The organism is Caulobacter sp. Root343 (assembly GCF_001425745.1).
Lineage (GTDB): Bacteria > Pseudomonadota > Alphaproteobacteria > Caulobacterales > Caulobacteraceae > Caulobacter.
The window spans coordinates 53920-166469 of record NZ_LMDF01000012.1; the positions used below are offsets into that span (position 1 = coordinate 53920).

108 protein-coding genes, 1 tRNA gene, 4 pseudogenes and 1 riboswitch (2 of these 114 only partly in view) are annotated in these 112550 nt (G+C 67.7%); of the genes and pseudogenes, 80 read left to right on the top strand and 33 right to left on the bottom strand.

Annotation, left to right across the window (positions count from 1 at the left end; genetic code table 11):
• A protein-coding gene (ubiB, locus tag ASC70_RS23620; protein ID WP_056055468.1) for a 2-polyprenylphenol 6-hydroxylase crosses the window boundary here: on the bottom strand, window positions 1-1263 show its 5' portion. 246 nt of this gene lie to the left of the window's left edge; 1263 of the gene's 1509 nt are visible here — the first part of the coding sequence; its start codon is at window positions 1261-1263; the stop codon falls past the left edge of the window.
• Window positions 1264-1267: 4 nt separating this feature from the next.
• Window positions 1268-2026, bottom strand: coding sequence for a class I SAM-dependent methyltransferase (locus ASC70_RS23625; protein WP_047413804.1), 759 nt, complete (start codon window positions 2024-2026; stop codon window positions 1268-1270).
• A gap of 70 nt (window positions 2027-2096) precedes the next feature.
• Between ASC70_RS23625 and mutM the strand changes: the two genes are divergently transcribed.
• The 6 genes from mutM (at window position 2097) to dnaA (ending at window position 6514) form a co-directional block, all read left to right on the top strand.
• Window positions 2097-2960, top strand: coding sequence for a bifunctional DNA-formamidopyrimidine glycosylase/DNA-(apurinic or apyrimidinic site) lyase (gene mutM, locus ASC70_RS23630; RefSeq protein WP_056055470.1), 864 nt, complete (start codon window positions 2097-2099; stop codon window positions 2958-2960).
• 14 nt (window positions 2961-2974) lie between these two features.
• The gene (locus ASC70_RS23635) at window positions 2975-3166 is read left to right on the top strand and encodes a hypothetical protein (protein WP_056055473.1); all 192 of its coding nucleotides are present in this window, start codon (window positions 2975-2977) and stop codon (window positions 3164-3166) included.
• Entirely contained in the window at window positions 3166-3348 is a 183-nt protein-coding gene (locus ASC70_RS23640) for a DUF3606 domain-containing protein (RefSeq protein WP_047413801.1), read from the top strand. Before ASC70_RS23635 ends, ASC70_RS23640 begins: the two co-directional genes overlap by 1 nt.
• Before the next feature lie 81 nt (window positions 3349-3429).
• Complete coding sequence (locus ASC70_RS23645) at window positions 3430-4218, top strand: enoyl-CoA hydratase (RefSeq protein ID WP_056055476.1); 789 nt, start codon at window positions 3430-3432, stop codon at window positions 4216-4218.
• Window positions 4219-4365: 147 nt separating this feature from the next.
• On the top strand, window positions 4366-4641 hold the full coding sequence (gene rpsT / locus ASC70_RS23650; RefSeq protein ID WP_004617408.1) for a 30S ribosomal protein S20: 276 nt from the start codon (window positions 4366-4368) through the stop codon (window positions 4639-4641).
• Between the two features lie 400 nt (window positions 4642-5041).
• Window positions 5042-6514, top strand: coding sequence for a chromosomal replication initiator protein DnaA (gene dnaA, locus ASC70_RS23655; protein ID WP_056055479.1), 1473 nt, complete (start codon window positions 5042-5044; stop codon window positions 6512-6514).
• 211 nt (window positions 6515-6725) lie between these two features.
• Here dnaA and ASC70_RS23660 read toward each other — a convergent pair whose 3' ends face one another.
• Entirely contained in the window at window positions 6726-7343 is a 618-nt protein-coding gene (locus tag ASC70_RS23660) for an alpha-ketoglutarate-dependent dioxygenase AlkB (protein WP_056055484.1), read from the bottom strand.
• 93 nt (window positions 7344-7436) lie between these two features.
• On the opposite strand from ASC70_RS23660, the gene ASC70_RS23665 reads away from it, so the two are divergent.
• The 9 genes from ASC70_RS23665 to ASC70_RS23700 all read left to right on the top strand — a co-directional run bounded on the left by ASC70_RS23665 (window position 7437) and on the right by ASC70_RS23700 (window position 25899).
• Complete coding sequence (locus ASC70_RS23665) at window positions 7437-10112, top strand: M1 family metallopeptidase (RefSeq protein ID WP_056055487.1); 2676 nt, start codon at window positions 7437-7439, stop codon at window positions 10110-10112.
• Window positions 10113-10438: 326 nt separating this feature from the next.
• Window positions 10439-12340 carry a molecular chaperone DnaK gene (gene dnaK / locus ASC70_RS23670; RefSeq protein WP_056055490.1) on the top strand — a complete coding sequence of 634 codons (1902 nt, stop codon included), beginning with the start codon at window positions 10439-10441 and terminating at the stop codon, window positions 12338-12340.
• A gap of 162 nt (window positions 12341-12502) precedes the next feature.
• Complete coding sequence (gene dnaJ / locus ASC70_RS23675) at window positions 12503-13657, top strand: molecular chaperone DnaJ (protein WP_047413795.1); 1155 nt, start codon at window positions 12503-12505, stop codon at window positions 13655-13657.
• 99 nt (window positions 13658-13756) lie between these two features.
• Window positions 13757-16468 carry a DNA mismatch repair protein MutS gene (gene mutS / locus ASC70_RS23680; RefSeq protein WP_056055493.1) on the top strand — a complete coding sequence of 904 codons (2712 nt, stop codon included), beginning with the start codon at window positions 13757-13759 and terminating at the stop codon, window positions 16466-16468.
• 79 nt (window positions 16469-16547) lie between these two features.
• The gene (locus ASC70_RS23685; protein WP_047413793.1) at window positions 16548-19370 is read left to right on the top strand and encodes a [protein-PII] uridylyltransferase; all 2823 of its coding nucleotides are present in this window, start codon (window positions 16548-16550) and stop codon (window positions 19368-19370) included.
• Between the two features lie 31 nt (window positions 19371-19401).
• Window positions 19402-19572: a hypothetical protein gene (locus tag ASC70_RS25345; protein ID WP_164468814.1), complete on the top strand. Its 171-nt coding sequence runs from the start codon at window positions 19402-19404 to the stop codon at window positions 19570-19572.
• A gap of 208 nt (window positions 19573-19780) precedes the next feature.
• Window positions 19781-23059 carry a TonB-dependent receptor gene (locus tag ASC70_RS23690; protein WP_156396301.1) on the top strand — a complete coding sequence of 1093 codons (3279 nt, stop codon included), beginning with the start codon at window positions 19781-19783 and terminating at the stop codon, window positions 23057-23059.
• 91 nt (window positions 23060-23150) lie between these two features.
• Window positions 23151-24707 carry a tryptophan halogenase family protein gene (locus ASC70_RS23695; RefSeq protein WP_056055499.1) on the top strand — a complete coding sequence of 519 codons (1557 nt, stop codon included), beginning with the start codon at window positions 23151-23153 and terminating at the stop codon, window positions 24705-24707.
• Complete coding sequence (locus tag ASC70_RS23700) at window positions 24691-25899, top strand: glycoside hydrolase family 27 protein (RefSeq protein ID WP_056055502.1); 1209 nt, start codon at window positions 24691-24693, stop codon at window positions 25897-25899. Before ASC70_RS23695 ends, ASC70_RS23700 begins: the two co-directional genes overlap by 17 nt.
• 10 nt (window positions 25900-25909) lie before the next feature.
• On the opposite strand, the gene ASC70_RS23705 is transcribed toward ASC70_RS23700, so the two are convergent.
• Window positions 25910-27118, bottom strand: a complete 1209-nt coding sequence (locus ASC70_RS23705) for an ROK family transcriptional regulator (RefSeq protein WP_056055505.1) — start codon at window positions 27116-27118, stop codon at window positions 25910-25912.
• A gap of 191 nt (window positions 27119-27309) precedes the next feature.
• On the opposite strand from ASC70_RS23705, the gene murJ reads away from it, so the two are divergent.
• The 3 genes from murJ to ASC70_RS23720 are packed head-to-tail and all read left to right on the top strand — an operon-like array spanning window position 27310 to window position 30575.
• Window positions 27310-28947 (top strand): murein biosynthesis integral membrane protein MurJ, encoded by a 1638-nt coding sequence (gene murJ / locus ASC70_RS23710; protein WP_056055508.1) that lies wholly within the window; start codon window positions 27310-27312, stop codon window positions 28945-28947.
• Between the two features lie 43 nt (window positions 28948-28990).
• Entirely contained in the window at window positions 28991-30052 is a 1062-nt protein-coding gene (gene trpS / locus ASC70_RS23715) for a tryptophan--tRNA ligase (RefSeq protein WP_056055511.1), read from the top strand.
• A gap of 31 nt (window positions 30053-30083) precedes the next feature.
• Window positions 30084-30575: a universal stress protein gene (locus ASC70_RS23720; RefSeq protein WP_056055514.1), complete on the top strand. Its 492-nt coding sequence runs from the start codon at window positions 30084-30086 to the stop codon at window positions 30573-30575.
• A 107-nt stretch (window positions 30576-30682) separates the two neighbouring features.
• Here ASC70_RS23720 and ASC70_RS23725 read toward each other — a convergent pair whose 3' ends face one another.
• Window positions 30683-31951, bottom strand: a complete 1269-nt coding sequence (locus tag ASC70_RS23725; protein WP_056055517.1) for a cytochrome P450 — start codon at window positions 31949-31951, stop codon at window positions 30683-30685.
• Window positions 31952-32073: 122 nt separating this feature from the next.
• Between ASC70_RS23725 and ASC70_RS23730 the strand changes: the two genes are divergently transcribed.
• The 15 genes and pseudogenes from ASC70_RS23730 (at window position 32074) to trmB (ending at window position 43665) form a co-directional block, all read left to right on the top strand.
• Window positions 32074-32649, top strand: coding sequence for a NifU family protein (locus ASC70_RS23730; RefSeq protein ID WP_047413785.1), 576 nt, complete (start codon window positions 32074-32076; stop codon window positions 32647-32649).
• 95 nt (window positions 32650-32744) lie between these two features.
• Window positions 32745-33332, top strand: coding sequence for a malonic semialdehyde reductase (locus ASC70_RS23735; protein ID WP_056055519.1), 588 nt, complete (start codon window positions 32745-32747; stop codon window positions 33330-33332).
• A 97-nt stretch (window positions 33333-33429) separates the two neighbouring features.
• Entirely contained in the window at window positions 33430-34071 is a 642-nt protein-coding gene (locus ASC70_RS23740) for a DUF1131 family protein (protein WP_056055522.1), read from the top strand.
• Window positions 34072-34074: 3 nt separating this feature from the next.
• The gene (tsaB, locus tag ASC70_RS23745) at window positions 34075-34710 is read left to right on the top strand and encodes a tRNA (adenosine(37)-N6)-threonylcarbamoyltransferase complex dimerization subunit type 1 TsaB (RefSeq protein WP_056055524.1); all 636 of its coding nucleotides are present in this window, start codon (window positions 34075-34077) and stop codon (window positions 34708-34710) included.
• Window positions 34707-35159 carry a ribosomal protein S18-alanine N-acetyltransferase gene (gene rimI / locus ASC70_RS23750; protein ID WP_056055527.1) on the top strand — a complete coding sequence of 151 codons (453 nt, stop codon included), beginning with the start codon at window positions 34707-34709 and terminating at the stop codon, window positions 35157-35159. Before tsaB ends, rimI begins: the two co-directional genes overlap by 4 nt.
• Window positions 35160-35204: 45 nt before the next feature.
• Window positions 35205-35612, top strand: coding sequence for a Fur family transcriptional regulator (locus tag ASC70_RS23755; RefSeq protein WP_047413780.1), 408 nt, complete (start codon window positions 35205-35207; stop codon window positions 35610-35612).
• A gap of 24 nt (window positions 35613-35636) precedes the next feature.
• Window positions 35637-35727 (top strand): annotated as a pseudogene (locus tag ASC70_RS26070) (hypothetical protein); the annotation flags it as partial.
• A 48-nt stretch (window positions 35728-35775) separates the two neighbouring features.
• On the top strand, window positions 35776-37128 hold the full coding sequence (miaB, locus tag ASC70_RS23760; protein WP_056055530.1) for a tRNA (N6-isopentenyl adenosine(37)-C2)-methylthiotransferase MiaB: 1353 nt from the start codon (window positions 35776-35778) through the stop codon (window positions 37126-37128).
• Window positions 37125-38069: a PhoH family protein gene (locus ASC70_RS23765; RefSeq protein WP_047413778.1), complete on the top strand. Its 945-nt coding sequence runs from the start codon at window positions 37125-37127 to the stop codon at window positions 38067-38069. The genes miaB and ASC70_RS23765 overlap by 4 nt, the downstream gene beginning before the upstream one ends.
• Before the next feature lie 22 nt (window positions 38070-38091).
• Window positions 38092-38562 (top strand): rRNA maturation RNase YbeY, encoded by a 471-nt coding sequence (gene ybeY, locus ASC70_RS23770; protein WP_162247267.1) that lies wholly within the window; start codon window positions 38092-38094, stop codon window positions 38560-38562.
• An 8-nt stretch (window positions 38563-38570) separates the two neighbouring features.
• Complete coding sequence (locus ASC70_RS23775; protein WP_056055538.1) at window positions 38571-39500, top strand: hemolysin family protein; 930 nt, start codon at window positions 38571-38573, stop codon at window positions 39498-39500.
• Complete coding sequence (gene lnt, locus ASC70_RS23780) at window positions 39497-41056, top strand: apolipoprotein N-acyltransferase (protein WP_056055541.1); 1560 nt, start codon at window positions 39497-39499, stop codon at window positions 41054-41056. Before ASC70_RS23775 ends, lnt begins: the two co-directional genes overlap by 4 nt.
• Window positions 41057-41117: 61 nt before the next feature.
• Window positions 41118-41552, top strand: a complete 435-nt coding sequence (locus ASC70_RS23785; RefSeq protein WP_162247264.1) for a helix-turn-helix domain-containing protein — start codon at window positions 41118-41120, stop codon at window positions 41550-41552.
• Between the two features lie 119 nt (window positions 41553-41671).
• The gene (gene metK / locus ASC70_RS23790) at window positions 41672-42895 is read left to right on the top strand and encodes a methionine adenosyltransferase (RefSeq protein WP_047413773.1); all 1224 of its coding nucleotides are present in this window, start codon (window positions 41672-41674) and stop codon (window positions 42893-42895) included.
• A gap of 89 nt (window positions 42896-42984) precedes the next feature.
• Window positions 42985-43665, top strand: coding sequence for a tRNA (guanosine(46)-N7)-methyltransferase TrmB (gene trmB / locus ASC70_RS23795; RefSeq protein WP_056055547.1), 681 nt, complete (start codon window positions 42985-42987; stop codon window positions 43663-43665).
• 17 nt (window positions 43666-43682) lie between these two features.
• On the opposite strand, the gene ASC70_RS23800 is transcribed toward trmB, so the two are convergent.
• Window positions 43683-44093, bottom strand: coding sequence for a DUF5990 family protein (locus tag ASC70_RS23800; RefSeq protein WP_056055550.1), 411 nt, complete (start codon window positions 44091-44093; stop codon window positions 43683-43685).
• Between the two features lie 9 nt (window positions 44094-44102).
• Window positions 44103-44636 carry an inorganic diphosphatase gene (gene ppa / locus ASC70_RS23805; protein ID WP_047413770.1) on the bottom strand — a complete coding sequence of 178 codons (534 nt, stop codon included), beginning with the start codon at window positions 44634-44636 and terminating at the stop codon, window positions 44103-44105.
• Between the two features lie 249 nt (window positions 44637-44885).
• On the opposite strand from ppa, the gene rimP reads away from it, so the two are divergent.
• The 8 genes from rimP to ASC70_RS23845 all read left to right on the top strand — a co-directional run bounded on the left by rimP (window position 44886) and on the right by ASC70_RS23845 (window position 53563).
• Window positions 44886-45461, top strand: coding sequence for a ribosome maturation factor RimP (gene rimP / locus ASC70_RS23810; protein WP_047413769.1), 576 nt, complete (start codon window positions 44886-44888; stop codon window positions 45459-45461).
• A 2-nt stretch (window positions 45462-45463) separates the two neighbouring features.
• Window positions 45464-47176, top strand: a complete 1713-nt coding sequence (nusA, locus tag ASC70_RS23815) for a transcription termination factor NusA (RefSeq protein WP_056055553.1) — start codon at window positions 45464-45466, stop codon at window positions 47174-47176.
• A gap of 81 nt (window positions 47177-47257) precedes the next feature.
• Entirely contained in the window at window positions 47258-47935 is a 678-nt protein-coding gene (locus ASC70_RS23820) for an RNA-binding protein (RefSeq protein ID WP_056055555.1), read from the top strand.
• A gap of 253 nt (window positions 47936-48188) precedes the next feature.
• On the top strand, window positions 48189-51314 hold the full coding sequence (gene infB, locus ASC70_RS23825) for a translation initiation factor IF-2 (protein WP_056055558.1): 3126 nt from the start codon (window positions 48189-48191) through the stop codon (window positions 51312-51314).
• A gap of 73 nt (window positions 51315-51387) precedes the next feature.
• On the top strand, window positions 51388-51927 hold the full coding sequence (locus ASC70_RS23830) for a YcxB family protein (protein WP_056055561.1): 540 nt from the start codon (window positions 51388-51390) through the stop codon (window positions 51925-51927).
• 46 nt (window positions 51928-51973) lie between these two features.
• A complete protein-coding gene (locus ASC70_RS23835) occupies window positions 51974-52489 on the top strand; it encodes a DUF2939 domain-containing protein (protein WP_047413765.1) in 516 nt (171 codons plus the stop codon).
• An 89-nt stretch (window positions 52490-52578) separates the two neighbouring features.
• Window positions 52579-53085 (top strand): hypothetical protein, encoded by a 507-nt coding sequence (locus tag ASC70_RS23840; protein WP_369815065.1) that lies wholly within the window; start codon window positions 52579-52581, stop codon window positions 53083-53085.
• A 121-nt stretch (window positions 53086-53206) separates the two neighbouring features.
• Complete coding sequence (locus tag ASC70_RS23845; RefSeq protein ID WP_056055567.1) at window positions 53207-53563, top strand: YciI family protein; 357 nt, start codon at window positions 53207-53209, stop codon at window positions 53561-53563.
• Between the two features lie 7 nt (window positions 53564-53570).
• Here the strand turns inward: ASC70_RS23845 and ASC70_RS23850 are convergent, their stop codons facing one another.
• The gene (locus tag ASC70_RS23850; protein WP_056055570.1) at window positions 53571-53906 is read right to left on the bottom strand and encodes a hypothetical protein; all 336 of its coding nucleotides are present in this window, start codon (window positions 53904-53906) and stop codon (window positions 53571-53573) included.
• Window positions 53907-53991: 85 nt separating this feature from the next.
• Between ASC70_RS23850 and ASC70_RS23855 the strand changes: the two genes are divergently transcribed.
• From ASC70_RS23855 to ASC70_RS23880, 6 genes are all read left to right on the top strand, one after another.
• Complete coding sequence (locus ASC70_RS23855) at window positions 53992-54777, top strand: dienelactone hydrolase family protein (protein ID WP_056055575.1); 786 nt, start codon at window positions 53992-53994, stop codon at window positions 54775-54777.
• 269 nt (window positions 54778-55046) lie between these two features.
• A complete protein-coding gene (gene rbfA, locus ASC70_RS23860; RefSeq protein ID WP_056055578.1) occupies window positions 55047-55526 on the top strand; it encodes a 30S ribosome-binding factor RbfA in 480 nt (159 codons plus the stop codon).
• 3 nt (window positions 55527-55529) lie between these two features.
• Entirely contained in the window at window positions 55530-56462 is a 933-nt protein-coding gene (truB, locus tag ASC70_RS23865; RefSeq protein ID WP_056055580.1) for a tRNA pseudouridine(55) synthase TruB, read from the top strand.
• A 14-nt stretch (window positions 56463-56476) separates the two neighbouring features.
• A complete protein-coding gene (rpsO, locus tag ASC70_RS23870) occupies window positions 56477-56746 on the top strand; it encodes a 30S ribosomal protein S15 (protein ID WP_047413759.1) in 270 nt (89 codons plus the stop codon).
• Window positions 56747-57020: 274 nt separating this feature from the next.
• Complete coding sequence (gene pnp / locus ASC70_RS23875) at window positions 57021-59171, top strand: polyribonucleotide nucleotidyltransferase (protein WP_056055582.1); 2151 nt, start codon at window positions 57021-57023, stop codon at window positions 59169-59171.
• Window positions 59172-59299: 128 nt separating this feature from the next.
• Complete coding sequence (locus tag ASC70_RS23880; protein WP_056055585.1) at window positions 59300-59551, top strand: hypothetical protein; 252 nt, start codon at window positions 59300-59302, stop codon at window positions 59549-59551.
• Window positions 59552-59561: 10 nt separating this feature from the next.
• Here ASC70_RS23880 and ASC70_RS23885 read toward each other — a convergent pair whose 3' ends face one another.
• The 4 genes and pseudogenes from ASC70_RS23885 to ASC70_RS26075 form a co-directional block, all read right to left on the bottom strand.
• The gene (locus ASC70_RS23885; RefSeq protein WP_082539533.1) at window positions 59562-60260 is read right to left on the bottom strand and encodes a ribonuclease T2; all 699 of its coding nucleotides are present in this window, start codon (window positions 60258-60260) and stop codon (window positions 59562-59564) included.
• A gap of 60 nt (window positions 60261-60320) precedes the next feature.
• Window positions 60321-60953, bottom strand: a complete 633-nt coding sequence (locus ASC70_RS23890) for a LysE family translocator (RefSeq protein WP_047413755.1) — start codon at window positions 60951-60953, stop codon at window positions 60321-60323.
• A gap of 21 nt (window positions 60954-60974) precedes the next feature.
• Window positions 60975-61069, bottom strand: a riboswitch (ZMP/ZTP riboswitch).
• A 319-nt stretch (window positions 61070-61388) separates the two neighbouring features.
• Window positions 61389-61607, bottom strand: a pseudogene (locus ASC70_RS25755) (hypothetical protein); the annotation flags it as partial.
• 1 nt (window position 61608) lies between these two features.
• A pseudogene (locus tag ASC70_RS26075) lies at window positions 61609-61918 on the bottom strand (hypothetical protein); the annotation flags it as partial.
• Between the two features lie 372 nt (window positions 61919-62290).
• On the opposite strand from ASC70_RS26075, the gene ASC70_RS23895 reads away from it, so the two are divergent.
• The 4 genes from ASC70_RS23895 to ASC70_RS23910 all read left to right on the top strand — a co-directional run bounded on the left by ASC70_RS23895 (window position 62291) and on the right by ASC70_RS23910 (window position 69953).
• Entirely contained in the window at window positions 62291-64615 is a 2325-nt protein-coding gene (locus ASC70_RS23895) for a TonB-dependent siderophore receptor (RefSeq protein WP_056055588.1), read from the top strand.
• A gap of 134 nt (window positions 64616-64749) precedes the next feature.
• Window positions 64750-65433 (top strand): Fe2+-dependent dioxygenase, encoded by a 684-nt coding sequence (locus tag ASC70_RS23900; protein ID WP_056055592.1) that lies wholly within the window; start codon window positions 64750-64752, stop codon window positions 65431-65433.
• Window positions 65434-65519: 86 nt separating this feature from the next.
• Window positions 65520-68225 (top strand): PAS domain S-box protein, encoded by a 2706-nt coding sequence (locus ASC70_RS23905; protein WP_056055595.1) that lies wholly within the window; start codon window positions 65520-65522, stop codon window positions 68223-68225.
• Between the two features lie 75 nt (window positions 68226-68300).
• Window positions 68301-69953, top strand: a complete 1653-nt coding sequence (locus ASC70_RS23910) for an MFS transporter (protein WP_056055597.1) — start codon at window positions 68301-68303, stop codon at window positions 69951-69953.
• On the opposite strand, the gene ASC70_RS23915 is transcribed toward ASC70_RS23910, so the two are convergent.
• Both ASC70_RS23915 and ASC70_RS23920 read right to left on the bottom strand, forming a co-directional pair.
• Window positions 69950-70843, bottom strand: coding sequence for an NAD(P)-dependent oxidoreductase (locus tag ASC70_RS23915; RefSeq protein WP_056055600.1), 894 nt, complete (start codon window positions 70841-70843; stop codon window positions 69950-69952). The two genes, ASC70_RS23910 and ASC70_RS23915, sit on opposite strands and share 4 nt — an antisense overlap.
• A 41-nt stretch (window positions 70844-70884) precedes the next feature.
• Window positions 70885-71199, bottom strand: a complete 315-nt coding sequence (locus ASC70_RS23920; RefSeq protein WP_369815046.1) for an MliC family protein — start codon at window positions 71197-71199, stop codon at window positions 70885-70887.
• Window positions 71200-71417: 218 nt separating this feature from the next.
• Between ASC70_RS23920 and ASC70_RS23925 the strand changes: the two genes are divergently transcribed.
• The 9 genes from ASC70_RS23925 to ASC70_RS23965 all read left to right on the top strand — a co-directional run bounded on the left by ASC70_RS23925 (window position 71418) and on the right by ASC70_RS23965 (window position 77788).
• A complete protein-coding gene (locus ASC70_RS23925; RefSeq protein WP_056055604.1) occupies window positions 71418-71948 on the top strand; it encodes a (2Fe-2S)-binding protein in 531 nt (176 codons plus the stop codon).
• Window positions 71945-74131, top strand: coding sequence for a xanthine dehydrogenase family protein molybdopterin-binding subunit (locus ASC70_RS23930; RefSeq protein ID WP_056055607.1), 2187 nt, complete (start codon window positions 71945-71947; stop codon window positions 74129-74131). Before ASC70_RS23925 ends, ASC70_RS23930 begins: the two co-directional genes overlap by 4 nt.
• 62 nt (window positions 74132-74193) lie before the next feature.
• Complete coding sequence (locus ASC70_RS23935) at window positions 74194-74880, top strand: helix-turn-helix transcriptional regulator (RefSeq protein ID WP_056055610.1); 687 nt, start codon at window positions 74194-74196, stop codon at window positions 74878-74880.
• Window positions 74881-75052: 172 nt separating this feature from the next.
• The gene (locus ASC70_RS23940; protein WP_156396302.1) at window positions 75053-75484 is read left to right on the top strand and encodes a hypothetical protein; all 432 of its coding nucleotides are present in this window, start codon (window positions 75053-75055) and stop codon (window positions 75482-75484) included.
• Between the two features lie 164 nt (window positions 75485-75648).
• Complete coding sequence (locus ASC70_RS23945; protein ID WP_056055614.1) at window positions 75649-76101, top strand: hypothetical protein; 453 nt, start codon at window positions 75649-75651, stop codon at window positions 76099-76101.
• Window positions 76102-76148: 47 nt separating this feature from the next.
• Window positions 76149-76601, top strand: a complete 453-nt coding sequence (locus ASC70_RS23950) for a hypothetical protein (protein ID WP_056055617.1) — start codon at window positions 76149-76151, stop codon at window positions 76599-76601.
• A 47-nt stretch (window positions 76602-76648) separates the two neighbouring features.
• Window positions 76649-77101, top strand: a complete 453-nt coding sequence (locus ASC70_RS23955; RefSeq protein WP_056055620.1) for a hypothetical protein — start codon at window positions 76649-76651, stop codon at window positions 77099-77101.
• 59 nt (window positions 77102-77160) lie between these two features.
• Complete coding sequence (locus ASC70_RS23960; RefSeq protein ID WP_056055624.1) at window positions 77161-77586, top strand: hypothetical protein; 426 nt, start codon at window positions 77161-77163, stop codon at window positions 77584-77586.
• Complete coding sequence (locus ASC70_RS23965) at window positions 77564-77788, top strand: hypothetical protein (protein WP_047413742.1); 225 nt, start codon at window positions 77564-77566, stop codon at window positions 77786-77788. The genes ASC70_RS23960 and ASC70_RS23965 overlap by 23 nt, the downstream gene beginning before the upstream one ends.
• A 48-nt stretch (window positions 77789-77836) precedes the next feature.
• On the opposite strand, the gene ASC70_RS23970 is transcribed toward ASC70_RS23965, so the two are convergent.
• The gene (locus ASC70_RS23970; protein WP_056055627.1) at window positions 77837-78460 is read right to left on the bottom strand and encodes an NTP transferase domain-containing protein; all 624 of its coding nucleotides are present in this window, start codon (window positions 78458-78460) and stop codon (window positions 77837-77839) included.
• Window positions 78461-78490: 30 nt separating this feature from the next.
• Between ASC70_RS23970 and moaA the strand changes: the two genes are divergently transcribed.
• The 5 genes from moaA to moaC are packed head-to-tail and all read left to right on the top strand — an operon-like array spanning window position 78491 to window position 81260.
• Window positions 78491-79540 (top strand): GTP 3',8-cyclase MoaA, encoded by a 1050-nt coding sequence (gene moaA, locus ASC70_RS23975; RefSeq protein ID WP_056055630.1) that lies wholly within the window; start codon window positions 78491-78493, stop codon window positions 79538-79540.
• 1 nt (window position 79541) lies between these two features.
• Window positions 79542-79781, top strand: coding sequence for a MoaD/ThiS family protein (locus tag ASC70_RS23980; protein ID WP_056055633.1), 240 nt, complete (start codon window positions 79542-79544; stop codon window positions 79779-79781).
• Window positions 79778-80221 (top strand): molybdenum cofactor biosynthesis protein MoaE, encoded by a 444-nt coding sequence (locus ASC70_RS23985; protein WP_056055636.1) that lies wholly within the window; start codon window positions 79778-79780, stop codon window positions 80219-80221. Before ASC70_RS23980 ends, ASC70_RS23985 begins: the two co-directional genes overlap by 4 nt.
• Before the next feature lie 14 nt (window positions 80222-80235).
• Window positions 80236-80790 (top strand): molybdenum cofactor biosynthesis protein B, encoded by a 555-nt coding sequence (moaB, locus tag ASC70_RS23990; RefSeq protein ID WP_056055639.1) that lies wholly within the window; start codon window positions 80236-80238, stop codon window positions 80788-80790.
• On the top strand, window positions 80787-81260 hold the full coding sequence (gene moaC, locus ASC70_RS23995) for a cyclic pyranopterin monophosphate synthase MoaC (protein WP_056055642.1): 474 nt from the start codon (window positions 80787-80789) through the stop codon (window positions 81258-81260). The genes moaB and moaC overlap by 4 nt, the downstream gene beginning before the upstream one ends.
• On the opposite strand, the pseudogene ASC70_RS24000 reads toward moaC, so the two are convergent.
• The 6 genes and pseudogenes from ASC70_RS24000 to tsaD form a co-directional block, all read right to left on the bottom strand.
• Window positions 81257-83019: pseudogene (locus tag ASC70_RS24000) on the bottom strand (methyl-accepting chemotaxis protein). The gene moaC and the pseudogene ASC70_RS24000 overlap by 4 nt on opposite strands.
• Window positions 83020-83145: 126 nt before the next feature.
• A complete protein-coding gene (locus ASC70_RS24005) occupies window positions 83146-83925 on the bottom strand; it encodes a class I SAM-dependent methyltransferase (protein ID WP_047413734.1) in 780 nt (259 codons plus the stop codon).
• Between the two features lie 64 nt (window positions 83926-83989).
• The gene (locus ASC70_RS24010; RefSeq protein WP_056055645.1) at window positions 83990-84355 is read right to left on the bottom strand and encodes a Rieske (2Fe-2S) protein; all 366 of its coding nucleotides are present in this window, start codon (window positions 84353-84355) and stop codon (window positions 83990-83992) included.
• Window positions 84356-84359: 4 nt separating this feature from the next.
• Window positions 84360-84641 carry a YciI family protein gene (locus ASC70_RS24015; RefSeq protein WP_056055649.1) on the bottom strand — a complete coding sequence of 94 codons (282 nt, stop codon included), beginning with the start codon at window positions 84639-84641 and terminating at the stop codon, window positions 84360-84362.
• Between the two features lie 14 nt (window positions 84642-84655).
• Window positions 84656-85651 (bottom strand): NAD(P)H-dependent glycerol-3-phosphate dehydrogenase, encoded by a 996-nt coding sequence (locus tag ASC70_RS24020; RefSeq protein ID WP_056055652.1) that lies wholly within the window; start codon window positions 85649-85651, stop codon window positions 84656-84658.
• A complete protein-coding gene (gene tsaD, locus ASC70_RS24025; RefSeq protein ID WP_056055656.1) occupies window positions 85648-86766 on the bottom strand; it encodes a tRNA (adenosine(37)-N6)-threonylcarbamoyltransferase complex transferase subunit TsaD in 1119 nt (372 codons plus the stop codon). The genes ASC70_RS24020 and tsaD overlap by 4 nt, the downstream gene beginning before the upstream one ends.
• A 72-nt stretch (window positions 86767-86838) precedes the next feature.
• Here tsaD and hemC point away from each other — a divergent pair, with 72 nt between their 5' ends.
• The 7 genes from hemC (at window position 86839) to ASC70_RS24060 (ending at window position 93012) form a co-directional block, all read left to right on the top strand.
• Complete coding sequence (hemC, locus tag ASC70_RS24030) at window positions 86839-87807, top strand: hydroxymethylbilane synthase (RefSeq protein ID WP_056055660.1); 969 nt, start codon at window positions 86839-86841, stop codon at window positions 87805-87807.
• 3 nt (window positions 87808-87810) lie between these two features.
• The gene (locus tag ASC70_RS24035) at window positions 87811-88497 is read left to right on the top strand and encodes a uroporphyrinogen-III synthase (protein ID WP_056055663.1); all 687 of its coding nucleotides are present in this window, start codon (window positions 87811-87813) and stop codon (window positions 88495-88497) included.
• Between the two features lie 43 nt (window positions 88498-88540).
• The gene (locus ASC70_RS24040) at window positions 88541-89446 is read left to right on the top strand and encodes a COG4223 family protein (protein WP_082539534.1); all 906 of its coding nucleotides are present in this window, start codon (window positions 88541-88543) and stop codon (window positions 89444-89446) included.
• On the top strand, window positions 89443-90978 hold the full coding sequence (locus ASC70_RS24045) for a heme biosynthesis protein HemY (protein ID WP_056055670.1): 1536 nt from the start codon (window positions 89443-89445) through the stop codon (window positions 90976-90978). The genes ASC70_RS24040 and ASC70_RS24045 overlap by 4 nt, the downstream gene beginning before the upstream one ends.
• A 41-nt stretch (window positions 90979-91019) precedes the next feature.
• Window positions 91020-91095: transfer RNA gene (locus tag ASC70_RS24050), tRNA-Thr, on the top strand.
• Window positions 91096-91323: 228 nt separating this feature from the next.
• On the top strand, window positions 91324-92631 hold the full coding sequence (locus ASC70_RS24055; RefSeq protein WP_056055673.1) for a hypothetical protein: 1308 nt from the start codon (window positions 91324-91326) through the stop codon (window positions 92629-92631).
• A 90-nt stretch (window positions 92632-92721) separates the two neighbouring features.
• Complete coding sequence (locus ASC70_RS24060; RefSeq protein WP_056055676.1) at window positions 92722-93012, top strand: hypothetical protein; 291 nt, start codon at window positions 92722-92724, stop codon at window positions 93010-93012.
• Between the two features lie 7 nt (window positions 93013-93019).
• Here the strand turns inward: ASC70_RS24060 and ASC70_RS24065 are convergent, their stop codons facing one another.
• The 7 genes from ASC70_RS24065 to ASC70_RS24095 all read right to left on the bottom strand — a co-directional run bounded on the left by ASC70_RS24065 (window position 93020) and on the right by ASC70_RS24095 (window position 101195).
• Complete coding sequence (locus ASC70_RS24065; RefSeq protein ID WP_056055679.1) at window positions 93020-93661, bottom strand: hypothetical protein; 642 nt, start codon at window positions 93659-93661, stop codon at window positions 93020-93022.
• A 132-nt stretch (window positions 93662-93793) separates the two neighbouring features.
• Complete coding sequence (locus tag ASC70_RS24070; RefSeq protein ID WP_056055682.1) at window positions 93794-95992, bottom strand: 3-hydroxyacyl-CoA dehydrogenase NAD-binding domain-containing protein; 2199 nt, start codon at window positions 95990-95992, stop codon at window positions 93794-93796.
• Window positions 95993-96012: 20 nt separating this feature from the next.
• Window positions 96013-97218: an acetyl-CoA C-acetyltransferase gene (locus tag ASC70_RS24075; RefSeq protein WP_056055685.1), complete on the bottom strand. Its 1206-nt coding sequence runs from the start codon at window positions 97216-97218 to the stop codon at window positions 96013-96015.
• A 67-nt stretch (window positions 97219-97285) separates the two neighbouring features.
• Window positions 97286-97669 carry a hypothetical protein gene (locus ASC70_RS24080; protein WP_056055687.1) on the bottom strand — a complete coding sequence of 128 codons (384 nt, stop codon included), beginning with the start codon at window positions 97667-97669 and terminating at the stop codon, window positions 97286-97288.
• Complete coding sequence (locus ASC70_RS24085) at window positions 97666-98829, bottom strand: acyl-CoA dehydrogenase family protein (protein WP_056055690.1); 1164 nt, start codon at window positions 98827-98829, stop codon at window positions 97666-97668. Before ASC70_RS24085 ends, ASC70_RS24080 begins: the two co-directional genes overlap by 4 nt.
• Before the next feature lie 2 nt (window positions 98830-98831).
• A complete protein-coding gene (locus ASC70_RS24090; RefSeq protein WP_056055691.1) occupies window positions 98832-100625 on the bottom strand; it encodes an acyl-CoA dehydrogenase C-terminal domain-containing protein in 1794 nt (597 codons plus the stop codon).
• A gap of 90 nt (window positions 100626-100715) precedes the next feature.
• Window positions 100716-101195, bottom strand: coding sequence for a MerR family DNA-binding transcriptional regulator (locus tag ASC70_RS24095; protein WP_047413719.1), 480 nt, complete (start codon window positions 101193-101195; stop codon window positions 100716-100718).
• Between the two features lie 197 nt (window positions 101196-101392).
• Here ASC70_RS24095 and ASC70_RS24100 point away from each other — a divergent pair, with 197 nt between their 5' ends.
• Window positions 101393-102037, top strand: coding sequence for a helix-turn-helix transcriptional regulator (locus ASC70_RS24100; protein ID WP_056055694.1), 645 nt, complete (start codon window positions 101393-101395; stop codon window positions 102035-102037).
• Window positions 102038-102054: 17 nt separating this feature from the next.
• Here the strand turns inward: ASC70_RS24100 and ASC70_RS24105 are convergent, their stop codons facing one another.
• Together ASC70_RS24105 and ASC70_RS24110 are read right to left on the bottom strand one after the other, a co-directional pair.
• The gene (locus tag ASC70_RS24105) at window positions 102055-102264 is read right to left on the bottom strand and encodes a hypothetical protein (protein WP_047413717.1); all 210 of its coding nucleotides are present in this window, start codon (window positions 102262-102264) and stop codon (window positions 102055-102057) included.
• A gap of 225 nt (window positions 102265-102489) precedes the next feature.
• Entirely contained in the window at window positions 102490-104148 is a 1659-nt protein-coding gene (locus ASC70_RS24110) for a lysine--tRNA ligase (protein WP_056055697.1), read from the bottom strand.
• A 199-nt stretch (window positions 104149-104347) separates the two neighbouring features.
• Here ASC70_RS24110 and ASC70_RS24115 point away from each other — a divergent pair, with 199 nt between their 5' ends.
• Window positions 104348-104770 carry a helix-turn-helix domain-containing protein gene (locus ASC70_RS24115; RefSeq protein WP_047413715.1) on the top strand — a complete coding sequence of 141 codons (423 nt, stop codon included), beginning with the start codon at window positions 104348-104350 and terminating at the stop codon, window positions 104768-104770.
• 7 nt (window positions 104771-104777) lie between these two features.
• Here ASC70_RS24115 and ASC70_RS24120 read toward each other — a convergent pair whose 3' ends face one another.
• Window positions 104778-105656 (bottom strand): isoaspartyl peptidase/L-asparaginase family protein, encoded by an 879-nt coding sequence (locus tag ASC70_RS24120; RefSeq protein WP_056055699.1) that lies wholly within the window; start codon window positions 105654-105656, stop codon window positions 104778-104780.
• A gap of 71 nt (window positions 105657-105727) precedes the next feature.
• Here ASC70_RS24120 and ASC70_RS24125 point away from each other — a divergent pair, with 71 nt between their 5' ends.
• The 5 genes from ASC70_RS24125 (at window position 105728) to ASC70_RS24145 (ending at window position 109896) form a co-directional block, all read left to right on the top strand.
• Window positions 105728-106726 carry an NADPH:quinone oxidoreductase family protein gene (locus ASC70_RS24125; RefSeq protein WP_056055702.1) on the top strand — a complete coding sequence of 333 codons (999 nt, stop codon included), beginning with the start codon at window positions 105728-105730 and terminating at the stop codon, window positions 106724-106726.
• Window positions 106727-106828: 102 nt separating this feature from the next.
• Window positions 106829-107743 carry a WecB/TagA/CpsF family glycosyltransferase gene (locus tag ASC70_RS24130; RefSeq protein ID WP_056055704.1) on the top strand — a complete coding sequence of 305 codons (915 nt, stop codon included), beginning with the start codon at window positions 106829-106831 and terminating at the stop codon, window positions 107741-107743.
• A gap of 77 nt (window positions 107744-107820) precedes the next feature.
• Complete coding sequence (locus ASC70_RS24135) at window positions 107821-108012, top strand: hypothetical protein (RefSeq protein WP_047413711.1); 192 nt, start codon at window positions 107821-107823, stop codon at window positions 108010-108012.
• A 106-nt stretch (window positions 108013-108118) separates the two neighbouring features.
• On the top strand, window positions 108119-109009 hold the full coding sequence (locus ASC70_RS24140; RefSeq protein ID WP_056055707.1) for an SDR family NAD(P)-dependent oxidoreductase: 891 nt from the start codon (window positions 108119-108121) through the stop codon (window positions 109007-109009).
• Window positions 109006-109896, top strand: coding sequence for a DMT family transporter (locus ASC70_RS24145; RefSeq protein WP_056055711.1), 891 nt, complete (start codon window positions 109006-109008; stop codon window positions 109894-109896). Before ASC70_RS24140 ends, ASC70_RS24145 begins: the two co-directional genes overlap by 4 nt.
• Here the strand turns inward: ASC70_RS24145 and ASC70_RS24150 are convergent.
• Window positions 109884-110870, bottom strand: coding sequence for an NAD-dependent epimerase/dehydratase family protein (locus ASC70_RS24150; protein ID WP_056055713.1), 987 nt, complete (start codon window positions 110868-110870; stop codon window positions 109884-109886). The two genes, ASC70_RS24145 and ASC70_RS24150, sit on opposite strands and share 13 nt — an antisense overlap.
• Before the next feature lie 3 nt (window positions 110871-110873).
• Complete coding sequence (locus ASC70_RS24155; RefSeq protein WP_056055715.1) at window positions 110874-112181, bottom strand: UDP-glucose/GDP-mannose dehydrogenase family protein; 1308 nt, start codon at window positions 112179-112181, stop codon at window positions 110874-110876.
• Between the two features lie 202 nt (window positions 112182-112383).
• Here ASC70_RS24155 and galE point away from each other — a divergent pair, with 202 nt between their 5' ends.
• Window positions 112384-112550 carry the 5' portion of a UDP-glucose 4-epimerase GalE gene (gene galE, locus ASC70_RS24160; RefSeq protein WP_056055718.1) on the top strand. The gene runs 817 nt beyond the window's last position, so 167 of the gene's 984 nt are visible here — the first part of the coding sequence; the start codon lies at window positions 112384-112386; the stop codon falls past the right edge of the window.

Consider the following 112550-nt stretch of genomic DNA (forward strand, 5'->3'; position numbering starts at 1 on the left):
CAGGTCGTGGGTGGGGTCGATGCGGCGGGCTACGCCCTCGACCGTGACCATGGTCTTCTGCAGCAGGACCAGTTCCGGCCGCAGGGCCATGTCGAACAGGGCGGTGATCTCGAACAGCTGGGCCAGCAGGCGACCCATCGAGACGTCGCGGGCGTTGCGGCCGAACACCGGCTCGCCGACAGCGCGCAGGGCCTGGGCGAAGGCGTCGACATCCTGGTGGGCGGGGACATAGCCGGCGTCAAAATGGACCTTGGCGACCCGCGCGTAGTCGCGGTTCAGGAAGCCGTACAGGATCTCGGCCAGGTAGCGTCGCTCGCCGGGGCCGAGGCGGCCGACGATGCCGTAGTCGACGGCCACGACCGCCGACGGCGCGGCGACGAACAGGTTGCCCTCGTGCAGATCGGCGTGAAACAGGCCGTGGTCCAGGGCCTGGGCCAGGAAACCGCGCGTGACGTTCTCGGCCAGGGCCTTGCGGTCCAGGCCCGGCAGCGTCAGCGCGGCCGGGTCCGACAGCGGCACGCCCTCCGCCCAGGTCAGGGTCAAGACCCGCTTGCCGACGCCCTCCCAGCAGACCAGCGGGGCGCGCATATAGGAATCAGTCGCCATGGCCTCGCCCAACTCGGCGCAGCCGGCGGCCTCGAAGCGCAGGTCCATCTCGAGATCCAGCGACCGGATCACCACCTCGACGAACTCGGTCGGCCGCAGCCGGCGGGCGGCGGGGGCGAGCTTCTCGGCCAGGCGCGCGGCCAGGCGCAGCACGGCGCTGTCCTGGGCCACCTGGCGCTCGATGCCGGGGCGCAGCACCTTCACCGCCGCCTTGCGGCCGTCCAGCAGCACCGCCGGATGGGCCTGGGCCAGGGAGGCGGCGGCGATCGACTCGTCGATCCGCGCATAGATCGCGTCCAGCGGCTTGCCGAGGTTACGGACGATCTCGGCCTTGGCCTCGGCCAGCGGGAACGGCGCCAGTCGGTCCTTCAGATGCGAGAGATCCTCGGCGAAGGCGGTCCCGAAGATGTCGGCTCGCGTCGACAAGAACTGGCCCATCTTGATGGCGGCCGGCCCCTGCTTCTCCAGCACGCGAGCCAGGCGCTCGCCCGGCCGTCCCCGCCTCGCCGCCGAGCCGGCGAACAGGCGCAGCAGCCGCCCGGCCAGCTTGGCCGTCGGCGGCAACTGCGGCTCGACCTCGCGCGGGACCAGGGCGTCGGCCCGGACCAGGGCCCAGCCCGCGCCGGTCAGGCGCCAGAAGGCGGACAGGCTGGTCACCGGTTTAGAGCGCCCAGCCCTGGTGCAGGGCCGCCACGCCGCCCGTGAAATTGGTGAAGCTGACCCGCTTGAAGCCGGCCGTCTCCATCATGCCGGCGAAGGTCCGCTGGTCGGGGAACCGGCGGATGCTCTCGACCAGGTACTGATAGGCCTCGCGGTCTTTGGCGACCCATTCGCCGACCTGCGGAATGACCTTGAAGCTGTAGGCGTCGTAGGCCTTGGCCAGGGCTTCGGTCACCGGCCGTGAGAACTCCAGGCACAGGAAGCGGCCGCCGGGCTTCAAGACGCGACGCGCCTCGCGCAGGGCCGCGTCGATGTCGGTGACGTTGCGGATGCCGAACGAGATCACATAGGCGTTGGCGTAGTTGTCCGGCAGGGGCAGGCGTTGGGCGTCGCCGACCGTCCAGGTGATCTCGGGCTCGCCGCCGCGCTCGATGCCGGCGGCGATCATCTCGGCGTTGTAGTCGATGATGTTGATGGTCGCGTCCGGACCGCCGCGACGTTGCTGGGCGCCGCGCGCCATCTTGGCGAAGCGCCGGGCCATGTCGCCGGTGCCGCCGGCGCAGTCGATGATCACCTCGCCCGGCTGCGGGTTCAGGCGCGCGGCGACGGCGTCCTTCCACAGGCGGTGCACGCCACCGCTCATCAGGTCGTTCATGATGTCGTAGTTCTTGGCGACGCGGTCGAACACGCCGCGCACCAGGCCGGCCTTCTGAGAGGCGTCGACATCCTTGAAACCGAAGCTGGCGGAGGTGTTGCTCATGACGTCTTTCGGCCGCGCTCTCTATATGAACGTTCGCTATTAGCCCGCGTCCCCCGCCGAAGGAACACCCTTGCCCGAATTGCCCGAAGTCGAGACGGTCCGCCGGGGCCTGGAGCCGGTGCTGGCCGGCGCCCGCCTGTCGCGCGTCCGCGCCAATCGCCCCGACCTGCGCTTCCCGTTGCCCGAGGGGTTCGTCCAGCGGCTGGCGGGCGCGAAGATCCTGCGCCTGGACCGCCGAGCCAAATATATCCTGGCCCCGCTGGACCGGGGCGACACCCTGGTCATGCACCTGGGGATGACCGGTCGCTTCGAGATCGCCGCGCCCGAGGGAACGGTCCGTCCGGGGGAGTTCGCGCGCGAGGTCAAGCCCGACGACAAGCACGCCCACGTGGTCTTCGAGACCGAAGCGGGCGCGACCATCACCTATTACGACCCCCGCCGGTTCGGATTCATGGACCTGATCGCCACCGACCGGGTCGACCGCCATCCCTGGTTCGCGGCCATGGGCCCCGAGCCGCTGGGCGACGGCTTCGACGTCAAGACCTTGGAAAAGGCCTTCGCGAACCGCAAGCAAGGACCCAAGACCCTGCTGCTGGACCAGCGCACCGTGGCGGGGCTCGGCAATATATATGTGTGCGAAGCCCTGCACCGGGCCCACATCTCGCCGTTCAAGCCCTCGGGCGAGATCGCCAAGAAGCGCTTGAGTCCGCTGACCACGGCGATCAAGGAGGTCCTGGCCGAGGCCGTCGAGGTGGGCGGCTCGACCCTGAAGGACTTCGCCGCCGCCGACGGGGCCCTGGGCTATTTCCAGCACCGCTTCCGTGTCTATGACCGGGAAGGCGAGCCCTGCCCGACGCCGGGCTGCAAGGGCGTGATCGCCCGCGAGGTCCAGGCCGGACGCTCGACCTTCTTCTGTCCCGTTTGCCAGGTCTGAGTTAGGCTCTCCGTATGAGCGACCCGAACGACATCGCACCTGGTCCCGCCCAGGATCACGACGACGAAACCCCGATGCAGCGAGCCCTGCGCCTGAAGCAGGCGGCGCTCGACGCTCGGCCGAAGGCGCCGCGAGGCGGCCGCTTCCAGCGCCAGCAGGCCAGCCGCGTCGCCACCGGCAATTCCAGACCTTGGGGGCAACGCTGATGGCTGGCCTCAAGGACAAGCGCGGCTTCATCGACAAGGACCGGCTGGACCTCTCCGAGCGCCAGGCCGTCGAATACTGGATGAAGCGCTGGGGCGTGACCCGCGACCAGATCACCGCCGCCCACCGGAAGGTCGGCCGGATGACCAAGGACATCGCCGCCGAACTCGGCAAGAAGCGCTGAGGCCGGATCGCCGATAGCCCGAGGGCTCCCCAACGGCGCGCGCCTCTCTATAAAGGCGACGCTGAAGCAGGAGACCCGCCGATGGCCGACTACCAGACCCTGATCGTCGAGGCGCCCGAGGCCGCGCCCGGCGTGACCCTGATCCGCCTGAACCGGCCTGAGGCGCTGAACGCCCTCAATACCCAATTGCTCGGCGAGCTGGCCCAGGTCCTGGCGGCGGCGGAAGCCGACGATGGCGTCGGGTGCATCGTGCTGACGGGCTCGGCCAAGGCCTTCGCCGCCGGCGCCGACATCAAGGAGATGTCGGACAAGACCTACGCCCAGATGTTCAAGGCCGACTTCTTCACCGCCGGCGCGCGGGCGATCGAGCAATGCCGCAAGCCGATCATCGCCGCCGTCTCCGGCTACGCCTTGGGCGGCGGCTGCGAGCTGGCCATGATGTGCGACTTCATCCTGGCCGCCGACACGGCCAAGTTCGGCCAGCCGGAGATCAATCTGGGCGTCGCCCCCGGCATCGGCGGCACTCAGCGCCTGACCCGCTTCGTCGGCAAGTCCAAGGCCATGGACATGATCCTGACGGGCCGGATGATGGACGCCGCCGAGGCCGAGCGTTCAGGCCTGGTGTCGCGGATCTTCCCGGCCGACGCCCTGATCGACGAGGCCTTGGCTGTCGCCGCCAAGATCGCCGGCCAGTCGCCGCTGGCGGTGGCGATGAACAAGGAGCTGGTCGAGGCCGCCTACGAGACGACCCTGACGACCGGGATCGCCCTGGAGCGCCGGCTGTTCCATTCGCTGTTCGCGTTCGACGACCAGAAGGAAGGCATGTCGGCCTTCGTCGAGAAGCGGAAGCCGGCGTTCAAGGGGACGTGATCCGCCGCTAATCGATTGCGTCACGATGGTCCGCGGGATTTCGCCTGTGGACCGTTGACCACGGCCAGCGCTTCCCGTATATCCGCGCGCTCGATTTCCTCTGCTTCGCGGCTGCCCGCGCGGCTGTCCGCATTGAAGGTCCGACCTATGGCCAATAATCCCGGCGCCAAGAAAGCGATCCGCAAGATCGCTCGCCGCACCGAAGTGAACACCGCTCGTCGCTCGCGCGTGCGCACCTTCCTGCGCAAGTTCGAAGACGCGATCGCCAAGGGTGACGTCGCCGTCGCCAAGGCCGCTTTCGTCGAGGCTCAATCGGAGCTGATGCGCGCGGTTTCCAAGGGCGTCGTTCACCCGAACACGGGCTCGCGCAAGGTCTCGCGCCTGGCCGCTCGCCTGAAGAAGCTGGATAAGGCCGCGGCCTAGTCCAGAATTCGGACGAACGGCGTTCGTCTAGGGAATTCAAGTATTTACAGAAGCCGGTCAGGTTCGCCTGGCCGGCTTTTGCTTTGAATCCAACGTTCTGTTCCTCACGTTGCAATCTGTGATCTGAGGGGTTGGCTTCACTATTCCCTTGCCAGGCGAGGGGGTCTCGCGAGTCAACAGAAATATCCGCGATCGGACGCAAGTTTTCCGTTTGACCGGCGGGGTCCGCTGGCTAGTTTAAGCGTCTCAGCGCTTCTCCAGTCTTGAACGAAACAAGGCGGCGGCGGACCCATTGCGGTCGCCGGGTAAGAACCTGTGTGTGCTGAGAAGACGGCCGTACGCCATGGGGGGTGGGCGGCTGATTGGTTGCGGCGGTTGTTTTGTACGAGGCGGTGGACGAATGACGATGAAGGGCGGGGTGGCCAGCCAGGACTTCTCGGCGGCGATTTCGACGGCGGCTTGCGAGCCGGCCGCGATCGTGTGGTCGAAGGTGTGCGTGGCGTTGAAACGCGAGTTGGGCGACGCGGCCTTTGGGTCGTGGATCGCACCGGCGATGCTGCGTGAGGCCGCGACCGGCGACGTCGTGCTGGTGACGCCGACGGGCATCGCCCGTGACTGGGTCCGCCGCAGCGCCTGGCGCCGTATCGGCGAGCTGTGGTCGGCCAACGATCCGACCGGCCGTCGCATCGACCTGAAGTCGCGCCTGGAGTTCGAGGCCGCGCAGGTCGGTTCCGGCGTCGCCTATGTCGACGCCCCCAAGGCCGCCGCCGAGCCGATCGAGATCGTCCTGCCCGTATCCAGCGACGCGCCGGCGCCGAGCGCCAAGTCGCCGCGCACCCAGGGCCTGCAGGAACGCTTCACCTTCGAGACCTTCGTCCCGGGTCCCGCCAACGAATTCGCCCATGCCGTGGCGCGCCGGATCGCCAACTGGGCCGACGGCCACTTCAATCCCGTGCTGTTCCACGGCCCCTACGGCTTCGGCAAAACCCACCTGCTGAACGCCCTGGCGTGGGAAGCCATGCGCAACGCGCCGGAAAAGCGCGTGGTCTATCTGACCGCCGAGCGCTTCCTGTCGACCTTCGTGCGCGCCCTGATGGATCGCCAGACGGCGGCCTTCAAGGAAGAGCTGCGCGCCGCCGATCTGCTGATCATCGACGACGTCCACTTCATCGCCGGCAAGCAGTCGACCCAGGAAGAGCTGTTCCACACGCTCACCGCTCTGGTCGAGGAAGGCCGCCGGGTCGTGTTCTCGTCGGACCGTCCGCCGTCGGCCATGACCGAGATGGACGCCCACCTGCGCTCGCACCTGTCGGCGGGCCTGGTCTGCGGCCTGGAACCGGCCGACCGCTCGCTGCGCCTGGGCATCCTGGAGCGCAAAATCCAGACCCTGTCGGCCGCCCACGGCTTCGAGCCGACCATGCGTCCGGACGTGCTGCAGTTCCTGGCCGACCGCTTCACCGACAGCGTCCGCGAGCTGGAAGGCGCGCTGAACACCCTGTCGGCCCGCGCCGGCGAAGGCCTGTCGCGCATGACCCTCGATGAGGTCCAGGCGATCCTGCGGCCGCACCTGCGGTCGGGCGAGAAGCGCATCACCATCGACGACATCCAGAAGGCCACGTCCGAGCACTACGGCATGAAGCAGGCCGACCTACTCAGCGAGCGCCGCAACCGCGCCGTGGCTCGTCCGCGCCAGGCCGCCATGTGGCTGGCCAAGCAATTGACCACCCGATCGCTGCCGGACATCGGCCGCCGCTTCGGGGGCCGCGACCACACCACCGTCCTGCACGCCGTGCGCCGGATCGAGGCCCTGCGCGCCGAGGACAGCGCCCTGAACCACGACCTGGAAGTCATCACGCGCAAGCTGCGCGGCTAGCTTGGGCGAGGCCGGGACACCGGTTTCCTAGGTTGAATTGGAAGGGGGCTGCTCGAAAGGGCGGCCCTTTTTCATATGTCTCAAATCCATGTCATCCCGGCCGTAGCGCGTTAGCGCGGAGAGCCGGGACCCAGGGCAACCGCACGGGGCTTGGCCCTTGGGTTCCCGGGTCGGCTACGCCGCCCTGATGACAAGTGTAGGGCGCCGAAATTCAAGCCGGCCGCGCTCGCCGCAGCGTCAGATTGATCCGCCCTCCGCCTGGAACCAGCCCCGACGACCCGGCCAGGATCCGGTCCACGCCATGGAAAGCCAGCCGCGCGGGTCCCGAGAGCCGGCACACGTCCCCCGAGCTCAGTTTCAAGCTCCGCGTCGGGTCCTTGCGGCCAGTCCCGCCGATCCGGAACATCGCCGTGTCGCCCAGCGAGATCGACAGCACCGGAAAGGCCGGGTCGGCCTCGTCGCGGTCCTGGTGCAGGCCCATGCGCGCGTCGCCGCGATAGAGGTTGATCAGGCACGAGTCCGGCGGTGTCTCCGGATCGCCGAGCTTGGCCCACAGGTCCAGCAGCGCGGGCGGCATCGCCGGCCAGGCCGCGCCCGTGCCCGGATGGCGATCGGCGTAGCGGTAGCCGGTTGGATCGCTGGTCCAGCCCAAAGGGCCGAAAGCGGTCATGGCCACGCTCATCGCCTTGCCATAGGCCGTGCCGTAGTGGGCGAAGGGCGCGGCGTCGGCGGCGGCCATGACGGCGTCGACCAAAGCCGTCTGGGCTGCGGGGTCCAGAAACCCAGGCCAGAGGTCGAAACCGGGAACAACGGTCAGTGATTGAAACATTGCTGAAATTTAACGCGCGGCATAGGGACGAAAGGTGTTGGTTTGCGCCGCCGGCTGAGGGGGCCGGACAATTTTTCCATATTAGGACCGAACATGCGTCGTCTTATGTCCTCCGCGGCCATGGCCGTGATTTTGTTGGCCGCCGGGAGCGTTTCCGCCGCCCCGGCCGCCAAGGCCAAGTCGAAGCCGGCGACCACCGCTTCGATGGGCTCCAAGGGCGCGACCTTCGCGACCGTGACGAGCCAGCTGCCGCGCAATGTCCGGCCTTCGCACTATGATCTGGCGTTCACGCCCGACGCCGACAAGCTGACCTTCACCGCCAAGGTCAAGATCGCCATCGAGGTGATCGAGCCGACCGCCACCGTGACCTTGCAGGCCGCGGACCTGACCTTCGCCAAGGCGGAGATCGCGGGTGTCGGTGCGGCGAAGATCAAGGTGGACGAAGACGCCCAGACCGCCGCCTTCACGTTCGCCAAGCCGCTGGCCAAGGGCAAGTACGTCCTGTCGATCGATTATGCGGGCAAGATCTACAAGCAGGCGGCCGGCCTGTTCGCCCTCGACTACGAGACCGAGGCCGGCAAGAAGCGGGCGATCTACACCCAGTTCGAGAACTCCGACGCCCGCCGCTTCATCCCCTCGTGGGACGAGCCGTTCTACAAGGCCACCTACAGCGTCGAGGCGACGATCCCGACCGGCCAGATGGCGCTGGGCAACATGCCGATCGCCTCGTCCAAGGATCTCGGCGGCGGCAAGACCGTGGTCAGGTTCGCGACCTCGCCGAAGATGTCGACCTATCTGCTGTTCTTCGGCCTGGGCGAGTTCGATCGCGCCTCGGTCAAGGCGGCGGGCGCCGACGTCGGCGTGGTGACCAAGAAGGGCGACATCCCCAAGGCGCAGTTCGCCCTGAAGGCGGCCGCCGACATCCTGCCCTGGTACAACGACTATTTCGGCACGCCCTATCCGCTGCCGGTGCTGGACAACATCGCCGCCCCGGGCCGCAGCCAGTTTTTCAGCGCCATGGAGAACTGGGGCGCGATCTTCTACTTCGAATACGCCCTGCTGCTGGACCCGAAGATCTCGACCGAGACCGACAAGCAGAACGTCTTCACCACTGTGGCTCACGAGATGGCCCACCAGTGGTTCGGCGACCTGGTCACCATGGCCTGGTGGGACGACCTGTGGCTGAACGAGGGCTTCGCCTCGTGGATGGAAGGCCGGGCGACCGAGCATTTCCACCCCGAGTGGAACGCGGCCCTGACCGCCGTCGGCGGGCGTGAATACGCCATGGGCCTGGACGCGCTGGCGACCACCCACCCGGTGGTCCAGCACGTCGAGACCGTCGAGCAGGCCAGTCAGGCCTTCGACGGCATCACCTACCAGAAGGGCGAGGCCGTGATCCGCATGCTGGAAAGCTATGTGGGCCACGACGCCTGGCGCGACGGCGTGCGCGCCTACATGAAGGCGCACAACCACGGCAACACGGTCAGCGACGACCTGTGGAAAGCGGTCGAGGCGGCCGCCAAGAAGCCGATCACCGCCATCGCCCACGACTTCACCCTGCAGCCGGGCGTGCCGCTGATCACCGTCGACAGCGCGACCTGCGCGGCCGGCAAGACCACCCTGGCCCTGACCCAGGGCGAGTTCAGCAAGGACCTGCCCGACAAGAAGCCGCTGACCTGGCGCGTTCCCGTCACGGTCAAGGCCCTGGGCGGCGGCGAGGCCAAGACCCTGGTCACGGGCGGCAAGGGCTCGGTCACGGTCGCGGGCTGCGGCCCGATCGTCGTCAACGCCGGCCAGAGCGGCTACTACCGCGTCCTGTACGGTCCCGAGCGTTTCACCGGCATCGTCCAGAACTTCGCCAAGCTGCCGTCGATCGATCAGTTGGGCGTGATGTCCGACGTCTGGTCGATGGGCCTGGCCGGTTACCAGCCGGCCACCGACTTCCTGGAGCTGGCCAAGGCCACGCCGGCCGACACCGACCCGCAGGTGCTGTCCAAGGTCGCCGCCACGTTCTCGGCCATCGACGGCTACTACGAAGGCCAGGCCGCCGAGCGCGCCGCGTTCCGCAAGCTGGCCATCGCCCAGCTGAAGCCGCTGCTGGCCAAGGTGGGCTGGACCGCCAAGGCCGGCGAGCCCGATAATGTCGCCATCCTGCGCGCCGACCTGATCGGAACGCTGGGCGGCCTGGGCGACGCCGAGGTGGTGGCCGAGGCCACGCGTCGCTTCGCCGCCGACAAGACCGATCCCAGCGCCATTCCGGGCCCGTTGCGCAAGACCATCCTGGGCGTCGTGGCCAAGCACGCCGACGCCGCGACCTGGGATACGATCCACGCCCAAGCCCAGGCCGAGAAGACGCCGCTGATCCGCAACCAGCTGTACACGCTGCTGGCGTCGGCCGAGGACGAGGGCCTGGCCAAGAAGGCCTTGGCGCTGGCCCTGACGACCGAGCCGGGCGAGACCCTGTCCAGCACCATGATCTCGAAGGTCGCCCAGAACCATCCGGACATGACCTTCGACTGGGCCGTGGCCAACAAGGACGCGGTCAACAACAAGGTCGACTCCAGCTCGCGCACCAAGTTCATCCCCGGCCTGGGGGCCGCCTCGTCGGACCCGGCCACGGCCGACAAGATCATGGCCTATGCCGCGGCCAACCTGGCCGAGGGTTCGCGCAAGGAAGCCGACAAGGCCGCCGCGGCGGTGGTGAACCGCGCCAAGATCCGCCAGCTGCGCCTGCCGGCGATCACCGCCTGGGTCGCCAAAGCCGGCTAAATCTCGGATAACACGATATCTTTTTAGGCCGCGCTCGAAAGGGTGCGGCCTTTTTTCTGGGTCGGGCTATGAGATTCCCCCTTGTCGCATGGGGTTATGGGCTTGCGCGCTGACCACCATCCCCCATATCCGCTGCGAAGCGGGGTTGACGGGTTCGTCAACTTCGAACAACGCATTTCGCCCGCTCGACTTTTGTCGGCGAGCAGAGTGTGGAAACCAACAGTAGAGCGTGCGAACCCACCGGGGACGGAACGAGAAAAACCGGGGCGCTTCCGAGAAGGCCCTCGTCACCGCCGTCCGCCTAAAAGGAGCGAACAGGTACTAGAATGAGCAAGATTATCGGCATCGACCTTGGCACCACGAACTCGTGCGTCGCCATCATGGACGGCAAGAACCCGAAGGTGATCGAGAACGCCGAGGGCGCTCGCACCACCCCGTCGGTCGTCGCCTTCCAAGAAGACGGCGAGCGCCTGATCGGTCAGCCGGCGAAGCGCCAGGCCGTGACCAACCCGACCAACACGCTGTTCGCGATCAAGCGCCTGATTGGCCGCACCGCCAGCGATCCCGTGGTCGAGAAGGACAAGGGCATGGTGCCCTACGAGATCGTCAAGGGCCCGACCGGCGACGCCTGGGTCCGGGCGCACGGCAAGGACTACAGCCCGCAGGAAGTCTCGGCCTTCATCCTGCAGAAGATGAAGGAAGCCGCGGAGGCTCACCTGGGCGAACCGGTGACCAAGGCGGTCATCACGGTTCCGGCCTATTTCAACGACGCCCAGCGTCAGGCCACCAAGGACGCCGGCAAGATCGCCGGCCTGGAAGTCCTGCGCATCATCAACGAGCCGACCGCCGCGGCCCTGGCCTACGGCCTGGACAAGGACAACAACAAGAAGATCGCCGTCTACGACCTGGGCGGCGGCACCTTCGACGTGTCGATCCTGGAAATCGGCGACGGCGTCTTCGAGGTTAAGTCGACGAACGGCGACACCTTCCTGGGCGGCGAGGACTTCGACCTTCGGATCGTCGACTACCTGGCCGACGAGTTCAAGAAGGAGCAGGGCGTCGACCTGCGCAAGGACAAGCTGGCCCTGCAGCGCCTTCGTGAAGAGGCCGAAAAGGCCAAGAAGGAACTGTCCAGCACCGCTCAATACGAAGTGAACCTGCCGTTCATCAGCATGAACGCCTCGGGTCCGCTGCACCTGAACATCAAGCTGTCGCGCGCCAAGCTGGAAGCCCTGGTCGATGACCTGATCTCCCGCACCATCGGTCCGTGCGAACAGGCCCTCAAGGACGCCGGCCTGAAGAAGAGCGACATCGACGAAGTGATCCTGGTCGGCGGCATGAGCCGCATGCCCAAGGTCCAGCAGGCGGTGCAGGACTTCTTCGGTCGCGAACCGCACAAGGGTGTGAACCCCGACGAAGTCGTGGCGCTGGGCGCGGCCGTCCAGGCCGGCGTGCTGCAAGGCGACGTCAAGGACGTGCTGCTGCTGGACGTGACCCCGCTGACCCTGGGCATCGAGACCCTGGGCGGTGTGTTCACCCCGCTGATCGAACGCAACACCACGATCCCGACCAAGCGCTCGCAGACCTTCTCGACCGCCGACGACAACCAGTCGGCCGTGACGATCCGCGTGTTCCAGGGCGAACGCCCGATGGCGCAGGACAACAAGATGCTGGGCCAGTTCGACCTGGTCGGCATCCCGCCGGCGCCGCGCGGCGTGCCGCAGGTCGAGGTCACCTTCGACATCGACGCCAACGGCATCGTCCAGGTCCACGCCAAGGACAAGGCGACCAACAAGGAGCACTCGATCCGCATCCAGGCCAACGGCGGCCTCTCGGACAGCGATATCGAGCGGATGGTCAAGGAAGCCGAAGCCAACAAGGCGTCGGACGAGAAGAAGAAACAGCTGGTCGAGGCCAAGAATCAGGGCGAGGCGATCCTGCACTCGACCGAGAAGGCTTTGGCCGAGCACGGCGACAAGGTCGGCGCGCCTGAAAAAACCGCGATCGAGACCGGGATCACCGAGCTGAAGGCCGCTCTGGAAGGCGAGGACGTCGAGGCCATCCAGGCCAAGACCCAGGCGCTGATCCAGGCCTCGATGAAGCTGGGCGAGGCTATGTACGCCGCCCAGCAAGGTTCGGCCGATGGCGCTGACGACGCCGAAGCCGCGGACGACGGCGTCGTGGACGCCGAGTTCGAGGAAGTCGACGACAACAAGCCGGCGGCCTAAGACCGCCATGCGCGCGCCGGGGAACATTCTCCAGAAGTCTGTTCCCCGGCCGCGACGTCTTGTCTCGCCGCCCGAGGACGCCTTGCGCCGGGCCGCGTGCTATCCCACCTCTTCCCGTATCAACGCCACTTTCGTGGGCCTTTTGGGCGCCAGACGCTGACAATGCGCGACTATTACGAAATTCTCGGCGTGACCCGGACCATCGACGATGCTGGTCTGAAGTCCGCGTTCCGCAAACTGGCGATGGAACACCACCCCGACCGCAACGGCGGCTGCGAGAACGCGACCGGTCGGTTCAAGGAAATCAACGAGGCCTATTCGGTCCTCTCCGATCCGCAGAAGCGCGCGGCCTATGACCGCTTCGGCCATGCCGGCGTCAACGGCCAGCAAGGCGGACCGGGCGGCTTCGGCGGCCAGGGCTTCGACGCCAGCGACATCTTCAACGACGTCTTCGGGGACGTGTTCGGCGAAATGTTCGGCGGCCGTCGCCAGTCGAACGGTCCCCAGCGCGGTCAGGACCTGCGCTACGACCTGGAGATCAGCCTCGAGCAGGCCTATGCGGGCGCCGAGGTCGAGATCAAGGTGCCGGCCGCCATGACTTGCGAGGTCTGCGAGGGCTCTGGCGCCAAGCCCGGCACCAATCCCACCGTCTGCGGCACCTGCGGCGGCGCCGGCCGGGTCCGCGCCACCCAAGGCTTCTTCGCGGTCGAGCGCGGCTGCCCGCGCTGTGGCGGTTCGGGCCGCCTGGTGCTGGATCCCTGCCAGAACTGCAACGGCCATGGCCAGGTGCGCCGCGAGCGCATCCTGTCGGTCCGCATCCCGGCCGGCGTCGACGACGGCGCCCGGATCCGCCTGGCGGGCGAGGGCGACGCGGGCGCGCGCGGTGGTCCGCGCGGCGACCTCTACATCTTCCTGTCGGTGACCCCGCACGAGCTGTTCGAGCGCGACGGCCTTGATCTGCTCTGCACCGTGCCGGTGCCGATGACCACGGCGGCCCTGGGCGGCGAGATCGAGGCCCCCTGCCTGCTGGGCGGCGAGAACTGCGACGGCAATTGCAAGATCAGCGTCGCGGTGCCGGAAGGCGCCCAGACCGGCAAGACCGTCCGCCTCAAGGGCAAGGGCATGCCGTCCCTGCGCAGCCGCCAGCGCGGCGACCTGGTGGTCGAGCTGTTCGTCGAAACCCCGACCCACCTGTCCGTGCGCCAGAAGGAACTGATGCGCGAACTGGCCGGCCTGTGCGGCGAAAAGCAGAACCCCAAGTCGGCCAACTTCGTCGGCAAGGCCAAGCGCTTCTGGGAAGAGGTCACGGGGAATTAACCTTTCCCGTCGACGCCCCCATATTCGGGGCTTTCATCCCCCGATTTCCTTAACGCCGCCCCTTAACGGGAGTCGCGACGCTCTGTAGTTTCGGGCGTCATGAACGCCCACGCCACGCCTACGCCCGCCCACCTGCTCGACCCCACTGGCGCGACGCCGGTGATGCAGCAGTTCTTCGAGATGAAGGCGCGGCAGCCCGATGCGTTGATCTTCTTCCGCATGGGCGACTTCTACGAGCTGTTCTTCGACGACGCCTACCGGGCCGCCGCGGCGCTGGGTATCAGCCAGACGTTTCGGGGCACGCACAACGGCCAGCCGATCCCGATGGCGGGCGTGCCGCAGCACGCGGCCGAGGCCTATCTGTCCAAGCTGATCCGCCTGGGCTTTAAGGTCGCCGTCTGCGAGCAGATGGAAGATCCGGCCGAGGCCAAGAAGCGCGGCTCCAAGTCGGTGGTCCGTCGCGACATCGTCCGCGTGGTGACGCCCGGCACCCTGACCGAGGACGGCCTGCTGGACGCCCGCGGCGCCAACCGCCTGGCGGCCGTGGCCATGCGCGCGGGCCAGGCGGCGGTGGCCTCGGTCGAACTGTCGACCGGCGAGGTCGAGGTCTTCGCCGTGGCCAAGGAAGCCGTGGCCCCTATCCTGGCGGCCCTGGCCCCATCCGAGACCCTGGTCTCGGATCGCCTGCTGTCGGATGACGCCCTGTCCCAGACCCTGAAGATCTGCGGCGGCCTGGTGCAGCCGATGCCCTCGGCCCTGTCGGAGCCGCAGGCCTCGGAGGCGCGGGTCAAGCGCCTGTACGGCGTCGACACCCTGGACGGCTTTGGCGGCTTGTCGCCGGCCGAGATCGGGGCCCTGGGCCTGATCGCCGCCCACCTGGAAATGACCCAGGCCGGCAGGCTGCCCGCCCTGCGCGCGCCGCGCCGCGCCGCTGATGCGGATGTGATGGCCATCGACCCGGCCACGCGCGGCAGCCTGGAGATCGACCGCACCCAGACCGGCGACCGCAACGGCTCGCTGCTGGCCTGCATCGACCGAACGGTGACGGCGGGCGGGGCTCGGATGCTGGCCTCACGCCTGGCCCGGCCGCTGCTGGACGTCGCCGCCATCGACCAGCGCCTGGACGCGGTCGAGTGGTTCGTCGAGCACCGCCCGCTGCGCCAGCGCCTGCGCGAGGTGCTGAAAGGCTCCGGCGACATGGCCCGCGCCCTGTCGCGCCTGGCCCTGGGCCGGGGCGGCCCGCGCGATCTCGGCTGCCTGCGCGACACCCTGAAGTGTGGCGAGCGTCTGGCCGGCATGGCAGGTGGTTCGCCCGACCCGCTGTCGCCGCCGCCGTACGAGTTGGAACACGCCTTCAAGGCCCTGACCCCGTCGCTGCACGAGGGGCTCTCCCAGTTCCTCAACACGCTGGAGCACGGTCTGGGCCCCGACCTGCCGGCCCTGGCCCGCGACGGCGGCTTCGTCGCTCCGGGCGTTCGGCCAGAGCTGGACCAGGCCCGCGGCCTGCGCGACGACAGCCGCAAGGTCATCGCCGCCCTGGAATCCCAGCTGGCCCTGGAAAGCGGCGTGCCGCTGAAGATCCGCCACAACGGCGTGCTCGGCTATTTCGTCGAGGCCACGGCCGGCAAGGCCGACCCGCTGTTTCAGCCGCCGCTGAACGCCACCTTCATCCACCGCCAGACCCTGGCCAACCAGGTGCGCTTCACCACGGTGGAGCTGGCCGACCTGGACGCCCGCATCGCCCAGGCCGCCGAACGGGCCCTGGCCATGGAGGTCGCCGCGTTCGAGGACTGGCGCGAGCAGGCAAGGGGCCTGGCCGACGCCATCCAGATCGCCGCCGAGGCCCTGGCCCGCCTGGACGTCGCCTCCGCCCTGGCCGAATGGGCCGAGGACGCCGACGCGGTGCGGCCGATCGTCGACAAGTCCTACGCCTTCGACGCCAAGGGCGCCCGCCACCCCGTGGTCGAGGCCGCCGTCAAGCGGGCCGGCGACCCCTACACCCCCAACGACTGCTGCCTGGACGCCTCGGGCGAGGGCGGGCCGCGCCTGTCGATCGTCACCGGCCCGAACATGGCCGGTAAGTCGACCTTCCTGCGCCAGAACGCCCTGCTGGCGATCCTGGCCCAGTCGGGCTGCTACGTGCCGGCCGCCCATTTCCGCCTGGGCGTGGTCGATCGCCTGTTCAGCCGCGTCGGGGCTGGCGACGACCTGGCCCGTGGCCGCTCGACCTTCATGATGGAAATGGTCGAGACCGCCGCCATCCTCACCCAGGCCGGCCCGCGCAGCCTGGTGATCCTGGACGAGATCGGCCGGGGCACGGCCACCTATGACGGCCTGGCCATCGCCTGGGCCTGCGCCGAGGCCTTGCACGACACCAACCGCTGCCGCGCCCTGTTCGCCACCCACTATCACGAGCTGGCGACCCTGGAGGAGCGGATGAGCTTCGTCTCCAACCTCAGCCTGCGGGCCAAGGAGTGGAACGGCGATCTGGTCTTCCTGCACGAGGCCGCGCCGGGTCCGGCCGACCGCTCGTACGGCGTCCAGGTGGCCAAGCTGGCCGGGGTGCCCGGTCCGGTGGTCGCCCGCGCCCGCGAGGTGCTGGACCGCCTGGAGAGCAAGGATCAGTCGCCGGCCAAGCTGGACGACCTGCCGCTGTTCGCCGTCAGCCAGGCTCAGGCGGCCGTCGCGGCGCCCGCCAAAGCGACGCCGAGCGTCGTCGAGGACTCGCTGGCCGACCTCGATGTTGACGGCATGAGCCCCCGCGAGGCCTTGGAGGCCCTCTATCGTCTTAAGGGTCTGCTCAAGACCTAGGGCCTTTAGTGGGAGCGCGACGGTCGGCCGAACCGATTCCCCGTTTGGACGCCACGCTCAGGTACGCCATATCTCCATCATGCCCCGTCGCCTTCGCCCCACCCGCCTGGAACACGTCGTCGACGGTCACGTCCTGCGGGCCCGCCTGTCCGCCGCCGCACTCGATTCGATCGGCAACGAGGCCGAGCAGCGCTCGCGCGCCATCGAGATCCTCAAGCAGGCGCTGTTTCGCGGCCGGATGATCGCCAAGGAACGGCTGGAGAACGGGGCCAGCGGCGTCGAGACGGCGCGGCTGCTGTCGGGCGTCACCGACGAGGTGATCACCGCCCTCTACGACTTCACCACGGTCCACGTGTTCCGGGCCCGCAATCCGACCGAGGGCGAGCGCCTGTGCCTGCTGGCCGTCGGCGGCTATGGCCGGGCGACCCTGGCCCCGTTCAGCGACATCGATCTGCTGTTCCTGCGGCCCTACAAGCAGACGCCGCACGCCGAGAGCGTGATCGAGTTCATGCTCTATGCGCTGTGGGACCTGGGCTTCAAGGTCGGCCACGCCTCGCGGACGATCGAGGAGTGCGTGCGGCTGTCGAAGGAAGACTTCACGATCCGCACCTCGATCCTGGAGGGCCGCCGCCTGACCGGCGACGAGCGCCTGGCCGCCGACCTGAAGAAGCGCTTCCGCGACGACGTGATGAAGGGCACCGGCGCCCAGTTCGTCGCCGCCAAGCTGAAGGAGCGCGACGACCGCCAGGCCCGGGCTGGCGCCAGCCGCTACATGGTCGAGCCCAACGTCAAGGAAGGGAAGGGCGGCCTGCGCGACCTCCACACCCTGATGTGGATCGCCGAATATCTGCACCCGGTCGACCGGCCGGAGGACGTCTTCAAGATGGAGGTGTTCTCGAGCCGCGAGACCAAGGCCTTCATCCGCGCCTTCGACTTCCTGCACGCCGTGCGGGCCCACCTGCATTTCACGACCGGCCGGCCCGAAGAGCGCCTGACCTTCGACCTGCAACCCGAAATCGCCCGACGCATGGGCTATGGCGACCGCGGCGACGCGCCGGCGGTCGAGCGGTTCATGCGCCGGTACTTCCTGATCGCCAAGGAGGTCGGGGCCCTGACCCGCGCCTTCTCGGCCAAGCTGGAAGCCGAGCACTTCAAGAACGAGCCCAAGGGCATTTCGCGCTTCCTGCCGGGCGGGCGACCCAAGCGCAAGGCGCTGGACGTCGAGGGCTTCTACGAGGACGGCGGCCGCCTGAACATCGAAGGCCAGGAGATCTTCGAGGCCGATCCGGTCAATCTGATCCGCCTGTTCAAGATCGCCGACGAGCGCGACCTCGACCTGCATCCGGACGCCTTCACGGAGGTGACTCGCAGCCTGCAGCTGATCACCTCGCGCGTGCGCCGCGATCCCGACGCCTGCCGGGCCTTCTTGGACCTACTAGCGCGGGGCAAGCGCAGCTATCGCACCCTGACCCTGATGAACGACGCCGGGGTGCTGGGCCGCTTCGTGCCGGAGTTCGGCCGGATCGTCGCCCAGATGCAGTTCAACATGTACCACTCGTACACGGTGGACGAGCACACGCTGCGCGCGGTGGGCGTGATCGGCGACATCGCCGCCGGCCGCATGGTCGACGACCATCCGCTGGCCGTGTCGATCATGCCGCTGATCGAGGACCGCGAGGCCCTGTTCCTGGCCATGCTGCTGCACGACACCGGCAAGGGCGGAGTCGGCGGCCAGGAGAAGGCCGGGGCCCGCTCGGCCCGCAGCGCCTGCGAGCGGCTGGGCGTCGACCGCACCAAGGTCGAGCTGGTCGCTTGGCTGGTCGAGAACCACCTGGTCATGAGCGATTTCGCCCAGAAGCGCGACGTCTCCGACCCGGGGACGGTGGCCGCCTTCGCGCGCATCGTCGAGAACCCCGAGCGCCTGCGCCTGCTGCTGGTCATCACCGTCGCCGACATCCGCGCTGTGGGTCCGGGCGTCTGGAACGGCTGGAAGGGTCAGCTGCTGCGCGAGCTCTACAACGCGACCGAGGCGGTATTCCGGGGCGGGCGCGGCAGCGACGCCGCCGCCAATGTCCTGCGCCACCAGGAGAACGTCGCCGAGAACGCTCGCGCCGTCCTGCTGGAGACCGATCCGGCCGCCATGGGCTGGGTCGCGGCGATGGAGAACGCCTATTTCAGCGCCTTCCCGCAGGAGGACCTGCTCGAGCACGCCGTCCTGGCGCGCCGGGCGGCGATCCAGGGCGGGGCCGCGGCCGAGGGGCGGGTGCGTCCCGGCCAGAACGCCGCCGAGATCGTCGTGGCGGCCAAGGACCGGCGCGGCCTGTTCGCCGATCTGGCCCTGACCATCTCGTCGCTAGGCGGCAATGTCGTCGGCGCGCGGGTCTTCACGTCGCGCCAAGGCCAGGCCCTGGACGTCTTCTATGTGCAGGACGTGACCGGCGCGCCGCTGGGCTGCGAGAACCCCCGGGCTCTGCGCCGCCTGGCCGACGCTCTCGAGGCCGCCGGCAAGGGCGACGCCCTGACGATGGAGCCGCGCCGAGGCGCCGAGCAGTCGCGCGCCGCCGCCTTCGCCATCGCGCCGTCCGTCACCGTCGACAACGAGGCCTCCAATGACGCCACCGTGGTCGAGGCCTCGGGCCGCGACCGGCCGGGCCTGCTGCACGCCTTGGCCAAGACCCTGGCCGAGAGCGGCCTGTCGATCCAGTCAGCGCATATCGACGGCTACGGCGAGCGGGCGGTCGACGCCTTCTATGTCCAGACGGCCGAAGGCGGGAAGATCACCGACACGCGCAAGGTCAACGCCTTGAAGGCCGACCTGCTGGCGGCCCTGGAGCAGAACGAGGCCACGGCTCCGGCCGCGCGAGCGGGTCTGCGTCGGGCTCGAGCCAGCGTGGCGCGTTAGAAGCCGTTTCACGGTCCTTGGGGGAAAAGACATGCGGCCGCCGATCAAACGTCTGGGCGATCTCAAGCCGGCGTCCGCCGCCGCCGACACCTATGCGCGCCCCACGCCGAAGATGGCCCGGCGCAAGACGGCCAAGGTGCTGACGGATGAAGAGCGCGCGGCCTTTCTCGCGTCTCGACCGGATCTGACTCCGAAGCGATAGCGTTCCGGACGCCTCAGCGCCGCAGGGCCCCACTCGTCTTCGAGCTGTGGGATTGAAAATGCGGCTTGTACGATAAATGCGCCCCGGTTAAATAAAGCATATTAAATAAAACAGGCCGGTGAGCCCGCCTACCGACGCAAAGTCGGAGACGGCTCGCACGGCGAGACCGTCGGCCGACTTGGCCCCGGTCAAAAACGGGGATGGAAACGTGAAGGCTCTCAACAGGAAAAGTGTGTGGCTGGCGTCGGCGGCCATGGTGGCGGCGTCCAGCGCCTGGGCCGCGACGGCGCAGGCGCAATCAACTTCTGGCGACAAAGACAGCGCTGTCGATTCGGTGACCGAAGTCGTCGTGGTCGGGCAGCGCCGCGCGATCCAGTCGGCGCAGGAGCTGAAGAAGAACTCCGAGGAGATCGTCGACTCGATCACCGCCGTCGACATCGGCGGCCTGCCGGACCGGTCGGTGACCGAGGCGCTGCAGCGCGTGCCGGGCGTCACGATCGGCCGCACGACCCAGCCCCGCGACGTCGATCGCCTGAACGCCGAAGGCTCGGGCGTCCAGATCCGCGGCCTGACCTGGGTGCGGTCCGAGCTGAACGGCCGCGACATCTTCTCCGCGCGCGGCGGCCGGGCCATCTCGTGGGAAGACGTCACGCCCGAGCTGTTCGCCGGCGTCGACGTCTACAAGAATCCCTCGGCCGACATCGTCGAAGGCGGCCTGGGCGGCACGGTGAACCTGCGCACGCGCATGCCGTTCGACCAGAAAGGCCACCAGATGGCCTTCTCCGCCGACTATACGCGCGGGGATTTGCGCAAGGCCGGCTCGCCGTCGGGCAGCGTCCTGCTCAGCGACCGCTTCGACACCAATCTCGGCGAGTTCGGCATGCTGGTCAGCCTGTCGAACTCGAAGCTGAAGACCGCCGTCAACACCATCGCCGTCGACCCCTACAACGCCCACGGCCTGGGCGTTCAGTCGTCCTACGACGGCGGCGCGACCTTCAACTTCAACGGCGACAACGCCATCGCCGGCCAGCCGAAGAGCCGCGTGTTCGTGCCGGTCGGCGTCCAGTATCGCAACAATCATCAGGACCGGAACCGCACGGGCTTCTATGGCGCGTTCCAATGGCGGCCGAGCGACAATCTGGAGCTCTACACCACCCTGTTCCGCACCGAAGCCAAGCAGACCTTTCAGGACCGCTTCGCCCAGACCTCGGCCTGCTGCTCGGCGACCAACAACCAGTCGTTCGTGGTGGGGCCGGCGACCGGTACGTCGTTCACGTACGACGCGGACGGAAACTTCCTCAAGGGCCAGCTGGTGGACGGCGGCGGCGGCGGCAACGGCGTGGCCAACTCGTTCCTGCTGAACCTCGGCACCCGCTATGGCGTGGTCAAGGACAACACCAACGACGTCTCGGCCGGCTTCCGGTGGTCGAACGACCGCTGGCTGGTGACCGGCGACCTGCAGTACGTCTATTCGCACCGCGAAGGCACGGACCTGACGGTCTACAACACCGTCACCCTGGCGGGCGGCTTTGGCCTGGATCTAACCGGCGAACTGCCCAAGATCACCATGGCCAACACGACCAGCACGCCGTCGGCCTTCAATCTCTACGCGGCGATGGACCACCTCGACGACAACGACGCCCGGGAATATTCGGGCAAGTTCGACGCGACCTATGCGTTCGATGACGACAGCTGGCTGAAGGACATCAAGCTCGGGGTGCGCGCCACCTCGCGCGACGCCACCTCGCGCGACGCGGGCTACAACTGGAACCTGATCTCCGCGCCCTGGGCCACGCGGGTGACCGCCACGGCGGACAAATACACCCAGCACCAGGACAAGGTGTCGTTCGACAACTTCTTCAAGGGCGACCTGTCGGTTCCCGGCCTGATCCTGCCGTCGTTCGACCTGGCGAAGAACCCGCAGGCGCTCTACTCGTATCTGAAGCAGACAGTGTGGAACGGTCCGATCCCGGGCGGTGGTCCGGCCTACAACGACGGTGAGTACGGCTATTATCCGCCGGGCGGCGCCAACGGCACGATCCCGTCCTGGTCGCCGGCCGGGGGAACCTACAGCCCGTTCACCCAGGGCACCATGATGAGCTACATGCCCATCTGGGCCGCTCCGACCGGCAGCATCAGCTACTGGCAGCCCCTCGGCGACGTGAACACCAGCTTCGCCAGCTCCGGCGGCCGAGGCGTCAACCGCCAGTGGGAAAAGACCGCCGCGGTCTACGCCAAGGTCCGCTTCGGCGACGACCTGCCGTTCCACTGGGGCGACCAGACGATGAGCTGGGACGGCAATATCGGCCTGCGCGTCGTCAAGTCGTCGACCGATGGCCAGGGCTTCGGGACCGTCGGCTTCATCGACCCGAGCCAGGCGCGTTTCGCCTCACCGACCGCCGCCGCCAAGATCACCTTCGCCGACGGCAAGCCCTTCGCCTCGGTCGGCGGGACCAACTACACTGACATTCTGCCCAGCCTGAACCTGCGCCTGAAGGCCAAGGAGAATCTGTTCCTGCGCTTCGCGGCGTCCAAGAACATCGTCCGGCCGGACTTCTACCAGCTGGACCCGTCGGTCAACATGTCGGCCACGCTGCAGTCGCGCAACGCCGCGGTCGCCGACGGCGTCATCAATCCCGTGACGGGCGCGCCTTACACCCAAGCCCAGCTCGACACCGCCGCGGCCGGCGGCTCGGCGGTCAAGTACCACACGGACGTCGCCTTCGGCTTCTACTCGGGCAATCCGAACCTGAAGCCGATGCGCTCCAATTCGTTCGACCTGTCGGGCGAGTGGTACTTCAAGGGCGGCATGCTGGCGGTCGGCGCGTTCCACAAGGACGTCTACGACTACATCCAGTCGGTGCAGACCCTGGCGACGATCACCAAGGCCGACGGCAAGTCGGTCCAGGCGGTCGGCACCATCCCGCAGAACATGGGCCACGGTAAGATCTACGGCCTGGAGTTCCAATATCAGCAATATTACGACTTCCTGCCCGGCGCCCTTGGCGGCCTGGGCACGGAACTCAACGCGACGGTGCTGGAAAGCAAGGGCACGGCGAACGTGTCCAGCAGCACCACCGACGCCTCGCAGATCAACGCCTCGAAGCTGGACCTGCCGCTGGAGCAGCTGTCGCGCTACACCTACAATGCGACGCTTCTCTACAGCAAATACGGCATCGACGCCCGCCTGGCCTATAACTGGCGCTCGCGTTACCTGATGAGCGCCTCGGCCTCGAACCTGATGGTGCCGGTATATTCCAAGTCGTACGGCCAGCTGGACGGGTCGGTGCTGTACGCGCTGTCGCAGCAGGTGAAGATCGGGGTGCAGGCGGTGAACCTGCTGAACACCCGCAACGAGCTGGAGATGGATCAGCGGGACTCCTGGTACCTGGGCACGCAAGGAAACTTCTCGAAGTCTCTGGTCCGCACCCACAGCTGGAGCGTCAGCGACCGCCGCGTCTCGTTCATCATCCGCGGGTCGTTCTAACGGCGCTTAGCGCTGCTAGAGTTCAAGACCAAGGGCCTCGCCGGCTTCTGTCGGCGGGGCTTGCGCGCGGCGATTCCCGAAAGAGGGCGGCATGGACAATACGGGAAAGATCTCCCACCTCGTGATCGTCGGCGGTGGCACGGCCGGATGGATGTCGGCCGCCTTCTTCTCCAAGGTCTTCACGCCCCAGCAGATGCGGATCACCCTGGTGGAGTCGGCCGAGATCGGCACCGTCGGGGTCGGCGAGGCGACCATTCCGCCGATCACCTTCTTCAACAAGGTAGTGGGGGTCGACGAAGGCCGGATGCTGGCGGCCACCCAAGGCTCGTTCAAGCTTGGGATCGAGTTCGTCGGCTGGGGCGATCCGGCGGGACGCTACCTACACCCGTTCGGCTATTACGGCGCGCCGATGGAGGGGGTGTCCTTCCATGCCTATTGGCTGCGCGCGCGACGGCTGGGTTACAAGGCCGATCTCGCCGAGTTCTCGCTCAGTTGCCTGGCGGCCAAGGCCGGCCGGTTCGACTGGCGCGTCGACGATCCCCACGATCCGCGCGCGGCCATGGCCCACGCCTATCACTTCGACGCCTCGCTCTACGCCAAGCTCCTGCGCGAGGTCGCCGAGGCGCGGGGGGTTCGGCGGGTCGAACGCACCATTCGCGGCGTCGACCTGGACCCGCTGGATGGCACGATCGCCTCGCTGGCCCTCGACGATGGCGAGGCGCTGGCCGGCGACTTCTTCATCGACTGTTCGGGCTTCCGGGGGCTGCTGATCGGCGATGCGCTGAAGGTCGGCTACGATGACTGGTCCCGGTTCCTGCCGGCAGACCGCGCGGTGGCGGTCCCCTCGGCGCGGTTCGAGGATCCGATCCCCTATACGCGCGCCATCGCCGATACGGCCGGCTGGCGCTGGCGCATCCCGCTGCAGCACCGCACCGGCAACGGCTATGTCTATGTCAGCGACCATATCGGCGACGACGCGGCGGCCGACGTCCTGCTGGCCAGCCTGGCGCGCGAGCATCCAGACAACAAGGCCCTGGCCGACCCACGCTTCCTGCGGTTCACCACCGGCCGGCGCAAGCAGTCGCGGGTCAAGAACTGCGCGGCCATCGGCCTGTCGAGCGGGTTTCTGGAGCCCCTGGAATCGACCTCGATCCACCTGATCCAGCACGGCCTGATCAAGCTGGCCGGCAGCTTCCCGCTGGCCAAGAACGATCCGGCCGCGGCGGGGATCTACAATCGGATCATGGGCGAGGAGATGGAGCAGATCCGAGACTTCCTGATCTATCACTACCACGCCAACCGCCGGGTCGGCGAACCGCTGTGGGACCGCCTGCGCCACATGACCGTGCCCGACTCCCTGCGTGAGAAGATGGAGCTGTTCCGCACGCGCGGCGCCACGATCTTCCCCAACCAGACCATCTTCCAGGAGCCGAACTGGCTGGCGATCATGATGGGCCAGCAGGGCGAGCCCGAGGGCTACGACCCGCTGGCCAACCTGATGGACGAGCGATTGATGGCCGAGCGCCTGCAGCAGGTGCGCATCGCCTGCCTGAAGGCCGTCGAGCGCATGCCCACCCATGCCCAAGTGCTCGGGCGCTTCACCGCCGCCGATGGCGCGAAAGGAAAATCCGATGTCGAAATCGCCTGAGCGCCTCGTCGCCCTGCTGGCCGCGCTCGCCTTGGCCCTCGGGGTCCCGGCCGGGGCCTTGGCCGCCGACAAGGATCCGCCGCCGCGCGTGCCCAACGGCTTGGCCCAGACGCCGCCGATGGGCTGGAACAGCTGGAACAAGTTCGCCTGCAACATCGACGAGGCCACCGTCCGCCGCGTCGCCGACGCCATGGCCTCGAACGGCATGAAGGAGGCCGGCTACCAGTATGTGGTGATCGACGACTGCTGGCACGGCCCGCGCGACGCCGGCGGCTTCATCACCTATGACGCCAAGCGGTTCCCGAGCGGCATCAAGGCGCTGTCCGACTACGTGCACGCCAAGGGGCTGAAGTTCGGCATCTATTCGGACGCCGGCCGGCAGACCTGCGGCGGCCGCCCCGGCAGCCAGGGCCACGAGTTCCAGGACGCCAAGACCTATGCCGATTGGGGCGTCGACTATCTGAAATACGACTGGTGCGCGACGGGCACGCGCAACGCCGAGGAAGCCTACACCCTGATGGCCGACGCGCTGCGCGAGACCGGCCGCGACATCGTCTTTTCCATGTGCGAGTGGGGTACGGCCAAGCCGTGGCTGTGGGCCAGCAAGGTCGGCAACGTGTGGCGCACGACTGGCGACATCACCGACAAATGGGACGGCAAGCACGACTACGCGCTGGGCATCCTGCCGATCCTGGACGCCAACGAGCCGCTGCATCCGTTCGCCGGCCCCGGCCACTGGAACGATCCGGACATGCTGGAGGTCGGCAATGGCGGGCTGACGACCACCGAGTACCGCGCCCACTTCAGCCTCTGGTCGCTGATGGCCGCGCCGCTGATCGCCGGCAACGACGTCGCCAACATGGACCAGGCCACGCGCGACATCCTGCTCAACAAGGAGGTCATCGCCATCAATCAGGACAAGCTCGGCGTCCAGGGCCGGCGCGTCCGCGACGACGGTGATCTGGAGGTGTGGTCCAAGCCGCTGGCCGACGGCGGCCGGGCGGTGATCCTGTTCAATCGCGGCGCCGAGGCCAAGTCGATCGCCGTCGACTGGACCGAGCTAGGCTATCCGGCCGGCCTGAGGGCCAGGGTTCGCGACCTGTGGGCTGGCAAGGACCTGGGGCCGATGAAGGAACGCTTCGCCGCCACCGCGCCGTCGCACGGGGTGGTGATGGTCACGGTCAGGCCTTAGCCGCGTCGTCCTAGACCTGATCGGTCTTCCACAGGGCCGAGCGCGAGGGCAGATGGCGGGCGATGATCGGCAGGATCGCCGCGCCCATGGCCGGCGCGTCGGCGGATAAAGCCGCGCGGCGGGCGCGCGCCATGGTCAGTGCCAGGCGACGGTCGGCGAGCTTGGCGTTCACCGCCTCGGCCAGTCGGTCGATCAAGGCCTCGGGCAGGCGGCCGCCGATGAACACCGCCTGCGGGTCGATCAGGCAGCTGATCGACACCAGCGGGTCGCAAAGACGCTCGGCGGCCACGTCCAGCCAGGCGTCGATCCGGGCGCGGCCTTGGGGCGGCAGGCCGGCAAGGTCGGCGGGATCAGCCGGCGCCAAGGCGCCTAGATGCTCGTTCAAGGCCGAGAGCGAGACGAAGTCTTCCAAGGTCGTCGCGCCGTCGGGGGAGACCGGCAGGAAGCCCAGCTCGCCGCTGCGACCGTGGGCCCCGCGGAAGTATTCGCCGTCGATCACCAGGCCGCCGCCCAGGCCCGAGCTGATCAGCATGTAGAAGAAGCTGCTGGCGCGCATGCCATGGCCGAAATGCAGCTCGCCCAGGGCCGCCGCCGCCGCATCGTTCTCCAGCATCACCGGCCAGTCGTGCGACCGCGAGAGCAGGGCGCGGACGTCGACGGCGTTCCAGGCGTCGTAGGCGGCCGGGCGGTGGGGCAGGTCGGCCTTGGCCAAGTCGTCGGGCAGGGCCACGCCGACCCCGACGATGCGATCGGCCGCGACGCCCCTGAGCTTGTGGAAGGTCTTGCAGTGCTGGTCGAAGAACGCCGCCACGTCCGCGGGACCGAGGAACGCGACGTCCCGTGTCGCCCGCGCCCGCACCCGGCCGGCCAGGTCGAGCAGGACGATCGTGACATGGTCGCGATCGATGTTCAGCCCGATCGAGTAGCAGCCGTCGGGATTGACGGCGAAGGTCATGGCGGGCTGGCCACGGTTTCCGTGCAGCTTGCCCGCCTGGACGATCAGCCCATCCTCGAGCAGGCGGTTGGTGATGTTGGTGACGGCGGGGACGGTGAGGCCGGTATAGGCGGCGACCTCCAGCTTGGTCTTGGCCAAACCCACGCGGATCGACTGCAACGCCACCCGCTGATTGTAGTCGCCCGCACGCTCGATATTGGTGCCCGACAGGCTGGCGCGATCATTCTGCGTATCGCGTGAATGGCGGCCTGTCGCATGGGGCATGGTCGCTTCTCCCTATACTGGAGGCGTTACCATCTGGGCGGCTGAGAAGAAAACTGGATTTGCTTTCTTTCGGCTCGATCGGGTCGTTCATTCGCCAAGCGCTAGAGAGGAGCCTCCATGGCTGACGGCGAAAGCGCAACGGGGCGTGCGCCGCCCTTGACGCTCCCGCGCGGAACCCCCAGAAGCCCAGCGTGACCGACACCGTCCCCCCCGCTCCCGTCGAAGAGATCCAGCCCGCGCCGAAGAAGGCCGGAGGGCTGCTCAAGTCGTCGATGATCTATTCCGGCCTGACCTTGATCAGCCGGTTCATGGGCTTCGCGCGGGACCTGGCGGTGTCGTACCGGATGGGGGCCAGCGCCACCCCGGCCGCCGACGCCTACAACGCGGCCCTGGCCTTCCCGAACCTGTTCCGCCGGTTCTTCGCCGAGGGCGCCTTCGCGGCCGCCTTCGTGCCGGCCTACGCCAAGTCGCTGCAGCGCGACGGCGAAGAGACGGCCGACATCCTGGCGGCCGACGCCATGGCGACCCTGGCGGCCTCGACCATCGTCATCACCGTGATCTGCCAGCTGGCCATGCCCTGGCTGATGATGCTGATCAGCCCCGGCTTCGGCTGGGGCACCGAGAAGTACAAACTGGCGGTGCTGCTGACCCAGATCACCATGCCCTACCTGCCGTGCATGGCCATCGTCGCGCACCTGTCGGGCGTGCTGAACGCCCGCGACCGCTTCATCCTGTCGGCCGGCGCGCCGATCCTGCTGAACATCTTCACCCTGGCGTTCATCCTGCCGCAGACCAGCGCCATCGGCGCCGCCCAGTGGGGCTCGGCCGGCGTGGTCGTGGCCGGGGTGGCCCAGGCGGCCCTGCTGACCTGGGGCGTCAACAAGTCGGGGGCCAAGGTCCACTGGCGTATGCCCCGCCTGACGCCGGAAGTGCGCGAGCTGATCGGCAAGGCCATTCCCGGCGCCCTGGCGGCCAGCGCCACCCAGGTCAACATCTTCATCTCCGGCAACCTGGCCAGCCATGTGCCGGGCGGCCGCTCGTGGCTGGCCACCGCCGACCGGCTCTACCAGCTGCCGCTGGGCCTGGTGGGCGTGGCGATCGGTGTCGCGCTGCTGCCGCGCTTGTCGCGCGCGGTGCATTCGGGCGACCGCGACGACGCTCAGAGCGCCATGGACCAGGCCATAACCCTGGCCATGGCCTTCACCCTGCCGGCCGCCGCGGCCCTGATCGCCATGCCGGGCTTCCTGTCGGACGGTCTCTACACCCGCGGCCAGTTCACCGCTTTCGACGCCAGCCAGACGGCGTCGGCCTTGTTCTTCTACGGCCTCGGCACCCCCGCCTTCGTGCTGCAGCAGCTCTATTCGCGGGCCTTCTTCGCGCGGGGCGACACCAAGAGCCCGATGCGCTTCGCCATCGTCTCGGTGGTGGTGAACATCGTCCTGGGCGTGCTGCTGTTCAACCTGGTGGGCGTGAAGGGCATCGCCGCCGCCACCGCCGTGGCGTCCTGGGCCAATGTCGGCCAGATGGCCTGGGCCTTGTCGCGCCAAGGTCACTACGGCCCATCGGGCCAGACCTGGTCGCGCCTGATCCGCATCAGCCTGGCCAGCCTGGGCATGGGCCTGCTGCTGGTCGCCGCCTCGCACTGGCGCGATCTGATCGAGGCGCCGCTGCGCGGGCTGGGCCTGACCGGCCACACGATCGGCGCCAAGGAGTTCGCCCTGGCTCTGACCTGCCTGGCCGGCGCGGCGCTGTATCCCCCGCTGCTGTTCCTGTTCGGCGGGGTCAAGCCGGCCGAGCTGAAGGCGGCCCTGCGGCGCGGCAAGGCTTGATGTAGCCTTGCTCTCGCCGGGTGGCGGCGCTAACCAGCGGGCCATGACCGACCAAGCTCCCGCCGCCCCAGGTCCCGTAGCCTATACGGGCCCCGCCCGCGTGCTCTCGGGCGTCCAGCCCTCCGGCGCCCTGCACCTGGGCAACTATCTCGGCGCGCTGGTGAAGTTCACCCGCCTGCAGCACGAGATCGACACCTTCATCTTCGTGGCCGACCTGCACGCCATCACCGTGTGGCAGGAGCCGGCGGCCCTGGCCCAGCAGACCCGCGAGATCGCGGCGGCCTACATCGCTTCGGGCCTCGACCCGGACAAGGCGACGATCTTTCCGCAGTCGGCGGTGCGCGAGCACGCCGAGCTGACCTGGATCTTCCAATGCGTCGCCCGCCTCGGCTGGCTGGACCGCATGACCCAGTTCAAGGAGAAGAGCGGCAAGCACAAGGAGCGCAGCTCGGTGGGCCTCTACACCTATCCGGTGCTGCAGGCGGCCGACATCCTGGTCTACAAGGCCACCCACGTGCCGGTCGGCGAGGACCAGAAACAGCATCTGGAACTGACCCGCGACATCGCCGGCAAGTTCAACCACGACTTCGGGGCGCCCGGCGGCGTTCCAGCCTTCTTCCCGCAGCCGGAGCCGCTGATCCAGGGGCCGGGCGCGCGGGTCATGTCCTTGCGCGACGGCTCGGCCAAGATGAGCAAGTCCGACCCGTCGGATTATTCGCGCATCAACCTGACCGACGACGCCGACACCATCGCCACCAAGGTCAAGAAGGCCCGCACCGATCCGGAGCCGCTGCCCGAGACCCTGGACGAGCTGAGCGCCCGCGCCGAGGCCGACAACCTGGTCGGCATCTTCGCGGCCCTGGCCGGCCGGACCAAGGCCGAGGTGCTGGCCGAATACGCTGGCAAGGGCTTCGGGACCTTCAAGCCGGCCCTGGCCGAGCTGGCGGTCGAGAAGCTGGCCCCGGTCGGGGACCGGATGCGCGCCTTGCTGGCCGATCCGGCCGAGCTGGACCGGATCCTGGCCAAGGGCGCGGCCAAGGCCTCCGAGGCCGCCGCCCCGACCCTGGCCGAGGTCAAGAAGCTGGTCGGTTTCTGGGGGGCTTGAGCTTCGGCTTGAAGCGGCGTCATCTCGCGCGATGACTGACGCCGCTTCCGAAAGTCGCCGCAAGTTTCTGGTCGTCGCCGACGACAGTCCGGAGTTCGCGGCGGCGCTGAAATACGCCTGCCGCCGAGCGGCTTCGACCGGCGGCTGCGTGGCGATGCTGAAGGTGATCGTCCCCGCCGAGTTCGAGCACTGGAGCGGGGTGCGCGAGGAGATCGAGCGGCAGGAACGCGAAGAGGCCGAGGCCCTGCTGCAGAGCCTGGCCGATCGCGTCGTCGCCGAGACCGGCCTGCCGCCCGAGTTCATCATCAAGCACGCCGACGGCGTCCGCACGGCTCTAAAACAGGTGGTCGCGGCCGACCCGACCATCAAGATCCTGATCCTGGCGACCTCTACGGCCGGGCGGGGCCCGGGCCCGTTGATCTCGGCCATCGCCAAGGAAGGCGTCGGGTTCTCGGGTCGCAAGCTGCCGGTGACGGTGGTGCCGGGCGACCTAACCGATGCGGAGATCGAGGAGCTGGCTTAAACCCTGTCATCCCGGCCGTAGCGAAGCGAAGAGCCGGGACCGCCATAGGCTCGGCGCTTCCGGCGGTCCCGGATCTGCGCGCTACGCGCTTGTCCGGGATGACAGTTTCAATTGCGCTCCGGGATCCGCACCATCATCCGCTCGTAGCCCTTCACGAAGGTCGAGAAGACCCGCTTGGGCTCTTCCAGCACCTCGATGCGGGGGAAGCGCTTCAGCACCTCTTCCCAGACGATCTTCAGCTGCATCTCGGCCAGGCGGTTGCCGACGCAGCGGTGGATGCCGAAGCCGAACGACAGGTGGCGGCGGGCTTGCGGGCGGTCGATGATGAAGGCGTCGGCGTCCTCGATCACCGTGTCGTCGCGGTTGCCCGAGACGTACCACATGACCACCTTGTCGCCCTTCTTGATGGTCTTGCCGGCCAGCTCGTAGTCCTCCAGCGCCGTGCGGCGCATGTGGGCCAGCGGGGTCTGCCAGCGGATGATCTCCGAGACCATGTTCGGGATCAGGCTGTGGTCGGCGCGCAGCTTGGCCTCTTCGGCCGGGTTCTTCGACAGGGCGTAGAGGCCGCCGGTGATCGAGTTGCGGGTGGTGTCGTTGCCGCCGACGATCAGCAGGATGACATTGCCCAGATATTCCATCGGCGGCATGTCGCGGGTGGCCTCGCCGTGGGCCAGCATCGAGATCAGGTCGCTGCCCGGCTCGGTCTGGTTGACCCGCTCGTTCCACAGGTTGGTGAAGTAGCCCAGGCACTCCAGCAGCTCGGCCCGGCGGGCGTCCTCGCTCTCGACGATGCCGCTCTCGGGCGAGGCGGTGGCGACGTCCGACCAGCGGGTCAGCTTGCGGCGCTCCTCCCAGGGGAAGTCGAACAAGGTGGCCAGCATCTGGGTGGTCAGCTCGATCGAGACCCGGTCGACCCAGTCGAACGGCTCGTCGATCGGCAGGGCGTCCAGGATCTGGCCGGCCCGCTCGCGGATGATCCCTTCGAGGCGGGCCAGGTTCTGCGGCGAGACGATCGGGCTGACCGTCTTGCGCTGGATGTCGTGCTTGGGCGGGTCCATGGCGATGAACATCGGCAGGACGAAGTCCTCGTCGAAGTTGCGGATCGTGATGCCGCCCAGGTGCGCGTCCGACGAGAAGACCTGGTGGGTCGTGTCGACGGTCATGATGTCGTTGTAGCGGGTGATCGACCAATAGGGCCCGGTGTCCTCGTCGCCCTTCGAGTAGTGGACGGGGTCCTCTTTCCGCAGCCGCTCGAAATAGGGCCACATGGCGTCGGCCTGGAACAGGGCCGGGTTGGCGACGTGGTAGTCCTCGAGGGGGATGGAATAGGCCGTGGCGCGCGCGGCCTCTTTCAGGTCAACACTACCATCGCTCATGGGATCCTCCCGCGGATCGTTGTTCTGTGGCCATCACGCCAGAAAATGACGCCTGTGTCACTTTCTTTGTGCGGCATTCGGCCGGTCTTGCGTCGCGGCCTCGCGAGGTCCATTTCAAGCCCATGTTCATTCAGACCGAAACCACCCCGAACCCCGAGGTTCTGAAGTTCCTGCCCGGCCGCGAAGTGCTGGTGGAGGGCGCCCGCGAGTTTCGCACGGCCGAGGAGGGCGAGGTCTCGCCCCTGGCCAAGGCGCTGTTCGACCTGGGCGACGTGACGCGGGTGTTCTTCGGCCCCGACTTCCTGACGGTGACCAAGGGCGAGGACGCCCAGTGGCCGCACCTGAAGGCGCCGATCCTGGCGGCGATCATGGATCACTTCACCAGCGGCCGTCCGCTGCTGCTGGACGCCGAACCGGGCGCAGGGGGTCATGACGACGACGGCGTCTACGACGAAGAGGCCAGCCAGATCGTCGCCGAGATCAAGGAACTGCTCGACACCCGCATCCGCCCGGCCGTGGCCCAGGACGGCGGCGACATCGTCTTCTCGAAGTTCGAGCCGCAGACCGGCGTGGTCTGGCTGCACATGCGCGGCGCCTGTTCGGGCTGCCCGTCCTCGTCGGCGACCCTGAAGGCCGGCGTCGAGAACATGCTCAAGCATTATGTGCCGGAAGTGACGCGGGTCGAGCAGACGCTCTGATCATCGGCTTTTGTGTGAGCGGGGTGTTGCCCGCCGCGCTCCTGAGGCTATACTGTAACTACAAGAGTTGCGAATAGCCCTTATAAGGATCGCCCATGGCCAAGCTCGAAGCGTCGACGCTCGCTCAACTGTTCACCGAGGCTCGGACCCGCAACGGCTGGAATCCGGAGCCGCTGCCGGAGAGCGTGCTGCACGAGCTGTACGAGCTGGTGAAGTTCGGCCCGACCGCAGCCAATTCGACTCCGGCCCGCTTCTATTTCCTGACCTCGGCCGAGGCCAAGGACCGCCTGGCCAAGCATTCGTCGGGATCGAACGCACCCAAGATCCGGCAGTCGCCTTGCACCGTGATCGTCGGCTACGACCTCGACTTCCCGCAGACCCTGCCGAGACTGTTCCCGCACGCGCCGGGCGCCAAGGACTGGTTCCCCGACCCCGTGGCCAAGGAGTGGGGCGCGCTGCGCAACAGCTCGCTGCAGGGCGGCTATCTGATCATGGCCGCGCGGGCGCTGGGCCTGGACGTCGGGCCGATGTCGGGCTTCGACAACGCCGCCGTCGACGCGGAGTTCTTCGCGGGCACGAACATCAAGAGCAACTTCATCGTCTCGATTGGCCACGGGACGGACGAAAACCTGTTCCCGCGCAACCCGCGCCTGGCGTTCGACGAGGCGGCGAAGATTCTGTAGCCAACTTCAATCTTGTCATCCCGGCTCGGCGCGCTTCGCGCTTGGCCGGGATGACAAGGCTTTGTGCATAGGATGCACATTGGGCTAAAACGCGCCCATGACGCTCCGCCACACCTTCCTCGCCCTGCCGCTCGTGCTGTTGGCCGCCTGCGGGCCGGCCAAGAAGGACGAGGCTTCCGCGCCGCCGAGCGCCGAGGCCGCAGCCAAGCCTCCCGTCACCGTCGCCATCGCGCCCTATGCCGGCGGTCCGCTGAAGATCGGCAAGGACGGCGTCGGTCCGATCAACGGCTCGACCGCCTTCGACCTCGCCACCCTGAAGGCGCTGTTCCCCAAGGCCAAGGTCGAGGGCGCCTTCCTGCATGCCGGCCAGGGCCCGGCCCTGCCGATCATCAATGTCGAGCAGGACAACGTCCCGCTGCTGGAGATCGGCAAGGGCGACGAGGGCCAGATCGCCTATGTCCGCGCCGCCGCCGGCGACGTGCGCGGTCCCAAGGACGAGCAGTTGCTGGCCAAGTGGGCCGACCTCGGCTTCACGCTCGCCCAGTGCCGGGCCGGCGAGGGGCGCGAGATCAACCAGACGATCTGCGTCCGTCCCGAGGCCCCGACCGTCTCCTACGTGTTCGGGGTTCCCGGCTGGGCGGGCAAGGGCCTTCCGCCCGAGGCGAGCCTGAAGGCCAAGGGCCAGCTGAACGAGCTAGTCTGGCGTCCCGCCGAGGGCGCGGTCGTCGGCGCCGCCTGATCCATGATCCTGTCCATCGACACCTGCCTCGGGGCCAGCTCGGTCGCCGTGCTGGACGGCGAGCGCGTTCTGGCCGCGCGGAGCGAGCCGATGACGCGCGGCCACCAGGAGCGCATCGGCGTTCTGGCCCGTGAAACCGCCGCCGAGGCGGGTATCGCCTTCGCCGACCTGTCGAGGATCGGCGTCACGGTCGGCCCGGGCTCGTTCACCGGCCTGCGCGTCGGCCTGGCCTTCGCCAAGGGGCTGGCCACGGCGCTGTCGATCCCCTGCGTCGGCGTCAACACGCTGGAGAGCCTGGCGTTCGGAACCAAGGGCTTCGCCGCCGCCATCATCGACGCCCGGATGAGCCAGGTCTATCTCCAGGTGTTCGCCGACGGCGTTTCGCTTATGGCTCCGGACGCTTTAGGCCTGGGCGAGGCCGCCGCGCGGCTGGCCGAGCTCTATTCCGGCGGCCCCGCGACCCTGATCGGCTCGGGCGCGCCCTTGTTGGCCGACGCCTTGCCGAGCGCGAGCGTGCTGACCTCGGTCTCGGCTGATCCGGTCGCGGTCGCCCGCCTCGCCGCGGCCAAACCGACCCCGAGCCATTCGCCCCGGCCGCTCTATCTGCGCGCGCCCTACGCGACCCTGCCCGCGGCATGAACCTGCGTCCCGTTGGGCCCGAGGCCGCGTTCGATCTCGCCGATATCCACGACAAGGCCTTCGACCGGCCCTGGACGGCGCTGGAGTTCGACGAACTGCTGAAATCGCCCGGCGCCTTCGCGATCCTGGGCGAAGCGGGCGAGCCCGCCGAGGCCAAGGGTTTCATTCTGTGCCGCTCGATCGCCGGCGAGGCTGAGATCCTGACCATCGCCGTCGACCCCGCCGCCCGTCGGCGCGGCTGGGGCGCCGCCCTGGTCGAGATCGCCGCCGGGATCGCCGCCGAGACCGAGTCCGAGGCGATGTTCCTGGAGGTCGCCGCCGACAACCAGGCGGCGATCGCCCTCTATCAATCGACCGGTTTCGCCAAGGTCGGGCTGCGCAAGGGCTATTATCCCCACCCAGATGGCGCCAAGGACGCGCTTGTCATGCGGCGGGCGCTTAACACCTAGGGGCCGACCGCCTATCTTGCCCGCGACTCAGACGGAGGGTCCGCCGTGGATCGACTCGAAAAGGCCTGTATCGAAAAGGGCATGCGCATGACGGACCAGCGCCGCGTGATCGCGCGCGTGCTGTCGTCGGCCGAAGATCATCCGGACGTGGAAGAGCTGCACCGTCGCGCCCACGCCATCGACCCGCACATCTCGATCGCCACGGTCTACCGCACCGTCCGCCTGTTCGAGGAAAGCGGCATCATCGAGCGCCACGACTTCCGCGACGGCCGCTCGCGCTACGAAGAGACTCCGACCCACCATCACGATCACCTGATCGACATGAAGTCGGGCAAGGTCGTCGAGTTCGTGGACGAAGAGATCGAAGCCCTGCAGAACGCCATCGCCCGCAAGCTGGGCTACAAGCTGGTGGATCACCGGCTCGAGCTCTACGGCGTGCCGCTGGAGGATTAGGGCGACTTGCCCCCACCTGACCACTCCGCGGTCGTCCGCCCCCGGAGGGGGCGGAAGGGGGGCCTTCTTCCCCCCTCCGGGGGAGGAGCGCGAAGCGCGGAGGGGGCAAGTGTGATCTTGTCACCCTTGCACAGCGGGGGCGGCGACCCCATAACCTCGCCGGATGAGCGAGACCCCGCAAAAGCGCCTCTTTATCAAGACCTACGGCTGTCAGATGAACGTCTATGACAGCGAGCGCATGGCCGATGTCCTGCGCCCGCTGGGCTATGGCGTGGTCGACGACCCGGAGGGCGCGGACCTGGTGGTGCTGAACACCTGCCACATCCGCGAGAAGGCGACCGAGAAGGTCTATTCCGAGCTCGGCTACATCAAGCAGATGAAGGATCGGAAGGCCGAGGCGGGCGGTCGCATGACCATCGCCGTGGCCGGCTGCGTCGCCCAGGCCGAGGGCAAGGAAATCATGCATCGCCAGAAGGCGGTCGATCTGGTGGTCGGACCGCAGGCCTATCACCAGCTGCCCGAACTTATCGCCCGCGCCCACCGGGCGACCGGCGAGCGTCTGGCCGCCGACTTCGCACCGGAAGAGAAGTTCGACGCCCTGCCGGCTGAGCGCCACGTGACCGGGGTCACCGCGTTCCTGACCGTGCAGGAGGGCTGTGACAAGTTCTGCACCTTCTGCGTCGTGCCCTATACGCGCGGCGGCGAGTGGTCGCGGCCGGTCAACGACATCGTCGACGAGGCCAAGCGCCTGGCCGACCAGGGCGTGCGAGAGGTCACCCTGCTGGGCCAGAACGTCAACGCCTACGACGGCGACGGCTCGACCTTGGCGAAGCTGGTTCGTCGGCTGGCGGCCATCGATGGCCTGGACCGCATCCGCTACACGACCAGCCACCCGCGTGACATGGGCGACGATTTGATCGAGGCCCACGGCGAGCTGCCCGAGCTGATGCCCTACCTACACCTGCCGGTGCAGGCGGGATCGGACAAGATCCTCAAGGCCATGAACCGCGACCACACGGCCGAGAGCTATGTGAAGCTGATCGAGAAGATCCGCGCAGCGCGCCCGGACATCGCCATGAGCGGCGACTTCATCGTTGGTTTTCCCGGCGAGCGCGACGGCGATTTCGAGAAGACGCTGGAACTGGTCCGCGAGGTCGGCTTCGCCAGCGCCTTCTCGTTCAAATATTCTCGCCGCCCAGGCACCCCGGCCTCGGCCATGCCCGGCCAGGTCGACGAAGCGGTCAAGGCCGAGCGTCTCGAGCGCCTGAACCAGCTGCTGGACGAGCAGCAGCGCGCCTTCAACGCCAGCCAGGTCGGCAAGGTGCTGCCGGTGCTGTTCGAGAAGGCCGGCCGCCACCCTGGCCAGATCGTGGGTCGCAGCCCATATCTGCAAGCCGTCCACTGTGAAGGCGGCGAACATTTGATCGGGACGATCGTTCCGGTCCGTATCGAGAGCGCGGCCAAGATGAGCCTGGCCGGCAAGCTCGAAACCACGGCTGTTCTGGAGACCGCTTGAGCCGCACCCCTGAGTTCCTGCCGCTGTCGGATGACGCGGTCCACGCCGTTTCCGGTCCCAGCGGCCGTCACGCCGCCCTGATCGAGGACGCCTTCAAGGTGCTGATCGAGACGCCGGGCGGCGGCGTCACCATCACCGGCGACGCCCGTGGGCGCACCGGCGCCAAGCGCGTCATTCAGTCCCTGGCCGACCGCGCCGACGCCGGCGAGGAAGTCGTCGAGGCCGACGCCCGCATCGCCATCGGCTCGGCCCACGAGACCGGCGGCCAGGCCTCGCCCCGCGCCGTCCGCAAGGGCAATGTCTCGCCCAAGACCAAGGGCCAGGCCCGCTACATGGAGGCCATGGCCAGCCACCCGCTGAGCTTCGGCCTGGGCCCCGCCGGCACCGGCAAGACCTTCCTGGCCGTGGCCCACGGGGCCGGCATGCTGCTGCGCGGCGAGGTCGATCGTCTGATCGTCACCCGCCCAGCGGTCGAGGCGGGCGAAAAGCTGGGCTTCCTGCCAGGCGACCTGAACGAGAAGGTCGACCCCTACATGGCCCCGGTCTGGGAAGCCCTGACCGACATCATGGGCGCCGACCAGCTGCGTCGTCGCCGCGAGAAGCTGGAGATCGAGGTCGCCCCGATCGCCTTCATGCGCGGTCGCACGCTCAGCCACGCCTTCGTCATCGTCGACGAGGCGCAGAACTGCTCGCGCCTGCAGATGAAGATGGTCCTGACCCGCCTCGGCGAGGGCGCGCGGATGGTGGTGACCGGAGACCCGACCCAGGTCGATTTGCTCAATCCGCGCGACTCGGGCCTGGCCCACGCCGTCTCGATCCTGGAAGGGGTCGAGGGGGTCGCGGTCTCGCGCTTCACCTCGGCCGACGTCGTGCGTCACCCGCTGGTCGAGCGCATCGTCAAGGCCTACGACGCCGACGCGGCGCAAAGCACCCCGCGATAGGCCGATGAGCATCACCGTCGACATCGAGATCGAGGACGACGCCTGGACGGCGGCCGCGCCGGACGCCGAGGCCCTGGTGTGGCGCGCGGCCCAGGCCGTGCTGGACGCCCATGAGGACATCGAAGGCCACGGGATCGTGATCCTGCTGGCCGACGACGACAGCGTCCAGGCGCTGAACCGCGACTTCCGCCAGAAGGACTATGCGACCAACGTCCTGTCCTTTCCTTCGCCCCCAAACCCCGAGGGCCAGATCGGCGACATCGCTCTGGCCTACGGTGTCTGCGCCCGCGAGGCGGCCGAGCAGGGCAAGTCGCTGGATCACCACCTGCAACATCTGGTGGCGCATGGCGTGCTTCATCTCCTAGGATACGACCACGAGGGCGACGACGAGGCGGAAGCCATGGAGGCGCTCGAACGCGAGATCCTGGCGGGACTGGATATTCCAGACCCATATGGGCCAGATCCCCATGCCGGCGATGAAGAGGGACGCTGAACAGGGCCATGCCCAGCGACGAGCCTAGTCAACAGCCCGCCGTTCCAGCTCGTCGGAGCCGGGGCGTGCGGGCGTTCCTTCGCCATATGCGCAAGCGGCTGACGGCCGGCGGCGGCCAGCCCGCGCGTCCGCCCGAACCGCCAGCCCCCGGCGGCGCCGTCGACATCGTCGACCAGGCCGAGGCCTTCCAGACCCTGCGGGTCGCCGACGTGATGACCCCGCGCGCCGACATCGTGGCCGTCGAGCTCTCCACGCCGTTCGAGGCGGTGGTCGCCCAGTTCGCCGAGGCCGAGCACTCGCGGATGCCGATCTATCGCGAGACGCTCGACGATCCCGTCGGGGTCATCCACATCAAGGACGTCTTCCGCCTGCTGTCGGACGAGGCCAAGCGCCCCGCCGCCGACGACCTTGTTCTGCACAAGCTGCGCCGCGACGCGCTTTACGTCCCCGCTTCGATGAAGGCCGCCGACCTGCTGCTGCGCATGCGCACCAGCCGGATCCACATGGCGCTGGTCATCGACGAGTTCGGCGGCACCGACGGCCTGGTGTCGATGGAGGACCTGATCGAGGCGGTGGTCGGCGAGATCGACGACGAGCACGACGACGCGGCCTCGGCCTCGATCGTGGCGCGTCCGGGCGGCATGTTCGACGCCGACGCCCGCGCGCCGCTGGAAGAGCTGGAGGCCGTCCTGGGCCGTGAGCTGGCGCCCTCGGACATGGAAGAGGACATCGACACCGTCGCCGGCCTGGTCGTGGCCTTGGCCGGCCGCGTGCCGCAGCGGGGCGAGCTGATCGCCCATCCTGACGGCTACGAGTTCGAGGTGGTCGAGGCCGATCCGCGCCGGGTCCGCCGGGTGCGGGTGCGCGGCGGTCCCTCGCGGCCGCTGACGCACCAGGCCACTCCAGAGAGCGCACTCGGGGACATCGACGCCTCGTGAACGCCTGGATCCGTTTCCGCGAGCGCGCCTGGAGCGGTCCGGTCCTGGCGCTGGTCGCCGGCCTCGCCGCCGCCTTGGCCCATCCGCCGTTCGGCCTGCTGCCGGGCCTGCTGGGCTACGCCCTGCTGCTGCATCTGCTGGACGACGCGAACGAGGCCAAGCCGCTACGCTCGGCCTTCTGGCGCGGCTGGCTGGCGGGTCTCGCCTATTTCGGGCTCGGCACTTGGTGGATCGGTGAGGCCTTCCTGGTCGACGCCGCCAACCAGGGCTGGATGGCCCCGTTCGCCGTCGCGGCCATGGCGGCGGGCCTGGCGCTGTTCTGGGGGCTCGCGGGCCTGCTCTATCGCCTGGTTCGCCCCGCGAGCGCCTGGCGCGTCCTGGCCTTCGCCGGAACCTTCGCGGCGCTGGAGTGGACACGCGGCCATGTCCTGACCGGCTTTCCCTGGAACCTGCCGGGTGAGACCTGGCGGGCGGGGTCCTTCCCATCGCAAACCGCCGCCCTGGTCGGCGCCTATGGCCTGACCTGGATCACCCTGGCGATCGCCGCCGCGCCCGCCGTGTGGCGTGAGGGCAAGGGCGGACAGATCGCGATCGGCGCGGCCGTCGCCGGCCTCGTCGCCCTCTACGCCTATGGCGCGGTGGTCCAGTCGCGGCCGCTGGCCAAGGGGCCGCCGACCTCGGTGCGCATCGTCCAAGCCGACATCCAGCAGGACGCCAAGTGGGACGCCACGCGCTTCGCCCAGATCGTCCAGGCCTATGTCTCACTGACCGCCAAGCCTTATGCCGGCAAACCGGCCGACTTGGTGATCTGGCCCGAAGGCGCCCTGCCGGCGGCGATCGACGACTATCTCGCGCAGGGAACCTGGGTCCGGCACGCGATCCTCGACAGCCTTAAGCCCGGCCAGACCCTGCTGATCGGCGGCTATCGCTATGAAGGCCCGATCGACAAGCCGACCTACTACAACAGCCTGATCGCCCTGCGCCGCACGGCCAGCGATCTCCAGGTCGTCGGGGTTTATGACAAGCACCGGCTGGTGCCGTTCGGCGAATACCTGCCGGCCGAGGCGCTCCTGACCCGGATCGGGTTCAAGAGCCTGGCCCATCTCGGTGACGGTTTCGCCACCGGTCCGCGGCCCGCGCCGCTGCGGATTTCGCCCGACCTGCTGGTCCAGCCGCTGATCTGCTACGAGAGCCTGTTCCCGGGCCTGGCCCGGCGGAACAAGGACGTCCGCGTCCTGATCAATGTCTCGAACGACGCCTGGTTCGGCGTCACCTCGGGACCGCTGCAGCATCTGAACCTGGCCAGCTATCGCGCCATCGAAAGCGCCAAACCGATCCTGCGCGCCACGCCCACCGGTGTCAGCGCTGTCATTGATGCGCGTGGTCGAATCGTCCCCGGAGCCCGGCTGGATCTAGGACAAGCTGGAGTCATCGACGCGGTTATACCGGGGAAGGGTGAGGTTACACCTTTCGACAACTTCGGTGACTTCGCGTTTCTCGGGCTTCTACTGATATCTGCGGTTGCGTCAGCTCGCCCGCGGGCAGGTAAAACCTAATCCTCTATTGCGCGCTTGAAAGACTTAGGCTGAATTAAAACCGCAATTTCAGCTATCAAGCGTGGGTATGAGCGAGCCGTCGGACACCGAACGCCACCCCAATCCCGTCGACCTGCACGTTGGCGCCCGCATCCGTATGCGCCGCAAGATCCTGGGCGTCAGTCAGGAGCGGCTCGCCGAGGACCTGGGCCTGACCTTCCAGCAGATCCAGAAGTACGAGCGGGGGGCCAATCGGGTCAGCGCCAGCAAGCTCTATGAGATCGCCAAGAGTCTGCAGTCGTCGGTCGGCTATTTCTTCGAGGGCCTGGCGGACACCACCCGTGAGGGCATGGCCGAGGGCGGCGAACCGTTCGTGCACGACTTCCTGATGACGTCGGAAGGCCTGGAGCTGGCGGGATTGTTTCCGAGGATCACCCGTCCCAAGGTCCGCCGGCGGATCCTGGAGCTGGTCCGCTCAATGGCCGAGGAAGAAATCGCGACCGCCGAGACCGACTGAAACGGCTGATAGCTAACCTCGCCTTGCTCGCATAAACATATCTTTATATGGTTCCGGTCTAACTGGACGCCGAAGCGGGCGCATGCCCGCGCGCGTATTTCCAAGGCCGGAGCTGTCTCTTGAACCGTTCGTCCTACATCTTCACCAGCGAGAGCGTCTCCGAGGGCCATCCCGACAAGGTCGCCGACCGCATCAGCGACACCGTCGTCGACGCCTTCCTGGCGGTTGATCCCGAAGCCCGCGTAGCTTGCGAAACCCTGGTGACGACCAACCGCGTCGTGCTGGCCGGTGAAGTTCGCGCCGGCAAGCCGGATGGCGACAAGAAAGCCAACAAGCAGCTCACCAAGGACATCCTCGCCTCGCTCGAGCCCAAGGTTCGCGCGGCGATCAAGGACATCGGCTACGAGCAGAAGGGCTTCCACTGGCAGAAGGCGAAGTTCGCCAACTATCTGCACGGCCAGTCGGCGCACATCGCCCAGGGCGTGGACGCCACCGAGAAGAAGGACGAGGGGGCCGGCGACCAGGGCATCATGTTCGGCTACGCCAGCACCGAGACCCCGGAGCTGATGCCGGCCACCCTGCAGTACAGCCACAACGTCCTGAAGCGCCTGGCCGAGCTGCGTCATAGCGGCGAGCTCTCCGAGCTGGAGCCCGACGCCAAGAGCCAGGTGACTCTGGAATACGACGGCAATGGCCGCCCGGTCCGCGTCGTCTCGATCGTCGTGTCGCACCAGCACAAGAAGAAGATCGACGGCAAGGCCGCGACCTCCAAGCGCGTGCTGGACCTGATCAAGCCGCACATCCTGCCGGTGTTCCCGGACGGCCTGATCACCAAGAAGACCCAGTGGCTGGTCAACCCGACCGGCCGCTTCGAGATCGGCGGCCCCGACGGCGACGCCGGCGTCACCGGCCGCAAGATCATCGTCGACACCTACGGCGGCGCCGCGCCGCACGGCGGCGGCGCGTTCTCGGGTAAGGATCCGACCAAGGTCGACCGCTCGGCCGCCTATGCGTGCCGCTACCTGGCCAAGAACGTCGTGGCCGCGGGCCTGGCCGACCGCTGCACCATCCAGATCGCCTACGCCATCGGCGTGGCCCAGCCGGTCTCGTTCCACGTCGATTTGCACGGTACGGGCAAGGTCGATCCGGCCGTGTTGGAAAAGCTGCTGCCGCAGCTGATCGGCGGGGCCACGCCGCGCTCGATCCGCGAACACCTGCAGCTGAACCGTCCGGTCTACGCCCGCACGGCCGCCTACGGCCACTTCGGCCGCACGCCGGACAACGAGGGCGGCTTCTCGTGGGAGAAGACCGACCTGGTCAGCGAACTGAAGGGCCTGGCGTAAGCCTCACCCTCCGAACTACGAAGCGGGCTCCGATCCAACCGGATCGGAGCCCGTTTTCATTTCACGCTCAACGCACTAAGACGCCGCCCATGACCTCCGCTCCCATTCCCCACGGACCGCTGCGCTCGTTCGGCCGGATCAAGTCGCGCCCGGTGAAGCCGCGCCAGCAGGCCCTGCTCGACACCCTGCTGCCCGAGATCAGCGTCCCGAACGGCCCGTTCCAGCCGCTGGAGCTGATGCCGGACGCGAAGGCCGTGTGGCTGGAGATCGGCTTCGGCGGCGGCGAGCACATGGCCACCCAGGCCGGACGTCATCCCGAGGCCCTGGTCATCGGCGCCGAGCCGTTCGTGAATGGCGTGGCCAGCGCCGTGCGGCACGTCGAAGAGCAGGCGCTGAAGAACGTCCGTGTGCACGAGGGCGACGCCCGCGACGTCGTCGACTGGCTGCCCGACGCCTGCCTGGACCGGGTCTTCATCATGTTCCCCGATCCTTGGCACAAGGCGCGTCACAACAAGCGCCGCCTGATCCAGCCAGAATTCGTCGCCAAGCTGGCGCGGGTGATGAAACCGGGCGCGGCCCTGCGCTTCGCGACCGACTGGGCCGACTACGGCGAGTGGACCACCGAGCGGGTGCTGGCCGATCCGAACTTCCGCTTCGCCGAAGAGACGGCCGACCGTAACGCGATCCCGGCCGACCACGTCACCACCCGCTACGAGGAAAAGAAGCTGGGCGACTGCGCCCCGGTGTTCCTGGACTTCGTCCGGATCTGAGCTTCAGGGTTTGAGCTCTAGGGCTTGATTGGCCGCCAGCCGGACAGCAGCGGCACGGTGGCGCAGGCGGGGCCGCCGTCAGCCGCGCGCCCGGCGATCGTCGCTTCCAGGACGGCGCCCGTTTCGGCGGCCGGCAGATCGTGCAGATAGACCTTGATCCGCCGCGACCATTCCGTCCGGCAGTCGCCGGCCTGCCGGCCCGAGGCGATGTAGACGAACCGCCCGCGATCGTCGTTGCGCACGAAGCCGCCGCCGGGGCGAAGACCGTCCGGCGTAGGCGTCAGGGTGATCGGGATGTCGAAGGACAGGTCGCCGGTCTCGGCGCGGACCGGATCGACCGGCCGGCTCTTGGCGTCCTGCTTGGAAAACACCACGCCAGGCGGCGGGTCGGCCAGGATGATCCGCAAGGTGAGATCGATCCTGGCCATTTCCCAGCCTTAGTAGGTCTCGTTGTAGCGCTTGATCGCCGTGCGGATGATGTCGGCGGTCTCGTCCGGATCGGCCCAGCCGCTGATCTTGGTCGACTTGCCCTTTTCCAGGTCCTTGTAGTGCTGGAAGAAGTGGGCGATCTGCTCGGTCAGGATGGTCGGCAGGTCACGCCAGCTGGTCACGCCGGTGTAGAACGGGTGCAGCTTGTCGACCGGCACGGCCAGGATCTTCTCGTCCGAACCGGCCTCGTCGACCATCATCAGGGTGCCGATCGGGCGGCAGCGGATGATCGCGCCCGGCACCACCGGGGTCGGGCCCACGACCATGATGTCGGCGGGATCGCCGTCGTCGGCCAGGGTGTGCGGGATGAAGCCGTAATTGGCCGGATAGAACATCGCCGTGTGCAGGAAGCGATCGACCATCAGGGCGCCGCTTTCCTTGTCGATCTCGTACTTCACCGGCTCGCCGCCCTGCGGGATCTCGATGATGGCGTTCAGATCGTAAGGCGGGTTCACCCCGGTCGGAATCTTGGAGAGGTCCATTGTGACTCTTCGTCTTATGAGGTCCGCGGGGAGGCGGCCTGCGCGGACGGGCTTATAGGCCAAAAATGCTGCGGCGCGGAAGGGGCGAGCGTCGACGGAGTCGACAAGGTTTTCCAATTCGCCTATAAAGCGCTCCACATCGTCCGTTAGCGCTAGATGGCGCTTTCGAGCGGCGGCCCGAAAGGCTGCCGCTTTTTCTTTGGTCGCTCGGCGGGTTCGCCGGCGGCCTTGACCGAGTTGAGAAACACGTTGCGCGGCAAGACGCAGGAAGACCGTGATCTGATCGAGATGCTCGATCCCGTGGCCGAGACCGTCGGCTACGAAATCGTCCGCTTGCGCCTGATGGGCGGGGCCGAGCAGCGTCGCCTGCAGATCATGGCCGAACGCCCGCTGCAGGAAGACGGCAGCGGCGGCGACATGAACGTCGAGGACTGCGCCCGCCTGTCGCGCGCCGTCTCCGAGATCCTGGACGCCGCCGATCCGATCACCGGCGAGTATACGCTTGAGGTCTCCAGCCCCGGCATCGACCGGCCGCTGACCCGCCTGAAGGACTTCGACGACTATGCCGGCCTGGAGGCCCGTATCGAACTCGACCGCGTGGCCGAGGGCCGCAAGCGCTTCAAAGGCGAGCTGGCCGGGATCGAGGACGACCAGGTGGGCCTGAACATCGAGGGCGAGGACGACGTCACCGTCTACTTCCCCTTCGCCTGGATCATCGACGCCAAGCTCGTCATGACCGACACCCTGATGAAGCGGGGCGCCGAACAGCGCGCCGCTCGCATCCAATCCGACAACGACGACCTGTCCGAAAGTGAAGAGGACTGACCATGGCCATCGGCATCTCCGCCAACCGGCTCGAACTCCTGCAGATCGCCGACGCGGTCGCGCGCGAAAAGAGTATCGAGAAGGAAGTCGTCATCGAGGCCATCGAGGACGCCCTCCAGAAAGCCGCCCGCGCTCGCTACGGCGCCGAGCACGACATCCGCGTCAAGATCGACCCGCGTACGGGCGAAATGACGCAGAAGCGCGTGATCGAGGTCGTGGCCGACGATACCGAGCTGGAAGGCGAGATCGGCAAGATGCAGCTGTCGATCGCCAAGCGCACCTGGCGCGACGCCGAGATCGGCAAGGTCTACGAAGAAGTTCTGCCGCCGTTCGAGATCGGCCGCGTCCAGACCCAGATGGCCCGCCAGGTCGTCATGCATAAGGTCCGCGAGGCCGAGCGCGAGCGTCAGTACGACGAGTACAAGGATCGCGTCGGCGAGATCGTCAACGGCAGCGTCAAGCGCGTCGAATACGGCAACGTCATCGTCGACCTGGGCCGCGGCGAAGGCATCATGCGCCGCGACCAGTCGATCCCGCGCGAGAACTTCAACGTTGGCGACCGCATCCGCGCCTACATCTACGACGTCCGTCGCGAGACCAAGGGCCCGCAGATCATGCTGAGCCGCGCGCACGGCGGCTTCATGGCCAAGCTGTTCGCCCAGGAAGTGCCGGAAGTCTACGACGGCGTCATCGAGATCCGCGCCGTGGCCCGCGACCCGGGTTCGCGCGCCAAGATGGCCGTCATCTCGAACGACAGCTCGATCGACCCGGTCGGCGCCTGCGTCGGCATGCGCGGCTCGCGCGTGCAGGCGGTCGTGGCCGAGCTGCAGGGCGAGAAGATCGACATCATCCAGTGGTCGGAAGACGAAGCCACCTTCATCGTCAACGCCCTGGCCCCGGCCGAAGTCTCCAAGGTCGTCATGGACGAGGAAGACGAGCGCGTCGAAGTCGTGGTGCCCGATGAGCAGCTGTCGCTGGCCATCGGCCGTCGCGGCCAGAACGTCCGCCTCGCCTCGCAGCTGACCGGCTGGCAGATCGACATCATGACCGAGAGCCAGGAGAGCGAGCGCCGTCAGAAGCAGTTCACCGAGACCACGGCCCTGTTCCAGGAAGCCCTGGACGTCGACGAGGTCATCGCCCAGCTGCTGGTCACCGAAGGCTTCGCCGCGGTGGAGGACGTCGCCTATGTCGAGCCGCACGAGATCGCCTCGATCGAGGGCTTCGACGAGGAGACCGCCGAGGAGCTGCAGGCTCGCGCCCGCGAATTCCTCGACAAGGAAGCCGCCGCCCTGGACGCCAAGCGCGTGGAGCTGGGCGTGCAGGACGAGGTCCTGGCCGTCGAGGGCGTGACCCTGGCCATGGCCGTGGCCCTGGGCGAAGGCGATGTGAAGACCGTCGAGGATCTCGCCGGCCTGGTGCCCGACGACATGCGCGGCTGGTTCGAGACCAAGAACGGCGAGCGCGTGCGTGAACCGGGCATCCTGGAAAGCTTCAACCTGTCGCCGGAAGACGCCGAGGCGCTGATCATGCGTGCTCGCGTCGCCATGGGCTGGGTCGAGGCGCCGCCGGAGCCGGAATACGAGCCGGAAGCCGAATACGAAGGTGACGTCGAAGGCGAAGTCGAGGGCGAAGTCGTCGCCGACGAAGCCGCCGGCGAAGAGACCGCCGCCGAAGAGGCCGTCGTCGAAGACGCCGCTCCGGAAGAAGAAGCCTAAGCGCCTTCGAGCGATGCGTGACGGCCTCGCGGAGCGATCCGCGGGGCCGTTCGTTCGACAAGGCCTGACCTAGAAGGATTCATGACCGAAACCGCCGCGCCCAAGACCCACGCCGAAGCCAATCGCCTGCGCAAGGACATCGTCCTGGGCGAGGCGACGGACGAGGCGCGTCTGGTCCGGTTCGTGGCGGGCCCGGACGGGGTCGTGGTTCCCGACGTCGCGCGCAAGCTGCCGGGCCGGGGGATCTGGGTCGGCGCCGACCGGGACTCGATCGCGGCCGCCGCTAAGAAGGGCCTGTTCTCGCGGGCGGCCAAGACCAAGCTGATCGCGCCGGCCGACCTGGCCGACCAAGTCGAGGCGCTGCTGGCCCGTCGGGTTCTGGACGGCCTGGGCCTTGCGCGGAAGGCCGGGAGCATTATCTCGGGATACGAGAAGGTGGTCGCCGCCCTGGGAACGGGCAAGGTGGCCTGGCTGATCGAGGCGTCCGACAGCGCCGAAGATGGTCGCCGAAAGATTTTATCCGCCGCCCGCAAGGCCTCGACGCCGCCCCGTTTTCTGGGCGCGTTCAGTTCGGACGAATTGGGTTTGGCCTTGGGCGGGGAGAATGTGATACACACGGCGCTCCTCGCCGGGCGCGGTGTCGATCGCTGGACCTTAGACGTCGAGCGTTTGTCAGGCTTCCGCCCGCTTTTGCCGCCCGAATGGTCGGCGAACGGACGCGAGGACCACCAGAAGCCCATCGGGTTTCCGGAGGAATAGGGGGCGAGCCTGTTCGCCCCCGGTCGGTTCGCCGGCCAAGGACAGGCTCTAGAGTTTTTCGATCGCACCGAGCGGTCGATGCGATCGAAAAGCTCTAGAATCTTTGAGGGAGTACGGCCGTCCGGGTCGTGCTCGTGAGTGAAGGGTCGGGAAACGCGCCTCCATCTTGTGGGGGTACGTCCAGGCCCCTTTCTCACATGGAACGAGCGGTTTTTTTAGCCGGGTACCGCCTGGCGGAAGTACAAGCGAGCGCATGAGCGACGAGAACGAAAACGGCCGACCCGGCGGACGAGCCCCGATCACGCTGAAGCCCCGCCAGGGCTCGGTGAGCGCCGGGGTCGTGAAGCAGAGCTTCAGCCACGGCCGGACCAAGACGGTGGTGGTCGAAACCAAGCGCACGCGGTCGCATGCGCCGGCGAGCGGCAACCTGGCCGCGCCGTCCTCGGCCGAGCGCCGTCACGACGCCCCGCCTCAGCGCCCGCAGCAATCGCACGGCGGCGGCAACGCCTCGTCCGGCGGCGGTGGTTCGGCAGGCGGCCTGTCGCAGGAAGAGCTCCGCGCCCGTCAACGCGCCATCGAGTCCGCTCGCGAGACCCAAGCCCGTCAGGCGGCCGACCAGGCCGCCGCCGAGGCTCGCGCTCGCGCCGCTCAGGACGCCGCCCAGCGTGAAGTCGCCGCCAAGGCCTCGGCCGAACGCGCCGCCTCGGCTCCGGCTCCGGTCCAGGCCCCCGTCGCTCAAGCCCCGGTCGCCCAGGCCCCGGCGGCTTCCGCTCCGGCGCCAGCCGCACCCGTGACCCCGCCGCCGGCGGCTCCGGTCCAGCCCGCGGCGCAAGCTCCGGCCGCCCCGCGCGCCGAGGCCCCGCGTCAGGAAGCGCCGCGCCAGGAAGCTCCCCGTCATGACGCGTCGCGTCAGACCGGCGCGGCTCAGACCGGCGCCGGCCAGACCCGCACCTACGAGCCCAGCCGCGAGCGCCGCGACGATCGTCCGACCACGACGACCTATCGCCCGGCCCCGCAAAGCCCGTTCAATCAACGTTCGCCGCGTCCCGACGCCGGCGCCAATTTCGGCCAGCGCGCCCCGCGCCCCGAAGGCGACCGCCCGCGTGGTCCGCGTCCCGAGGGCGATCGTCCGCAAGGCGACCGTCCCCAGGGGGATCGCGGCGGCTATCGCGGCGATCGTCCGCAGGGTGACCGCCCGCAAGGCGATCGTCCGCAGCAGACCGTGCGCTACTCGGCCCTCGCGCCGCGTCCGGCGCCCGGCGGCCCGCGGGGCCCTGGCGGCCCCGGTGGTCCGCGCGGTCCGCGTCCTGGCGTTCCGGCCGCCGCTCCGGCGACCCCGGAAGTCCAACGCGCCATGCGCTCGGCGCCGCGTCCCGGCGGCGAAGTCAGCCGTCGTCCCGACGACGAGGACGATCGCCGTAAGGCCGCCGCCCCCGGCAAGGCCGTGTCGCGCGCCAAGGGCGCTCCGGTCCGCCGCGAAGGTCGCCTGACCATTCAGGCCGTGGCCGGTGACGGAGACTCCGCCGACCGCATGCGCTCGCTGGCCTCGGTTCGCCGGGCCCGTGAACGCGAAAAGGAAAAGCGTCGCGGCGGTCCCGCCGAGGTCGTCAAGGTCAGCCGTGAAGTCGTCATTCCCGACGTCATCACCGTGCAGGAGCTGTCCAACCGGATGGCCGTGCGCGGCGTCGACATCATCAAGTTCCTGATGCGTCAGGGCGTGATGCTGAAGATCAACGACGTCATCGACAACGACACCGCCGAGCTGGTGGCCACCGAATTCGGCCACACCGTCAAGCGCGTGTCGGAAGCCGACGTCGAAGAAGGCTTCATCGGCGCCGACGATCACGACGATCACCTGGAGCCCCGGCCCCCGGTCGTCACGATCATGGGCCACGTCGACCACGGCAAGACCAGCCTGCTCGACGCCCTGCGCGCCACCGACGTGGCCGCTGGCGAACACGGCGGCATCACCCAGCACATCGGCGCCTATCAGGTTCGCCTGAAGGACGGCCAGCGCGTGACGTTCCTCGACACGCCCGGCCACGCCGCGTTCTCGTCGATGCGCGCCCGCGGCGCCAACATCACCGACATCGTGGTGCTGGTGGTGGCTGGCGACGACGGCGTCATGCCCCAGACGATCGAGGCGATCAAACACGCCAAGGCCGCCGACGTGCCGATCATCGTCGCCGTCAACAAGATGGACAAGCCGGGCTCGGACTCGACCCGCGTGGTCAACGAGCTGCTGCAGCACGAGATCGTCGTCGAAAGCCTGGGTGGCGACACCCAGCTGATCGAGGTCTCGGCCAAGGCCCGCACCGGCCTGGACGAGCTGCTGGAAGGCATCCTGCTGCAGGCCGAAGTGCTGGACCTGAAGGCCAACCCCGACCGCACCGCCGACGGCGTGGTGATCGAGGCCAAGCTGGACAAGGGTCGCGGCGCGGTTTCGACCGTGCTGGTCAATCGCGGCACGCTGAAGCGCGGCGACATCGTCGTCGCCGGCAGCCAGTTCGGCCGGGTTCGCGCCCTGCTGAACGAGCGCAACGAGCAGCTGACCGAAGCCGGTCCGGCCACCCCGGTCGAGATCCTCGGCCTGGACGGCGTGCCCTCGCCGGGCGAAGCCTTCGCCGTGGTCGAGAACGAGGCCCGCGCTCGCGAGCTGACCGAGTACCGCATCCGCCAGAAGCGCGAGAAGTCGATGGCCCCGGTGGGCGCCGGCGCTTCGATGGCCGAGATGATGGCCAAGCTTCAGGACAAGAAGCTGAAAGAACTGCCGCTGGTCATCAAGTCCGACGTGCAGGGTTCGGCCGAAGCGATCCTGGGTTCGCTGGACAAGATGTCGACCGACGAGGTCCGCGCGCGGATCATCCTGTCGGGCGCCGGCGCGATCAGCGAAAGCGACGTCATGCTGGCCAAGGGCGCTGGCGCGCCGGTCATCGGCTTCAACGTCCGGGCTTCCGCCCAGGCGCGAGCCCTTGCCGAGCGCGAAGGGGTCGAGATCCGCTACTACGCGATCATCTACGACCTGCTGGACGACATCAAAGGCGTGCTCTCGGGCATGCTGGCCCCGATCCAGCGCGAAACCTTCCTTGGCAACGCCGAGGTCCTGCAGGCCTTCGACATCTCGAAGATCGGCCGGGTCGCCGGCTGTAAGGTCACCGAGGGCGTGGTCCGCAAGGGCGCGAAGGTCCGGATCGTCCGTCAGGACATCGTGGTCCTGGAACTGGGCACCCTGCAGACGCTCAAACGCTTCAAGGACGAGGTCAACGAAGTCCCCGTCGGTCAGGAGTGCGGCATGATGTTCGCGGGCTTCCAGGACATCAAGGTCGGCGACGTGATCGAGTGCTTCACCGTCGAGGAGATCAAGCGCCAGCTCGACTAGCTGCTTGATCGAAACTCAGCTTAAAGGGAGGCGCGGGCGTGAGCTCGCGCCTTTCTTGCGTCTTGGTGGCGGCATGGAAATCCGAGGAACGATCGAGACGTTCGAAGGCCGAAGGGCCTGCGCCCCGCTCAGCAAGCATGTGCTGGGCTGGCGACGGCATTTTCAGTGGTACGTGGTGGCGGGGATGATCGTCAGCGGCCTCATCGGCAACGCTCTGCTTGAGCTTGTCGCGCCGACCTGGGGCTTCGTGGCGAGCCTGGCCGCCGCGGCGATCGGGATCGTCATTCTGCTTCGCGTAGCGCCGAGCATGGCCCAGAGCGCCTGGCGGGCGCGGGGCGTGCCGGCTCACATGGACCTCGTCTACCGCATCGAAGACCAGGCGCTGGCCATCGTGGGACCCACGACCGAGACCCGGCTGACCTGGGGGTCGATCTCGGAAATCATCCCAGGCCGAGACTATTGGCTCTTCGTGGGCATGGGTTCGGCCTACTTCCTGCCGCGCCGGTTCTTCGCCGATCTGGCCGCCGAGGCCGCGTTCCTTCGCGCCTGCCTCGAGAAAATGTCGCCTGAGGCGCGGGCGCGGAGCCCGAAGGCGGCCGCCGCGGCGGCCTGACGTCACCAGACTGGAAATCGCCCCAATCCAGCGCTACCCATTTCCCATGCGTATCAAAGCTCTCCTCGCCCTGACCGCCGTCGCCGCCAGCTTGAGCGCCTGCGCGACGGCGACCCGTCTGGACGCCGCCGGCGACGTGCACGACCTGCTGGTCGCCATCCGCGACAACGACCGCGCCACCTTCGACGCCCATGTCGACCGCCGCGCCCTGAAGGCGCAGGTCGAGGCGCGGCTGATGGACGAGGCGCGCCAGCGCGGCGGCTCGAGCAACGGCGTGATGGCCCTGGCCGCCCTGGCGGCGGGACCGCTGGCCGACGTGGCCGGCGAGGCCCTGATCCGTCCCGAGACCTTCCACGCCGCCGCCAACTACTATGGCTACAGCCCCGATCGTCCGATCCCGGGCCGGGTGGCGATCGCCAGCACGCTGCGTCCGGTCGGCGACGGCCGGGTCTGCGCGGCCAAGCGCGACGGCCCGTGCCTGCTGACCTTCTCGCGCGAAGGCGACCGCTGGCGGCTGTCGGGCTTCGATCCTCAAGCCGCGAACCTGCACCTGAAGCGATGAAGACAGCCGTCTGGGGGGGCGCGGCCCTGTTGGCGACGAGCGTCGCCCTGTCTCCGTTGGCGGCCTCCGCCGCCCGGGCCGAGACGCGGATGTTCTCGTACGACCCGATCTCGCCGGACGCCAAGCGGCTGACCGGCGCGGGCGTGACGATCCTGTTCAGTCAGGGCCTGCTGGGCCCCGGCCAGCCGATCAAGGTGCTGGCCACCGGCGTGCCGGCCGAGGCGCGGCTGAAGGACGGCCGTCAGAAGGATCTCGGTCCCGGCGGCCTGGCGGCCATGGATGGCGTCGACACCAACGTCTCGCTGTACGAGGTCGACAACAAGCTGGCCCAGGGCAAGATCTATGTTCGCGCCTTCTGCCCGGGCTCGAGCCGGCTGTGGCTGTCGTTCAGCACCATCGCCATCCGCCGCGACCTGCGGATCCAGGCGTTCGGCGACGACCCGAAGGCGCAGGATCCCAAGGGTGGAGGGAAGGCCCGCCTCTGCGGCACGCTGGACTTCTCGTATCGCGGCGAGTGGCGACTGCCGAAAGGCCGCGCGCCCGACCCGATGTCGGACTGGACCGACAGCCCCCAGCACCCCGACACGACGAACTGAAATCCGGGATCCTGAAATTTCCCGTCATTATTTTTGAGCCGCCGTGTCGCAACGGAAGGGTCTCGCGCGTCCTAGAGATGTAGCCGCGTTCGAACCGAACGTGGCCGACGGGAGACGCGCGATGCGGTTCATGGTGCTGTTGAAGGTCGAGGCGGACGGCGGTCCGGAACCGACCGAGGCCGTGCGGGCCTATGATGTCGAACTGTCGCGCGCCGGGGTGGCCGACCGGGCCAAGCTCTCGGCGCGGGGCGCGCGGATGACGGCCGAGGCCCCGACCGACGGCCGGACCGTCGCCGGCTTCTGGGTGTTCGACGTCGATTCCCGCGAGGACGCCGCCGCCTGGGTGCGCCGCTGCCCCGCGCCGCGCGACGGCGCGGCCGAGATCGAGATCCGCCTGCTGATCGCGCCGGACGACATCGGCGAGCGCCCGACCCGAGGCAAGCCCCGCCCCGTCTGGGAGCGGGCGATGGCGTTCTAGCTCGGCCTCAGAGCAGCAGGCCTCGGACCAGCAGGAAGATCGCGAACACCATCATCGGCGCAGACCACACTTCCAGCGGCAGCGACATCAACCGATTGGGCGGGCGGTAGGTGAAGCGGAATTTCCAGAGGCGCGGTGGCGGCAGTTTGATAGGTCGGCGGTTGAGCTTGCTGCCGACGATCCAATTGACCACGGCGGCGATCGCCGCGCCAACGGCCCATAGCCAAGGCGCACGCTCGAAGAGCTGTTCTCCGAACGCCGCCGTCAGCACGGCGCCGAACACCCCGAACACCCCGATCAGGGTCAGCAGACCCATGAAGCCGCGACCGGTCCACCAAATCATCGACGACCCTTTCCCAAGGTTGAGCTTGTTGGATAGGCCATCGCTTGCCTTTCATGCAACCATGCGGCCGGATGAGGGGGCGACCATGACCGACGATCCGCTGGCGGGGTTCACGCGCTTCGAGTTCGACGACGGGCGCTGGCGCCGCGAGGTCTTCCGCATCGGTTCAGGACCGGCGGTGATCGTCATCCACGAGGTTCCCGGCCTGCATCCGGGCGTGCTGGAGTTCGCCCGCGACCTGGCGGCGGCTGGCATGACCGCTTTTTGCCCCAGCCTGTTCGGCAAGCCCGGCAAGGCGGTGACCCGCGGCTATGCGGTGGGCGAGATCCTCAAGAACATCTGCGTGCGGCGCGAGTTCAGCGTCTGGAACGGCGGCCGTTCCAGCCCGATCGTCGATTGGCTGCGCGCCCTGGCCCGCCAGGTCCACGCCGAGTGCGGCGGCAAGGGGGTCGGCGCGGTGGGCATGTGTTTCACCGGCGGCTTCGCCCTGGCGATGATGACCGAGCCGGCCGTGGTGGCCCCGGTGCTATCCCAGCCTTCGCTGCCGTTGAACAAGGGCCAGGGGCTGGACTGCTCGGCCTCGGAACTGGCCTGCGCTAAGCGGCGGTTCAAGGACGAGGACCTGTCGCTGCTAGCCCTGCGTTTCACCTCCGACAAGCTGGTGCCCCATGCCCGCATCGCGCGGCTGAGGGCCGAGTTCGGCGACAGGGTCGAGGTTGTCGAACTGGACGACGAGGACGCCGCGCCGGGCGTGCCGATGTCCCCGCACTCCGTGCTGACACTGCACCTGCATCGCTCGGTCCCGGACAGCGGCAGCATGAAGGCGCGCGACAAGGTGATCGCGTTCTTTCGGGGAAGGGTCGGAGCCTAGCGTCCCTCTCCCCTTGCGGGAGAGGGTGGCCGCCGAAGGCGGTCGGGGGAGGGGTTGAAGGCGAGGTCCGCCGCGACAGCGGATAGACAGGGCGCCCAGCCGACAGGATGATCGACCCCTCATCCGGCCCTTCGGGCCACCTTCTCCCGCAAGGGGAGAAGGATACCGGACTGGACTTCTACTGTTTGGAGGCCTAGACACCCCGCCTTCCGAATTTTCCCCGCGCACCGGCGTTCGATCCGCCGGCCGGGCCGCAAGGATACCGCGCCATGAAGCGCAATACCGAGACCAAGAAGAGCGCCCCGACAGGGCCTTCGCAACGCCAGCTTCGCGCCGGCGAACTGATCCGCCACGCCCTGGTCGATGTCTTCCGCGAGGAAGGCCTGGCCGATCCGGTGTTGGTCAACGTCTCGATCACGGTTTCCGAAGTGCGGATGAGCCCGGACCTGCGCCACGCCGTCTGCTTCGTTGAACCGCTGGGCTCCGGCCTGAGGGGCGAGGCCGGCCGCAAGGACGAGGACATCGCCGAGGTCATCAAGGCTCTGAACCGGGGGGCGAGCTTCCTGCGCGGGCGCCTGGGCAAAGTAATCGACATGAAGTTCACGCCCGACCTGAAGTTCATCCACGACGAGAGCTTCGGCGCCGCGGCCCATATGGATCGCCTGTTCGACGATCCGCGCGTCCAGCAGGACACCGGCCGCCTGTCCGACGTTCTTGGCGAAGATGACGATCTTGGGGACGAGGCCTAAGGCATGGCCCGCCGCAAGAAGGGCGACGCGGTCTCCGGCTGGCTGTGCCTGGACAAGCCCTATGACCTGACCTCGACCACGGCCGTCAGCCGCGTGCGCCGGGCGTTCAACGCCCAGAAGGGCGGCCACGCCGGCACGCTGGACCCGCTGGCCACCGGCATCCTGCCGATCGCCCTGGGCGAGGCGACCAAGACCGTCCCGTTCCTGATGGACGCCGACAAGGCCTATCGCTTCACCATCGCCTGGGGCCGCGACACCACCACCCTGGACCGCGAGGGCGAGACGACCGCGACCTCGAACGTGCGGCCGACCCGCGAGCAGGTCGAGGCTATCCTGTCGGGCTTCATCGGCGAGGTCGACCAGATCCCGCCGAACTTCTCGGCCATCAAGGTCGACGGCGAGCGCGCCTATGACCTGGCCCGCGACGGGGTCGAGTTCGAGCTGCCGACCCGCAAGGTCAATATCCATGCGCTGCGTGTGACCGAGGCCCCTGACGCCGACCACGTCACCCTGGAGATGGAATGCGGCAAGGGCACCTATGTCCGGGCCGTGGTCCGGGATCTCGCCAAGACGCTCGGAACCTGTGGCCACGTCGCCGAGCTGCGCCGGACGCGGGTGGGCGGCTTTGACGAGGCGTCGGCGATATCGCTGGAAACCCTCGAGAATTTGAGCTATGAGGCCCGGCTGTCGGAGGCGTTGCTTCCGGTCGAGACCGCGCTGGACGACATCCCGGCGTTGGCCGTGACCGACGAAGACGCCTTCCGGCTTGCACAGGGACGCGCCATCGTCCTGCTTCCAAGGCAGGTTGAAACGCTGAAAGCCGAGCTCACGCCCGGCGATCGCACCGTTTCCGCCATGTCCGGAGACAGGTTGGTGGCCCTGTGCGAGATGCGCGCCGGAAAGCTCAATCCGGTGCGGGTCTTCCAACTCACCTGAGCGGAGACAACCCGATGTCGATCACCATCGAGCGCAAATCCGCGCTCATCGCCGAACACGCCCGCACGCAAGGCGACACCGGCAGCGCTGAAGTCCAGGTCGCGATCCTCTCGGAACGCATCTCGAACCTGACCGAGCACTTCAAGACGCACAAGAAGGACAACCACAGCCGTCGTGGCCTGCTGAAGCTGGTTTCCCAGCGTCGCCGGCTCCTCGACCACCTGAAGAAGTCCGACGTCGCCCGTTACCAGTCCCTGATCGAAAAGCTGGGCCTGCGTCGCTAAGGCATAAGATCCGCCGCTCCGCGCAAGCAGGGCGGCGGATCGCATATTTGGAACCAGACGTCCCGCGACAGGCCGGGGCGTCGCGAAGGTTCAAAAGCGGCTCGCCCTGATCTTTTCAGGCGAACCGTTCGTCCGTCCGAGGGTTCACGTCCTCAAACCCGCCTGTCGAACTGGATGAGGATCATCGGGCCGGCTCCAAACAGCTCTTCAAGCTAGGCCGTCCGCCCCTGTCCGCCCCGATGGGAATCCGCCCGCGGGAACCGAAAGAAGAAAAATGTTCGATATCAAGCGCAAGACGATCGAGTGGGGCGGCAAGACGCTGGTCCTCGAAACCGGGCGCATCGCCCGTCAAGCCGACGGCGCCGTCCTGGCCACCATGGGCGAAACCGTCGTCCTGGCCACCGCCGTGTTCGCCAAGAAGGCCAAGCCCGGCCAAGACTTCTTCCCGCTGACGGTCAACTATCAAGAAAAGACCTTCGCGGCCGGCAAGATCCCCGGCGGCTTCTTCAAGCGTGAAGGCCGTCCGTCGGAAAAGGAGACCCTGGTCTCCCGCCTGATCGACCGTCCGATCCGCCCGCTGTTCGTCAAGGGCTTCAAGAACGAAGTCCAGGTCGTCGTCACCGTGCTGCAGCACGACCTCGAGAACGATCCCGACATCCTGGGCATGGTCGCCGCCTCGGCGGCCCTGGTCCTGTCGGGCGCCCCGTTCATGGGCCCGATCGGCGCCGCGCGCGTCGGCTACATCGATGGCGGCTACGTGCTGAACCCGACGCTCGACGAGCTGAAGGAAAGCAAGATGGACCTGGTCGTGGCCGGCACCGCCGACGCCGTGATGATGGTCGAGAGCGAAATCCAAGAGCTCTCGGAAGAGATCGTGCTGGGCGGCGTCAACTTCGCCCACAAGGAAATGCAGACGGTGATCGACGCGATCATCGACCTGGCCGAGCACGCCGCCAAGGAGCCGTTCGACTTCCAGCCGGAAGACACCGACGCCCTGAAGGCCGAAGTGAAGAAGGCCGTCGGCAAGGATCTGGCCAACGCCTACAAGATCCAAGGCAAGGCCGACCGCGTCGCCGCCCTCGGCGCCGCCAAGACCAAGGCCATCGAGACCTTCGCCAAGAGCGACACCAACCCGGCCGGCATCGACCCGCTGAAGCTGGTCTCGGTCTTCAAGGAACTGGAAGCGGACATCGTCCGTCGCTCGATCCTCGACACCGGCATCCGCATCGACGGCCGCACCGTCGACAAGGTCCGTCCGATCCTGGGTGAAGTCGGCATCCTGCCGCGCACCCACGGCTCGGCCCTGTTCACCCGCGGCGAGACCCAGGCGATCGTGGTCGCCACCCTGGGCACCGGCGATGACGAGCAGTTCATCGACGCCCTGGAAGGCACCTACAAGGAATCCTTCCTGCTGCACTACAACTTCCCTCCCTACAGCGTCGGTGAAACCGGCCGTATGGGCAGCCCGGGCCGCCGCGAAATCGGCCACGGCAAGCTGGCCTGGCGCGCCCTGCGCCCGATGCTGCCGGCCAAGGAAGACTTCCCCTACACGATCCGCCTGGTCTCGGAGATCACCGAGTCGAACGGTTCGTCCTCGATGGCCACGGTCTGCGGTTCGTCGCTGGCCATGATGGACGCCGGCGTGCCGCTGATCCGTCCGGTCTCGGGCATCGCCATGGGCCTGATCCTGGAAAAGGACGGCTTCGCGGTTCTGTCGGACATCCTGGGCGACGAAGATCACCTGGGCGACATGGACTTCAAGGTGGCCGGCACCAGCGAAGGCCTGACCTCGCTGCAGATGGACATCAAGATCGCCGGCATCACCCCGGAGATCATGAAGCAGGCCCTGGCCCAGGCTCACGAAGGTCGCGCCCACATCCTGGGCGAGATGAACAAGGCCATGGACGCCCCGCGTGAAGACGTCGGCGACTACGCCCCGAAGATCGAGACCATCACCATCCCGACCGACAAGATCCGTGAAGTGATCGGCTCGGGCGGCAAGGTGATCCGCGAGATCGTCGCCACCACCGGCGCCAAGGTCGACATCAACGACGAAGGCACCGTGAAGGTCTCGGCCTCGGACGGCGCCAAGATCAAGGCCGCGATCGACTGGATCAAGTCGATCACCGACGAAGCCGAAGTGGGCAAGATCTACGACGGCAAGGTCGTGAAGGTCGTCGATTTCGGCGCCTTCGTGAACTTCTTCGGCGCCAAGGACGGCCTCGTCCACGTCAGCCAGATCAGCAACGAACGCGTCGCCAAGCCGTCGGACGTGCTGAAGGAAGGCCAAGCCGTGAAGGTCAAGCTCCTGGGCTTCGACGACCGCGGCAAGACCAAGCTGTCGATGAAGGTCGTCGACCAGGAAACTGGCGAAGACCTGTCGAAGAAGGCCGAACTGGCACCGGAAGACGCCGTCAACACCTGAGGGTGAACGGCTCTCCGAAGTGAGAGGTTAGCGAGCGGGCGGTTCCGAAAGGGACCGCCCGTTTTGCGTTTGGGCTTGCCGAAGTTCCCTTTTTGTTCCATCATGGGTTGTGGAATGGAGAGCAGGCGATGGCCGACCATGTCGTGCAATGCGGCGGCTGCCGCGTCGATGTCCAGGTGGTGCGGAACGGGAATGGCGAGGTCGTACGCTGTCCCGCCTGCGCCAGGACCGCGCCCAAGGACGAGGCGATCCGCACGGCGAGGAGCGCCTTGATCGACATCGTCATGCGCGACCTCGACGAGACCCTGCGAGAGATCGTCCGCGCCAGCCCGACCCTCGGCTACCAGCCGGCCCAGCGGTACGACTGGGTGCTTGGCTAGGGTCTGGTGATCACCCCTTCGGCGTCACCCGCACCACCGCCGTGTCCGGCGCGCCGTTGCCGCCGCGGCAGGCGGTGAGCTTGAACTTCAGGTCCATGCAGACCCAGACCTCGGTCAGGCGGCCTTCCTTGACGCGGACATTGAGGCCATCGGCGGTCATGCCGCGGTTGCGCTTGAGGAAGGCGTGGCGGATTTCGCCGGCGGTCATCGTCTCGCCGGGGCCGGGCTTCAGCTCGGGGACGTTAAGACCCTTGCGGACCTGGCGGGCCTTCTTGAAATAAGCCTCGGGCGTATCCCACTGGCAAGTCCCGTGCGCCTGCCACTCGTGCTGCAGCAGCCACGGCGAGGGGGTCATGCACAGATTGGCCTTCACCGTCGCCGGGCTCATCGGCGGGCTGGGCTTGCAGTAGCGCGGATGCACCCGGTCCGGGCCGTTGGGCCACAGGCCATGGACCGTGAAGCCGAAGCGGTTGTCGCGGCACTGGATGGTCTTGTCCGACTCCGGGATGCCGGCGCGGCAGGCCTCGGGCGACCAGAACAGGGCCAGCAGATAGGCGGCGGTCGGGACGTCGGTATGGATCTCGTTGGCCGGCGGGATCTCGGCCGCGGCCGGCGTCACCGTCGGCGGAACCGCGCAGGTCTTCAGGCTTGAGGCCTGGGCGGCGCTTGCGAGCGCCAGGACGGCGGCGGCGGCGAGGGCGGTCTTCATCAACAACTCCAAACTGCGGCGCGGATAGGGACCCGCGCCGCGTCCGGCGTCAAGCAAGGCTCAGCGGCGGGCTTCGGTAGCCATCCGCACCGCCAGGCCGCCCAGCACCGTGGCCATCAGCCAGCGCTGGATCAGGGCGAAGCTGGGACGGGTGGACAGGAAGGCCGCGATCGTGCCGGCCGTGAAGCAGATCGTGCCGTTGACGACCATGCTGACGGTGATCTGCGACAGGCCCAGCACCAGCGACTGGGTGAACACCCCGCCGTGCTCGGGTTTGATGAATTGCGGCAGCAGCGACAGGTACAGCATCGCGGCCTTGGGGTTCAGGATATTGGTGACGAAGCCCATGCTGATCAGCTTGGCCGGGCTGTCCTTGGGCAGGTCGCGCACCTGGAACGGCGAGGCGCCGCCCGGCCGGATCGCCTGCCAGGCCAGCCAGCCCAGATAGAGCGCCCCGCCGAAGCGCAGGATGTCATAGGCGATCGGCGCGGCCATCAGCAGGGCGGTGATGCCCAGCGAGGCGCAGACCAGATAGACGACGAAGCCCGCCGCCGTGCCGATCAACGACACGATCCCGGCCAGGCGGCCTTGCGAGATCGAGCGGCTGACGACGTACAGCATGTTCGGCCCGGGGGTCAGGGCCATGCCCAGGCAGACGAGCGTGAAGGCGATCCAGGTCTTGGCTTCGGGCATGGGCGTGGCTCCGCGATCGAGGTTGGACGCCCAGGCGAACGGCTTTCTCGCACCAGCGGTGCGGTCCGCGCTTCCCGAGGGTCACTTCCCTCCGAACGCCAGTCGCGCGAACGGCGGAGCTGTAGCATGGGGCGGGACAGGGTGAAATCCCGTCGGAGCGCGGGCATAGAACCCCTCTCTCTTTGAGAGAGGGAGGGGCCCGCGCCGCAGGCGTGGGAGGGTGAGAGGTTAGGCGAAGCCGGTGGGCCCCTCTCTCTTTGAGAGAGGGAGGGGCCCGCGCCGCAGGCGTGGGAGGGTGAGAGGTTAGGCGAAGCCGGTGGGGGATTTCGCGCATCTCGCTGAGTTTCAGGATTTATCGGCGGACGGTGTAACCACTCACCCTCCCATGCTGCGCATGGGCCCCTCCCTCTCTCTCAGAGAGAGGGATGAAGTAACTCACGAGCGTTCAGGCCTTTTCATCCTCCCCTCCAGAACCCGCCGTATGCTCACTTCACCTCGTCGCGAGGAAAGGGCGCATGGCCAGCGACCGATTGCGGCGGCGGGGGGCGATCGAGCGGCGAAGGTCCGAGGGGGATACTCGGACGGTCCGGGGCTTCAGCGTGCTGGCTGAACCCGCCCGCCGTCGGCGTGGTTGAAGGTAAAAGGGTGTGTCTTNTCACCTCGTCGCGAGGAAAGGGCGCATGGCCAGCGACCGATTGCGGCGGCGGGGGGCGATCGAGCGGCGAAGGTCCGAGGGGGATACTCGGACGGTCCGGGGACCTGGTTTCGCTGCCAGGCCCGCCCGCCGCTGGCGTGGTTGAAGGTAAAAGGGTGTGTCTTAGCCTGTATTGGCTCGCTCTCTTCGACCTCAGGGCGTTTCCGGAAACGGAAGAGCCCGGATCCCGGTAAGGCCTGAACAGGGCCACCTGACGGGACGCTGGCGAATAACGGTCGCGCGGAGCGTCTGGCTTCGTCGAAACGGTATCAAACTACTCACACTCCGGGCGGCGCCCGGCGCTCCGCGTCCCTTTCCATCCCTTCAGNATAACGGTCGCGCGGAGCGTCTGGCTTCGTCGAAACGGTATCAAACTACTCACACTCCGGGCGGCGCCCGGCGCTCCGCGTCCCTTTCCATCCCTTCAGCGGCAAGCCGCGTGAGGCGGCGGAGCCGTGCGTCCCAAATCCTCCCCCAGCGGGGAGGATCAGAATCGGGCGCGCCTCGCTCAAGCGTCACTTTTCCGCGCCGCTTCCCGCAATTGCGAGCGATTATCATTGCGACTGCTTTGCAACATCGCTAAGAACGCTTCGCAATTTCAGGAGGAGCGCCCTCGACGGCGCGCCTTGGGGACAGAACCAATATGCGTAATCCGAACTCCGCCGGCGTCGTAAGCCGGCCCCGTCGCGCCCTGGGCGTCGCCGCCGTCGCCGGCTTGGCCGGCCTGGGCCTGGCCCAGGTCGCCGCCGCCGCTGAAATCGACGCCGCGGCGCCGGTCGCCACCGCCCCGGCCGCAGACAGCACCGAGGTCTCGACCGTCAAGATTGACGCCAAGCGCGTGGCCGACCCGTCGTCGAGCAAGTTCACCGCCCCGCTGGTCGACACGCCCAAGTCGGTGACGGTGATCCCGTCGCGGATCATCGAGCAGACCGCCGCCACCTCGCTGACCGACATCCTGCGCACCTCGCCGGGCATCACCTTCGGGGCCGGCGAAGGCGGCCAGCCGCTGGCCGACCGCCCGTTCATCCGCGGCCAGAGCTCGGCCAACAACATCTTCGTCGACGGCGTCCGCGACACCGGCGGCCAGACCCGCGAGATCTTCAACCTCGAGCAGGTCGAGGTCGTCAAAGGCCCCGACAGCGCCTATGGCGGCCGCGGCTCGGGCGGCGGCAGCGTCAACCTGTCGTCCAAGAGCCCCAAGGCTGACACCTTCGCGCGGGGTTCGGTCGGCGTCGGGACCGACGAATACGTCCGCGCCACGGCGGACCTGAACTACGCCTTCAACGACAATGTCGCCGTCCGCTTGAATATCTTGGGAACCCAAGGCGATACGCCGGGCCGCAAGAACGTCGACTTCAGCCGCTGGGGCGTGGCCCCGTCGCTGGCCGTCGGCCTCAACGGCGACACCCAGCTGACCGTCAGCTACTACCATCTCGACACCGACCAGACGCCCGACTACGGCATCCCGCTGACCACCAAGACCACCGAGCCGCGCACGGCCTCGGGCATTCTGGCGGTCGATCGCCGCAGCTTCTACGGCATCGAATCGCGCGACTACCAGAAGACCAAGTCCGACATCGCCACCTTCGCCATCGACCACAAGATCAACGACGACCTCAACGTCCGCCAGGTGGTCCGCTATTCGAAGTCGCTGAACGACTACATCGTCACCAATCCCGGCGACGGCGGCGCGGCCCAGTTCGTCCAGGGCCAATGGTGGATGAAGCGCGGCACCAAGACCCGCTGGAACCCGACCGAGACGGTGGCGGCCGTCACCGACCTGCACGGCAAGACGATGTTCGGCGGCCTGGAGCACAGCTTCGACGTCGGCGTCGAGCTGAGCCGCGAGGAAAACCTCAACGCCGCCTATTCGACCTTCACCACCTCGGGCGCGGCCTGCCCGACCGGCTTCACGATCGCGGCCGCGACCCTGACCAGCCTGGGGGCCGGCGACTGCACCCGGGTCTACGCCCCGAACGACAAGGACGCCTGGACGGGCGTGATCAACCGCGCCCCGGCCGCCCGCAACGTGGCCAAGACCGCCGCGATCTACGGCTTCGACACCATCAAGTTCGGCGACAAGTGGCTGCTGAACCTGGGCCTGCGCCACGACAGCTATGACAGCGACGGCGTCGACGTCGCCACCACCCAGGCCAACGGCGTCTTCACCTCGGTGACCTACACGCCGCGTAACGGCTCGTGGGACTTCACCAACTATCAGGCCGGCCTGGTCTACAAGCCGACGGCCAGCTCCAGCCTCTACGTCTCCTACGCCACGTCCTCGACCCCGCCGGGCATTTCGGGCGGCGACCAGAACAGCAACACCTCGACCGGGACCGGCAACCTCTCCACCGTCCAGCTGGAGCCTGAGGACAGCGAAAGCTTCGAGGCCGGCGCCAAGGCCAATGTCTTCCACGACACCCTGGCCCTGTCGGCCGCCGTCTTCCAGACCACGCGCAAGAACGCCCAGATCCAGATCGACGCCAACACCTACGCCCAGGTCGGCGAGGTCGAGGTCAAGGGTTTCGAGCTCGGCTTCTCGGGCAATGTCACCCCGAAGTGGCAGGTGTTCGGTGGCTACACCTACATGGACAGCGAACTGGTCCGCGGCGCCTATACCAACGTCAACCAGGGCGACCCGCTGGCCAACACGCCCAAGCACAGCTTTTCCAGCTTCACGACCTATCGCGTGACCCGGAAGATCTCGCTGGGCGGCGGCGCTTACTACGTGTCGAAGAGCTTCGGCGGAAATCAGGGCGGGGCTGGCGGCGGGGCCAACAAGATCTACGCGCCGTCCTATACGCGCTTCGACGCGTTCGCCTCGTGGGCCGTCAGCGACAAGGTCGATCTGCAGCTGAACGTCCAGAACCTGACCGACGAACGCTACATCGCCCGCACCAACGGCGTGCACCACGCCGACCCGGCGCCGGGTCGTCAGGCGATCCTGACCTTCAACGTGAAGTACTGATCCCAGCCCGGAGAAGAACTTCACGCCGCGCCCGCCCGACAACGCCGTCGGGCGGGCGCTCCTCTTTCGGGCCTTGAGCCTCGGGCCTGATCCGGATCAAAGGGGAGGATGGCGCTGACCAAGGAGCGGTCCCGATGATGCTGCAGATCCCGCAGGTGCTGACCAAGGCGCAGGTGGCGCAGGCCCGGACGGTCCTGGACGCCGGTCCCTGGGTCGACGGCAACCTGACCTCGGGCTTCCAGGCGGCGCGGGCCAAGACCAACGAGCAGCTGCCGCAGGACTGCGAGGCGGCCCGGGCTGTCGGCGAGACGATCCTCCAGGCCGTGGAGGCCAACCCGGTGTTCGTCTCGGCGGCCCTGCCCCAGGTCATCCTGCCGCCGATGTTCAACCGCTACGGCGAGGGCATGGGCTTCAAGGACCATGTCGACAACGCCATCCGCCGCGACCCGGTTAGCGGCCGGCGGCTGCGCACCGACCTGTCGGCGACCCTGTTCCTGAGCGAGCCCGACGACTACGACGGCGGTGAGCTGGTCGTGAACGATCTCTACGGCGACCACGTCGTCAAGCTGGAGGCGGGGGACATGATCCTCTATCCCAGCGCCAGCCTGCACCACGTCACGCCGGTCACCCGGGGCGTGCGCACGGCCAGCTTCTTCTGGATCCAGAGCCTGATCCGCGACGACGCCAAGCGCACCCTGCTGCTGGAGATGGACGTCGCCATCCAGCGTCTGACCCGCAAGGTCGAGCCGGACGACGAGGGGATCCTGTCGCTGACCGGCGTCTATCATAACCTGTTGCGCCAATGGGCCGAGGTCTGAACCTAATTTCGCAGAACGTCGCTATTCCACGCGAACCATAAGTTTACGGTTGCGCTCCAGGATCCGCCCAACTTGGCGGAGACCGGATGTCCCAGGCGTCGATCAACAAGAGCTCGCAAGCGTCCTCGCCCTTCGGCGAGGCCGAGGCCGCGCGCTGGTTCTTCGACAACGCCAACGACCTGTTCGCCGTGGTCTCGCCCGAAGGGCGCTTTGTTTCGGTCAATCCGGCCTGGACCGCCCTGACGGGCTGGTCGGCCGAGGAGCTGATCGGCCAGCCCACGATCAAGTTCGCCCATCCCGACAGCCAGGCCGACCTGGCCGACGCCGGCCGGCGGATTCGCGAGACCGGCGCGGTGGTCCACGAGATCAAGGTCCGCTGCAGGGACGGCCGTTGGGTCTGGCTGCAGGGCCGCTCGCGCCGGGGCCCCAATGGCGAAATGATCGGGCTGATGCACGACATCTCGTCCGAGGTCGAAGGCCGCGCCGAACTGGCCGCCGCCCGCCGCACCCGTGAGATTCTGGCCGAGGCCGCCGGGGTCGGCATCTGGAGCTATGAGCCCGAGGGCGAGCGGATCGACTGGTCGCCGGACGCCCTGGCCCTGCTGGGCCTGGCGCCGTCGGACGTCGCCACGGCTGAACAGTTTTTCGCCCGCCTTCCCGACGATCAGCGCGAGACGGTGCGCGAGGCCTTCCGCCACGCCACCTGCACAGGAGAGGGCGGCGCGATCGAGTTCCGCCTCCGTGGCGACGACGGCCGCTGGCAGACCTTCCGCAGCACCTATCGCGCCGAGGCGCGGCCGGGCCCGCTGTTCGCGCTCAAGGGCATTTCGCAGAACATCACCGACGTGGCCCGCAGCCGCGACAAGGCCATCTGGAGCGAGCGCCGCGCCCGCCGCCTGGTCGAGGACGCCCCGTTCGCCGTGGCGGTCTACGACCTGGACATGCGGCTGCGCCTGGTCAGCCCGCGCTTCCTGGAGATCTTCAAGTCGACCGAGGCCCAGGTCATCGGCAAGACCCTGTCCGAACTGACCCACGGCGGACGCCGCCGCTTCGTGGCCGGGGTGGCCCGGGCGCTGTCGGGCGAGATCGTCAACCGGCGCGAGGACCGCCTCTACGACGCCGAGGGCGTGGAGCGGGCGTTCCGCTGGTCGGCGCGGCCGTGGCTGGACGTGGCCGGCGAGATCGTTGGCGTCATCACCTACATGGACGACGTCACCGCCCTGACGGCGGTCCGGCGCGAGGCCCGGATCAACGCCCGCCGGCTGAAGGTGGCGCTGGGCGCGGCGCGGGCCGGCGTCTACGAGATCGACCACGAGAGCCAGAGCTTCTGGGGATCACCCGAATTCCATCGCATGATGGGCCGGCGGGTGGGCTACGAGGACGTCCGCGAGGCGGTCTGGCCAATGATCCACCCCGAGGATCGCCAGCAGCTCTACGCCGCCGCGGCCGAGTGGCGGCGGACCGGCGCTTGGGGCGCGCACGAATACGACCTGCGCCTGGTCTCGCCCGGCGGCGCGCCGCGCTGGGTGCGGGTGTTCCACGACATCCGCCGCGACGCCCATGGCAAGACCCGCAAGGCGTTCGGCCTGATCCTGGACATCGACGAGAAGAAGAAGGCCGAGCTGGCCCTGGTCGCCGCCGAGCGCGCGGCCCAGGCCGCCAACGAGGCCAAGGCCCAGTTCCTGGCCAATATGAGCCACGAGATCCGCACGCCGATGAACGGGGTGCTCGGTGTCCTGCACGTGCTCAAGCGCGAGCTGCCGGCCGGCGACAGCGCCGAGCTGCTGGGCGAGGCCCTGGCCGCGGGCCAGATGCTGTCGACCTTGCTGGACGACGTGATCGACATCTCCCGCATCGAGGCCGGACGGCTCGACTTGAACCACGAGGCCGTCGATCCGCGCGAACTGACGCGCGGCGTGGTGCGGCTGCTGGCGGGCCAAGCCAACCACAAGGGCCTGCGGCTGGGGCTGGATCTCGCCGACGATCTCGGCTGGATCGAGACCGATCCGACCCGCGTGCGACAGGCCCTGTTCAACCTGATCGGCAACGCCGTGAAGTTCACCCTGAAGGGCTCGGTGACGGTGCGGGCGAGGAGGGGCGTCGACGCCTCCGGTCCGCGGCTGGTCTTCGACGTCATCGACACCGGCGTCGGAGTGCCGCTGGAGGCCCAGGCCAGGCTGTTCGAGCGCTTCCAGCAGGCCGACGCCAGCACCACCCGCCGGTTCGGCGGTTCGGGCCTGGGTCTGGCCATCACCCGCAAGCTGGCCCAGATGCTGGGCGGCGAGGTCTCGTTCCGCTCGACGCCGGGCGAGGGCTCGACCTTCACCCTGACCATCTCCGCGCCGCCGGTGGCGGCGCCGGACGCGGTGACCGCGCCGGCCGAGGACCTGCTGGCGGGCCTCAAGGTGCTGGTCGTCGAGGACAATCCGACCAACCAGTTGGTCGCCCGCCGCATCCTGGAGCAGCTGGGCGCCTCGGTGCGGGTCGCCGACGACGGCGCGGCCGGCGTGGCCGCGGCCCGCGACGGGGCGTTCGACCTTATCCTGATGGACGTCCAGATGCCGGGCATGGACGGCCTGGAAGCCGCGCGCCGCATCCGCGCCCTGCCGGGGCCCGCCAGCCGCGCGCCGATCATCGCCCTGACCGCCAATGTCATGGCCCATCAACGGGCCTCCTATCGCGCGGCGGGCATGGACGGGGTGGCCGCCAAGCCGATCGCCCCCGCCGCCCTGGTCGCCGAGATCGTCCGCCTGTCGCGGGACGACGCCGTCGTGCGGGACGCGGTGGCCTGACGCGGTTTTCGAACCCTCTTCCCCCTGGGCTCTGAACCACGCTAAGCAGGACCAAAGTACGGGGAAGAAAACGACATGGCCGAAGGGGTCCAGGAACGCGCATCGATGCGCACGGTGGTGGCGGCGTCATCCGCCGGCACGGCCTTCGAATGGTACGACTTCTTCATCTTCGGCAGCCTGACCCAGGTCATCTCCAAGACCTTCTTCGCGGGCCTCAACGATACGGCCGGTTATATCGCCGCCTTGGCCCTGTTCGGGGTGGGCTTCGCGTTCCGCCCGCTGGGCGCGCTGGTTTTCGGCAAGATCGGCGACCAGGCCGGACGCAAGGGCGCGTTTCTGGCCACGGTGCTGCTGATGGGCGGCGCGACCTTCGCCATCGCCTTCCTGCCGACCTACAAGCAGGTCGGGATCGCCTCGCCGATCCTGCTGATCCTGATGCGCTGCGTGCAAGGCTTCGCCCTGGGCGGCGAATACGGCGGGGCGGCGATCTATGTCGCCGAGCACTCGCCGGCCAACAAGCGTGGCTGGTCGACCTCGTGGGTGCAGACCTCGGCCGCCTTCGGCCTGTTCGGCGCCTTGCTGGTGATCCTGGCCACCCGCTGGGCCCTGGGCAAGCATGTCGGCCCCGAGGCCTTCGACGCCTGGGGCTGGCGGATTCCGTTCGCGGTCTCGATCGGCCTGCTGGGCGTCTCGGTCTGGATGCGGCTGAAGCTGACCGAGAGCCCGGCCTTCGCCGCCATGAAGGAAGAGGGCCAGGCCTCCAAGGCGCCCTATGCCGAGGCGTTCGGCCAGTGGAAGAACCTGAAGCTGGTGATCCTGGCCTTCCTGTCGATGATGTGCGCCCAGGGGGCGGTCTGGTACACCAGCTTCTTCTACATCCAGACCTTCATGGAGAAATTCCTGAAGGTCGATCCCGTGACCATCAACGGTCTCATGATGACCGCCACGGCGATCAGCGCCGTCTTCTACGTCGTGTTCGGCTGGCTGTCGGACAAGATCGGCCGCAAGCCGGTGATGCTGGGCGGCATGACCTTGGCGCTGCTGTTCTACTTCCCGGGCTTCCACCTGCTGGAAAAGGCCGCCAACCCGGCCCTCGCCGAAGCCACGGCCAAGGCGCCGGTGGTCGTCATCGCCGATCCTGGCGACTGCTCGCTGCAGTTCGACCCCGTGGGCAAGGCCGCCTTCGTCACCTCGTGCGACATCGTCAAGGGCGCCTTGGCCAATGCCGGGGTCTCCTACGCCAACCAGAAGGCTCCGGCCGGAACGGTGGCGGTGGTGAAGGTCGGCGGCGTCGAGGTGACGTCCAAGAGCGCCGCGGGCCTGCCCAAGGCCGAGGTCAAGACGGTGAAGGCCGGCGTTGAGGCCCAGATCAAGACGGCCCTGGTCAAGGCGGGCTATCCCGCCAAGGCGGATCCGGCGCGGATGAACAAGCCGCTGATGCTGCTTGTGCTATTCGTCTTCGTGATCGCCGCCACGGCCCTGTTCGGCCCGCTGGCCGCCTGCCTGGTCGAGCTGTTCCCGACCCGCGTGCGCTACACGGCGCTATCGCTGCCCTACCACATCGGCACGGGCTGGGTGGGCGGCTTCGTGCCGTTCTTCGCCTTCGCCATCGTGACGGCGGTCGGCAACATCTATGCCGGCCTCTGGTACCCAGTCGCCTTCACCCTGATCAGCGTGCTGACCACGGCCTTCCTGCTGCCGGAGACCAAGGAGCGGTCGCTGAACTAGGCTGTCGCGACGGGCAGGACCTCGACGGACACCTCGGCCTGGGTCAGGGCATGAATCAGGGCCGGATCGACCGCTTGGGTAATCAGGCGGACGATCTGGCGACCCTCGCGAGCCAGTTGGACCAGATGTTCCGCATCGGCTCCGGCCGCATCGACACGCTCGACGTCGCGGCGAGCCATCTTCACCACCTCGGGCTCGGCGTCGCCGTCCAGCACCAATACGTCGGCGGCGCCCAGGGCGCGCACGGCGCGCAGGGTCAGCAGGTCGGCCGGGCCCTTGCCGGCGATGAAGCGCACGGTCCCTCTGCGGGCCGAGCCCTTGGCCAGGGCCTCGCGAAACAGCTGCCCGGCGCGGTCCATGTCGCCGGCCCGCGCGGCCTCGGCGGCCTCGCCCATCACGGCGTCGCGCAGGAAGGCCCGGCGCTCGTGCAAGGCCGGCAGGGTCTTGCGCACTTCGCCCTGGAACTTCGACAGCAGGGCGGCGACCCGGCCCGTGCCCTCGGGCACCTGAACCTCGATGTCGTTGCGCAGCATGGTCGCCAGAACCGGGGCCGAGCCGCCGGTGCCGACAGCCGCCACCACCTCGCCGCGGTCGATGACGGCAGGCGTGTTGAAGTCGCAGAGTTCGGGGCGGTCGACGACATTGACCAGCACCCGGGCCGCGCGGGCCGCGCTGGCGGCGGCCTGGACGAAGACCTCGTCCGGACTGGCGATGAAGGCCAGGGTCGCGCCACTGTACGAGCCGGGCAGATAGGCCGCGTGCCCGTCCAGCCGGATCATCGTGGCCGGCGAGCCCTCGAACAGCCGGGCCTTGGCCTCGGCCGCGTCGCCGGAGCCGGCGATCACCACCTTGCGGCCGGCCAGGGGAAAATAGGCGGGGAAGGAGTCCAACACGAAACCTCGAAAGCTGCGCCTGAATCTATCGCGGGAATCTATTGCGAGCGGCAGTCGGCGTACGGACCGCCGGGGAAGCCCTTGAGCATGGCGTCCGGACCCTTGCTCCAGATCTCGGCGTCGCCAGCGGCATAGCGCGCGCCGGAGGCCGAACGGGCCAGGCTCAGGGTCTTGGTCGCGCCGCCGGCGGTCACCACGACCCGCTTGCCATGCAAGGCGTAGGCGGCGGTGAACCGCTTGCCGGCCTTGCAGCTGTAGCGGATCGGCGCGTCCGTGGAGTCCATCGGAGCGACCGTGGCGCAACCGGCCAGGGTCGTGGCCAGCACGGCGAAGGAGACGATGACGCGGCGCAAGACGAGGACCTCCGGACGATGTCGAGCGCGAGCATAGCGGGTTTCGAACACGGCGCCCGCCTGGCTTCGCCTCCGTGGAAGCGATTTTCGCCCGCTGGGCGATCCTTGTTCGAACCGCCGTTCAAAATCCTCTGGCCAAGCCGCGACTGAACGGTGTTAGGTTTGCCCATCGGCGGCCCTGTTGCGCCGCCACCGCTTTCGTTGGGAGACGAAAACGCATGGCCGTGACGCTCGACATCAATGGCAAGCCGGTCGCCGTCCAGGCCGCGCCGGAGACCCCGCTGCTGTGGGTCCTGCGCGACGAACTGGGCATGACCGGCACGAAGTTCGGCTGTGGCATGGCCCAATGCGGGGCCTGCACCGTCCATCTCGACGGTCAGCCGATCCGCTCGTGCGTGACGCCGATCGCGGCGGTGGGGACGGCCAAGGTGACCACCATCGAGAGCCTGGGCGGCCAGCACCCGGTCCAGCAGGCCTGGGTGCGTCACGACGTGCCCCAGTGCGGCTACTGCCAGTCGGGCCAGATCATGTCGGCGGTGGCTCTGCTGGAGCAGAAGAAATCACCGTCCGACGAGGACATCGACAACGCCATGGCCGGGAACATCTGCCGCTGCGGCGCTTATCAGCGCATTCGCGCCGCGATCAAGGATGCGGCCGCCCTTGGCCCGCCGACCGGCGAACCGCACGCCGACATCGACGAGGCCATCGTCGCCGGCTCCGGCGCGACGCACCGGGGAGCTGGCCGATGAACGCGCCTTTCACCCCGACGAACGGCGCGACGCCGACGCGTCGCGACCTCATCGTCGCCTCGACCCTGGTCGGCGGCGCCCTGCTGGTGGGCTGCTCGCCGGCGGACCTCATGAGCGCGGGCTCCAAGGTCGAGGTCGGCGCCTTCGGGCCCTTCATCAAGATCGCGCCGGATGGCGTGGTCACGGTGATCTCCAAGCATCTGGAGATGGGCCAGGGCAACCACGCCGGCCTCGCGGCCATCGTCGCCGAGGAACTGGACGCCGACTGGACCAAGGTGATGGTCGAGCAGGCGCCGGCCAACGCCAAGCTCTACGCCAATGGCGTCATGGGCGCGCAACTGACCGGCGGCTCGTCGGCGATCTCCAATTCCTGGGAGCAGCTGCGCAAGGCCGGCGCGGGAGCGCGCGCCATGTTCGTCCAGGCCGCCGCCAACAAGTGGAACGTCCCGGTCGGCGAGATCACGGTCAAGGACAGCGTCCTGACCCATAGGTCCGGCAAGACCGCCGGCTTCGGCGAATTGCTGGCCGACGCCGCCAAGGTCCCACCCCCGACCGACGTCAAGCTGAAGGATCCCAAGACCTTCACCCTGATCGGCACCGACCGGGTTCGCCGCAAGGACGCCCAGGCCAAGAGCGATGGTACGGCGCGTTATACCCAAGACGTCCGCCTGCCCGACATGCTGACGGCGGTGGTCGCCCACGGCCCGCGGTTCGGCGCCAAGGTGAAGAGCGTCGACGCCGCCGAGGCCAAGAAGGTCCCGGGCGTCATCGATGTCTTCGAGATTCCGACCGGCGTCGCCGTCGTCGCCCAGAACACCTTCGCCGCCCGCATGGGTCGTGAGGCGCTGAAGCTGGAATGGGACGAGGACAAGGCCGAGAAGCGCGGCTCGGCCGCGATCACCCAAGCCTTCAAGGACATCGCGTCCGGCAAGGACACGTCGGCCAAATGGGAGCCTTTCGATCAACGCGGCGATACCGCATCCCTGGCCTCGGCCAAGGGTGAGCGGGTGTTCGAGACCACCTACGAATTTCCCTATCTGGCCCACGCCACCATGGAGCCGATGAACTGCGTGGCGGCCGTGGACGGTAACAAGGTCAAGCTGACCTTCGGGTCGCAGGGCCAGACTCTGGACCAGCTGGCGGCGGCCAAGATCGTCGGCTGCCTGCCGGGCTCGGTGGAGATCGAGACGCTGTTCGCCGGCGGCTCGTTCGGTCGCCGCGCCAACTTCCAGTCGGACTACGTCGCCGAGTGCGTCCACATCGCCAAGAAGATCGGCAAGGGCCGCCCCGTCAAACTGGTCTGGACCCGCGAGGACGACACGCAGGCCGGCTATTTCCGGCCGATCGTGGTCCACGCCGTGAAGGTCCAGCTGGACAAGGACGGTTACCCGGCCGCTTGGCGCCACCGGGTCGTCACCCAGTCGATCATGAAGGGTTCGCCCATGCCGGCCGGCAAGGGTCCCGACCAGACGGCCATCGAGGGCACGGCGGGTTCGCCCTATCTGAAGGCCACGCCGATCGTCGACGCCCAAGTGGCGCTGCCGGACGTCGGGGTGCCGGTGCTGTGGTGGCGCTCGGTGGGCGCGACCCACACCGCCTTCGTCATGGAGCACACGATCGACCAGCTGGCCGCCAAGACCGGCAAGGATCCGGTCGAGTATCGCCGGACGCTCTACACCAAGGCCGGCGCCGATCGGCACCTGGCCGCCCTGAACCTGGCGGTCGAAAAGGCCGGACCCACGGCGACGGCGGGCTGGACGCGCGGCGTGGCCGTGCACGAGAGCTTCGGCTCGGTCGTGGCCCAGGTCGCCGAGGTCAAGCTGGAGGACGGCGTTCCTCGGGTCGGCCGGGTAGTGACCGCCGTCGATTGCGGCGTCGCCGTCTCGCCCGACCAGATCGCGGCCCAGATGGAAGGCGGCACCTGCTACGGCCTCTCGGGCGTCCTGTTCGGCGAGGTCACCCTGACCGACGGCAAGGTCGACCAGAGCAATTTCGACCGCTACCGCGTGCTGCGGATCAACGAGGCGCCGACCGTCGAGACCAACATCGTGCCGTCCGGCAACCCGCCCAGCGGGGTCGGTGAACCGGGCACGCCGGTGATCGGTCCGGCGGTGGCCAACGCCCTGTTCGCCCTGAACAAGACACCGACCACACGACTGCCGTTCGTGCGCTCGGAAACCTGATTGTTTCAGATTACCCGTTCTGCTCGCTAGACGGGAACATCACGGCCGATCATTTTGAGCACATGGTGGATCGCGTCAGTACCGCTTTCGAAAAGCTCACCCCTCGCGAGCGGGAGATCCTCCGGCTCATCGCGGCTCATCTCCAGTCCAAGGAGATCGCCCGGGCCCTGGGCCTTTCGCCCAAGACCGTCGAGATGCACGTGCTCAGCGCGCGTCGTCGCCTGTCGGGCATGAGCCGGCGCGACGCGGCCTTGGCGTTCGTGGCCTGGGAGGGCGACGACCCCGGTAATGACTACCGTAAGCGACCAAGCGATCTGGCAGCGTTTCCGGACCCGCCGCTTTCTGATCGGGAGATCGGGAGCGGCCATGAACAAACATCACTCGACGGACCTGGCGTTCGGCAGACCAGCGAGACCCGCCTTCTTCGTGACGGGCCGGTGTTCGGAGGAGGGCCCGACGTCGCTAGCCGAGACCCTGGAGCGGGACAGGGCGTCCGACAAGGTGTCGGCCTCGGGGACGGCGCCAGCCAGTGGCGAGCCGTCCTCCAGGACCTTGTCACGGATCCTGGCGGCGCCGGCGTTTCTGACGATCGCTCAAGGGGCCGGCGGGATTGGCGCCATGAGCTGAGCAACCTTCAGTGGCTGGGCCTCGTGCTCGGCATCACGGCGCTGACCGCCGTCCTCTTGGCGGCCATCGCGATCGGCGTGCACGAGTTCATCATGGCGGTCCAGCGCATCACGCATCGCTGACCGGCTAGCGCCGACAGACCACCGGTATCCTCTCAGTACTTCATCAACGGGCGGCGTCTGCCGCGCGACGGGTTTTCTTGTGCCATGAAAAGATCGTGCGTTACTTCGTTGGGAAAGGTCGCCGCTAGCGGGTACGCGCCACGCTGGCCGTGGCTCGCATCGGGGCTCAAGCTTGGTATTATTTCCTTACGTCGGCTATCTCACCGCCGCGCTGATCTGCTGCCTGGCCTTTTGGAAAGGGGATCGCCCCCTGCGCTTGGCGGCCGCGGTCTTGATCGCTGCTTGGGCTCTCTCGCCGCTCATCACCGAGGGGCACAGGCACGGCCTGGACTACCCCGTGACAATTCTCGACACGAACGTCGCGCTGATCTTCGTATGGATTTCGATGCGGTGGCGGCGGATCTGGTGCGGCGTGCTCGCCGCCTTGACGATCATTGTCGTCGTCATCCCGCTCGTCGCGGAGGTGGATCGCGGGATCCACATCTACAATCATTGGCTCGCCAATACGATCGTGTCCGCTCTCCAGCTCGCGGTCATGCTGGCGGGAATCTGGCTAACCGTTCGCGCCCGGAGACGGGCCGATGAGGGCGCTGCTCGAGCCTAGCCGCGCCGCCGACGCCGCGCGGAAGCCGCGCGGGGCGACGGCCCTGCGGCCGTATTTCCTTTGCATCGAAAGACCGCGCGCTACATCGTCGAGAGGGCGTGCGATCGCTGGGCGCAATCTGTTCTATTCGCCAGGCAAGCCGTTGCTCGCATCGAGGTTTGGGCTTGGAATCACTGCTCCAATACGAACTGCTGGTTCCCTTCGTCGGTTACCTGTTCGCCTTGGTGATATGCGGCGTGGCCTTTCGGAAGGGGGATCTTCCGCTGCGGTTGGCGGCCTTGGTTCTGATCATCGGCTGGGCGATCACGCCGCTGGTCAGCCTGGGAGGCAAGGTCCGCCTGAACTATCCCGTGACGATCATCGATACCAATTGCGCCCTGATCTTCGTCTGGATTTCCATGCGGTGGCGCCGGCTATGGTGCGCCATGCTCGCGGCCTTGACGATCGTCATCGTCATCATCCCAATCGTATACGTGGTGGATCCTCAGATTCACAAATACACCCGCTTTGCGGCCAACAACGTCGTGACCTGCCTGCAGCTGGTGGTCCTTTGGGTGGCCATCGGGCTGACCGTTCGGGCCCGGAGACGGGCCGATGAGGGCGCCGTTCGATCCTAGTCTTGGCGCCCTGGGCGGCGAGCCAGCCCGCGCATCGAGGTCGAAGCTTGGTATCACTGACCCTATTCGAATTGCTGCAGCCCTTCGTCACGTACCTGATCGCCTTGGTGATCTGCGGCGTGGCGCTTCGGACGGGGGACCGCCCACTGCGGTTAGCCGCCTTGGTCGTGATCATCGCCTGGACGCTCACGCCTCTGGTCAGCCTGGGAGGCAGGGCTCGCCTGGACTATCCCGTGGTGATCATCGACACGAACACCGCCCTGATCTTCATCTGGATTTCCATGCGGTGGCGACGGCTATGGTGCGCTGTATTCGCGGCCTTGACGATCATCAGCGTCATCATCCCGATCGTCTGCCTATTGGATCGCAACATTCACAAATACAATTACTACGCGGCCTACGACCTCGTGGCATGGGTGCAACTGGTGGTCTTTTGCGTGGCCATCTGGCTGACTGCCCGCACCCGGAGGCGGGCCGATGAGGACGCTGTTCGAGCCTAATCTCAACGCCTTGGGCGGCGAGCCAGCATGCGTATCGAGGTCGAAGCTTGGAATCGCTGCTCCAATACGAAGAGCTCATCCCCTTCATCGCCTACCTGTTCGCCTTGGTGATCTGCGGCGTGGCGCTTCGGAAGGGGGATCGTCCACTGCGGTTGGCGGCCTTGGTCCTGATCATCGGCTGGATACTCACGCCTCTGGTCAGCCTGGAAGGCAAGACCCGCCTGGACTATCCGGTGACGATCATCGACATGAGCGCCGCCGTGATCTTCGTTTGGATCTCGCTGCGGTGGCGGCGGCTATGGTGCGCCGTACTCGCGGCCTTGATGATCATCGGCGTCATCCTGCCGATCATATGCTTGGTGGATCGCGGCATTCACAAATACAATTACTATGCGGCCAACAACATCGTGGCCAACCTGCAACTGGTGGTCCTTTGCGTGGCCATCTGGCTGACCGTCCGCGCCCGGAGACGGGCCGATGAGGACGCTGTTCACCCCTGATCCGCGTTTTGGCGCGAACGCGTCATCGCGTGCGTCGAGACCTTGGCTGACCGATCCCGATGATTGTCTACATCGTCTATCTCTTGGCTGTGACGGTCACCGGGCTGGTGTGCTGGAAAGGCGATCGTCCACTGCGATCCGCGGCTACGGTCATGATCGTCAGTTGGGCGTTCACGCCCATGATCGTTCGTTTGGACGCGCATGGCCTGAACCTTCCGGTGACCTTCGTCGACATAGTCACCGCGCTGATCTTCGTCTGGCTTTCCATGCGGTGGCGGCGGCTATGGGGCGCCGTGCTCGCGGCCTTGACGATCGTTTGTGTCGCCATTCGGCTGGTGGCCTCGGTCGACCCCGGCATAGACAACTACAGTCGAGCCGCCTCCTACAACGTCGTGACCATTCTGCAGCTCGTGGTCTTGCTCGTGGCGACATGGCTGACCGTTCGCGCCCGGAGACGGGCCAATGAGGGCGCTGTTCGATCCTGATGTCGATGCGATCGCGGACGAGGAGGATCTCGCCGAATTCCGGCGTGGCTTCGCGGCGGTCGGCGAGGACAATCGTCGAATCCTGATGATCCTGATCCCGAAGCTGGTGGCGCTACAGGAGCGTGGCGATTCCGCCACCGCCCTCAGCCTGATCGCGGAGATCAAACGTATCGTGACCGGGGGTGAAGGGCCCTTGCACTAAAGGTCGGGCGAAGGCCGGTGGCCGGACATCCGGAGAGATGTCGGCCCTTCAGCGGCCTTCGATGGCGCGGGCGAGGTCTTCGGGTCGATCCACATCGAGATGGATCCCCGGATCCTCGACGGGGATCCGCGCCAGCCGGGCGCCCGCGCTCTCCACGAGGGCGCGGGCGCCTTCGTCTCCGGACAGCGCGCTCAAGGCCGGGAACCAGGCCACGCCGAACAGGACGGGATGGCCGCGCCGACCCAGGAAGGTCGGGGCGACGACACCTTCTGGGCCGCTCAACGCCCGCGCCAGCCTCCTGGGCGTTGCTGGGTCGATCGCCGGCATGTCGCCGAGGAAAACGAATGCGCCCGTCGCATCGTCCGGCAGGGCTTGAACGGCGGTCCGCAACGAGGCGCCGACGCCCTCTTCGGGGTGCTCGACGGAAACCAAGACCAGGCGCTCGGAGGCGACCAGCCGCGTCGCCGTCGTCTCCACCGCCTTGCGAACGGCCGGATCGGGCCCGATCGCCACGAAAACCCGCCGGACAGGAGCCAAAAACGCCGTCAGCAAGGCGCTGGCGACCAGCGGCGCGCCGTTGAATGGCGCGACAAGCTTGCCGCCGCCGAACCGGACGCCGCGCCCGGCGGCCAGCACGATCGCCTCCAGCGACGTCGTATCGCTTTGCGTCATGGGTTCTAGCGCCTATTCTAACCGTCAGACATGACGCCCTATGACGACAGCCCCGCGCAAGCGGTTACCAGCGCGCCCCGCCCGCCGAGCCCGGTTTTGATCGACGGCTTCGGTCGCGCGGTGACCTATCTGCGGGTTTCGGTGACCGACCGCTGCGACCTGCGCTGCCTCTATTGCATGTCCGAGCACATGACCTTCCTACCGAAGGCCGAAGTGCTGACGCTGGAGGAACTGGACCGCCTGGCCTCGACCTTCATCGGCCTGGGCGTGCGTAAGCTGCGCTTGACCGGCGGCGAGCCGCTGGTGCGCAAGGGGTTCATGGAGCTGGTGGGAAGCCTGTCGCGGCACCTGCGCTCGGGCGCGCTGGACGAGCTGACCCTGACCACCAACGGCACCCAGCTGGAGCGCTACGCCGCCGACCTGGCCCGTCATGGGGTGCGGCGGATCAACGTCTCGCTGGACACGCTGAAGCCCGACCTCTTCCGGACGCTGACGCGCGGTGGCGATCTGGCGCGGGTGATCGCCGGGATCGACGCCGCCCTGGACGCGGATATCGCGGTCAAGATCAACGCCGTGGCGCTGAAGAACGACAACGCCGCCGAGCTGCCCGATCTGATCCAATGGGCGCACGCGCGCGGCTGCGACATGACACTGATCGAAACCATGCCCCTCGGCGAGGTCGACCAGGACCGCACCGACCAATTCCTGTCGCTGAAGGATGTCCGCCGCGAGCTGGCCTCGTTCTGGACGCTGGAAGACATCCATCACACGACCGGCGGTCCGGCCCGCTATGTCCGCGTGACCGAAACGGGCGGGCGCCTCGGCTTCATCACGCCGCTGAGCCACAATTTCTGCGACACCTGCAACCGAGTGCGCCTGACCTGCACCGGGACGCTGCATACGTGCCTGGGCCGGGATGACGCCAGCGACCTGCGGGCGGTAATCCGCGGCGGCGCCGATAACGCCCAGCTGACGGACGCGATCTTCGCGGCCATTGGAGCCAAGCCCCAGGGCCATGACTTCCAGATCGCCGCCGCCCGCCCCGCCGTGTCGCGGCACATGTCGACCACCGGCGGCTGACATGGCGCGGGTCCTCCTGTTCGGGCGCCTGGCCGACCAGGCCGGCTGGCGAGATCGCGTCGTCGATGCTCTCGACCTCTCCAGTCTGCGCGGCGCGCTGGCGGCCGCCGATCCGGGCTTGGGCGAGGCGCTCGCGGCGCCGGGCGTCCAGGTCGCGGTCGACAAGGCCATCGTCCGGGGCGAGGCTACGCTCTCGCCGTTCACCGAGGTCGCCTTCCTGCCGCCGATGAGCGGCGGATGACCGTCACCCTGACCGACCAGCCGTTCGAGCCGGGCGCGCTCGTCACCGCCTTCTGCGTGGGCCGAGAGGAGACCGGAGCGGTGGCCACGTTCGTGGGCCTGGCCCGGGCTGAGAAAGGCCAGGCGGTCGCGCTGGAGCTGGAGGCCTATCCGGGCTTCACCGACGCCGCGATCGGCGAAATCGTTCAGGGCGCCGTCACGCGGTTTCAGCTGCATGACGTCCAGGTTGTCCATCGGGTCGGCCGTATCGCGCCCGGTGAGGCGATTGTCTTCGTGGCGACCGCCGCCGGCCACCGTCGCGAGGCCTTCGAGGCCTGCGATTTCCTGATGGACTACCTGAAGAGCCGAGCGCCCTTCTGGAAGAAGGAGCACGGCCTGGGCGGGGCGCGCTGGATCGAACCGACGGACCGCGATAGGACCGACGCCGAACGCTGGGATTGACGGGGAGAGACGGGATGTCCGACGCAGTGCTGAAACCGGGCGGCGGGATCAAGCCGGAGCTTCCCTTCAAGCCAGTGCGCGTGGCGATCCTGACGGTCTCGGACACCCGCGACGAGACGACGGACACCTCCGGCCAGATCCTGATCGACCGGGTCAAGGAAGCCGGCCACGACCTGGCCGGCCGGGCCGTGATCCGTGACGACATCGAACAGATCCGCGCCCAGGTCCGCGACTGGATCGACAGCAAGGCCGTGGATGCGATCATCAGCACGGGCGGCACGGGCCTGACCGGCCGCGACGTCACGGTCCAGGCGCTGGAGCCGCTGTTCGACAAGAAGATCGACGGCTTCTCGGTGATCTTCCACCTGGTGTCCTACGCCACCGTCGGCCTCTCGACCTTGCAGTCGCGGGCCACGGCCGGACTGATCGGCGGCGTCTTCGTCTTCTGCCTGCCGGGCAGCAACGGGGCGGTCAAGGACGGCTGGGACAAGGTCATCAGCGCCCAGCTCGACAGCCGCCACAAGCCCTGCAACATGGTCGAGCTCATGCCGAGGCTTCTGGAGCAGTGAGCAAGCTCACCCACATCGACAGCGAGGGTCGGGCTCGCATGGTTGACGTCTCGGACAAGCCGGCGACGGCGCGCGAGGCGGTGGCGAGCGGCTTCGTGCGGATGAGCCCAGAAACTTTGGCCCTGGCGGTGTCGGGCTCGGGCCGCAAGGGCGACGTTCGCGCCGTGGCCGAGTTGGCCGGCGTCATGGCCGCCAAGAAGACCTCCGACCTGATCCCGCTGTGCCATCCGCTGGCGCTGTCGAAGGTCGTCGTCGAGGTCGAGCCGGCCGAAGGCGGGCTGGCCGTGACCGCGCGGGTCAAGACCACGGGTCCGACGGGCGTCGAGATGGAGGCCCTGACCGCCGCTTCGGTCACCTGCCTGACGATCTACGACATGCTCAAGGCGGCCGAGAAGGGCATGGTCATCGAGGCCGTGCGCCTTCTGGAGAAGACCGGCGGCAAGTCCGGGGATTGGGTCGCCGAGCGTTAGGCCGCCCGGCGCCGATCCGCCTGTTCGCCGATCCGCAGCTCGCCCATCCGCTGGGCCAGGCGCGTGGCTTCCTGGGCCAGGGCGTGGCTGGCGGCGGTGGTCTCCTCGACCATGGCGGCGTTGCGCTGGGTGACCTGGTCCATCTGGTTCATGGTCGTGTTGACCTCGGCCAGACCCCGGGCCTGTTCCTGGGTCGAGGCGGCCATCTCGCCGACCAGGTTGTCGATCTGATCGACCTCGTCGGCGATGGCGCGAAGGGCCTCGCCGGCCTTGCCGACATATTCCACGCCCTGTCCGACCTCGGCCGTGCTGGCGCTGATCAGGGTCTTGATTTCCCGCGCGGCGTCGGCTGAACGCTGGGCCAGGGCCCGGACTTCCTGGGCGACGACGGCGAAGCCGCGACCGGCTTCACCCGCCCGCGCCGCCTCGACCCCGGCTCGATCACGCCGATGATCTGGCCGATCTGGGCCGAGGACTTCTCGATCGCGCCCATGGCCTCGACGGCCTGATCGACGATCGAGCCGCTGGCGTCGGCGGCGCTGCGCGCCCGCTGGACCACCTTCCGAGCGCGAGTGGCGCCTTCGGCCGTCAGGCGCACGGTGCTGGTGATCTCGTCCAAGGCGGCGACGGCCTCTTCCAGGCTGGCGGCCTGGCGCTCGGTGCGGCCGGACAGATCGTCGGCGGCCTCGGTGATCTCGGCGGCTCCGCCATGGATGGCGCTCACGGCGTTCAGCGAGGCGGCGATGACGCCCGACAGCTTCTCGACCGCGGCGTTGAAGTCGACGCGAAGCTTCTCGTAGCCCGCCGGGAAGGATTGAGCGATGCGATGCGAGAGGTCGCCCTCGGACATATGCTTCAGCGCCAGGCCCAAGCTCTCGACGACGGCTTTCTGAGTCGCTTCGGCCTCGCTACGACGCGTTTCGGCCTCGCGGCGCTCGACCTCCAGGGTGTCGCGCACGTCGGCGGCTTCCAATTCCTTGCGGCGCGCTTCGACGGTGTCGTGGAAGGTCCGCAGGGCGTCGGTCATCTGGCCGATCTCGTCCTCGCCGCGCTTCTTGGGCAGGACGACCGAAAGGTCGCCGTCCGACAAGCGGCGCAGGCAGCGCGTGATCTCGATTAGCGGCGAAACCAGGCCACGCTTGGCGGCGACCATCAGGATGGCGGCGAAGGCCGCGGCGGTCAGCAGCAAGGCGCCCATCACCACTTGGCCGAGGAAGCCCAGCGATTTGGCGGCGTCGGTGTCCCGCGTGGCCACCGTCTCGATCTTGGTCGACGCGGCGCCCATCTTGTCTTCGAGCGCCGAGAACTGGAGCGCGAAGCCCGGCAGTTTGGCGCGGGCGCCCGCGGCGTCGGTGTCGGCGATCGCACCGAACTCCTCAGCCGCCGCGATATAGGTAGCCAGGGGAGCTTCCACTTCCGCCAAGGCGGATTTGACCGAAGGATCCTCGGCCAGCTTGCCACTGGCGGTGACGTCGTCCTTGAAGGCCTGGGTATGTTCGGCCAGATCGGCGCGGACCGTTTTCAGATCGACGCCGAGCGCCGGATCGGAGGACATGATCGCGCCCATGACGTCGGCGCGGAGCGCGTCGTGCATCATATCGGCGTGCATGTGCAGGCGGAGGATCTTGGCCGAGACCTCCGCGCGAGAGAGCGCCGAGTCGAGACTCACGGCCACCCAAAGGCCAGTTCCGGCCGTGGCCGCGCACAGCAGCGCCGCGCCGGCGGCCGCACCCATCACCTTCTGACCCAAGGACGCCATGTCGATCTTCTCCCCGCGGGCGCGCCGCAAAATCGGGAGGAAGATGCCAGGGGAGCTCTCTAACGGGTCTTAACCCTAGGCGTCTCGGGCTGGCGGCAAAACGTCGCGTGGTGGGCGGCGGACGGTCTAGCGCGGGATCTCGGCGGTCTTGACCAGGGCGACCTGGCGATAGACAGCCGCGATCTCGAAATACCGGCCGAAGGCGGCGTGGAACTGGTCGACTGCCTGCTTCACGCCCGGCCCGCCGATCTCGCTGATGTCGTGCCAATAATCATCCAACACCATCATGCCGCCGACGCTGAGCAGGCTGGCGCAGAAGCACAGGTCGATCAGCACGGCCAGGGCCGTGTGGCTGCCGTCGACATAGATCAGGTCGAACTGCTCGCCGCGCTCCAGCATCTGGGGCAGGACGTAGGTCGAGAAGCCCTTGTGCGTGTCCAGGCTCCTGAACCCGCACTTGGCCATGTTGCGGCGGAAGCGCGGCTCGACGGCGTGGTACTTCTCTTCCGGATTCAGCGCTTCGTCGAACCACGGATCGATCACGGTGACCGCCAGGCGCTCGGGCAGCAGCCAGTCCATGAAGGCCAGGTTGCGGCCTTCATAAGCGCCGATCTCCATGTAGCGGATCGTTTCGCCCGCGGGACGCTTGGCCGCGAAGTCGCGCAACAGCGGCGCCACGAACGGGATGTTGTTGCTGGCCCAGGTCGAGGTGAACTCGAAGCCGGCCTGTTCGGCGTGGGCGTTGAAGGCGTCGACCACTGCGTGGTCGCGCTGGCCGCCCAGCATGGTCTTGGCGAGGGTCGTGGCCAAGCGCGGATTGACCTTGGTCAGCGAGCGCAGCTTGGCCAGGCCGCCCCGGTGCGTCACCGTCTCGGCGTCGAAATTCACATCGGTCCCGTCGGCCATGGTTCCGCTCCTACAATCGGTTGCGCGGACGCTAGGCCAAAGGTCTTAAGGAAGGGTCAGATCCTCACGCGACGACGATCTGGCCGCCGCGAACCTCGACCGGCCAGGCAAAGAGCTTGTCGCCTGGACACGGGCCCGCGACGCAAGCCCCGTCCTCGATTCGGAACAGGGCCGCGTGACCGGCGCACAGGATCAGGTCGTTCTCGCGGCTGAGGTAGCGGCCGGCGAAGCCCGCCAAGGGCCAGCCGGCGTGCGGACAGCTGTCGACATAGCCGACCACGACCTCGTCCCTGCGCACCACGAAGCCGGCGAACATCGCGTCGCCCTCGCGCCAGCGGAAGCCCTTCGAGCCAGGCGAGGGGATCTCGTCCAGCGCGCAGAGCACCGTACCGGCCCGGGGGCGAGCGGGATTGTCGGGATCGGTTCGCAACGGCTCAGAGCGAGCCGACGCCCACGCGCCACGGATGGACCTCGGCGCTCTCGAAGACGCCTGCGGCGGTATAGGGATCGTTGTCGAGCAGGGTCTGGACGGCGGCCTTGTCCTCGGCCTCGATGATCAGCAGCGAGCCGATCGGGCTGCCGGCGTCGTCCAGCAGAGGGCCGGCGGCCTTCACCAGCTTGGATCCATTCAGATAGTCCAAGTGTGTCGGGCGGGTCGCCAGACGCGTCTCGAGCGCGCCGGGCTTGTCCTTGCAGACGATGACGAAGAGGGCCATGCGGGTCCTTCTCTCTAAGCTTCGGATTTCAGGGGACGCGACAGCAGCCCGACGATGGCGGCGTCGACGGCGATTTCGCCGGCCAGAATGCCGGCGACGGCTTCGCAGATCGGGACTTCGACGCCCAGCTTGCGGGCCAGGGCGCGGACGGCGGGGGCCGAAGCGACGCCCTCGGCGACCGACAGCTTGCCGGCCAGGGCCTCCTGCAGGGTCATGCCTTGGCCCAGGGCCAGGCCGACGCTCATGTTGCGCGATTGGGGGCTGGAGCAGGTCAGCACCAAGTCCCCCAGGCCACATAGGCCGGCGACGGTCTCGATCTTACCTCCCAGGGCGACGGCCAAGCGGGTCAGTTCGGCGAAGCCTCGGGTGATCACCGAGGCGTGGGCGCTGCGGCCCAGGCCCTTGCCCTCGACGATGCCGCAGGCGATGGCCAGGACGTTCTTCACCGCGCCACCGGCCTCGGCTCCGATCAGGTCGCCGGCGATGTAGGGGCGGAAGGTCGGGGTGGCGATGGCCTCGGCGATGGCGCGGCCCAGGGCCTCGTCCTCGCAAGCCAGGGTCACGGCGGTGGGCAGGCTGCGGGCCACCTCGCCGGCGAAGCTCGGACCCGACAGCACCGCGACGGGCGCCCCGGGGATGGTCTCTTCGGCCACCTCGGTCATCAGCTTCAGCGAGCCTTGCTCGACGCCCTTGGCGCAGAGCACCACGGGGACGCCGGGCTTGAGATGCGGCGCCAGAGCCTTCAGGGCCGACCGCAGGTGTTGGGCGGGAGCGACGGCGAGGATCAGGTCGCACTGGGCCAGGCCGGCCATGTCGGACACCGCCTTGATCGCCGGCTCCAGGGCGATCCCGGGCAGGAACAGAGCATTTTCGTGCGTGGTGTTGACCGAGGCGACGACCTCGGCTTCGCGGGCCTGTAGAGTGACGTCGAGACCGGCCCGCGCGCAGACCTGGGCCAGGGCGGTGCCCCAAGCCCCGGCGCCGATGACACCCGCTTGCTTGTAGCTCATGCCTTGGCTCCCTTGCGGCCGTATGCGTTGGCGGGGTTGGCCAGCGCCGCCGCTTCGTCCAGCGGCCAACGTGGCCGGGCGACGGCGTCGAGGTCGTCCGAAATCCCCAGGGCGAGCCGCTCGGCCCCGGCCAGGGCGATCATGGCGGCGTTGTCGGTGCAATAGGCCAGCGGCGGCGCGGCGAACCCAAAACCGTTCTTCTCGCAGTCGGCCAGCAAGGCCGCGCGCACCGCGCCATTGGCGGCCACGCCGCCGGCGACGACGAAGCGCAGGTCCTGGTCCGTGTGGCTTTCCTTGTAGAGCTTCATCGCCCGGTCCACCCGTTCCGACAGCTGGCGAGCGATGGCGGCCTGGACGCCAGCGGCCAAGTCGCGGCGCTCGCCGTCGGTGGTGAGCGTCTCGGCGATCCGGGCGGCGGCGGTCTTCAGACCCGAGAACGAGAAGTCGCAATCCTTGCGGCCCAGCAGGGCGCGCGGCAGCGGGTAGCGGGTCGCATCGCCGCCGATCGCCAGCTTCTCCAGGGCAGGCCCCCCCGGATAGGGCAGGCCCAGGCTCTTGGCGATCTTGTCGAAGGCCTCGCCGGCCGCGTCGTCGATCGTGGTGCCCAGGCGCTTGCAGGCCCCGACGCCCGCCACTTCTAGAAGCTGACAGTGGCCGCCGGACACCAGGAGCAACAGGAAAGGATAGGCGATGTCGGCGCCCAGGCGGGCCGAGACCGCATGGCCTTCCAGATGGTTGACGGCGACCAGCGGCACGCCGCGCGCCAGCGAGACGGCCTTGCCGAACGCCAGGCCCACCATCACGCCGCCAACCAGGCCGGGACCCGCCGTGGCCGCGACACCGTCGAGGTCTTCAAAGCCAAGGCCCGCCGCGCGCATGGCTTCGGCGACGATCGTATCGATCGACTCCACGTGGGCGCGGGCGGCGATCTCGGGCACCACGCCGCCGAACGGCGCGTGCTGCTCGAACTGGGTCCCGACGATCGAGGAGAGCACCGTGACCGTCCCGTCCTCGGCCCGGCGCACCACCGAGGCCGCGGTCTCGTCGCAGCTGGTCTCCAGGCCGAGCATGGTGAGCCCGGCGGGCGCGGGGCCAGAATCCGTAAGGAGGGTCATTCGGTTGCGGGCTTCCCGCCGCTCCTGTAGCAGCGAAGATGAAATTTCGTCCTCGCAGGTAACGTTCCGACCGTGTCCCGGCAACCTCCCATCCGCATCGGCGCGCGCGGCTCCAAGCTCTCGCTGGCGCAATCAGGCCTGATGCAGGCTCGCATCGCCGCCGCGCTCGGCGTCCCGGCGGGCGCTTCAAAGGCTGAAATCGAGGCCGCCGCCCCGCTGATCCCGATTGTCACCACCGGCGACCGCATCCAGGACCGCCGCCTGATGGAGATCGGCGGCAAGGGCCTGTTCACCAAGGAGATCGAGGAGGCCCTGCTGGACGGTCGCATCGACTGCGCCGTCCATTCGCTGAAGGACATGCCGGCCGAGCTGCCGCCGGGCCTGGTCCTGGCCGCGACGCCGGAGCGCGAGGACCCGCGCGACGCCTTCATCAGCCATGTTTGCGAACGGCTGGAAGACCTGCCCAAGGGCGCGCGCCTGGGCACCGCGTCGCTGCGCCGCCAGGCCCAGGCCCTGCACGTGCGGCCCGACCTCGAGATCGTCATGCTGCGTGGCAATGTCGACACCCGGCTGGCCAAGCTGGAGCGCGGCGAAGCCGACGCCATCCTGCTGGCCCAGTCGGGCCTGAACCGCCTCGGTCTGGGTCACGTCGCCAGGAGCTGGCTGGATCCCGATGCTTGCCCGCCCGCGCCCGGTCAGGGAGCCCTGGTCATCGAGACCCGGGCCGAGGACGTCAAAGCCGCCTGGCTGGACGCTCTCCGCTGCCGCGAGACAACAATCGCCGTCGCCGCCGAGCGCGGCGCCCTCTACGCCCTCGAAGGCTCGTGTCGTACCGCTATCGGCGCCCGCGCCGTGCTGGACGGCGTGCGCCTGACCATGATCGTCGAAGCCCTGACCCCCGATGGTTCGCGGCGCTTCCGCCGCCATGGCGCAATCACCCTCACCGGCGCCGACGATGTCGCCGAGGCTCGCGCCTTGGGCTTGGACCTGGGGGCCCAGGTTCGCGCCGAGGGCGGCGACGCCCTTCTGCTGCCGGAATAGGCGATGGGCGAGGGCGCGCCGGTTTGGATCACCCGCGCCCGGCCCGGCGCCCTGGCCACCGCCGATCGGGTGGCGGCCTTGGGCTTTACGCCGCTGGTCGATCCCCTGCTGACGGTCGAGGCGCTGGACGTTGAATTCGACCTTTCCCACGTCGCCGCCCTGGCCTTCACCAGCCTCAACGGTGTCGAGGCCTTCGCTCGCCTGTCGGATGTGCGCGGCCTCCCGGTCTTCGCGGTCGGCCGTGCGACGGCCAAGGCCGCCGAGGCGGCGGGTTTCGCATCGGTCGTCAGCGCCGATGGCGACGTCGAGGACCTTGGCCGATTGATCGCGAGTTCCGCCTCGGGCCTGGTCGTCTGGGCCGGCGCCAAGGAGCCAGCCGGCGACCTTGTCGGCCTGCTGCGTGGCCATGGCGTGATGGCTAGGGATGTCGCCGTCTATGAAACAACCGAGCGCGCGCCATCGGCGGGGACCTTGGCCCATCTCGACGGTCCGTTGACGGCGCTTCTCCATTCGCCGCGCGCTGCTCGGGCGTTGGCGACGATCCTGCGCGAACGGCCCGCCCCGGGCCTCCGCGCCTTGTGCCTGTCCGAAGCCGTAGCCGCGCCGCTGGTGGGTTTGAAAGAACTCGGGTCCGTGGCCTTCGCGCCGCGTCCGGACGAATCCGCGCTCTTGGATATGCTCTCAGCTTAAGCGCGACGTTGCGAAGCGCGGCGGCGTGGGGCACGAATGGCGCATGAACGCCGCTCCCGATCCCGCTGAAATCGTCGCGCCTAGCGATCCGGCGCTCTATGCCCGTCGACGGGTCATGGGTCCCAGCGTCTGGATCTGGCTGGTGCTCTGCGTGCTCTGCGCGGCTCTGGGAGCCAGCATCGCCCGTTTCGGTCCGACGATATTCCCTTCCAAGAACCGATCCGCGGACGGCGCGGTCTCGGTCACGCCCAGCCCGCGCCCGATCGCCGATCGCGTCACCCCCGGCTCGGCCCTGCCGGTCGAGAGCGGGCAGACCGCTCTTGCTCCGCCCGCCGCCGACGTCGATCGCCTCGACGACCGAATCACCGCTCTGGAGACCAGCCAGAAGAGCGTGGCGGACGCCGCCGCGGCCGCTCTGGCCGTCTCCACCCTGGCCGAGGCCGCCGGAACCTCGCGGCCGTTCGGCGAAGAGCTGGCCGGCCTCGAGCGCGTTCTGCCCTCCTCGCCCGACCTGCGCGCCTTGGAGCCCTTGGCCCGTCTCGGCGCTCCCACCCGCGCCGGCCTCGCCGTGCAGTTCGGGAACCTGGCTGGCCGCGCCGCCAGCGCCGCGCGCAATCCCGGCGCGGACGCGGACCTGTTCTCGCGGATCCGCTACGCCCTCTCCAGCATCGTCTCGATCCGCCATGTCGGCTCGACCAAGGGGACGACCCCCGACGCCATGCTGGCCCGGGCTCAGAACCTGCTCGACGAAGGCGATGTCGAGGGCTCGGTCCAGGCGCTGGACGCCATTCCCGATCCGGCCCGCGACGTGCTGGCGCCCTGGATCAACGCCGCCAACCGGCGGATCGAGATCGACCGCCACGTCGCGGCCGTGCGCGCCGATGCTCTCGCGGACCTGTCGCGGGTGTCGCGGACCGCTCCCCAGGTCGCCCCTCGGACCGTCCCATGACGCGCGTCGCCTTCGCCCTGTTCCTGGTGGCCGCCGTCGCGGTCGGCGTCCTGGCCCTGGCCGGCGAGCCAGGCCGCGCCGCGCTGGAGTGGATGGGCTGGCGCATCGAGATGACCGCCGCCACGGCGGCGCTGCTGACCCTGTTCTCGGCCCTGCTGTTCACCCTGCTGTGGCGCGGCGTGATCTGGATCGTCGAGGCGCCCCGTCGCGCCGCTCGCGCCCGGGCCGAGTCCAAGCGCAAGCAAGCGATAGAAGCTCTTTCGCGCGGTTTTCTGGCAGTCGCGGCGGGCGATGGGTCCGAGGCTCGTCGCCTGGCCCAGAAGTCGGCGGAATTGGCCGAGGACGCGCCGGCCCTGGTCCGGGTGCTCGCGGCCCAGGCCGCCGAAGCCGCCGGCGACCGTGGCGCGGCCAAGAGCGCCTATAACGCCATGCTCGGTTTCCCCGAGATGCGCCTGGCGGGCTTGCGCGGCCTGATGCATGCGGCCCAGGCCGAGGGCGACAAGACCGCCGCCGTTCGCCATGCCGAGACCGCCTACGGCCTGGCGCGCACCGCGCGTTGGGCGTGGAGCGCCTTGCTGGAGGCCAGGTTGGAGGTCGGCGACTGGGCCGCGGCGCTGGACCTCGTTCAAGGCGCCCTGGAGCGCAAGATCGTCTCGCCGGCCGTGGCCGAGCGCAGCCGCGCGGCGCTTTTGGCCGCTTCGGCGGCGAGTCTCGAGGAGTCCTCGGAGCCCAAGGCCCGCACTCAGGCGCTGGACTTCGCGACCCAGTCCGTGAAGTTGAAGCCCGACTTCGCCCCTGGTGTGGTCATGGCTGCTCGCCTGCTGGCCGATGACGGCAAGGTCGCCAAGGCCGGCCAGCTGATCGAGGCCGCTTGGAAGGCCGAGCCGCATCCGGCCCTCTGGCTGGCCTATCGCGACCTCAAGACCAACGAGACGCCCAAAGCCCGCGCTCAACGTCTGGCCGCCTTGGCCGCCATGAAGCCGGAGGCCCGGGAGAGCCGCATGCTGCGGGTCGAAAGCGCCCTGGTCGGCGGCGACCCGATCGCCGCCCGCGCCGCGGCTCGTCTGCTCGACGCGGAGGCCCCGACGGCGCGCTTCGCCGGCTTGATGGCCCGTGTCGCCGCCGCCAATGGCGAAGGCGACGAGGCTCGAGCCTGGATCGCGCGCGGCGTGGATGCGCCACAGGAGCCGGACTGGACGGATCTGGACCCGGAGGGCCGCGCTTTCGCCTATCAACGCGAGGACTGGGCGCGCTTGGCCGTCAGCTACGCGGAGACCGGCCAGCTGATCCACCCGCGCCACGAACGCCGCGAGCGGACGATGAACGACCTGCCGGAGCTGCCTTCGGCTTATGCGGAATCGACGCCGTTCATTAGAGCCGCCGAGACCGGCGGGGCCATGATGCCCATTCCCGACGACCCGGGCGTGTTCGATGCGCCACCGATTCCGGACCCGCCCGAGGGTGGTCCGGCGCCGCGCCGCAATTCTGGTGCAAGACGGCGCTTGGCAAGTGGCTCGCGCGCCGCTAAATAGGCGCTCCCTCCGCTCCGGGTCCTGATCCGAAGCGTCCGTGGGCCGCCTTAGCTCAGCCGGTAGAGCGACGCATTCGTAATGCGTAGGTCAGGTGTTCGAGTCACCTAGGCGGCACCACTTCCCTTCCTGAAGATCAAATCACCGGTGACGATGGCGTGGGCCATCGCTAATTTTCCACATCGCCAGTGTTCCCTGTTTGTTCTTGACGTTCGGAACGGCATTCGCTAAAAAGGTTTCACTGCCGATCGTATGTCCTTCGGCCACCGACCTCGAGGCGCCTCCCGCGCCCCGGGGTTTTTTTGTGCCTGGACCTCGGCGGTTTTGATAAAAACCGGAGACATTACAATGGTCGCAACTGTCGACAGCTATATCCATGCCGGTGACCTGGACGATACCGCCGCGTTCGGCCGGGCTCTGACCAGCAACAATCTCGTCCAGCTCCTGGATCGCCAATACTTCATCAACGACACGATCTTGGTCGGCACGAACAAGCAACTGATCGGCAGCGGTCGCGGGGCGACCGAGGTCATCATGGACACGCCTTCCAAGCCGGCCTTCCAGATCGTCGCTGACGCCGAGAACGTGGGCTTCCAGGACTTCACGATCACCCGTGTTTGGACCAAGGCCGGTGACGCCACCGGAACCAAGGGCGACGGCATTCAATGCGCCGGCGCCAGCGAGAACGTGACGATCGCCCGCATGCAGCTCAGCAACCACTACCGGTCGTTCTATGGTCGCAACACCAACGGCGGCCTGCTGAAGGACGTCGCTTCGCTGCACGTGAAGGGGAGCGCCTTCGAGCTCGAATACGATACGAGAATCGCCAAGCCGATGCAGTGGTCGATGGACAACGTCAGCTCGATCTTCGCGTCGGGCTACGGATTCTACGTCCACTCCAACGCCTATGTGCCCGCGCCCAACGGGACCAGCATTTCCAGCGGCGTCTCGCTCGGCACCTACACCAACCTGACCACCTTCGCCAACACTCTGGGCGGGCTGAAGGGCGAGGTTCCCAGCAACATGTCGCTCTACAGCGTGCGCGTGATCGGCGGCTTCTTCGGCGAGGACGGCGGCAACTGCATCGATATCTACGGTGGTCAGTTCGGCAACAACCACGTGATCGCGCCCACCTTCGTCGAGCTGGCGGGCCAGGGCTATTCCGGCGCCTACAAGAACCGGGCCGGTGTTATGGTCAACGGCGGGGTGAACCGCAAGACCGGCTTCAATGCTGGCGATTCGGTCAGCAACAATCCGGCCATCGGGACGGGCATCAAGGTGGCCAACGCCCGCAACGTGCTGGTGCGGCCCAACTATGTGAATGGCTGTCTCGGCAACGGCATCTGGGCCGACAACGTGATCCGCATCGACGTCGACGGTGGTCAGGTCTCGAACAACGGCCTGAACAACCCGAACGCCGGCACGGCCACGACCGACTATAAGAACGCCATCTATCTGAGCTCGTGCTCGGGCCAGAAGATCAGCAACGTTCGAGGTGTGAACGAGACCAATACCCAGGTCTTCGGCCTGGTCTGGAGTGGCAACGACATCGTCATCTCAGGCAACGACATGCGGACCAATCCGACGCCGTTCTCCGGACCGACGACGTCCCTGCCGAATGGCGTCTCCGCGGGCAACCTGCCCGCCAATCCCTAAATCAGGCGGCCCGCGCTCCGGCGCGGGCCCTTCCTTTCGGAACTGGCGCCCTGGCCTTCCGTTCTCCAAGCCTAGAGCGGGAGGCGCGGCATGGTCGACGACGAAACGGCGCTTGAGGAAGTGATGCGCTTCCTGGACGCGCCGCCGGAGCCGGGCTCGGCCGCCGACGCGCGATTCGCGGAGCGGTTGCGGCAGGTGATCGCCGCCTCGATTCCGTTGGACGAGAGCGAGGATCCGGAGGACGGGCCGACGCTTCAGCTCGACGAGGGTCTGCGCAAGCGCCTGGAGGCGGTCGCGCGGCGGCATGCCGATGGCAAATATTTCGGCGACCATCCCGACGGCATCGGCCCGACCCTGGGCATGGACGTGAGCAAGTCCTAACCCGCGCTTAGTCGTCCCAACCCTTGCGCTTCTTCTTCTTGCCCAGGGCGAAGATGCCCGGATAGGGGCCCTTGCCGACACGATAGAGGCACCAGTCGTCGTCCTTGGCGCAGTCGCCGTCGAAGGCGGCCTTCTTGTCCGGGTCGATGGCGGCGTACATCGGGGCGGTGCGCGAGCGCAGGCCGTCGGCCTCGGCGCAGGCGGCCTTCTCGGCCTTGGTCAGGGCCGCGACCTTCTCGTGCCGACAGCCCAGGCTGCCGCGCAGGCTTTCGCGGGTGGCGTCGCTCTCTTCGACCAGTTTCCGCGCGGTGAAGCCGGGCGGGGCGACGATGGCCGGTGGGCCGCTCGACTTCGCGACGGGCGAAGCCGGAACGGTGATGGGAGGCGATGACGTCGGCGGCGCACGGAGATTTCGGGGGCTCGCGACCGGAGCGGGCGCTGGCGCGGCGGCCCGTTTCGTAGGCGCATCCAGCAGCTCGGCCTCGATGACCGGCGGCTCCGCCAGTTGAGGCATCCAGTGCGCTCCAGAGACCAGGGCCAGCAGCACCACGACGTGGGCGGTCGTGGCCAGGGCCAGGATCGCCAGATCCCGCCCAAGATCGCGCCTTGGGGGCCGTCGCCAAGTTCCGCTGGCGATCGCCGTACTCATACTGCCTCCGGGGCGCCCAGCGCCGAGTTGTCGGTAGCCGGAGGATGCGGCGCAAGCGTGGCCATCTCGGATGAGAAAAGGGCCCGGCGTCGCCGCCAGGCCCTGTCCTTGTTTCGGCGGAGAAGTCGGGGCTTACGCCGCCGCCTTCTCCTTGACGCCGAAGCGGCCATAGAAGGTCTCGCCCTTCTCGGCCATCTCGCGCAGCAGGGCCGGCGGCGCGAAGCGCGTGCCGTACTGCTGGGCCAGGCGATCGCAGGTCTCGACAAAGACCTTCGCACCGAGGCCGTCGATCAGGCTGATCGGGCCGCCGGTCCAGGGCGCGAAGCCCCAGCCCAGGATGGCGCCGACATCGGCCTCGCGCGGATCGACAATGACGCCTTCCTCGAAGCAGCGGGCGGCTTCGACGGCCTGGCGGTAGAGCAAGCGCGTGCGGATCTCTTGGATGCCGGCCTGATCGACGTCGGCGATCTTGACCGGCGCCAGCTGGGCCAAGCCCGGCCACAGCGTCTTGGGGCCGTTTTCCGGATAGTCGTAGAAGCCCTTGCCGTTCTTGCGACCATAGCGGCCCTCGCCCTCGACCATCTTCTCGATGATCGTGGTGAACGGGCGCTCCTCGTACTTGTCGCCGAGGTCCTTCTTGGTCTGCTGGGCGATCTTGTAGGAGAGGTCTAGGGCGACGTCGTCGTGCATCTCCAGCGGACCACGCGGCATGCCGGTGGCGCGGCCGACATTGTCGATGATGGCCGGGGCGTAGCCGTCGGCCAGCAGCTCCATGCCCTCCTGCACGAAGGTGCCGAAGCAACGCGACGTGTAGAAGCCGCGGCTGTCGTTGACGACGATTGGGGTCTTCTTGATCTTCAGGACGTAGTCGATCGACTTGGCCAGGGCTTCCTGGCCGGTCTGTTCGCCCATGATGATCTCGACCAGGCCCATCTTGTCGACCGGCGAGAAGAAGTGGATGCCGATGAACGAGGCCGGGCGGATCGAAGCCTTGGCCAGGCCGGTGATCGGCAGGGTCGAGGTGTTGGAGCCGAAGATGGCGGTCTCGGCCAGCTGGGCCTCGGCCTTCTTGGTCACCTCGGCCTTGACGTCGCGGTTCTCGAACACGGCCTCGATGACGAGGTCGCTGCCCTTGACCTGATCGTAGTCGGCGGTCGGGTGGATCAAGGCGAGAATGGCGTTACCCTTCTCCTGGGTCAGCTTGCCGCGCGAGACGGCCTTCTTGACCAGGCTCTCGGCATAGCCCTTGCCCTTGTCGGCGGCTTCCTGCGACTGGTCGATCAGAACGGTCTCGATGCCGGCCATGGCCTGGACGTAAGCGATGCCCGCGCCCATCATGCCGGCCCCCAGGACGGCGACCTTCTTGACGTCGTAGTGCGGCACGCCGGCCGGACGGCCCGAACCCTTGCCCAGCTCCTGCAGGGACAGGAACAGGGTGCGGATCATGCCCTTGGCTTGGGGCGACATCATCGTTTTCAGGAAGTAGCGGGTCTCGATGCGGATAGCCGCGTCGAACGGCACCTGCAGGCCCTCATAGACCGCCTTCATGATGTTCAGCTGGGCGGGATAGTTGCCGTAGGTCTGCTTGCGCAGCATGGCGTTGCCCATGATGAAGACCTGGCTGCCGGTCGGGGTGTAGGGACCGCCGCCGGGCAGCTTGAAGTCCTTCTTGTCCCACGGCGCGACGGCGTCGCCCTTGGTCTTGACCCAGGTCTTGGCGGCCTCGACCTCGGTCCCGGCTGGGACGACCTCATGGACGACCTTGAAGCCCAGGGCCTCGGCCGGCTTCATCGACTTGCCTTCCAGCAGGTACGGCGCGGCGGCCATCACGCCCATCAGGCGCGGCAGGCGCTGGGTGCCGCCGGCGCCGGGCAGCAGGCCGACCTTGGCCTCCGGCAAAGCGAGCTGGATCTTCGGATTGTCGGCCACGACGCGATAGTGGCAGGCGAGCGTCATCTCGAGGCCACCGCCCATCGCCAGGCCGTTGATCGCCGCGGCGACCGGCTTGCCGCAGGTCTCCAGGGCGCGGAAGGCCTTGTTCAGCGCGAAGCCGGCGTCGAAGGCCGCCTTCAGGTCGCCGCCCCCCCCAAGGCCATTTGGGCCGCCCTCGGCCCCGCCCAGTTCGCCCAGGTCGGCGCCGGCGCAGAAGCCGGTGGTCTTGCCCGAGGTGATCACCGCGCCCTTGATGGCCGCGTCCGACTTGATGGTCTCGACCAGTTCGCCGATTTCCTTGATGACCGAAGCGGTCAGGGTGTTCATCGAACGGCCGGGCACGTCGAAGGTGACCAGGGCCACGCCGTCGGAATCGACCTCGATCTTGAAGTTTTCCATGGTGTCAGTTCCTTGAGGTCTTAGACGCGTTCGATGACCGTGGCGGTGCCCATGCCGGCGCCGACGCACAGGGTGATCAGGGCGGTTTCCTTGTTCGAGCGCTCCAGCTCGTCGAGGACGGTGCCCAGGATCATCGCGCCGGTGGCGCCCAGTGGGTGGCCCATGGCGATGGCGCCGCCGTTCACGTTCATCTTGTCATGCGGGATGTCCAGCGCCTGCATCATCCGCAGCACGACGGCGGCGAAGGCTTCGTTCAGCTCGTAGAGGTCGATGTCCTTGACCTCCATGCCGAGCCGCTTGAGCAGCTTCTCGGTGACCAGCGAGGGGCCGGTCAGCATGATCGAGGGTTCCGAGCCGATCGAGGCCGCGCCCTTGATGCGGGCGCGGGGCTTCAGGCCCAGGGCTTCGCCCATCTCCTTGGAGCCGATCAGCACGCCGGCGGCGCCGTCGACGATGCCCGAGCTGTTGCCGGCGTGGTGGACGTGGTTGACCTTCTCCACCTGCGGGTAGCGCTGGGTGACCACCGCGTCGAAGGCCATCTCGCCCATGCCGGTGAACGAGGCGTTCAGCGAGGCCAGGGTTTGCATGGTGGTCGAACCGCGCACGGTCTCGTCGTGGTCCAGGATGGTCAGGCCCAGCTGGTCCTTCACCGGCACGACCGACTTCTTGAAGCGCCCGTCGGCCCACGAGGCCGCGGCGCGCTTCTGGCTCTCGACGGCATAGGCGTCGACGTCGTCGCGACTGAAGCCGTAGAGGGTGGCGATCAGGTCGGCCGAGACGCCTTGCGGAGCGAAATAGGTCTTGAAGGCGGAGGAGGGGTCGGTCGGCCAGGCGCCGCCGTCGCTGCCCATCGGCACGCGGCTCATGCTCTCGACGCCGCCGCCGATCGCCATCTGGGCCTCGCCCGAGGCGACCTTGGCCGCGGCCATGTTCACCGCCTCCAGGCCCGAGGCGCAGAAGCGGTTGATCTGCACGCCGGCGACGCTCTCGGCGTAGTCGGCGGTCAGGACGGCGGTGCGGGCGATATCGCTGCCTTGCTCGCCGACCGGGGCCACGCAGCCCAGGACGACGTCGTCGACCTTGCTGGTGTCCAGGCCGTTGCGGTCGCGCAGGGCTTCCAGCACCTGGGTAGCCAGCGACAGGGCGGTGATCTCGTGCAGAGAGCCGTCCTTCTTGCCCTTGCCGCGCGGCGTGCGCACGGTGTCGTAGATGTAAGCGTCAGCCATGGACTGGCTCCTTCCTGCGAAGCGTTGTTCGTATTGTTGATCGGCGGCCGGGAAAGCCGGCGCGCCGTTATGGTTTCCAGTTGCCGATCGGGTACTTGCCGATGGGCTCGCACGCCAAGCCGCGGGCCGAGGCCTTGGCGCGGTAGTAGAGGCGCGAACCGAACTCGGCCGGCGGCAGCGAGCAGGCGGTGAAGCCCGAGGTCGTGACCTCCAGCTTCCACTCGGCGATCTTGGAGCGCAGCAGGGTCTGGCAGACGTCCTTCCCCGGCGGCTGCAGCGGAAGCTTGAAGGCGCCCGGTTGCAGCCGTTTTCCGACCAGCTCGCCGGAGAAGGTCAGCGTGCGCGGACCTGGAGCGGCGCGCACGCAGACCACGGCTGATCGGGCGTCTTGCGCCGGCGGCTGAGCGGCGGCGGGACCGGCCAACAGAGCGATGAGCGGAAGTAGGATCACAGCGTCCTCGCGATCAGAAGTTTCATGATCTCGTTCGTGCCGCCGTAGATGCGCTGGACGCGGCTGTCCTTGTACATGCGCGCGATCGGATACTCGTTCATGAAGCCATAGCCGCCGAACAGCTGCAGGCAGCGGTCGACGATCTTGTTCTCCAGGTCCGTGACCCAGTACTTGGCCATCGAGGCGGTGGCGGCGTCCAGCTTGCCGTCCAGGTGCTGGCCGATGCAGTGGTTGACGAAGACCTTGGCCACGGTCGCCTCGGTCTTGCATTCGGCCAGGACGAACTGGGTGTTCTGGAAGTCGATGATCGCCTTACCGAACGCCTGACGCTCCTTGACGTAGGCGATGGTCAGCTCCAGAGCCCGCTCGATCGTCGCCATGCCTTGGACGGCGATGTTCAGCCGCTCCTGCGGCAGCTGGCCCATGAGCTGGAAGAAGCCCTGGCCTTCGTCGACGCCCAGCAGGTTCTCGGTCGGGATCTTCACGTCGTTGAAGAACAGTTCCGAGGTGTCCTGGGCCTCGTGACCCAGCTTGTCGAGGTTGCGACCGCGCTCGAAGCCTTCGGTACCGTCGGTCTCGACAATCAGCAACGACACACCACGCGCCCCGAGAGTCGCATCGGTCTTGGCGACCACGATGATCAGGTTGGCCGTCTGGCCGTTGGTGATGAAGGTCTTGGAGCCGTTCAGGACGTATTGGTTGCCGGTCTTCTTGGCGGTGGTCTTGACGCCTTGCAGATCCGAACCGGCGCCCGGCTCGGTCATGGCGATGGCGCCGACCAGCTCGCCGGTGGCCAGGCGCGGCAGCCAGCGCCGCTTCTGCTCTTCCGTGCCGTAGTGGACGATGTAGGGCATGACGATGGCGTTGTGCAGGCTGGCGCCAAAGCCATCGACGCCCTTCTTGCCCAACTGGTCCATCAGCACGACCTCGTGCCGATAGTCGCCCCCGGCTCCGCCGTATTCCTCAGGCGTGGAGAGGCCAAGCAAGCCGGCCGCTCCCGCCTTGGTCCACATGTCGCGGTCGACGCAGTGGTTCTTGCGCCAGGTCGCGACGGTGGATTCAGGGGCGTGCTCGTCGAAGAACTTGCCTACCGCGTCCTCGAAGATCGCGATGTCTTCCTCGGCCATGAAGGCGGGCTTCTCGACGGCGAGCACGCTCATGATCAGAACGCCTCGGCGGGCAGGGCCATCAGGGTCGCCGAGCCGGTCTTCAGCTTCGCCAGGTGGGCCCCGGCGTCCGGCAGGATGCGCTCGATGAAATAGCGGCCGGTGGTCAGCTTGGTGGTGAAGAACGGATCGGACGAGCCGGCGGCGATCTTGGCGTTGGCCGCCTTGGCCATCAGCGCCCACATGTACGCCAGGCCAGTCAGGCCGAAGAGGTGCATGTAGTCGGTCGAGGCCGCGCCGGCGTTGTCCGGATTCTGCAGGCCGTTCTGCATCAGCCACATCGTGCCGTCCTGCAGCTGGGCCTTCACGCCTGCCAGGGCTTCGATGAAGGGCTTCAGCGCTTCGTCACCGTCGTTCTCGCCGATGAACTGGTCGATCTCCTGGAAGAAGGTCATGACCGCGCGGCCGCCCTTGGAGGCCAGCTTGCGGCCGACCAGATCCAGGGCCTGGACGCCGTTGGTGCCTTCGTAGATCAGGGCGATGCGGCAGTCGCGCATGAATTGGCTGACCGGGAAGTGCTCGGTGAAGCCGCTGCCGCCGTGCACCTGCACCGCGTTCGAACAGACCTGGAAGCCCTTGTCGGTCAGGTAGCCCTTCAGCACCGGCGTCATCAGGCCCATGTAGTCGGCCGACTTCTCGCGAACGGCCTCGTCCGGATGGACGTGCGACAGGTCGCCGTGCAGGGCGGTCCAGAACAGGAAGGCGCGACCGCCCTCGATGAAAGCCTTGCTCTCCAGCAGCATGCGACGGACGTCGGGGTGGACGATGATCGGGTCGGCCGGGCCGTCGGCGTTCTTCGGGCCAGTCAGCGAGCGGCCTTGCAGGCGATCCTTGGCGAAGGCGGCGGCGGCCTGGTAGGCGGCCTCGCCCTGGGCCACGCCCTGCATGCCGACGCCCAGGCGGGCCTCGTTCATCATGACGAACATGATCTTCAGGCCGGCGTTCTCCTCGCCGATCAGGTAGCCCTCGGCGTCGTCATACTGCATGACGCAGGTGGCGTTGCCGTGGATGCCCATCTTCTCTTCCAGGCCAACGCACTTGACGCCCTGATTGCGGTCGCCGACCGAGCCGTCTTCCTTGGGGAAGAACTTGGGCACGATGAACAGACTGATGCCCTTCACGCCGGCCGGGGCGCCTTCGATGCGGGCCAGCACCAGGTGGATGATGTTGTCCGCCATGTCGTGCTCGCCGGCCGAGATCCAGATCTTCTGGCCGGTGATGCGATAGCTGCCGTCGGCCTGCGGGACCGCCTTGGTGCGCAGCAGGCCCAGGTCCGTGCCGCAATGCGGCTCGGTCAGGTTCATGGTGCCGGTCCATTCGCCGGTGACCATCTTGGGCAGATAGGTTTGCTTCTGCTCGTCGGTCCCGCCGGTGTGGATGGCCGAATAGGCGCCGTGGGCCAGGCCCGGATACATCGAGAAGGCCATGTTGGCCGAGCTCGACATCTCGCTGAAGGCCAGGTTGACGACGTGCGGCAGGCCCTGGCCGCCATAGACGGGGTCCGAGCCGAGGCCGGTCCAGCCGCCTTCGCACAGCTGCTTGTAGGCGTCCTTGAAACCCGGCGGCGTGGTGACGACGTTGGTCGCGGGATCCAGCTTGCAGCCGGCCTTGTCGCCGACCGCGTTCAGCGGGGCCAGAACCTCGCCGGTGAACTGGGCGGCGGCCTCGAGGATCTGCTCCACGGTCTCGAACGGCGCGTCCGAGAAGCCGGGCAGGTCGCCGTGCTGATCGATGTTGAGCACGTCGCGCAGGATGAAGGCGTGATCGCGAACGGGCGGCTGATAGGTCATGAAGCGGTCCTGGTTAGGATCGGGGGGAGGAACGGATAGGCGGGCGCCGAGTAGGGCGTGTCTTGTCGGACGCCGGCGTCGTGAGCGGTCTTACTTGCCCAGCGTCGCTTCCGCGTGACCGTCGAGACGGGCGCGCAGCACTTGCTCGTAATCGGCCGCGCGGGGCAGCAGGTCGGGACGGATTTCGGCGAGACGCTTTTCGAGACGGTTGCAGGCCTCGCGCAGTTCGATCAGGGCGTTGTCGATGTCCTCGCGCTGTTGCTCGAGCGCGTTCGCGCGTTCGCGGAACTTCTTCAGCGAGCGGGCCATCTGCGCCGCGCCTTCGTCGTTCTCATCATAGAGATCGAGCAGCTCGCGGATTTCCGACAGCGACAGGCCCACGCGCTTGCCGCGCAAGATCAGCTGCAGGCGAACGCGGTCCTTATGGGAATAGACGCGGTTCAGGCCCTCACGGGCCGGATTCAGCAGGCCCTTGTCTTCATAGAAGCGCAGGGCGCGTGGCGTGGCTTTGAACTCGTTGCAGAGCTGGCGAATCGTGAAGGTCCGCTCGGGACGTCGCAGGTCGGCCATGGATGGAAACCTCCCGGAAAGAGGGCCTGGCTACTGCGGCCGGGCCGCTTTGGTTATCGGCGATCACCCTAAACCCGATATCGGTCGAGCGTCAACGCTTACGTAAACGTCAACTTCAAAGCGGTTGATAGGTTTACTTTCCTAGACCGGAAGGCGTATTTTCCTTTTCGAAGGCCGACTGCAGGAGGAGACGCCGGATGGCGACCCTTTCCCACGGCGAAATCTGGCGGGCCATCGACGCCCTGGCCGAACGTTTCGACATGACGCCCTCGGCCATGGCGCGGATGGCGGGTCTGGATCCCACGAGCTTCAATCGGTCAAAGCGCGGTTCGGCCGACCTCGACAGTCGTCCGCGGTGGCCTTCGACCGAAAGCTTGGCCAAGCTTTTGGAGGCGACCGGTGTCAATTTCTCGGAGTTCGCGGCCCTGACCGAACAGGCGCCGGTGCGGGCGGCGCGTGGACGCGGCGCGCCTCTGATCGCCCTGGCCGAAGCTGGGAAGGACGGCGTCTTCGACGAGGGGGGGATGCCCGCCGGGGCGGACTGGGATGAGGTCGCCACGCCGGATCTTGGCGAAGGCCTGTTCGCGCTGGAGGTGTCGGGCGCCGTCCTGGCGCCGATCTATCGCGACGGCGACCGCCTATTGGTCGCGCCCACGGTCGAGCCGCGCAAGGGCGACCGGGTGGTGGCGAGAACGAGCGCCGGCGAGATGCTTGTGCGGGAGCTGGGTCGCGTGACCGCACGGACGATCGAACTGGTCGCTCTTGGCGGCGCGGACGATGATCGTCTGCTGTCGCGGGACGAGGTGGCCTGGATCGCGCGGATCGTCTGGGTCAGCCAATAGGCCGACCCGATCGGCGCCTACGTGCGCGGGCAGCTGGCGTGGGTGTCGAGCAGCCAGGCGATCAGCGGGCCGGCCGCCGGATCCGAGCACGACACGTCCAGGCGATAGGACGCCCAGGTGTCATTGTGCGCGGCCTCGACATGCGCGTCGGGGAACTGCTGGACGATTCCGCCGAGCAAGGAATCGAATTCCTGGCGGTCGGTAGGGCGAAGAGTAAACGAAGCCATTGGACTAACCTTGATGACTAATCTTGGTTCTGATGGTCCGAGCTTAGACTCCGAAATGTGCGCAGACCCTTAATACGCAATTCAGACTTCGTTCATTTGCGAGGACATGGTGTCGCACGTCGCGAGGATTCATCCTCTGCGGGTAAGCGTGGCTGTAAGGCCGCCTAGCGCGGGAGCGGACGCCGGGTTGCCGCCCCACGCACGCGGCGCGGGGCGGCGGGAAGATCAGGCGAGTTTTTCTTCGATCAGCGCGATCGTCCGGTCGATGCCGAAAATCGCCGCGAACGAACCGAAGCGAGGCCCTTGGCTCTGGCCCAACAACACTTCGTACAAGGCCTGGAACCAGGCGCGCAGCGGGTCGAAACCGTGGGTCTTGCCGACCTCGAACACCTCGTTCTGGATCAGCTCGGCGTCGGCGGCGTTGGCGGGCATGGCCTTCAGCTTGGCGAGCAGCTCCAGCATCGCCGCGCGCTCCTGATCGGTAGGCGCGCGGAAGGTCTTCGTGGGCTTCACGAAGTCCTCGTAGTAGTTGATCGCATAGCCCGCCAAGCGATCCAACAATGGCTGGCTTTCCGGCGAAGCGCCCGGGATGTAGCGCGACAGGAAGCCCCAGAGGATTTCCTTGGTCGAGGCGTCGGCGGCTGAAACCAGGTTCAGCATCAGGCTGAACGACACCGGCGAGCCCTGCTCGGGCGGCTTGCCCGAATGGATATGCCAGACCGGATTGTCCAGCTGCTTGGCCGGTTCCTGACGCCCGAACGCGTCCAGTTGCTGAAGATACTCGTCCGTGGCCTTCGGAATCACGTCGAAATAGAGCTTCTTGGCCGACTTGGGGCTTTGGAACATGTAGTACGAGAGGCTCTCGGGCGCGCCGTACCGCAGCCAGTCCTCCATGGACAGGCCGTTGCCCTTGGACTTGGAGATCTTCTGGTTGTTCTCGTCCAGGAAGAGCTCGTAGTTGAAACCTTCCGGCGGAACGCCGCCCAGCGCCCTGCAGATCGCGCCCGAAGCCTTGACCGAGTCGATCAGGTCCTTGCCGGACATTTCGTAGTCGACGCCCAACGCCGTCCAGCGCATGGCCCAGTCGGGCTTCCACTGCATCTTCACGTGGCCGCCAGTGACCGGGACCTCGACCTTGGAGCCGTCCTCGTCCTCGAAGACGATCGTACCCTTCTCGACGTTGCGCTCCAGGGTCGGAACCTGCAGCACCCTGCCGGTGGTCGGGCTGACGGGCAGGAACGGCGAATAGGTCGATCGGCGCTCCTCGCCCAAGGTGGGGAGCATGACCTTCTGGATGGCGTCAAAGCGCTCCAGGGCGGTCAGCAGGGTCGCGTCGAACAGGCCGCTCTTATAGCAGTCGGTCGACGAGACGAATTCGTACTCGAAGCCGAAGCCGTCCAGAAAGGCCCGTAGGCGGGCGTTGTTGTGAGCGCCGAAGCTGTCGTGGGTGCCGAACGGATCGCGGACGACCGTCAGCGGCTTGCCCAGGTCCTCGATCAGCGGCTGCTTGTTCTCGATGTTTTCGGGAACCTTGCGCAGGCCGTCCATGTCGTCGCTGAAGGCGATCAGGCGCGTTGGGATGACGTCGTCGGTGAGCGCGCGGAACGCCGCGCGGACCATGGTCGTGCGCGCCACTTCGCCGAACGTGCCCAAGTGCGGCAGGCCGGACGGGCCATAACCGGTTTCGAAGATCACGGCCCTGGCCAAGGCAGGATAGGCTTTGACGGCCTCGTCTGTCTTGCTAGCGTCGATCAGCGTTTTGGCCGCGTCGCGATCGGCTTGATCGGACAGGCGAACGCGCAGGAGGCGGGCGATCGTGGCGCGGGCTTGCTCAAACGGCCAGGAGCGAGCATCGCGGGCGAGGGGGGAGAGGCCTTCAAACATGCGCGGGCGTATAAACGGTGTAAGGCTTGAGAGCTAGGGCGCGACGGCCATGGCGGACGCCGACCGATAGTATGACGGATGCGCGTGCTCGTTGGGATTCGGTAATACACCATGGAATGTTTCGTGGAATTTTGTAACCTTAGGACGAATTCATGCCGTTGACGGTGACGTCGATGGATCGCGAGAAGGCGAAGGCGAAGTGACCTACGAGACCACTGAGGGGCGGCGCTCCAACGCCGTCGATGCGCACGTCGGCGAACGCGTCCGCATGCGGCGCAAGTTGCTCGGCGTCAGCCAGGACCAACTGGCCGACAGCCTGGGCCTCACGTTCCAGCAGGTCCAGAAATACGAGCGCGGGGCAAACCGGATCAGCGCCAGCAAGCTGTTCCGGATCGCCGAGATCCTGAACATCGACGTCGCCTATTTCTTCGACGGCCTTCCCGATCCCATCGAGGGCGCGGAACCGGATGGCGCCGTGGCCCACATTCAGGAAGTCATGCAGGCCTTCCTGCAGACCTCGGAGGGTGTCGAACTGGCCGAGATCTTCCCCCGGGTCGCCAGCGGGCGGGTGCGGCGGCAGATCTTGGATCTGGTCCGCACCATGGCCGCCGAGCAGAAATAGCGGGCGGCTAGAACGCCTCGCTGACGATCGAGCCGTCCGGCAGCAGCGCCGCTCGCTTGAGCCCGCTCGAGGCGAACGGCATGGCGATTTCGCCGGAGCGATCCACGGCCACCAGTCCTCCATGGCCGCCCAGGTCGGCGACCTCCTGGATCGCCGCTCGCGCGGCGTCTTCCAGCCGCTCACCGCCGAAGCGGACTCGATGGGCGATCTGGGCCGCGACGGCGGTGCGGATGAAGTATTCGCCCTGGCCCGTACATGAGACCGCCGCGTGCGTGTCCGCCCAGGCGCCGGCCCCGATGATCGGACTGTCGCCGACCCGGCCGGGCCGCTTGCCGAACACGCCGGCCGTCGAGGTGGCGGCGGCCAGGCGGCCTTCGGCATCGCGCACCACGCAGCCGACTGTGCCGGTAGGCAGGGCGTCGGGCGGGTGATTGTCCTCGAAAGCGCCGGCGCGGGTGAACCACGCCTCGGGATCCTCGACCACCTCCAGGCCCTGCTCGCGAGCGAAGTCGGTGGCGCCTTGGCCGGCCAGCATCACGTGCGGTGTCCGCTCCATCACGGCACGGGCGGCGAGGATCGGGCTTTTGAAACCTTGCAGGGCGGCGACCGAGCCGGCGCGCAGGGTGGTTCCGTCCATCAGGCTGGCGTCCAGCTCGTACGCGCCGTCGGCATTGGGCGAGGCGCCTTTGCCGGCGATGTAGAGGCCGCTGGCTTCCAGCCCGACCACCGTCTCGACGGCGACGTCCAGGGCGCTCGCGCCAGCGGCCAGACGGTCGCGGGCCGTTTCGATCAGTCCGCGCATGTGCGCGATCTCGACGGCGTAGTCATGGCCGCGCTTGGCCCCGGCGCCGCCGTGCAGGGCAAGACTAAAACATTTGTTTGACATTCTTCTTCCCCGCTCGGACGCCCTGCGCTAGCGTCCGGCGCGTCATAACGAAGAACCGTGGGAGAGGCGACATGAAGGCGGTGCTCAGCAAGGAAGTCGGCGGACCCGAGACCCTGGTGCTGGAGGAGCTGCCCGATCCCGTCGCCGGTCCCGGTCAGGTGCGGATCGACGTCAAGGCCTGCGGGGTGAACTATCCCGACGTTCTGATCATCGAGGACAAGTACCAGTTCAAGCCGCCGCGGCCGTTCGCGCCGGGCGGCGAGGTCTCGGGCGTGATCTCGGCGGTAGGGGACGGCGTCACCCGCTTCAAGATCGGCGATCGCGTGTTGGCCTCGACCGGCTGGGGCGGCTACGCCGAGAAACTGGCGCTCGAGGAAGCGCGCTGCACCCCCATTCCGGACAACATGCCCTTCGACGAGGCGGCCGCCTTCGTTCTGACCTACGGCACGTCCTACTACGCCCTGAAAGATCGCGGTCAGGCGAAGCCCGGCGAGACCCTGCTGGTTCTGGGCGCGGCTGGAGGGGTTGGTCTGGCGGCGGTCGAGCTGGGCAAGGCGATGGGGGTGCGCGTTATCGCCGCAGCCTCCAGCCAGGAGAAGGTCGATCTGGCGATCAAGCACGGCGCCGACAGCGGCGTCGTCTATCCGCGCGGACCGTTCGACAAGGACGGCCAGAAGGCCCTCGCGGAACTGTTCAAGAGCGCCTGCGGACCCGGCGGCTGGGACATGGCCTATGACGCCGTCGGCGGCGACTATTCCGAAGCGACCATCCGCGCCGCCGGCTGGAATGGCCGCTTTCTGGTCGTCGGCTTCCCGTCGGGGATTCCGAAAATCCCCTTGAATCTCACGCTTTTGAAGTCCTGTGACATCGTTGGCGTGTTCTGGGGCGCGGCCGCGGCGCGCGATCCCGCCGGTCACGCCCAGAACCTTCGCGAGCTGATGGATCTCTACGCCGTCGGCAAGATTCGACCGTATGTCTCGGAGCGTTTCCCGCTTGCTCGGGCTGGCGAGGCCATCGCCCATCTGTCCAGCCGCAAGGCTATGGGCAAGGTCGTGATCACGGTTGATTGAGAAGGTTACCGCCACGTGGTTAAATCTCGCTAAGTATTCTTTTTAGCAAAACAAACAGGACATTTGCGCAGAGTGCCTCCGAGACTAGGAGACTCTGCGACGATGTTCGTCCAACAAGTGCAGAGCGGCGATGCGGCTCCGGCCGCTCCACGCCGTCCATACCGCCTGACGCGGCGCCCGGAAGAGCGCGTGCGGGTGCTTGGGGGGACCATGGACCTGGTGCGCCCCGAGGAAGTGTTCCACTTCGTCTTGGGAAAGCTGGACGCGCGCCAGAGCGCCATCGTCGCCAACCACAACCTCCACAGCCTCTATTTGGTCGGCCAGGATCACCAGATCGGCGAGTTTTATAAGGAAGCCGACCTGATCGAGGTCGATTCCGTGCCGTTGATCTTCTGGGCGCGCTTGGTTGGCCGAGCCAGCCGACGCTTCCACCGCTGCACGTATCTGGACTGGCGCGACGATTTCTGGGCCTTGGCGACTGAGAAGAACTGGAAGGTCTTCTTCGTCGGCGGCGCCCCCGGCGTGGCCGAACAGGCGATCGATCGGATCAAGCAGGACTGGCCGAGCGTCCAAGTCGCCAGCCGTCACGGCTATTTCGACGTCACGCAGGGCTCCGCCGAGAACACGTCCGTCGTCGAGGCCATCCGCGACTATGCACCGGACATCGTGCTGGTCGGCATGGGCATGCCGCGGCAGGAAATCTGGACGCTGGAGAACCACAAGGCCTACGGCCCGGCCGTGACCTTCACCGTGGGCGGCGCCTTCGACTACGAAGCCGGCGTCCAGAAGGCCGCGCCGCGCTGGATGGGGCCCATGGGCATGGAGTGGCTGTACCGCTTGATGGCCGATCCGCAGCGCCTCTTCTCGCGCTACTGCATCGAGCCCTGGTCGCTGGTCGGACCCGCCTGTCGCGATGTGTCGCGGGCGCTGTCGCGGCGCCTGACGGAAGGCGACTTGCGCGCGGCCGAGGCCGCCCATTGGGAGCAAATGCGCGCCCGTAATGAAGCGGCGCGCTAGACTATGACGTTCGAGATGGGGGCCGCTTGCGGCGAGGTCGCGAGGTTCGCGACCTGGAATAGGGGGCTGGGGGGCCGATGAGCCTGGATATTCGTATCATGACGCTGGAGGCCAACGAGCGCTCCGGCTTTACGCACCGCGCCGTCGCGGGCATGGGGCTGGTCGGCCTCGGCCTGGCGTGGGCGGTGCTGCTGCTGCCATGCATGCTGTGGTTGGCTGTCAGTCACTTGAGCCATCGGCTTCAGCCGCTGGTCCGTCGCCCGGCCTGATCCGGTTCAGGGGGCCTTGAAGACCCTCTAGCCAACAGTTGTTTGCTCCGCGAGTATGATCGCTGATCACTGACCCGAGAGAGGTCAGGGATGCGGAGGAAACGCCATGGTCGGACGTCTGGACGGCAAGGTCGCCGTCGTCACCGGGGGCTGTTCGGGCATCGGGCTCGGAACGGTCGAACTCTTCGTGGCCGAGGGCGCGTGCGTGATCGCCGCCGACCTGCAGGCCGAGAAGGGTGAGATGCTCGAGAGGCGCTTTGCCGACCGGGTCCGCTTCTCGCGTTGCGACGTCACCTCGGAAGACGATCTGATCAGGACCATGGCCTTGGCCGACGGCGCGTTCGGCGGTCTCGACATCCTGTTCAACAACGCCGGACACGGCGGCACCCCCGCCGCGGTGCCGGAACTGACGGTCGAGGGCTGGGACAAGACCTTCGCCCTGCTGGTGCGCGGCCCGGCCATCGGCATGAAGCACGCCTTGCCGTTGATGCTGAAGCGTGGCGGCGGCTCGATCATCAACACCGCCTCGATCGCCGGCCTGCAGGCGGGCTTTGGGCCCCTGGCCTATTCGGCGGCCAAGTCGGCGGTGATCCATATGAGCCGGTGCGCGGCGGCCGAGCTGTCGCCGCTGAAGATCCGGGTCAACGCCATCTGCCCCGGCCTGATCGCCACCTCGATCTTCGGCGCGTCCATGGGCCTGGCGCGCGAGGTCGCCGACCAGATGGCCGCGCAGATCGCGTCGATCGGTCCCAAGATCCAGCCGATCCCCAAGTCAGGCCTGCCCGAGGACATCGCCGCCGCCGCCCTCTACCTGGCCAGCGATGACTCCGCCTTCGTGACAGGGACCCACATCGTGGTCGACGGCGGCATCACGGTGGGCCCGCGCAGCGCCTGGGACAGGAACACGCCCTCGCCGATCCTGGCGGCTATGGGCATTACATCCGAACAGGCCGAACAGATGCGGGCCAACCTGATCGCCTCCGGCGCGGCGGGGTGACTCTCACGCCGAATCTGCGCGGCGCGCTGTGGATGCTGGCCTCGGCGGTCGGCTTCACGGCGATGACCACCCTGATCAAGTTCCTCGGACCAGGCTATCCGGCGGCTCTGCAAACCTTCTATCGGCAGTTGGCGGGCGTGCTCGTGCTGTTGCCCCTGATCGCTCGTGACTGGCGAGGTGCGTTCCGAACGACCCGGCCGGGCATCCTGATCTTTCGCTCCAGCGCGGGCGTCCTGGCCCTGATCATGGGCTTCTACGCCTATCAGAAGCTGCCGCTGGCCGACGCCAACGCCCTGTCGTTCACACGAACGCTCTGGCTGGTGCCGCTAGCGGCCTTCGTACTGCGCGAGCCGATCGGGCCCTTGCGGATCGGCGCGGCCCTGGTCGGCTTCCTGGGCGTCTTGATCATGCTGCGGCCGGGCGCGGGAGGCATGGGCGCCTGGATCGGCTGGCCGCAGGCCTGCGCCCTGATTTCGGCTTTCCTGTTCGCCTTGACCATTACGGGCATGAAGGTCATGACCCGCGACCACAGGCCGTTCGTGCTGCTGGTCTACGCGGCCGTGCTGGGTCTGATCTTCGCCCTTCCGCCAGCCCTGTTCGTCTGGCGCTGGCCGACCTGGCCGGACCTTGGTCTTCTGGCCGCCATGGGCGTGATCGGCACCCTCACCCAAGGGGCCTATATCAAGGGCATGGAGGCCGGCGAGGCGGCGGTCATGGCGCCGATCGACTATACGCGGCTTGTCTTCGCCGTCGGGGCTGGTCTGCTGCTGTTCCACGAGGTTCCGCGTCGGGCGACGATCTTCGGGGCGATCATCGTGGTGGTCTCGACCCTGTTCATCTCCTGGCGCGAGCACCAGTCGGCTCAGCGGACGGCTCAGCCGGCGTAGGTCCTGCGCCATTCCACGAAGCGGGACAGACCCTCCGCCAGCTTGACCTTGGGGCTGTAGCCGCAAAGCGCGCGCAGCTTGTCGATATTGGCGAAGGTTGCGGTGACGTCGCCCTGCTGCATGGGGCGGAAGACCTTCTTGGCCTCGATCCCGAGGGCGGTCTCCAGCGTGGTGATCATCTCCATCAGCCCGATCGGATCGTTGTCGCCGATGTTGTAGATTTCGTGCGCGCCGCTGGCTGGGGGATGGTCAAGCACACCGATGATCCCGTCGACGATGTCGTCGATATAGGTGAAGTCGCGAGCCATCCGGCCCTCGCCATAGACCTCGATCGGCTCGCCTTTCAGCATGCTCTCGGTGAAGCCGTAGTAGGCCATGTCCGGCCGGCCCCAGGGCCCATAGACGGTGAAGAACCGCAGACCCGACTGCGGGAAGCCGTAGAGGCGGGCATAGCTCTGGCTCAGCATCTCGCAGGAGCGCTTGGTGGCGGCGTACAGCGAGACGGGCATGTCGGCCGGGTCGGTCTCGCGGAACCCGTCGCCGTTCAGCGGCCGGTCGCCATAGACGCTGGAAGAGGAGGCGTAGACGAGGTGCTCGACTCCGGCATGGCGGCAGGCCTCCAGCACCGCCAGATGGCCGGCCAGGTTGCTGCGCTCGTAGGCGAACGGGTTTTCGATCGAGTAACGGACCCCGGCCTGGGCGGCCAGATGGACCACTCGCCTGGCGCCTGAGGTCTTCACCAGAGCCGCGAAGGCCTCGTGCTCGGCGATGTCCATGCGGACCATCGTGAAGCCCGGGCGGCCTTCCAGCCGGGCGGCCCGCGCCGCCTTCAGGGCGGGATCGTAATAGTCGTTGAAGACGTCGACCCCGATCACCGTCTCGCCGCGATCCAGCAGGCGCTCGGCCACGTGCAGGCCGATGAAGCCCGCCGCGCCCGTCACCACGACCGGAGAGACGATGGCCGGGGTCGCCATTCGTCAGCCTCGGCCGATGCTGGCGTAGGTGAAGCCGTGGCGAACCATCTCGCTGGGCTTGTAGACATTGCGCAGATCGACCACGACCGGCGTCTTCATCAGCAGCTTCAGGCGGTCCAGGTCCAAGGCGCGGAACTGGTCCCACTCGGTCAAGATCACCAGGGCGTCCGCGTGCTCGGCGGTCTCGTAGGCGCCGGCCTTGAAGTCGACGTCCTTCAGCAGCTTCTCGGCCTCATGGCGGCCTTCCGGGTCGAAGGCCTGGACGCTGGCGCCGAGAGCCTGCAGGGCGGGGATGATGTCGAGGCTAGGCGCGTCGCGCATGTCGTCGGTGTTGGGCTTGAAGGTCAGGCCCAGCACGCCGATCGTCTTGCCGGCCAGATCTTCCGAGCCGATCGCGGCGGCGACCTTGCCCGCCATCGCCTTCTTGCGGTCGTCGTTGATCTGGACCGTGGTCTCGATCAGCCGCGTGGGCGCGCCGTAATCCTGGGCGGTCTTGACCAGGGCGATGGTGTCCTTCGGGAAGCAGCTGCCGCCGTAGCCGGGCCCGGCGTTCAGGAACTTGCCGCCGATCCGCTTGTCCAGGCCGATGCCCTTGGCCACCTGCTGCACGTCCGCGCCGACCTTCTCGCAGAGATCGGCCATCTCGTTGATGAAGGTGATCTTCATCGCCAGGAACGCATTGGCGGCGTACTTGATCAACTCGCTGGTGCGGCGGCCCGTGAAGACGATGGGAGTCTCGTTCAGCGACAGCGGACGATAAAGGTCGCGCATCACCGCCTGGGCGCGCTCGTCCTCGGAGCCCACCACGACACGGTCGGGACGCTTGAAGTCCTCGATCGCCGCGCCTTCGCGCAGGAATTCCGGGTTGGAGACCACGGCGAACTGGGCGTCGGGGCGGGCCTTCTTGATGATCGCCTCGACCTCGTCACCGGTGCCGACCGGCACGGTCGACTTGGTGACAATGACCGTGAAGCCGTCGATCAGGCCGGCGATCTCCTCCGCCGCGGCGTAGACGTAGGACAGGTCGGCATGGCCGTCGCCCCGGCGCGTGGGCGTGCCCACGGCGATGAACACCGCCTCGGCGTCCTTGATCGCCTGGGCGCCGTCCAGGGTGAAGAACAGGCGGCCTTCGCGGACGTTGCGGGCCACCAGATCGTCGAGCCCGGGCTCGAAGATCGGGATTTCGCCCTTCTCCAGCCGCTCGATCTTGCTGGCGTCCTTGTCGATGCAAGTCACCACATGGCCGAAGTCGGCGAAACACGCCCCCGACACCAGGCCCACATACCCAGTGCCAATCATCGCTACGCGCATCGAAGCATCCTGATCTCGGTCAGCGCCGTCCCACACGCGACGCACCTGCCTAATCCAGCAATCGGCCCGCCGAAGCAAGTCGCGCCGCTAAAGCGCTTGCGGCAATGACATGGTGATGACGAAAGCGCCGCTTCCGTGATCTTGGACTTTCAACCTTCGCGCAAACTCGTTAGCGAGAACGATCGTCGCGTGGGGGATCTCGATGCAGACCGTTCTGGTGGCCGGCGGCGCTGGCTATGTTGGCTCGCACACCTGCCTGGCCTTGGCCGAGGCCGGCTTTCGGCCGGTGGTCTTCGACGACCTGTCCAACGGCCATCGCGAACACGTGCAGTGGGGCCCGCTAGAAGTTGGCGACATCCGCGACGCGGC

Excerpts from the sequence above, each read along its gene's own strand:
- ASC70_RS23625 (WP_047413804.1), bottom strand. The coding sequence starts at position 2,026 with ATGAGCAACACCTCCGCCAGCTTCGGTTTCAAGGATGTCGACGCCTCT.
- ASC70_RS23635 (WP_056055473.1), top strand. The coding sequence starts at position 2,975 with ATGAGCGACCCGAACGACATCGCACCTGGTCCCGCCCAGGATCACGAC.
- ASC70_RS23640 (WP_047413801.1), top strand. The coding sequence starts at position 3,166 with ATGGCTGGCCTCAAGGACAAGCGCGGCTTCATCGACAAGGACCGGCTG.
- ASC70_RS23645 (WP_056055476.1), top strand. The coding sequence starts at position 3,430 with ATGGCCGACTACCAGACCCTGATCGTCGAGGCGCCCGAGGCCGCGCCC.
- rpsT (WP_004617408.1), top strand. The coding sequence starts at position 4,366 with ATGGCCAATAATCCCGGCGCCAAGAAAGCGATCCGCAAGATCGCTCGC.
- dnaA (WP_056055479.1), top strand. The coding sequence starts at position 5,042 with ATGACGATGAAGGGCGGGGTGGCCAGCCAGGACTTCTCGGCGGCGATT.
- ASC70_RS23660 (WP_056055484.1), bottom strand. The coding sequence starts at position 7,343 with ATGTTTCAATCACTGACCGTTGTTCCCGGTTTCGACCTCTGGCCTGGG.
- ASC70_RS23665 (WP_056055487.1), top strand. The coding sequence starts at position 7,437 with ATGCGTCGTCTTATGTCCTCCGCGGCCATGGCCGTGATTTTGTTGGCC.
- dnaK (WP_056055490.1), top strand. The coding sequence starts at position 10,439 with ATGAGCAAGATTATCGGCATCGACCTTGGCACCACGAACTCGTGCGTC.
- dnaJ (WP_047413795.1), top strand. The coding sequence starts at position 12,503 with ATGCGCGACTATTACGAAATTCTCGGCGTGACCCGGACCATCGACGAT.
- mutS (WP_056055493.1), top strand. The coding sequence starts at position 13,757 with ATGAACGCCCACGCCACGCCTACGCCCGCCCACCTGCTCGACCCCACT.
- ASC70_RS23685 (WP_047413793.1), top strand. The coding sequence starts at position 16,548 with ATGCCCCGTCGCCTTCGCCCCACCCGCCTGGAACACGTCGTCGACGGT.
- ASC70_RS25345 (WP_164468814.1), top strand. The coding sequence starts at position 19,402 with ATGCGGCCGCCGATCAAACGTCTGGGCGATCTCAAGCCGGCGTCCGCC.
- ASC70_RS23695 (WP_056055499.1), top strand. The coding sequence starts at position 23,151 with ATGGACAATACGGGAAAGATCTCCCACCTCGTGATCGTCGGCGGTGGC.
- ASC70_RS23700 (WP_056055502.1), top strand. The coding sequence starts at position 24,691 with ATGTCGAAATCGCCTGAGCGCCTCGTCGCCCTGCTGGCCGCGCTCGCC.
- ASC70_RS23705 (WP_056055505.1), bottom strand. The coding sequence starts at position 27,118 with ATGCCCCATGCGACAGGCCGCCATTCACGCGATACGCAGAATGATCGC.
- trpS (WP_056055511.1), top strand. The coding sequence starts at position 28,991 with ATGACCGACCAAGCTCCCGCCGCCCCAGGTCCCGTAGCCTATACGGGC.
- ASC70_RS23720 (WP_056055514.1), top strand. The coding sequence starts at position 30,084 with ATGACTGACGCCGCTTCCGAAAGTCGCCGCAAGTTTCTGGTCGTCGCC.
- ASC70_RS23725 (WP_056055517.1), bottom strand. The coding sequence starts at position 31,951 with ATGAGCGATGGTAGTGTTGACCTGAAAGAGGCCGCGCGCGCCACGGCC.
- ASC70_RS23730 (WP_047413785.1), top strand. The coding sequence starts at position 32,074 with ATGTTCATTCAGACCGAAACCACCCCGAACCCCGAGGTTCTGAAGTTC.
- ASC70_RS23735 (WP_056055519.1), top strand. The coding sequence starts at position 32,745 with ATGGCCAAGCTCGAAGCGTCGACGCTCGCTCAACTGTTCACCGAGGCT.
- ASC70_RS23740 (WP_056055522.1), top strand. The coding sequence starts at position 33,430 with ATGACGCTCCGCCACACCTTCCTCGCCCTGCCGCTCGTGCTGTTGGCC.
- tsaB (WP_056055524.1), top strand. The coding sequence starts at position 34,075 with ATGATCCTGTCCATCGACACCTGCCTCGGGGCCAGCTCGGTCGCCGTG.
- rimI (WP_056055527.1), top strand. The coding sequence starts at position 34,707 with ATGAACCTGCGTCCCGTTGGGCCCGAGGCCGCGTTCGATCTCGCCGAT.
- miaB (WP_056055530.1), top strand. The coding sequence starts at position 35,776 with ATGAGCGAGACCCCGCAAAAGCGCCTCTTTATCAAGACCTACGGCTGT.
- ASC70_RS23775 (WP_056055538.1), top strand. The coding sequence starts at position 38,571 with ATGCCCAGCGACGAGCCTAGTCAACAGCCCGCCGTTCCAGCTCGTCGG.
- trmB (WP_056055547.1), top strand. The coding sequence starts at position 42,985 with ATGACCTCCGCTCCCATTCCCCACGGACCGCTGCGCTCGTTCGGCCGG.
- ASC70_RS23800 (WP_056055550.1), bottom strand. The coding sequence starts at position 44,093 with ATGGCCAGGATCGATCTCACCTTGCGGATCATCCTGGCCGACCCGCCG.
- ppa (WP_047413770.1), bottom strand. The coding sequence starts at position 44,636 with ATGGACCTCTCCAAGATTCCGACCGGGGTGAACCCGCCTTACGATCTG.
- nusA (WP_056055553.1), top strand. The coding sequence starts at position 45,464 with ATGGCCATCGGCATCTCCGCCAACCGGCTCGAACTCCTGCAGATCGCC.
- ASC70_RS23820 (WP_056055555.1), top strand. The coding sequence starts at position 47,258 with ATGACCGAAACCGCCGCGCCCAAGACCCACGCCGAAGCCAATCGCCTG.
- infB (WP_056055558.1), top strand. The coding sequence starts at position 48,189 with ATGAGCGACGAGAACGAAAACGGCCGACCCGGCGGACGAGCCCCGATC.
- ASC70_RS23830 (WP_056055561.1), top strand. The coding sequence starts at position 51,388 with ATGGAAATCCGAGGAACGATCGAGACGTTCGAAGGCCGAAGGGCCTGC.
- ASC70_RS23835 (WP_047413765.1), top strand. The coding sequence starts at position 51,974 with ATGCGTATCAAAGCTCTCCTCGCCCTGACCGCCGTCGCCGCCAGCTTG.
- ASC70_RS23840 (WP_369815065.1), top strand. The coding sequence starts at position 52,579 with ATGTTCTCGTACGACCCGATCTCGCCGGACGCCAAGCGGCTGACCGGC.
- ASC70_RS23845 (WP_056055567.1), top strand. The coding sequence starts at position 53,207 with ATGCGGTTCATGGTGCTGTTGAAGGTCGAGGCGGACGGCGGTCCGGAA.
- ASC70_RS23850 (WP_056055570.1), bottom strand. The coding sequence starts at position 53,906 with ATGATTTGGTGGACCGGTCGCGGCTTCATGGGTCTGCTGACCCTGATC.
- ASC70_RS23855 (WP_056055575.1), top strand. The coding sequence starts at position 53,992 with ATGACCGACGATCCGCTGGCGGGGTTCACGCGCTTCGAGTTCGACGAC.
- rbfA (WP_056055578.1), top strand. The coding sequence starts at position 55,047 with ATGAAGCGCAATACCGAGACCAAGAAGAGCGCCCCGACAGGGCCTTCG.
- truB (WP_056055580.1), top strand. The coding sequence starts at position 55,530 with ATGGCCCGCCGCAAGAAGGGCGACGCGGTCTCCGGCTGGCTGTGCCTG.
- rpsO (WP_047413759.1), top strand. The coding sequence starts at position 56,477 with ATGTCGATCACCATCGAGCGCAAATCCGCGCTCATCGCCGAACACGCC.
- pnp (WP_056055582.1), top strand. The coding sequence starts at position 57,021 with ATGTTCGATATCAAGCGCAAGACGATCGAGTGGGGCGGCAAGACGCTG.
- ASC70_RS23880 (WP_056055585.1), top strand. The coding sequence starts at position 59,300 with ATGGCCGACCATGTCGTGCAATGCGGCGGCTGCCGCGTCGATGTCCAG.
- ASC70_RS23885 (WP_082539533.1), bottom strand. The coding sequence starts at position 60,260 with ATGAAGACCGCCCTCGCCGCCGCCGCCGTCCTGGCGCTCGCAAGCGCC.
- ASC70_RS23890 (WP_047413755.1), bottom strand. The coding sequence starts at position 60,953 with ATGCCCGAAGCCAAGACCTGGATCGCCTTCACGCTCGTCTGCCTGGGC.
- ASC70_RS23895 (WP_056055588.1), top strand. The coding sequence starts at position 62,291 with ATGCGTAATCCGAACTCCGCCGGCGTCGTAAGCCGGCCCCGTCGCGCC.
- ASC70_RS23900 (WP_056055592.1), top strand. The coding sequence starts at position 64,750 with ATGATGCTGCAGATCCCGCAGGTGCTGACCAAGGCGCAGGTGGCGCAG.
- ASC70_RS23905 (WP_056055595.1), top strand. The coding sequence starts at position 65,520 with ATGTCCCAGGCGTCGATCAACAAGAGCTCGCAAGCGTCCTCGCCCTTC.
- ASC70_RS23910 (WP_056055597.1), top strand. The coding sequence starts at position 68,301 with ATGGCCGAAGGGGTCCAGGAACGCGCATCGATGCGCACGGTGGTGGCG.
- ASC70_RS23925 (WP_056055604.1), top strand. The coding sequence starts at position 71,418 with ATGGCCGTGACGCTCGACATCAATGGCAAGCCGGTCGCCGTCCAGGCC.
- ASC70_RS23930 (WP_056055607.1), top strand. The coding sequence starts at position 71,945 with ATGAACGCGCCTTTCACCCCGACGAACGGCGCGACGCCGACGCGTCGC.
- ASC70_RS23935 (WP_056055610.1), top strand. The coding sequence starts at position 74,194 with ATGGTGGATCGCGTCAGTACCGCTTTCGAAAAGCTCACCCCTCGCGAG.
- ASC70_RS23960 (WP_056055624.1), top strand. The coding sequence starts at position 77,161 with ATGATTGTCTACATCGTCTATCTCTTGGCTGTGACGGTCACCGGGCTG.
- ASC70_RS23965 (WP_047413742.1), top strand. The coding sequence starts at position 77,564 with ATGAGGGCGCTGTTCGATCCTGATGTCGATGCGATCGCGGACGAGGAG.
- ASC70_RS23970 (WP_056055627.1), bottom strand. The coding sequence starts at position 78,460 with ATGACGCAAAGCGATACGACGTCGCTGGAGGCGATCGTGCTGGCCGCC.
- moaA (WP_056055630.1), top strand. The coding sequence starts at position 78,491 with ATGACGCCCTATGACGACAGCCCCGCGCAAGCGGTTACCAGCGCGCCC.
- ASC70_RS23980 (WP_056055633.1), top strand. The coding sequence starts at position 79,542 with ATGGCGCGGGTCCTCCTGTTCGGGCGCCTGGCCGACCAGGCCGGCTGG.
- ASC70_RS23985 (WP_056055636.1), top strand. The coding sequence starts at position 79,778 with ATGACCGTCACCCTGACCGACCAGCCGTTCGAGCCGGGCGCGCTCGTC.
- moaB (WP_056055639.1), top strand. The coding sequence starts at position 80,236 with ATGTCCGACGCAGTGCTGAAACCGGGCGGCGGGATCAAGCCGGAGCTT.
- ASC70_RS24005 (WP_047413734.1), bottom strand. The coding sequence starts at position 83,925 with ATGGCCGACGGGACCGATGTGAATTTCGACGCCGAGACGGTGACGCAC.
- ASC70_RS24015 (WP_056055649.1), bottom strand. The coding sequence starts at position 84,641 with ATGGCCCTCTTCGTCATCGTCTGCAAGGACAAGCCCGGCGCGCTCGAG.
- ASC70_RS24020 (WP_056055652.1), bottom strand. The coding sequence starts at position 85,651 with ATGAGCTACAAGCAAGCGGGTGTCATCGGCGCCGGGGCTTGGGGCACC.
- tsaD (WP_056055656.1), bottom strand. The coding sequence starts at position 86,766 with ATGACCCTCCTTACGGATTCTGGCCCCGCGCCCGCCGGGCTCACCATG.
- ASC70_RS24035 (WP_056055663.1), top strand. The coding sequence starts at position 87,811 with ATGGGCGAGGGCGCGCCGGTTTGGATCACCCGCGCCCGGCCCGGCGCC.
- ASC70_RS24040 (WP_082539534.1), top strand. The coding sequence starts at position 88,541 with ATGAACGCCGCTCCCGATCCCGCTGAAATCGTCGCGCCTAGCGATCCG.
- ASC70_RS24045 (WP_056055670.1), top strand. The coding sequence starts at position 89,443 with ATGACGCGCGTCGCCTTCGCCCTGTTCCTGGTGGCCGCCGTCGCGGTC.
- ASC70_RS24055 (WP_056055673.1), top strand. The coding sequence starts at position 91,324 with ATGGTCGCAACTGTCGACAGCTATATCCATGCCGGTGACCTGGACGAT.
- ASC70_RS24060 (WP_056055676.1), top strand. The coding sequence starts at position 92,722 with ATGGTCGACGACGAAACGGCGCTTGAGGAAGTGATGCGCTTCCTGGAC.
- ASC70_RS24065 (WP_056055679.1), bottom strand. The coding sequence starts at position 93,661 with ATGAGTACGGCGATCGCCAGCGGAACTTGGCGACGGCCCCCAAGGCGC.
- ASC70_RS24070 (WP_056055682.1), bottom strand. The coding sequence starts at position 95,992 with ATGGAAAACTTCAAGATCGAGGTCGATTCCGACGGCGTGGCCCTGGTC.
- ASC70_RS24075 (WP_056055685.1), bottom strand. The coding sequence starts at position 97,218 with ATGGCTGACGCTTACATCTACGACACCGTGCGCACGCCGCGCGGCAAG.
- ASC70_RS24085 (WP_056055690.1), bottom strand. The coding sequence starts at position 98,829 with ATGAGCGTGCTCGCCGTCGAGAAGCCCGCCTTCATGGCCGAGGAAGAC.
- ASC70_RS24090 (WP_056055691.1), bottom strand. The coding sequence starts at position 100,625 with ATGACCTATCAGCCGCCCGTTCGCGATCACGCCTTCATCCTGCGCGAC.
- ASC70_RS24095 (WP_047413719.1), bottom strand. The coding sequence starts at position 101,195 with ATGGCCGACCTGCGACGTCCCGAGCGGACCTTCACGATTCGCCAGCTC.
- ASC70_RS24100 (WP_056055694.1), top strand. The coding sequence starts at position 101,393 with ATGGCGACCCTTTCCCACGGCGAAATCTGGCGGGCCATCGACGCCCTG.
- ASC70_RS24105 (WP_047413717.1), bottom strand. The coding sequence starts at position 102,264 with ATGGCTTCGTTTACTCTTCGCCCTACCGACCGCCAGGAATTCGATTCC.
- ASC70_RS24110 (WP_056055697.1), bottom strand. The coding sequence starts at position 104,148 with ATGTTTGAAGGCCTCTCCCCCCTCGCCCGCGATGCTCGCTCCTGGCCG.
- ASC70_RS24120 (WP_056055699.1), bottom strand. The coding sequence starts at position 105,656 with ATGTCAAACAAATGTTTTAGTCTTGCCCTGCACGGCGGCGCCGGGGCC.
- ASC70_RS24125 (WP_056055702.1), top strand. The coding sequence starts at position 105,728 with ATGAAGGCGGTGCTCAGCAAGGAAGTCGGCGGACCCGAGACCCTGGTG.
- ASC70_RS24130 (WP_056055704.1), top strand. The coding sequence starts at position 106,829 with ATGTTCGTCCAACAAGTGCAGAGCGGCGATGCGGCTCCGGCCGCTCCA.
- ASC70_RS24135 (WP_047413711.1), top strand. The coding sequence starts at position 107,821 with ATGAGCCTGGATATTCGTATCATGACGCTGGAGGCCAACGAGCGCTCC.
- ASC70_RS24140 (WP_056055707.1), top strand. The coding sequence starts at position 108,119 with ATGGTCGGACGTCTGGACGGCAAGGTCGCCGTCGTCACCGGGGGCTGT.
- ASC70_RS24150 (WP_056055713.1), bottom strand. The coding sequence starts at position 110,870 with ATGGCGACCCCGGCCATCGTCTCTCCGGTCGTGGTGACGGGCGCGGCG.
- ASC70_RS24155 (WP_056055715.1), bottom strand. The coding sequence starts at position 112,181 with ATGCGCGTAGCGATGATTGGCACTGGGTATGTGGGCCTGGTGTCGGGG.